Annotated in this window: 95 protein-coding genes, 1 tRNA gene and 1 pseudogene (2 of these 97 only partly in view); 52 read left to right on the top strand and 45 right to left on the bottom strand. The window is 67.2% G+C overall.

All coding sequences use genetic code 11. The features are described 5' to 3' along the window. Positions 1–797, bottom strand: the 5' portion of a protein-coding gene (locus ASF26_RS10150; RefSeq protein ID WP_056252906.1) for an alpha-amylase family protein. 871 nt of this gene lie to the left of the window's left edge; only the first 797 of its 1668 coding nucleotides appear in the window; its start codon is at positions 795–797; its stop codon lies off the left edge, out of view. Positions 798–1003: 206 nt separating this feature from the next. Between ASF26_RS10150 and ASF26_RS10145 the strand changes: the two genes are divergently transcribed. Both ASF26_RS10145 and ASF26_RS10140 read left to right on the top strand, forming a co-directional pair. Beyond that, positions 1004–4027, top strand: coding sequence for a transglycosylase domain-containing protein (locus tag ASF26_RS10145; RefSeq protein ID WP_056252903.1), 3024 nt, complete (start codon positions 1004–1006; stop codon positions 4025–4027). 42 nt (positions 4028–4069) lie between these two features. Beyond that, positions 4070–5137, top strand: a complete 1068-nt coding sequence (locus tag ASF26_RS10140; protein WP_156462935.1) for a hypothetical protein — start codon at positions 4070–4072, stop codon at positions 5135–5137. Between the two features lie 10 nt (positions 5138–5147). On the opposite strand, the gene ASF26_RS10135 is transcribed toward ASF26_RS10140, so the two are convergent. Then, positions 5148–5354: a hypothetical protein gene (locus tag ASF26_RS10135; RefSeq protein WP_018043129.1), complete on the bottom strand. Its 207-nt coding sequence runs from the start codon at positions 5352–5354 to the stop codon at positions 5148–5150. Between the two features lie 238 nt (positions 5355–5592). Between ASF26_RS10135 and ASF26_RS10130 the strand changes: the two genes are divergently transcribed. From ASF26_RS10130 to ASF26_RS10105, 6 genes are all read left to right on the top strand, one after another. Then, complete coding sequence (locus ASF26_RS10130; RefSeq protein WP_026175816.1) at positions 5593–5841, top strand: hypothetical protein; 249 nt, start codon at positions 5593–5595, stop codon at positions 5839–5841. 500 nt (positions 5842–6341) lie between these two features. Further along, positions 6342–7145, top strand: coding sequence for a Crp/Fnr family transcriptional regulator (locus tag ASF26_RS10125; RefSeq protein ID WP_056252900.1), 804 nt, complete (start codon positions 6342–6344; stop codon positions 7143–7145). Positions 7146–7401: 256 nt separating this feature from the next. Further along, the gene (locus tag ASF26_RS10120) at positions 7402–9312 is read left to right on the top strand and encodes a PAS domain S-box protein (RefSeq protein ID WP_244475886.1); all 1911 of its coding nucleotides are present in this window, start codon (positions 7402–7404) and stop codon (positions 9310–9312) included. A 331-nt stretch (positions 9313–9643) separates the two neighbouring features. Further along, positions 9644–12634 (top strand): excinuclease ABC subunit UvrA, encoded by a 2991-nt coding sequence (gene uvrA / locus ASF26_RS10115; RefSeq protein WP_056252897.1) that lies wholly within the window; start codon positions 9644–9646, stop codon positions 12632–12634. A gap of 497 nt (positions 12635–13131) precedes the next feature. Then, a complete protein-coding gene (locus tag ASF26_RS10110; protein WP_056252894.1) occupies positions 13132–14085 on the top strand; it encodes a transporter in 954 nt (317 codons plus the stop codon). A gap of 278 nt (positions 14086–14363) precedes the next feature. Further along, entirely contained in the window at positions 14364–14876 is a 513-nt protein-coding gene (locus ASF26_RS10105) for a fasciclin domain-containing protein (RefSeq protein ID WP_156462950.1), read from the top strand. A 134-nt stretch (positions 14877–15010) separates the two neighbouring features. On the opposite strand, the gene hflX is transcribed toward ASF26_RS10105, so the two are convergent. The 4 genes from hflX to ASF26_RS10085 form a co-directional block, all read right to left on the bottom strand. Then, positions 15011–16420, bottom strand: a complete 1410-nt coding sequence (hflX, locus tag ASF26_RS10100) for a GTPase HflX (protein ID WP_026175814.1) — start codon at positions 16418–16420, stop codon at positions 15011–15013. Positions 16421–16564: 144 nt separating this feature from the next. Next, positions 16565–16819: an RNA chaperone Hfq gene (hfq, locus tag ASF26_RS10095; protein WP_009866358.1), complete on the bottom strand. Its 255-nt coding sequence runs from the start codon at positions 16817–16819 to the stop codon at positions 16565–16567. Between the two features lie 166 nt (positions 16820–16985). Further along, positions 16986–18356, bottom strand: coding sequence for a sigma-54 dependent transcriptional regulator (locus ASF26_RS10090; RefSeq protein WP_056141569.1), 1371 nt, complete (start codon positions 18354–18356; stop codon positions 16986–16988). Then, on the bottom strand, positions 18353–20674 hold the full coding sequence (locus tag ASF26_RS10085; protein ID WP_056252892.1) for a PAS domain-containing sensor histidine kinase: 2322 nt from the start codon (positions 20672–20674) through the stop codon (positions 18353–18355). The genes ASF26_RS10090 and ASF26_RS10085 overlap by 4 nt, the downstream gene beginning before the upstream one ends. A gap of 236 nt (positions 20675–20910) precedes the next feature. Here ASF26_RS10085 and ASF26_RS10080 point away from each other — a divergent pair, with 236 nt between their 5' ends. The 3 genes from ASF26_RS10080 to oxlT all read left to right on the top strand — a co-directional run bounded on the left by ASF26_RS10080 (position 20911) and on the right by oxlT (position 24774). Further along, complete coding sequence (locus ASF26_RS10080) at positions 20911–22509, top strand: gamma-glutamyltransferase family protein (RefSeq protein WP_056252888.1); 1599 nt, start codon at positions 20911–20913, stop codon at positions 22507–22509. Between the two features lie 52 nt (positions 22510–22561). Then, positions 22562–23437 (top strand): class I SAM-dependent methyltransferase, encoded by an 876-nt coding sequence (locus ASF26_RS10075; RefSeq protein WP_056253377.1) that lies wholly within the window; start codon positions 22562–22564, stop codon positions 23435–23437. Positions 23438–23499: 62 nt separating this feature from the next. After that, the gene (gene oxlT, locus ASF26_RS10070) at positions 23500–24774 is read left to right on the top strand and encodes an oxalate/formate MFS antiporter (RefSeq protein ID WP_056252885.1); all 1275 of its coding nucleotides are present in this window, start codon (positions 23500–23502) and stop codon (positions 24772–24774) included. A 222-nt stretch (positions 24775–24996) separates the two neighbouring features. Here oxlT and ASF26_RS10065 read toward each other — a convergent pair whose 3' ends face one another. The 5 genes from ASF26_RS10065 to dusB form a co-directional block, all read right to left on the bottom strand. Beyond that, positions 24997–26724: a GGDEF domain-containing protein gene (locus ASF26_RS10065; RefSeq protein WP_056252882.1), complete on the bottom strand. Its 1728-nt coding sequence runs from the start codon at positions 26722–26724 to the stop codon at positions 24997–24999. A gap of 170 nt (positions 26725–26894) precedes the next feature. Beyond that, on the bottom strand, positions 26895–27506 hold the full coding sequence (locus ASF26_RS10060; protein ID WP_082477579.1) for a DUF6886 family protein: 612 nt from the start codon (positions 27504–27506) through the stop codon (positions 26895–26897). After that, entirely contained in the window at positions 27503–28966 is a 1464-nt protein-coding gene (gene ntrC, locus ASF26_RS10055) for a nitrogen regulation protein NR(I) (RefSeq protein ID WP_056252880.1), read from the bottom strand. Before ntrC ends, ASF26_RS10060 begins: the two co-directional genes overlap by 4 nt. Before the next feature lie 9 nt (positions 28967–28975). After that, positions 28976–30115, bottom strand: coding sequence for an ATP-binding protein (locus ASF26_RS10050; RefSeq protein WP_200925902.1), 1140 nt, complete (start codon positions 30113–30115; stop codon positions 28976–28978). Beyond that, on the bottom strand, positions 30112–31158 hold the full coding sequence (gene dusB / locus ASF26_RS10045) for a tRNA dihydrouridine synthase DusB (RefSeq protein WP_056252874.1): 1047 nt from the start codon (positions 31156–31158) through the stop codon (positions 30112–30114). Before dusB ends, ASF26_RS10050 begins: the two co-directional genes overlap by 4 nt. A gap of 134 nt (positions 31159–31292) precedes the next feature. On the opposite strand from dusB, the gene ASF26_RS10040 reads away from it, so the two are divergent. Both ASF26_RS10040 and ASF26_RS10035 read left to right on the top strand, forming a co-directional pair. Beyond that, entirely contained in the window at positions 31293–32573 is a 1281-nt protein-coding gene (locus tag ASF26_RS10040) for a bifunctional 2-C-methyl-D-erythritol 4-phosphate cytidylyltransferase/2-C-methyl-D-erythritol 2,4-cyclodiphosphate synthase (protein ID WP_056252871.1), read from the top strand. Continuing rightward, positions 32570–33079, top strand: a complete 510-nt coding sequence (locus tag ASF26_RS10035) for a CinA family protein (RefSeq protein ID WP_056252869.1) — start codon at positions 32570–32572, stop codon at positions 33077–33079. Before ASF26_RS10040 ends, ASF26_RS10035 begins: the two co-directional genes overlap by 4 nt. 202 nt (positions 33080–33281) lie before the next feature. Here the strand turns inward: ASF26_RS10035 and ASF26_RS10030 are convergent, their stop codons facing one another. The 4 genes from ASF26_RS10030 to ASF26_RS10015 form a co-directional block, all read right to left on the bottom strand. Then, positions 33282–33542: a PepSY domain-containing protein gene (locus tag ASF26_RS10030; protein WP_056252866.1), complete on the bottom strand. Its 261-nt coding sequence runs from the start codon at positions 33540–33542 to the stop codon at positions 33282–33284. A 223-nt stretch (positions 33543–33765) separates the two neighbouring features. Then, entirely contained in the window at positions 33766–34221 is a 456-nt protein-coding gene (locus ASF26_RS10025) for a type II toxin-antitoxin system RatA family toxin (protein WP_056141533.1), read from the bottom strand. Positions 34222–34227: 6 nt separating this feature from the next. Beyond that, positions 34228–35196 carry a lipoyl synthase gene (gene lipA, locus ASF26_RS10020; RefSeq protein ID WP_056141717.1) on the bottom strand — a complete coding sequence of 323 codons (969 nt, stop codon included), beginning with the start codon at positions 35194–35196 and terminating at the stop codon, positions 34228–34230. 104 nt (positions 35197–35300) lie between these two features. Further along, positions 35301–35591 carry a GlsB/YeaQ/YmgE family stress response membrane protein gene (locus ASF26_RS10015; protein WP_018043105.1) on the bottom strand — a complete coding sequence of 97 codons (291 nt, stop codon included), beginning with the start codon at positions 35589–35591 and terminating at the stop codon, positions 35301–35303. Between the two features lie 371 nt (positions 35592–35962). Here ASF26_RS10015 and ASF26_RS10010 point away from each other — a divergent pair, with 371 nt between their 5' ends. The 5 genes and pseudogenes from ASF26_RS10010 (at position 35963) to ASF26_RS09990 (ending at position 41400) form a co-directional block, all read left to right on the top strand. Further along, entirely contained in the window at positions 35963–37174 is a 1212-nt protein-coding gene (locus ASF26_RS10010) for an SDR family oxidoreductase (protein WP_244475885.1), read from the top strand. Between the two features lie 87 nt (positions 37175–37261). Further along, on the top strand, positions 37262–38608 hold the full coding sequence (locus ASF26_RS10005; protein WP_056252862.1) for a sorbosone dehydrogenase family protein: 1347 nt from the start codon (positions 37262–37264) through the stop codon (positions 38606–38608). Between the two features lie 252 nt (positions 38609–38860). Further along, a complete protein-coding gene (locus tag ASF26_RS10000; RefSeq protein WP_082477578.1) occupies positions 38861–40336 on the top strand; it encodes a glycosyltransferase family 61 protein in 1476 nt (491 codons plus the stop codon). A gap of 10 nt (positions 40337–40346) precedes the next feature. After that, positions 40347–40642: pseudogene (locus ASF26_RS09995) on the top strand (sorbosone dehydrogenase family protein); the annotation flags it as partial. Positions 40643–40767: 125 nt separating this feature from the next. Continuing rightward, the gene (locus ASF26_RS09990; RefSeq protein ID WP_156462934.1) at positions 40768–41400 is read left to right on the top strand and encodes a methyltransferase domain-containing protein; all 633 of its coding nucleotides are present in this window, start codon (positions 40768–40770) and stop codon (positions 41398–41400) included. 63 nt (positions 41401–41463) lie between these two features. Here the strand turns inward: ASF26_RS09990 and ASF26_RS09985 are convergent, their stop codons facing one another. The 8 genes from ASF26_RS09985 to ASF26_RS09950 form a co-directional block, all read right to left on the bottom strand. Beyond that, positions 41464–41697, bottom strand: a complete 234-nt coding sequence (locus tag ASF26_RS09985) for a hypothetical protein (protein ID WP_056252850.1) — start codon at positions 41695–41697, stop codon at positions 41464–41466. Between the two features lie 112 nt (positions 41698–41809). Beyond that, complete coding sequence (gene lpdA / locus ASF26_RS09980) at positions 41810–43249, bottom strand: dihydrolipoyl dehydrogenase (RefSeq protein ID WP_056252847.1); 1440 nt, start codon at positions 43247–43249, stop codon at positions 41810–41812. A 9-nt stretch (positions 43250–43258) separates the two neighbouring features. Further along, the gene (locus ASF26_RS09975) at positions 43259–43708 is read right to left on the bottom strand and encodes a DUF559 domain-containing protein (RefSeq protein WP_082473037.1); all 450 of its coding nucleotides are present in this window, start codon (positions 43706–43708) and stop codon (positions 43259–43261) included. Between the two features lie 172 nt (positions 43709–43880). Further along, positions 43881–45311 (bottom strand): pyruvate dehydrogenase complex dihydrolipoamide acetyltransferase, encoded by a 1431-nt coding sequence (locus tag ASF26_RS09970; RefSeq protein WP_056252845.1) that lies wholly within the window; start codon positions 45309–45311, stop codon positions 43881–43883. A 43-nt stretch (positions 45312–45354) separates the two neighbouring features. Next, the gene (locus tag ASF26_RS09965; protein ID WP_018043098.1) at positions 45355–45645 is read right to left on the bottom strand and encodes a DUF5076 domain-containing protein; all 291 of its coding nucleotides are present in this window, start codon (positions 45643–45645) and stop codon (positions 45355–45357) included. Positions 45646–45837: 192 nt separating this feature from the next. Beyond that, the gene (locus tag ASF26_RS09960; protein ID WP_056252843.1) at positions 45838–47283 is read right to left on the bottom strand and encodes a pyruvate dehydrogenase complex E1 component subunit beta; all 1446 of its coding nucleotides are present in this window, start codon (positions 47281–47283) and stop codon (positions 45838–45840) included. Positions 47284–47419: 136 nt separating this feature from the next. Continuing rightward, complete coding sequence (pdhA, locus tag ASF26_RS09955) at positions 47420–48505, bottom strand: pyruvate dehydrogenase (acetyl-transferring) E1 component subunit alpha (protein WP_056252839.1); 1086 nt, start codon at positions 48503–48505, stop codon at positions 47420–47422. A 134-nt stretch (positions 48506–48639) separates the two neighbouring features. Then, a complete protein-coding gene (locus ASF26_RS09950) occupies positions 48640–48951 on the bottom strand; it encodes a septum formation initiator family protein (RefSeq protein WP_027173998.1) in 312 nt (103 codons plus the stop codon). A gap of 84 nt (positions 48952–49035) precedes the next feature. Between ASF26_RS09950 and ASF26_RS09945 the strand changes: the two genes are divergently transcribed. Further along, on the top strand, positions 49036–49971 hold the full coding sequence (locus ASF26_RS09945; protein WP_200925901.1) for a LysR substrate-binding domain-containing protein: 936 nt from the start codon (positions 49036–49038) through the stop codon (positions 49969–49971). Positions 49972–50056: 85 nt separating this feature from the next. Then, the gene (gene mntR, locus ASF26_RS09940) at positions 50057–50488 is read left to right on the top strand and encodes a manganese-binding transcriptional regulator MntR (RefSeq protein WP_238254080.1); all 432 of its coding nucleotides are present in this window, start codon (positions 50057–50059) and stop codon (positions 50486–50488) included. A gap of 116 nt (positions 50489–50604) precedes the next feature. Here mntR and ASF26_RS09935 read toward each other — a convergent pair whose 3' ends face one another. The 4 genes from ASF26_RS09935 to ASF26_RS09920 form a co-directional block, all read right to left on the bottom strand. Further along, the gene (locus ASF26_RS09935) at positions 50605–51201 is read right to left on the bottom strand and encodes a hypothetical protein (protein WP_056252835.1); all 597 of its coding nucleotides are present in this window, start codon (positions 51199–51201) and stop codon (positions 50605–50607) included. A gap of 122 nt (positions 51202–51323) precedes the next feature. Further along, a complete protein-coding gene (locus tag ASF26_RS09930; protein WP_056252832.1) occupies positions 51324–52625 on the bottom strand; it encodes a type III PLP-dependent enzyme in 1302 nt (433 codons plus the stop codon). Beyond that, positions 52618–54336, bottom strand: a complete 1719-nt coding sequence (locus ASF26_RS09925) for an AMP-binding protein (RefSeq protein ID WP_056252829.1) — start codon at positions 54334–54336, stop codon at positions 52618–52620. The genes ASF26_RS09930 and ASF26_RS09925 overlap by 8 nt, the downstream gene beginning before the upstream one ends. Positions 54337–54390: 54 nt before the next feature. Continuing rightward, the gene (locus tag ASF26_RS09920; RefSeq protein ID WP_056252826.1) at positions 54391–54660 is read right to left on the bottom strand and encodes an acyl carrier protein; all 270 of its coding nucleotides are present in this window, start codon (positions 54658–54660) and stop codon (positions 54391–54393) included. A 275-nt stretch (positions 54661–54935) separates the two neighbouring features. Here ASF26_RS09920 and aqpZ point away from each other — a divergent pair, with 275 nt between their 5' ends. After that, positions 54936–55676 (top strand): aquaporin Z, encoded by a 741-nt coding sequence (aqpZ, locus tag ASF26_RS09915; RefSeq protein ID WP_056252823.1) that lies wholly within the window; start codon positions 54936–54938, stop codon positions 55674–55676. A 310-nt stretch (positions 55677–55986) separates the two neighbouring features. On the opposite strand, the gene ASF26_RS09910 is transcribed toward aqpZ, so the two are convergent. Continuing rightward, the gene (locus ASF26_RS09910) at positions 55987–56877 is read right to left on the bottom strand and encodes an urease accessory protein UreD (protein ID WP_244475884.1); all 891 of its coding nucleotides are present in this window, start codon (positions 56875–56877) and stop codon (positions 55987–55989) included. A gap of 28 nt (positions 56878–56905) precedes the next feature. Beyond that, positions 56906–57754: a 3-mercaptopyruvate sulfurtransferase gene (gene sseA / locus ASF26_RS09905; protein ID WP_056252821.1), complete on the bottom strand. Its 849-nt coding sequence runs from the start codon at positions 57752–57754 to the stop codon at positions 56906–56908. A 186-nt stretch (positions 57755–57940) separates the two neighbouring features. Between sseA and ASF26_RS09900 the strand changes: the two genes are divergently transcribed. From ASF26_RS09900 to yciA, 6 genes are all read left to right on the top strand, one after another. Further along, entirely contained in the window at positions 57941–58183 is a 243-nt protein-coding gene (locus ASF26_RS09900) for a hypothetical protein (protein WP_027174009.1), read from the top strand. Between the two features lie 2 nt (positions 58184–58185). Beyond that, positions 58186–58539 carry a hypothetical protein gene (locus ASF26_RS09895; RefSeq protein WP_056252819.1) on the top strand — a complete coding sequence of 118 codons (354 nt, stop codon included), beginning with the start codon at positions 58186–58188 and terminating at the stop codon, positions 58537–58539. 290 nt (positions 58540–58829) lie between these two features. Then, complete coding sequence (locus ASF26_RS09890; protein ID WP_056252816.1) at positions 58830–60320, top strand: DEAD/DEAH box helicase; 1491 nt, start codon at positions 58830–58832, stop codon at positions 60318–60320. A 163-nt stretch (positions 60321–60483) separates the two neighbouring features. Then, on the top strand, positions 60484–60669 hold the full coding sequence (locus tag ASF26_RS09885; RefSeq protein WP_018043081.1) for a DUF1508 domain-containing protein: 186 nt from the start codon (positions 60484–60486) through the stop codon (positions 60667–60669). A 179-nt stretch (positions 60670–60848) separates the two neighbouring features. Next, complete coding sequence (locus ASF26_RS09880; RefSeq protein WP_056253368.1) at positions 60849–61148, top strand: hypothetical protein; 300 nt, start codon at positions 60849–60851, stop codon at positions 61146–61148. 155 nt (positions 61149–61303) lie between these two features. Next, positions 61304–61714, top strand: a complete 411-nt coding sequence (yciA, locus tag ASF26_RS09875) for an acyl-CoA thioester hydrolase YciA (RefSeq protein WP_056252811.1) — start codon at positions 61304–61306, stop codon at positions 61712–61714. 17 nt (positions 61715–61731) lie between these two features. Here yciA and ASF26_RS09870 read toward each other — a convergent pair whose 3' ends face one another. Continuing rightward, positions 61732–62880, bottom strand: coding sequence for a putative zinc-binding peptidase (locus ASF26_RS09870; RefSeq protein ID WP_056253364.1), 1149 nt, complete (start codon positions 62878–62880; stop codon positions 61732–61734). A 372-nt stretch (positions 62881–63252) separates the two neighbouring features. Here ASF26_RS09870 and ASF26_RS09865 point away from each other — a divergent pair, with 372 nt between their 5' ends. The 3 genes from ASF26_RS09865 to ASF26_RS09855 are packed head-to-tail and all read left to right on the top strand — an operon-like array spanning position 63253 to position 69964. Next, positions 63253–66522: a transglutaminase family protein gene (locus ASF26_RS09865; protein WP_156462933.1), complete on the top strand. Its 3270-nt coding sequence runs from the start codon at positions 63253–63255 to the stop codon at positions 66520–66522. Beyond that, positions 66519–69050: a circularly permuted type 2 ATP-grasp protein gene (locus ASF26_RS09860; RefSeq protein ID WP_056252805.1), complete on the top strand. Its 2532-nt coding sequence runs from the start codon at positions 66519–66521 to the stop codon at positions 69048–69050. Before ASF26_RS09865 ends, ASF26_RS09860 begins: the two co-directional genes overlap by 4 nt. Next, on the top strand, positions 69047–69964 hold the full coding sequence (locus ASF26_RS09855) for a transglutaminase family protein (protein ID WP_056252802.1): 918 nt from the start codon (positions 69047–69049) through the stop codon (positions 69962–69964). Before ASF26_RS09860 ends, ASF26_RS09855 begins: the two co-directional genes overlap by 4 nt. A gap of 219 nt (positions 69965–70183) precedes the next feature. On the opposite strand, the gene nikR is transcribed toward ASF26_RS09855, so the two are convergent. Further along, on the bottom strand, positions 70184–70702 hold the full coding sequence (gene nikR / locus ASF26_RS09850; protein WP_200925900.1) for a nickel-responsive transcriptional regulator NikR: 519 nt from the start codon (positions 70700–70702) through the stop codon (positions 70184–70186). A 102-nt stretch (positions 70703–70804) separates the two neighbouring features. On the opposite strand from nikR, the gene ASF26_RS09845 reads away from it, so the two are divergent. The 10 genes from ASF26_RS09845 to atzF all read left to right on the top strand — a co-directional run bounded on the left by ASF26_RS09845 (position 70805) and on the right by atzF (position 84304). Next, on the top strand, positions 70805–71821 hold the full coding sequence (locus ASF26_RS09845) for an ABC transporter substrate-binding protein (RefSeq protein ID WP_082477576.1): 1017 nt from the start codon (positions 70805–70807) through the stop codon (positions 71819–71821). Next, entirely contained in the window at positions 71818–72948 is a 1131-nt protein-coding gene (locus ASF26_RS09840; RefSeq protein ID WP_200925899.1) for an ABC transporter permease, read from the top strand. Before ASF26_RS09845 ends, ASF26_RS09840 begins: the two co-directional genes overlap by 4 nt. Then, positions 72945–73886, top strand: coding sequence for an ABC transporter ATP-binding protein (locus ASF26_RS09835; RefSeq protein WP_056252799.1), 942 nt, complete (start codon positions 72945–72947; stop codon positions 73884–73886). The genes ASF26_RS09840 and ASF26_RS09835 overlap by 4 nt, the downstream gene beginning before the upstream one ends. 499 nt (positions 73887–74385) lie before the next feature. Next, complete coding sequence (locus ASF26_RS09830; RefSeq protein ID WP_056252795.1) at positions 74386–75162, top strand: creatininase family protein; 777 nt, start codon at positions 74386–74388, stop codon at positions 75160–75162. A gap of 17 nt (positions 75163–75179) precedes the next feature. Beyond that, positions 75180–76553, top strand: a complete 1374-nt coding sequence (gene glnT / locus ASF26_RS09825; protein WP_056252792.1) for a type III glutamate--ammonia ligase — start codon at positions 75180–75182, stop codon at positions 76551–76553. A 230-nt stretch (positions 76554–76783) separates the two neighbouring features. Then, on the top strand, positions 76784–77245 hold the full coding sequence (locus ASF26_RS09820; RefSeq protein WP_244475882.1) for a cupin domain-containing protein: 462 nt from the start codon (positions 76784–76786) through the stop codon (positions 77243–77245). 96 nt (positions 77246–77341) lie between these two features. Next, positions 77342–78151, top strand: coding sequence for an urea amidolyase associated protein UAAP1 (locus ASF26_RS09815; protein ID WP_056252788.1), 810 nt, complete (start codon positions 77342–77344; stop codon positions 78149–78151). A gap of 15 nt (positions 78152–78166) precedes the next feature. Beyond that, a complete protein-coding gene (locus tag ASF26_RS09810; RefSeq protein WP_056252785.1) occupies positions 78167–78820 on the top strand; it encodes an urea amidolyase associated protein UAAP2 in 654 nt (217 codons plus the stop codon). Then, on the top strand, positions 78820–82482 hold the full coding sequence (gene uca / locus ASF26_RS09805) for an urea carboxylase (protein ID WP_056252780.1): 3663 nt from the start codon (positions 78820–78822) through the stop codon (positions 82480–82482). Before ASF26_RS09810 ends, uca begins: the two co-directional genes overlap by 1 nt. A gap of 22 nt (positions 82483–82504) precedes the next feature. Beyond that, the gene (gene atzF / locus ASF26_RS09800; RefSeq protein ID WP_056253346.1) at positions 82505–84304 is read left to right on the top strand and encodes an allophanate hydrolase; all 1800 of its coding nucleotides are present in this window, start codon (positions 82505–82507) and stop codon (positions 84302–84304) included. A gap of 9 nt (positions 84305–84313) precedes the next feature. Here the strand turns inward: atzF and ASF26_RS09795 are convergent, their stop codons facing one another. After that, entirely contained in the window at positions 84314–85387 is a 1074-nt protein-coding gene (locus ASF26_RS09795; protein ID WP_056252775.1) for a GNAT family N-acetyltransferase, read from the bottom strand. A 538-nt stretch (positions 85388–85925) separates the two neighbouring features. Here ASF26_RS09795 and ASF26_RS09790 point away from each other — a divergent pair. Then, on the top strand, positions 85926–86468 hold the full coding sequence (locus ASF26_RS09790) for a sigma-70 family RNA polymerase sigma factor (RefSeq protein ID WP_056252772.1): 543 nt from the start codon (positions 85926–85928) through the stop codon (positions 86466–86468). 182 nt (positions 86469–86650) lie between these two features. Here the strand turns inward: ASF26_RS09790 and ASF26_RS09785 are convergent. Then, a tRNA-Ala gene (locus tag ASF26_RS09785) sits at positions 86651–86726 on the bottom strand. Positions 86727–86838: 112 nt separating this feature from the next. On the opposite strand from ASF26_RS09785, the gene ASF26_RS09780 reads away from it, so the two are divergent. Continuing rightward, complete coding sequence (locus ASF26_RS09780) at positions 86839–87141, top strand: YggT family protein (RefSeq protein ID WP_056252770.1); 303 nt, start codon at positions 86839–86841, stop codon at positions 87139–87141. A gap of 50 nt (positions 87142–87191) precedes the next feature. Then, positions 87192–88238, top strand: a complete 1047-nt coding sequence (locus ASF26_RS09775) for a MaoC family dehydratase (protein WP_056252767.1) — start codon at positions 87192–87194, stop codon at positions 88236–88238. A 7-nt stretch (positions 88239–88245) separates the two neighbouring features. On the opposite strand, the gene ASF26_RS09770 is transcribed toward ASF26_RS09775, so the two are convergent. Then, positions 88246–89049: a TSUP family transporter gene (locus tag ASF26_RS09770; protein WP_056252763.1), complete on the bottom strand. Its 804-nt coding sequence runs from the start codon at positions 89047–89049 to the stop codon at positions 88246–88248. Between the two features lie 61 nt (positions 89050–89110). Then, positions 89111–89647: a L,D-transpeptidase gene (locus tag ASF26_RS09765; RefSeq protein ID WP_056253341.1), complete on the bottom strand. Its 537-nt coding sequence runs from the start codon at positions 89645–89647 to the stop codon at positions 89111–89113. A 414-nt stretch (positions 89648–90061) separates the two neighbouring features. Between ASF26_RS09765 and ASF26_RS09760 the strand changes: the two genes are divergently transcribed. The 3 genes from ASF26_RS09760 to ASF26_RS09750 all read left to right on the top strand — a co-directional run bounded on the left by ASF26_RS09760 (position 90062) and on the right by ASF26_RS09750 (position 95061). After that, positions 90062–90364, top strand: coding sequence for a hypothetical protein (locus tag ASF26_RS09760; protein ID WP_056253338.1), 303 nt, complete (start codon positions 90062–90064; stop codon positions 90362–90364). 350 nt (positions 90365–90714) lie between these two features. Further along, positions 90715–91896 carry an efflux RND transporter periplasmic adaptor subunit gene (locus tag ASF26_RS09755; protein WP_018043056.1) on the top strand — a complete coding sequence of 394 codons (1182 nt, stop codon included), beginning with the start codon at positions 90715–90717 and terminating at the stop codon, positions 91894–91896. A gap of 3 nt (positions 91897–91899) precedes the next feature. Then, positions 91900–95061, top strand: a complete 3162-nt coding sequence (locus ASF26_RS09750; RefSeq protein ID WP_056252761.1) for a multidrug efflux RND transporter permease subunit — start codon at positions 91900–91902, stop codon at positions 95059–95061. 151 nt (positions 95062–95212) lie between these two features. On the opposite strand, the gene ASF26_RS09745 is transcribed toward ASF26_RS09750, so the two are convergent. Both ASF26_RS09745 and ASF26_RS09740 read right to left on the bottom strand, forming a co-directional pair. After that, complete coding sequence (locus ASF26_RS09745; protein WP_056252757.1) at positions 95213–96895, bottom strand: acyl-CoA dehydrogenase family protein; 1683 nt, start codon at positions 96893–96895, stop codon at positions 95213–95215. Positions 96896–97085: 190 nt separating this feature from the next. Next, a complete protein-coding gene (locus ASF26_RS09740; protein WP_056252755.1) occupies positions 97086–97985 on the bottom strand; it encodes a DMT family transporter in 900 nt (299 codons plus the stop codon). 156 nt (positions 97986–98141) lie between these two features. On the opposite strand from ASF26_RS09740, the gene ASF26_RS09735 reads away from it, so the two are divergent. Continuing rightward, entirely contained in the window at positions 98142–99026 is an 885-nt protein-coding gene (locus ASF26_RS09735; RefSeq protein ID WP_056252752.1) for a YihY/virulence factor BrkB family protein, read from the top strand. Between the two features lie 123 nt (positions 99027–99149). Further along, entirely contained in the window at positions 99150–99977 is an 828-nt protein-coding gene (locus tag ASF26_RS09730) for a transglutaminase family protein (protein ID WP_056252749.1), read from the top strand. 46 nt (positions 99978–100023) lie between these two features. Here the strand turns inward: ASF26_RS09730 and ASF26_RS09725 are convergent, their stop codons facing one another. After that, entirely contained in the window at positions 100024–101805 is a 1782-nt protein-coding gene (locus ASF26_RS09725; protein ID WP_056252746.1) for a glucan ABC transporter ATP-binding protein/ permease, read from the bottom strand. A 278-nt stretch (positions 101806–102083) separates the two neighbouring features. Here ASF26_RS09725 and ASF26_RS09720 point away from each other — a divergent pair, with 278 nt between their 5' ends. Together ASF26_RS09720 and ASF26_RS09715 are read left to right on the top strand one after the other, a co-directional pair. Further along, positions 102084–102857, top strand: a complete 774-nt coding sequence (locus ASF26_RS09720; protein WP_018043049.1) for a MotA/TolQ/ExbB proton channel family protein — start codon at positions 102084–102086, stop codon at positions 102855–102857. Positions 102858–102877: 20 nt separating this feature from the next. Beyond that, entirely contained in the window at positions 102878–103708 is an 831-nt protein-coding gene (locus ASF26_RS09715; protein ID WP_056252741.1) for a flagellar motor protein MotB, read from the top strand. 9 nt (positions 103709–103717) lie between these two features. Here ASF26_RS09715 and ASF26_RS09710 read toward each other — a convergent pair whose 3' ends face one another. Then, entirely contained in the window at positions 103718–104215 is a 498-nt protein-coding gene (locus tag ASF26_RS09710; RefSeq protein WP_156462932.1) for a CAP domain-containing protein, read from the bottom strand. A gap of 36 nt (positions 104216–104251) precedes the next feature. Beyond that, positions 104252–106924: a DUF3772 domain-containing protein gene (locus ASF26_RS09705; protein ID WP_244475881.1), complete on the bottom strand. Its 2673-nt coding sequence runs from the start codon at positions 106922–106924 to the stop codon at positions 104252–104254. 645 nt (positions 106925–107569) lie between these two features. On the opposite strand from ASF26_RS09705, the gene ASF26_RS09700 reads away from it, so the two are divergent. Next, positions 107570–108118, top strand: coding sequence for an HNH endonuclease (locus tag ASF26_RS09700; protein WP_056252736.1), 549 nt, complete (start codon positions 107570–107572; stop codon positions 108116–108118). A 376-nt stretch (positions 108119–108494) separates the two neighbouring features. Here ASF26_RS09700 and ASF26_RS09695 read toward each other — a convergent pair whose 3' ends face one another. The 3 genes from ASF26_RS09695 to ASF26_RS09685 form a co-directional block, all read right to left on the bottom strand. After that, the gene (locus ASF26_RS09695) at positions 108495–109322 is read right to left on the bottom strand and encodes an outer membrane beta-barrel protein (protein WP_056252730.1); all 828 of its coding nucleotides are present in this window, start codon (positions 109320–109322) and stop codon (positions 108495–108497) included. A 218-nt stretch (positions 109323–109540) separates the two neighbouring features. Next, positions 109541–110398 carry an outer membrane beta-barrel protein gene (locus tag ASF26_RS09690; RefSeq protein WP_056252728.1) on the bottom strand — a complete coding sequence of 286 codons (858 nt, stop codon included), beginning with the start codon at positions 110396–110398 and terminating at the stop codon, positions 109541–109543. 226 nt (positions 110399–110624) lie between these two features. Then, complete coding sequence (locus tag ASF26_RS09685) at positions 110625–111476, bottom strand: outer membrane beta-barrel protein (protein WP_056252723.1); 852 nt, start codon at positions 111474–111476, stop codon at positions 110625–110627. A 229-nt stretch (positions 111477–111705) separates the two neighbouring features. On the opposite strand from ASF26_RS09685, the gene ASF26_RS09680 reads away from it, so the two are divergent. Next, positions 111706–112029 carry an MmcQ/YjbR family DNA-binding protein gene (locus tag ASF26_RS09680; protein ID WP_056252719.1) on the top strand — a complete coding sequence of 108 codons (324 nt, stop codon included), beginning with the start codon at positions 111706–111708 and terminating at the stop codon, positions 112027–112029. On the opposite strand, the gene glmM is transcribed toward ASF26_RS09680, so the two are convergent. Continuing rightward, the gene (gene glmM, locus ASF26_RS09675) at positions 112026–113366 is read right to left on the bottom strand and encodes a phosphoglucosamine mutase (protein ID WP_056253332.1); all 1341 of its coding nucleotides are present in this window, start codon (positions 113364–113366) and stop codon (positions 112026–112028) included. The two genes, ASF26_RS09680 and glmM, sit on opposite strands and share 4 nt — an antisense overlap. 98 nt (positions 113367–113464) lie before the next feature. Further along, a protein-coding gene (locus ASF26_RS09670; protein ID WP_056252716.1) for a hypothetical protein crosses the window boundary here: on the bottom strand, positions 113465–115343 show its 3' portion. 200 nt of this gene lie beyond the right edge of the window; only the last 1879 of its 2079 coding nucleotides appear in the window; its start codon lies off the right edge, out of view; it ends in the stop codon at positions 113465–113467.

The following is a 115343-nucleotide window of genomic DNA, read 5'->3' as shown; positions in this document are numbered from 1 at the left end:
AGCATGTGGAGCCGGTCGGCGTCGTCGCCGAAATAGTCGAGGTCCTTCTTCGGCAGGATGTTGGCCTCGCCGAGGATGATGGCGTCGCCCTGGCGCCATTGCAGGAACTCGCGAAAATCCCGGAGCATGTCGAATTGCTCTTCGGGCTCGCCCGTGACTTCGGGGCCCTTCTTGGCAATGACGAAGGGCACCGCATCCATGCGGAAGCCCGAGACGCCGAGCTGGATCCAGAACCCCATGATCTTCTGGATTTCGGCCCGCACCGCCGGATGGGCCGTGTTGAGATCGGGCTGGAACGGCATGAAACGGTGGAAGTAATAGGCTCCCGCCTTGGCGTCGCGAGTCCAGGTCGTGGTCTGGACGCCGGGGAACACCATGCCTTCGTCGGCGTGGGGCGGCTTCGTCTTCGACCAGACGTACCAGTCGCGGTAGGGGGAATCCGGGTCCGATCGGGCCGACTGGAACCAGGGGTGCTGGTCCGAGGTGTGGTTGACCACCAGATCGATGAGGACGCGCAGGCCCCTCTGCTTGGCCGCGTGGGTAAACGCGACGAAGTCGCCGAGCGAGCCGTAATCCGGGTCGACGCCATAGTAATCGGTGATGTCGTAGCCGCCGTCGCGCTTCGGCGAAGGCTGGAACGGCATCAGCCAGATCGCCGTGATGCCCATGCCCTGCAGGTAATCGAGCCGGCGCTCCAGTCCGACGAAGTCACCGATGCCGTCGCCGTTGCCGTCGAGGAAGGTCCGGACCGACAGGCAGTAGACGACCGCGTTCTTGTACCAAAGGTCCTTGATCATGCGACGCAGGTCTCCGGAGGGCCGCGCCGGCGGGCGCATCCGGCTGCAACGTCGACGGGGAAGGAAGCGTTGCGGGAGGCCGGTGCCGCGCCGGTCTCCTTAAATCAGCCGCCTTGTGCATCCCATCTCGTGCCGTGTGCGTTGCGGCTGCCGATCCTGTCGTCCGTGCCCTGTGACGCGTCCTGGATTTCGGTGCCCTCCCCTCGATGAATATCATCCTGATCAAGCTGTTCGCCACGGCGCTGACGCTCAGTCAGGTGACGACGCGGCCGGATGCGGTGAAGACGCAGTTCGATCCGGTGGCCGACAAGGCCCAGGTGGTGCAGATCCTGCGCGACGGCTGCGCCCATATGCGCAAGGCCTTCGACATCGAGGACATCAACCTCGACGAGCTGATCTCCACCGCGATGGAGGACCCGTCGGCCATCGCCGGGGCCTCCGCGCCGAAGCTCCTGCACGGGCTCGATATCGGCGAGCTCAACACGAGCTACCGCCAGTTCTGCAAGGGCGAGAACCCGGCGAACTCGCCCTTCGACGCGGCCGAGGTCATCGCCTTCTACAACAAGGCCGTGGCCGACCTGCCCTCGGCCCAGGACCTGAAGGACCGCAAGCTCCCCGGCGCCAGCCTGATCCTCGACGGGGCCGGCAAGCGCTACGCCGAGGCGTTCGAGGCCAACGGGCGACGTCTGAGCGTGCCGATCGGCGACGTGCCGGTGATGGTGCAAAAGGCGTTCGTGGCGGCCGAGGACAAGCGCTTCGAGACCCACAAGGGCATCGACGAGCGCGGCGTCATCCGGGCCTTCATCGGCAACCTCGCCTCGCCGGGGCGCCCGGCCGGCGGCTCCACCATCACCCAGCAGGTGGTCAAGAACCTCTCGGTGGGCGACGACGTTACCTACGAGCGCAAGATCCGCGAGATGATCGTGGCCTCGCGCCTGGAGCGGATCCTCGGCAAACCGCAGATCCTCGAACTTTACCTCAACGGCATCTATCTCGGCCGCGGCTCCTACGGGATCGAGATGGCCGCGCGGAGCTATTTCGGCAAATCGGTGGGGCAGCTCACCGTGCCCGAGGCGGCGCTGCTGGGCGGCATGCCGAAGGGGCCGAACTTCTACAATCCGGACAAGTATCCCGACCGCGCCAAGGAGCGCCGCGCCTATGTGCTGGCGCGGATGAAGGACGAGGGCGTCATCACCGAGGCGCAGCTGACCGAGGCGGCCAACGCCCCCCTCGGGTTGAAGCCGATCGAGACCACGCGACGCGATTCCGGGTTCTACTTCGTCGATCACCTTACCCGCGAGGCGCGCACCTTCGCGGGCATCGACTCGCTCACCTCCGCCTCCCACGTGGTCCGCTCCACCATCAATGCGGGCCTCCAAACCGCCGTGGAATCCGCCCTGCAAGACGGGCTCGCCACTTACGAGCGCGCCACCGGGCGCCAGCGCTACGAGGGGCCGGAATTCAACCTCGCCGACAGCATCGCCAAGCTCGGCGGGTCCACGCCCGCCGTGGAGGGATCGGTCCAGTCGGTCCCCCTCGTCGTCGGCGGCGAGGCGAAACCGAAAGCTGCGCCCGTCAAGCCCGCCCCTGCGGTGGCGGTCGCCGGGCCGAAGCCGGTGCCGCAGACACCCGTCTGGCAGCGTGCCCTTGAGAGTGCGCGGCCCGTGCTCTACGACGTCCACTGGCCGCTGGCCGTGGTGCTCGAATCCGGGCGCGGGCCGGTGAAGGCGGGGCTCGCCGACGGGCGCATCGTCAGCCTCGATCCCGGCATCGCCAAGGGCCGGCTCCAGACCTACGACGTGGTGCGGGTGAAGTTGCGCGACCCGAAGGCCAAGGCTCTCCGCGCGGACCTGCGCGTGCGTCCCTCGGTCCAGGGCGCGGCCCTGGTGCTGGAGAACCGCACCGGGCGCATCCTCGCCATGGACGGGGGCTTCTCCTATCCGTTGAGCCAGCTCAACCGGGTGACGCAGACCGTGCGCCAGCCCGGCTCGACCCTGAAGCCGCTGACCTATCTCGCCGCGCTGAATGCCGGCCTGCAGCCCAACACCCTGGTGATGGATGCGAGCGTGACCCTGCCGCCCATCGGCGGTGTCGGCCAGTCCTGGAGCCCGAAGAACTACGATGGCGGCGGCTCGGGCGCGACGACCCTCCGGCGCGGGCTCGAATTCTCGAAGAACCTCGTCACCGCACGCCTGCTCCAGGGCGGCATCGCCGATACGCCGCCGGCGAGCCTCACTCGCATCTGCGACCTCGCCCTCGAAGCGCAGCTCTATGCCGAATGCGAGCGCTACTATCCGTTCGTCCTCGGCTCGCAGCCGGTCCGCATGGTCGATCTTGCCGCCTTCTACGCGGCCGTGGCCAATGAGGGCGCGCGGCCGGCGCCTTACGCGCTGGAGGCGGTGGAGCGCGACGGCGCGGTCCTCTACAAGCGCGAGCCGAAGGAGCCGGTGCGGATCGGCTCGGCCGACAGGGTGGCCTTCTATCAGCTGAAGACCATGCTGCAGGGCGTCACCAACCATGGCACGGCGGCGGCGCTGGCCCGCTTCTCCGGCTCCATCGCCGGCAAGACCGGCACGTCCGAGAACGAGAACGACGCGTGGTTTGCCGGCTTCACCAACGAGATCACCATCGTGGTCTGGGTCGGCTACGACAATGCCGACGGCACCCGCCGGACCCTGGGGCGCGGCCAGACCGGCGGGCATCTCGCCGTGCCGATCGCCGGCACGATCCTCCAGGCCGCCTGGGCCAACGGCGTGGCGCGCACGCCCCTCGCCCCGCCCTCCCCGGAGGCGAAACGCCTGCTCGCCGACCTGCCCATCGACCCTCGCAGCGGCGCGCGCGTCTCCGGCGGCGGCTTCATCGAGCATTTCCGGCTGAGCGACGGCCGCGTGGCCGACACGCAGTACCAATTGCTGCCGCGCGAGGTGCAGACCGCCATGCGGCCGGATTCCGAGGACGGCGACACCGGCGGCCTCGACGACGGCGCCGACGTGGTGGGCGACCTGTACGGCAACCTCACCACGCGGCGCGAGCCCGAGCCCGATCTCTTCGACCCCTTCGGCGAGCGGCCGGCCCAGCCGCGCGGCCGCCGTGCTCAGGGGGAGGGCTACGAAGGGTCGCGGAGCCCGGCATGGCCGGGCACCCAGCGCTCGCCCTTCGGCGAGGACGAGCCGCCCCGCGCCCGCCGCCGCGATCCCGACTACCTGTTCGGCGACGACCCGCGCTACTGAGGCGCGGATCCCCTCCCCTCATCAGCAAACCGAGGCCCCGACGTGAAGACGCAGCTTCCGGCGACACGTGTCCTTGCCCAGATCATCGCTTTCCTGCCCGTGCTGGCGCTCGGCCTCCCCGTCTCCGCGCAGGAGGGAATGAAGGCCCAGGTCCCCGCCGACCGGATCAGGGAGGTTCCCGCCATCGAGCCGTCGGGCCTTGCCGCCCTCAAGCCCGGAGTGATCCTGTTCACCGACCACCGGGACAACCCGGCCAACCCCGAGAGCGGCCTGACGCCCTATCTCGAATGGCGAAAGCTGCGCCCGGCCGAGCAGGCGGCCCTGGCGCCCTACCCCGCCTATGCCGAGCCCGATTACAGCGTGACGCTCAACGGCGTCTCGAAGCAGCGGCACGAGACCCTGAAGGTCTATGTGGCGCAGGGGCGGTTCGTGGTGGGAAAGCCCGCGGACTCCATCGACCTGTCGGCCTTCGCCAATCTCGGCTTCGTGTCCAAGATGGACCCCGTCATCAAGCACAAGACCTTAAGCCCCGCCGAGGTGACGCCCACCAAGGACCCGGCCGCCGCCTTCGCCCGCCGCCCGGACCGGGCTTGGTGCGAGGGTGCCGCCGCCTGCATCGAATCCCGCTACGACCTCGAGGGCAAGCTGCCGCTCGGCGTGAAGCTCGCCAACAAGCTGGAGGACGGCGCCTCGAAGAAGGTCGCCGAATTCGTCTCGTTCCAGAGCGAGCTGCGGACCCTGCCGGCGGCCGAGGCGGCCTCGCTCGCGGCGCTCACGCGGGTCGACACCCCGGTGGCCGGCGGCCTCGAACAGACGATCTTCTGGGTCAACCAGATCCTGCGCTTCGGCAAGTTCCTCGCCGTGTTCCAGCCGATGCCGAACGATCCCGGCAAGACGGTGGTGACGACCTACATGGCGCTTGCGATCAAGGCCGATGTCCTCGACCGCAAGCAGGAATATGCCCGCGTGCCGGTGCTGAAGAACCTGCTTCCGGCGCAGGTGCTCATGGGCAATTCGTCCTTCAACACCGGCACGTCGATCAGTGCCGGCCTGCCCACCTACGCCCGCAACCGCATGATCGCCTTCGCGGACGCCCTGGCGAAGAACTGAAGGAGTGGTCTCAGTTACCGCGGCTGACGATGGAGGGCATCGACGGGGCGGTGTAGGCGCGGTTTACGTCGCGGCGGGTCTGGGTGCCGTTGGTGTCGTTGGAGCGGCGGTAATTCTCGGTGCTGAAGCTGTCCGAGAAGCCGCTGCGGTCGGCGCTGTTGCAGGCCCCGAGGGCACAGAACAGGCCGGCGGCGACGAGGAAGGCGGTGGGACGCATCGGAGGTTCCTGGGGTACTGATCCTGCTGGACCGATCGCCCCTGTGGTGGTGCCGGGGAGGTCGCCGCGTCAAGCACAAGGATAACGAAACGTCACGGCTTACCGGCAGAGTGATGTTCCCGCGCCACGAAAACGCTCACTACGCTCAACGACATTCGGGCATCGGAGGCGCATTCATGCGGAATCGCCGTCCCTGGATCTGGTGCTCCGGCCCACCTTGGGCGACACATTGTCCGACATGAGCAACGTAGTCCCCTTCTCCCGCCCCCGCGCCGTTCCGGCGCCACAGATCAGCGACGTGGTTGCGGTCGCAGACGATCTGTTCGCCGCCCTGGAGCTGCTTCAGGGCGTCACCCATCGTGCCGCAGCCATGGGCCGTCCCCGCAGGGAGATGGAACTCACCGTCCGCAACCTGCGCGAGGCCGTCAGTGCCGTGGAGCGCGCGCTCGACTGCATCGGCGAAGGGGACGAGGCCGGCCAGGGCTGAGCCGACACCGCGCCGGAGCGGGATGAGTCCGGGCGTCCCCTCGCTCGCATGAGCGACAGTGCGATGGATGTCGCCGACGGGCGGGCGCGGGTCCCCTCTCCTTCCGGGCAGGGCGATCGCATATGCCGATTTGCTCGTCGAAAATCGAATCGCAGCACCCCGTCATCCCGGGACCGCGCAGCGGAGCCCGGGATCCAGAAACACAGGCGGTGCAGGACTTTGCACCGTCGGCGGCTCTGGATTCCGGGCTCGCCTATGGCGACCCGGAATGACGGCGTGGTGCCATGTGCAATCGCCCTGCTTTTCAGGAGAGGGCACCCGCGCATCCCGCGAGATGGACGACGGCGAGATGTGTGAATGCCGTAGCGCCCGCCGCGCGAGAAGCGCACGCCGAATCCCGCCGGGACGATCATATTTCTTGTACCTTCGTCCACTTGTGGACAGACGCTCCGTTGATGATACGCTATGGCGCGAGACAGAAGGTGAACACCGCGTGTCCCATGCTCTCGTCGACTGAGTCCTTCCTCGAAGGCAATCTCCTGCTGAAGGCTCTGTCCCCGGAGGATCGGGGATTGCTCGCGCCCCATTTCGAGCGTGCCGACGTTCGGCGTGGCGAGACCCTGTTCACCGTCGGGGCCAAGGTGTCGTTCATCTCGTTTCCCTGCGAGCAAACGGTCATCAACCTGATCGTCTCCATGCGCGACGGGCGGAGCGCGGAAACCGCCACGATCGGGCGGGAGGGCGCCGTGGGCGGGGTCGTCAGCCACGGCAGCCTCCCGGCCTTCAGCACGGCCCTGGTGCAGATCGGCGGGCCGGTCCTGAGGCTCGATGCCGCCAAGCTACAGGACGCCAAGCTCCGCTCGACCACCCTGCGCAACCTCTTCACCCGCTATGCGGACTGCCTGCTGGGACAGGTGCTGCAATCCGTGGCCTGCAACGCCCTCCACCCGATCGAGGAGCGCTGTCTGCGCTGGCTGTTGACGCTGCAGGACAGGATCGGCACGGAAACGCTGCCCGTCACCCACGAACTCCTTGCCAACATGCTGGGTGTCCAGCGGACCTATCTCACCCGGATCCTGCGGACCCTGCAGATCCAGGGGCTGATCGAGGTCGGGCGCGGCCGCATCACTATCCTCGACCGCGCCAGGATCCAGGAGGCGGCCTGCGAGTGCCACGGCGCCGTGGTGAGCCATTTCGAGACTGTACTCGGGGCCGTCTACGATGCCGAGGGGCGGATGCTCTCCGTCGATCCTCCGACCCAGCCGCGCCAGGACGATTCCGTCCGTGCGGCCGAAGCCGTCTGATTCCGGGATGGTCGAGCACCGTGGGAGTGGACGAGGCGTACCGCTCCGCGGGAGACCTGCCGGGCTCAGTCTCCAATCTCGTATCCGTGACGGAAAGCGTGGGGGCAACTTGCGAAATCTGGCGGCGAGACTTGTTCGCCGCAAGATCTGACGGCATCTGATGGGACGGCGACCGACCGAGTCTGACGCGAATACGATGACCATTGCGAAAGTACCGTCACCCCTCCGCGGGAGCCGTCGCGATCCTTCATCGCCGGTGCCGGCCATAGCCGTCGGCGACAGGCCGGACGGCGTCGGTGCGAATGCCGGCGGCGACAAGCCGTCCCGCGACCGGAGCTCCATCGATGAGCGCTATCGGCTGGTGGCCAAGGCGACCAGCGACGTCGTCTGGGACTGGGATCTGGTGCACGACACCATCGTATGGAACGAGGCGCTCGCGACGTCCTATGGCTGGCCGCCGGCCCATGTCGGCCCGGGCTCCGCCTGGTGGCTCGGCAACATCCATCCCGACGACAGGGGCGCGGTCTCCGCCGGTCTGAACGCCCTCTTCGAAGGGCACTCGGACCTGTGGAGCCATCAATACCGCTTCCTGAAGGGCGGCGGTGGCTACGCGGACGTGCTGGATCGCGGATATCTCGTGCGTGACGCTTCGGGCGTGCCGCTGCGGATGGTCGGTGCGATGCTCGACATCACCGTGCGAACCCAGTTGGAGGCACAGTTCCGCGCGGTGTTCGAGGGCGCGAATATCGGGATCGTCCAGTTCGATCCCCGCAGCGTCCTGGCGCTGCGGGTCAATGCCAAGCTCTGCGAGATCTGGGGCGCGCCGGAATCCGAGATCGTCGGGTGCTCGCTCGCCCAATGGACGCCCGCCGAGGATGCGGGCGAGCGCGACGCCCTGCATCGGCGGCTGGCCACCGGCGAGACCCTGCAGGACAGCTTCGAGAAGCGCTATCGCCGGCGGGACGGGCGGCTCATCTGGGCAAGGGTCAACCTGGTCTCGCAGACCCTCGGCGACGAAGTCCACGCCATGGCGATGATCGAGGACATCACCGAGGAGAAACGCGCGGATGCACGCCGTGACGCGCTCCTCAGCCTGGGCGACCGCCTGCGCGAACTGCGCTCGAACGCCGAAGTCGTGGCGACGACGGCGGAGATCCTGGGCCGGACCCTGGCCACGACGCGGGCCGGCTACGGCATGGTCGACCTGCCGGCCGGACTGGTGACGGTGGCGCATTCGTGGTCGTCCGACGGACAGGTCTTTCCGAGCCAGACCCTGCCGCTGGACGAATATCCCGCCAGCATCGCGAGCCTGCGGCGCGGAGAGGTGCTCGCGGTGGCCGACCTCGCCTCCGCGCCCGAACTCGACACGGACGCGGCCCTCTACATCGCCCAGGGCGTCCGCGCGGTGATCTCCGTCCCCCTGCTCCGGCGCGGCCGACTCGTGGGCGTGCTCTACGCGACGGAGGCGTCGCCGCGCGCATGGACCCAGAACGAGATCGATTTCGTCCGCGACGTGGCGGAGCGGGCCTGGAGCGGGCTGACCCGGATCGAGGCGGACGAGCAGCAGCGCATCCTCAACCGCGAACTCAGCCATCGCATGAAGAACACCCTGGCGATGGTTCAGGCGATCGCCTCGCAGAGCCTGCGCAACGTCACCGACATCGAGGCCGCCAAGCATGCCCTCGCCGCGCGCCTGATCGCCCTGGGCAAGGCCCACGACATCCTGCTGACCGGACAGCGGGAGAGCGCGGAGATGGCGGCGGTGCTGACGAGCGCCCTGTCGCTGCACGACGACCAGCAGCCCGGCCGGTTCCACCTGTCGGGCCCCGACATCGTCATCGGCTCGAAGGCGGCGTTGTCCCTCGCCCTGATGATGCACGAACTCGCCACCAATGCCGCCAAGTACGGCGCCCTCTCCCGGCCGGACGGCCGCGTCACCGTGGCGTGGAGCGTGGTCGCGGCGGACGAGGACGACACGATCCACCTCACCTGGTCCGAGCGCGGCGGCCCGCTCGTGCATCCCCCGACCCGGAAGGGCTTCGGCTCGCGCCTCATCGAGCGTGGGCTCGCCGGCGCGGTGGGCGGCGAGGTCTCCCTCGCTTACGAACCGGACGGCCTGGTGTGCCGGGTCATGGCGCCGCTTTCGGGGTTCCAGGGAAATTTCTAGCAGCCCAAAAAGGCGTCCCGCTCGCGTGGCCCTTTCGGTCTTCAAAGCTTCGTCTGGTCCCGACGGTGGGCAAAATCCGACGCCGATATTGTGGCTGTACGCTTTTTGTTCTAGCTGGGTGACGGATATGCGTGGCGTGCGTCTTGCCCGCCCGGCCCGTGCGCCCGACATGGCGACCGGTGGCGGGGCCGTCGTCGTCGACCTCGCCGCATGACGTCTCGGAGACGATCGCCGCCGAGCGTCGTTGTCGACTGCCCGTTCCTGCAAGCCCTGCCGCCCAAGTCCTGCCGCCCAAGTCCTGCCGCTCAAGCCCTGCCGCCGAAGAGACCCAATGGCCAAAGCAAAAGCCGCCGCCAAGACACCACGGGGCCTGAAGAGCCAAGCGGCGCAGGCGCAGGAAGAGAGCGTCGAGGCGCGGATCGAGAAGCTGTTCGAGGGGAGCCCCGACCGTCGCGTCATCGCCGTGCGCGGCGCGCGCGAGCACAACCTCAAGAACATCGATCTCACGATCCCGCGCGACAAGCTCGTGGTCTTCACCGGCCTGTCGGGGTCGGGCAAGTCGTCGCTCGCCTTCGATACGATCTATGCCGAAGGGCAGCGCCGCTACGTCGAATCGCTTTCGGCCTATGCCCGCCAGTTCCTCGAGATGATGTCGAAACCCGATGTCGATCAGATCGACGGGCTCTCCCCGGCCATCTCCATCGAGCAGAAGACGACCTCGAAGAACCCGCGCTCCACCGTGGGGACGGTGACCGAAATCTACGATTACATGCGTTTGCTCTGGGCGCGGGTCGGCATCCCCTACTCGCCCGCCACCGGCCTGCCGATCGAGAGCCAGACGGTGAGCCAGATGGTCGACCGGGTGCTGGCCCTGCCCGAGAAGAGCCGGCTCTATCTCCTCGCTCCCGTCGTCCGGGGCCGGAAGGGCGAGTACCGCAAGGAGATCGCCGAGTTCCAGAAGAAGGGCTTCCAGCGCTTGCGCATCGACGGCGAATACTACCCGATCGACGATGCGCCCAAGCTCGACAAGAAGCTCAAGCACGATATCGACGTGGTGGTGGACCGCCTCGTGGTCCGGGCCGACATCGCCGCGCGGCTGGCTGATTCCTTCGAGACCGCCCTGGAACTGGCCGACGGCATCGCGCTGATCGAATTCGCCGATCCGGCCGAGGGCGAGAGCATCACCTTCTCGTCGCGCTTCGCCTGCCCGGTCTCCGGTTTCACCATCGCCGAGATCGAGCCGCGGCTGTTCTCGTTCAACAACCCGTTCGGCGCCTGCCCGACCTGCGGCGGCATCGGCCACGAAATGCGGATCGACCCCGAACTGGTCATTTCCGACGCCAAGCTCAGCCTCAAGCGCGGTGCCGTCGGCCCCTGGGCGAAATCGACCTCGCCCTATTACGGCCAGACCCTCGACGCCCTGGCCAAACATTACGGCTTCAAGACCAGCGTGCCCTGGTCGGACCTTCCCGAGACCGCGCACAAGGTGATCCTCTACGGCTCCGGCCGCGAGTCGATCCGCTTTGCCTACAATGACGGCATGCGCGCCTACGAGGTGAACAAGCCGTTCGAGGGCGTGATCCCGAACCTGGAGCGGCGCTACAAGGAGACCGAAAGCGACGCGTCCCGCGACGACATCGCCCGGTTCATGAGCGAGACGCCCTGCGCCTCCTGCGGCGGCAAGCGTCTCAAGATCGAGGCCCTGGCGGTGAAGGTCGCCATGCAGGACATCGGCGATGTCACCGCGCTTTCCGTGCGCGAGGCGCACCGCTGGTTCTCCGAGCTCGCGGAGAAGCTGACGCCGAAACAGAACGAGATCGCCTTCCGCATCCTCAAGGAGATCCGCGACCGGCTGACCTTCCTCGTCGATGTCGGCCTCGATTATCTCACCCTGGCGCGCGGTTCGGGCTCGCTCTCGGGCGGCGAAAGCCAGCGCATCCGCCTCGCCTCGCAGATCGGCTCCGGGCTGACGGGGGTGCTCTACGTCCTCGACGAGCCCTCCATCGGCCTGCACCAGCGCGACAACGAGCGCCTGCTCGGCACGCTGAAGCGCCTGCGCGACCTCGGCAATTCCGTCATCGTCGTCGAGCACGACGAGGACGCGATCCTCCAGGCCGATTACGTCGTCGATGTCGGCCCCGGCGCCGGTATCCATGGTGGGCAGATCATCGCCCAGGGCACCCCCGAGGAGGTGCTGAAGAACCCCGCCTCGCTCACCGCCAAGTACCTGACGGGCGAGATGAGCGTGCGGGTGCCCACCGCCCGGCGGAAGGGACGGAAGGGCAAGCTCACCCTCGTCGGCGCGCGGGGCAACAACCTGAAGGATGTGAGCGTTGAGATCCCGCTCGGAACCTTCACCTGCGTCTCGGGCGTCTCGGGGGGCGGCAAGTCCACCCTCATCATCGACACGCTCTACAAGGCGGTGGCCAAATCCCTCAACGGAGCGATGGAGCACCCGGCCCCGTTCGAGCGCCTCGACGGGCTCGAGAATCTCGACAAGGTCATCGACATCGACCAGTCGCCCATCGGACGCACGCCGCGCTCTAACCCGGCGACCTATACCGGGGCCTTCACGCCGATCCGCGACTGGTTCGCCGGATTGCCGGAGGCGAAGGCGCGCGGCTATCAGGCCGGCCGTTTCTCCTTCAACGTGAAGGGCGGGCGCTGCGAGGCCTGTTCGGGCGACGGCGTCATCAAGATCGAAATGCACTTCCTGCCGGACGTCTACGTCACCTGCGACGTGTGCAAGGGCCGCCGCTACGACCGCGAGACCCTGGAGGTGAAGTACCGCAACCATTCCATCGCCGACGTCCTCGACATGACCGTCGAGGAGGCGGCCGACCTGTTCAAGGCGGTGCCGACGATCCGCGAGAAGATGGAGACCCTGGCGCGGGTCGGTCTCGGCTACGTCAAGGTCGGGCAGCAGGCCACCACCCTGTCGGGCGGCGAGGCGCAGCGGGTGAAGCTGTCCAAGGAACTCTCCAAGCGCGCCACCGGCCGCACGCTCTACATCCTCGACGAGCCGACTACCGGCCTTCACTTCCATGACGTCGCCAAGCTCATGGAGGTGCTCCACGAACTCGTGGACCAAGGCAACACCGTCGTGGTGATCGAGCACAACCTCGAGGTCATCAAGACCGCCGACTGGGTGATCGACATGGGGCCCGAGGGCGGAGATGGCGGCGGCGTCGTGGTGGCTGAGGGGACGCCGGAGCAGATCGCCAAGTCGAAAGCGAGCCATACCGGCAGGTTCCTGCGCGATGTGCTGGCCCGCCGTCCCCTCGCCGAGGTCACTGCCAAGGGCCGGGACGCGGCGGAATAAGCTGCCCGTCCGGCCACGGCCAAGCTAGATTCGACGGCGACGGGGAACGATGGCCCTGCTGCGGTGCACAGGCACCACGCATGCGTGGATCGCGGTCCGCTGGCGATGCGCAAACTCCTGCCGTCGATTGCGCAATCGTCCCGCTGCATGGATCGGTCGCAACGGTTTGACTGATCAGCGTTATTTTGCCGATACGTTGCTCAATGCGGCGCCATGCCCAGCGGAATTCTGCTGAGAAAGTTAACAAAACCTTGCGCTGCACCGCGTCGAAATTGCGGCTTTTCCGCAACGGTTCGTTTGGAACTGCCTCGATCCGAAGCATTGGACTGTCAATCCGATCCGACCTGTAGAATAGTTCTCAGCGTTGAGACACGAATTCGGGCCGCAAGGGGGGCCCTACGCACTGGATGTCAGCAAGCCGCGAGAACGCGGCACTCGGCACGATGGTTCGTAGGTCTGCGCGGCGAATGCCTGAAATCCTTGGGAAGGACTAGACAATGACGAAGAACTGGCTGGCCACCGGCGCGCTTGCGCTCACCATGGGCATGACCGCCACGGCGTCCTACGCCCAGACGACCACGATCCCCGGCGAGCAGGTCGGCCTCGCCACCGGCGCTCCGCTGCCCGAGGGCATCTACGCTCTGAACACTTTCGTCTACCAGTCGCGTGACAACTCGGCTCTGGACGTCGGGATCAACATTCCCGTGCTGGTCTGGTCGACCCCGCTGGTTCCGCTCGGCGGCCGCATCGAGCTCCTCGTTGCTCCCCCGACCGTGTTCACCTTCGGCAAGAGCGGCCCGTCCGGCCTGCGTGACACGTCGATCAACGTCGGTACCTTCGTCGGCGGTATCTGGGCCTTCGACCTCGGCAACAACTTCGGCGTCAGCTTGCTCGGCGGTGTCTACCTGAACGAGCTGAACGGTGACCGTGGTGTCCTGCGCACCAACGCCGGCGCCCTCGCCAGCACTGCCGTGCTGCCCCAGCTCTCGTCGAACACCTACCGCTTCGGCGTTGCCGCCAGCTACACCGGCGATGGTTACAATCTGACCGCCAACCTCACCGCGAACATCTACGATTCGCCGTCCTCCTTCGGCAGTGGCCGTGACTTCGGCACGATCTACTCGCTCTCCGACTCCCTCAACCTCGACCTGACCGCGACCAAGAAGTTCGGTAAGTTCGAGATCGGCGCCATCGCGTACGGTACCGTCAACTTCGACACCGGCGCCAAGGCCGGCAACATCATCAACGCCGCCTTCAACGATCGTGGCCGGTTCCTGATGGGCGGCCTCGTCGGCTACGACTTCGGCTTCGCCACCGCGCAGGTCTACGTCGCCCGTACCGTCGCCACCACCAGCTTCGACAGCACCGAGATCTCGGGCCGCCTGATCGTTCCGCTGTACTCGCCGACCCCGGTCGCCGCTGCTCCGGCCCCGATCATCCGCAAGTACTGATCTCGAACTCGGCGGCGAGGGTCGTCCTCGCCGCCGTGCGGATCACGAAAGCCCGTCCGACCTTCCGGTCGGGCGGGCTTTTGCTTTGGAGGAGACGCTCGCGTCCCGCCCTATCTCGCGCGAACACGACTTTCCGCAGCGTCCCCGAAACTTTTCTCGTCCGGGCTCCGTAACGAGCGATGACCCCCGCGAAGGGGATAGCTCGAGAGGAACGCTCCATGACCAACACCCGTCGCCCCGTGGCCTCCACGTTCGCCGCCGTCGCCCTAGCCTTCACCATGGGCGCCGCGTTCCCGGTGGCCGCCGTCGCCAAGAACCCGACCGTCGGCGGCGCTCCGATGTATGCGACGAAGAACATCGTCGAGAACGCGGTCAACTCGAAGGATCATACCACCCTCGTCGCCGCCGTGAAGGCCGCCGGTCTCGTCGACACCCTCGCGGGCCCCGGCCCGTTCACCGTCTTCGCACCCACCAACGCCGCCTTCGCCAAGCTCCCGGCCGGCACCGTCGAGACCCTGGTGAAGCCCGAGAACAAGGCGACGCTGACCTCCATCCTGACCTATCACGTCGTCCCCGGCACCCTGACCGCCAAGGATCTCATGAAGATCGCCAAGGACGGCGGCGGTGAAGGCCAGATCAAGACCGTGCAGGGCACCCCGCTCGTGGTCCAGACCAAGGGCAAGGCCGTGTACCTCACCGACACCAAGGGCAACACCGCCAAGGTGACCATCGCCAACGTGATGCAGTCGAACGGCGTCATCCACGTCATCAACGGCGTTCTGCAGCCGTAAGACGTCTTTCTGGACCCGAAACTCATCCCCCGGCTCCCTTGGAGTCGGGTTTTTTTTGTTGTGCCTCCGAAGCCTCCCGCGGTCGCGGATCGGCGATCGCCTTTCCGCCGCTCCGCCGGGAGGCTTCCCCCTTATCAGTCCGCGCGGCTGAGCTTGCGTGCGCTGGCGAAGCGGTTGAGGAAGCGTGGCTCCTTCTCCGGCGCCACGCGGATGGCGAGGTGGATCGTGCCGGCCTCTTCAGCACGGCGGTCGAGAACCTCGGCATTCTCGTAGAGCCAGTTGAGCGCCGCACCGTCCTCGGGCGCGAGGGTGACGGCGAAGGTGGAGCGGCGCTTGGCGATCCGCGCCTCGATCCGTCCCGACAGGGCCGCCAGGCCCTCGCCCGTGAGGGCCGAGACCAGGATCGGCACGTCGCTGTCCCGGTCGTTGCGCCCCTGGGCACTCAGGTTGAGGAGGCGCGTGCGCTCCGAATCATCGAGCAGGTCAGCCTTGTTCCAGACCTCGATGATTCGCTCGGCCGTGGTCTCGATCCCGAGTTCGCGGAGTACGTCGCCGACATCCTCGGCTTGCGCCTCCGAATCGACATGGCTCACGTCGCGGACATGGAGCAGGATATCGGCCTCGATCACGTCCTCAAGCGTGGCGCGGAAGGCGGCGATGAGGGCCGTGGGCAGTTCCGAGATGAAGCCCACCGTGTCCGAGAGGATCACCGTCTCCCCATGCGGCAACTTCGTCGCGCGCGCGGTCGGGTCGAGGGTCGCGAACAGCATGTCCTTGGCCATCACCTCGGCCTTGGTGAGGGCGTTGAACAGCGTCGACTTGCCGGCATTGGTGTAGCCGACGAGGGCGACGATCGGGTACGGCACCCGCGCCCGGCTCTCCCGGTGCAGGCCGCGCGTGCGGGTGACGCTGTCGAGCTCGCGCTCGATCTTCGTCATCCGCTCCTGGATCATCCGGCGATCGGCCTCGATCTGGGTTTCGCCGGGGCCGCCGAGGAAGCCGAAGCCGCCGCGCTGGCGTTCGAGGTGGGTCCAGGACCGCACGAGGCGGCTGCGCTGGTAGGCGAGATGGGCGTGCTCGACCTGCAGCGTGCCCTCGCGGGTGGAGGCGCGCCGGCCGAAGATCTCCAGGATGAGGCCGGTGCGGTCGATGACTTTGCAGCCGAACGCTTTCTCTAGGTTGCGCTGCTGCACCGGCGACAGGGCACAATCCATGACGACGAGGCCGATCTCCTCGGCCTTGATCCGGCCGGCGAGCTCTTCGACCCGGCCCTTGCCCAGATAGGTGGAGGGGCGGATGCGCGAGACCGGCGCGATGATCGCCTCGGTGACGTCCAACTCGATGGCCACGGCGAGACCCGCCGCCTCGTCGATCCGCGCCTCGCTCGAGCGCGAGACGTCGGCCGGTCCGCCGCCTGTCCGGGGAGCGGCGGACCGGGTGAGATAGGGGCCGATCACCAGCGTATGGGTCGCGGCCGCGATCTCACCTTCGGGAGCGGCCATCGCCTGGAGCCGGGCTTCGCCCGGCGTTGTCATTTGCGTCATGAAATTCGGTTCGACCCTGTCCCCTGAAGATGAGGAGAATGGGCTTTTGCCGACGTCAAACAAGGGCAGTCTTCGGTCCTCGTTCGATGTTCGGCGTCAGACGTCCGGCAACGTCTCGTCATGGGCAAGACTGCCGACGTCTCTTCACGCCTTATCGGGCGCCGTCTCGTCCGGCTCGAACAACTGAACCGGATGCCCGGGCATGATCGTCGAGATCGCATGCTTGTAGACGAGCTGCGAATGCCCGTCCCGGCGCAGGAGGACACAGAAGTTGTCGAACCAGGTCACGACGCCCTGAAGCTTGACGCCGTTGACGAGGAAGATCGTGAGCGGGATCTTGTTCTTGCGGACATGATTGAGAAACGTGTCCTGCAGGTTCTGAGCGCGTTCGCCCGCCATTCTTTATTAATCCTTCTTAGAAACCTGCCGCCCGCCGTGACTGGCGGGTTCTTGTTGGTTCGAATGCGTAGCAGACCGGTGAAAACAGACAACCTCGACTATTACACGGTGATTGTCACGCACATGCAAGGGGCACGTACATGTAAGGGGAAGGTCGCCCGGGCCCTCAGGGGCCGATGCCGAGCGACTTCAGCTTGCGGTGGAGGGCCGAGCGTTCCATGCCGATGAACTCGGCGGTGCGCGATATGTTTCCGGAGAATCGTGCGATCTGCGCGATCAGGTATTCGCGCTCGAAGATTTCCCTCGCCTCGCGCAGGGCCAGGCTCATCAGCTTCTCGCCCCCCGCGCCGTTCGGCGTCGTCGGAACCAGGGCGCCGATCTCGGTGGGGAGCATCTCGGAGGTCACCTCCTGCTCCGGATCGGTATGGGTGAGGATCATCAGCCGCTCGACGTTGTTGCGCAGCTGGCGGATGTTGCCCGGCCAGTCGTGCGATTGCAGCACCGCCATGGCGTCCTCGGCGATGCGCCGGCGGGCGAGGCCGGTGGCGGCCGAGATCTGCTCCATGAAGAAGTTGATGAGTTCGGGCACGTCCTCGCGCCGCTCGGACAGGGACGGTACCCGGATCGGGACCACCGAGAGGCGGTGGAACAGATCCTCGCGGAACCGGCCGGCGGCGATCTCCTCGGCGAGGTCGCGCGAGGAAGAGGAGATGATGCGCACGTCCACATGGACGCGGGTGGTGCCGCCGACGCGCTGGAAGTTCTGGTCCACCAGCACGCGCAGGATGCGGTTCTGGGTCTCGCGTGGCATGTCGGCGATCTCGTCGATATAGAGGGAGCCGCCATGGGCCTCCTCCAGGGCACCGACCCGCCGGGCGCGGCCCTCGCCGGCCTCGACGCCGAACAGTTCCGCTTCCATGGTCTCGGGTGTGATCATCGCCGCGTTGATGACGACGAAGGGACCGCTGGCGCGGGACGAGGAGGCGTGGAGGGTCCGCGCCGAGAGTTCCTTGCCGGAGCCCGGCGCGCCCAGGATCATCACGCGCGCATTGGTGGGGGCGACCCGCTCCACCGTCTGTCGCAATTGGTTGACCGCCACGGACCCGCCGACGAGCCGGCTCGCCTGGCCGGAGCGCGCCTTCAGGTCGCGCACCTCGCGCTTGAGGCGGGAGGCTTCGAGGGCGCGTTCGGCCACCAGGACCAGCCGGTCGGCCTTGAACGGCTTCTCGATGAAGTCGTAGGCGCCCGCCTTGATGGCGGCCACCGCCGTCTCGATGTTGCCGTGGCCCGAAATCATCACCACCGGCAGGTCGGGATGTCCGAGCTTGATCTGGTCGAGCACCTGCAGCCCGTCGAGGCGCGAGCCCTGCAGCCAGATGTCGAGGAACACGAGGTGGGGGCGGCGCGACTCGATGGCGGCCAGCGCCTCGTCGGAGCCTCCGGCCGTGCGGGTGCGGTGACCTTCGTCGTCGAGGATGCCGGCGACGAGGTCGCGGATGTCGGCCTCATCGTCGACGATCAGGATATCGGCGCTCATGACGTCATCTCCGCGATTGGGGGTGCCGTCGGTGCGGCAACCTTCTCAGCCTGCGCGGAGGGTTTCCCCTCCGTCGTCTTTTCCCGGGTATCGAGGGGAACGCGCATCCGCACGCATCCGCCCCTGCCCGTGGGGTTGTCGTTCAGTTCGATGCCACCGCCATGCTCTTCGAGCACCTTGCTGACGATGGCGAGTCCGAGCCCGGTGCCGCCCTCGCGGGTGGTCATATAGGGCTCGAGCAGCCGCTGGCGCCCCTCGACGGGGAAGCCTTTGCCGTTGTCGGTGATCTCGATCACCGCGAACCCCTCCTCGACGAGGAGGCGCAGATCCACCCTGCCCTTGCCGAGTTCGGCCTCGGGCACGGCGGAGACGGCCTCCACCGCGTTCTTGAGGATGTTGGTGATCGCCTGTGACAGCAGCCGGATGTCGAAGGCGGCGTGCAGACGGTCCTGCCCGGCCTCGGTGAAGGCGAAATCCATGTCCGGATGCGCCACCCGCATCATGAACAGGTTCTGCTTGGCGATCTCGCTGAGGTCGTTCCGGGCGATGGCGGGTTTCGGCATCCGCGCGAAGGACGAGAACTCGTCCACCATGCGCTTGATCTCGTCCACCTGGCGGATGATCGTCGCCGTGCACTGGTCGAACACGTCCTTGTCCGCGACGATGACCTTGCCGTATTTGCGCCGGATGCGTTCCGCCGAGAGCTGGATCGGGGTCAGCGGGTTCTTGATCTCGTGGGCGATGCGGCGGGCGACGTCCGCCCAGGCGGAGGTGCGCTGGGCCGTGACGAGGTCGGTGATGTCGTCCAGCGTCACCACGAAGCCGCGGGCGCCGCCTTGCGCCTGCTCGCTGGTGACGCGCACGGTGACCGTGCGCTCGCGCCCGTCGCGGGTCAGCTGGATCTGCTGCTGGAGGGCGCGCAGGCGCCCCTCGCCGCCCTCGGGCAGGATGGCCTGAAGCTCGGGCACGGCCAGGACCAGCGGCTTGCCGATGATGGCATCCGCCTTGAGCCCCAATGTGCGCTCGATGGAGGGGTTGGCGATGGTGACGAGGCCGGCCGCGTCGACGCCGATGACGCCCGGCGAGACCCCGGAAAGGACCGCTTCGGTGAAGCGGCGGCGCCGGTCGATGAGTTCGCTCGCCGCCGTCAGCCCGTCGTGCTGGCGGCGTAGCTCCTGGGTCATCTTGTTGAAGCTCTCGCCGAGATGGGCGAGGTCGCCGTCGCTCTTCCGGGCCGGGACCTGGGCGTAGAAATTGCCCGAGGCCACCTGATCGGCCGCGTTGATCAGCCGGCGGATCGGCGCCACGAACCGGTTGGCGAAGTTGAGGCCGAACCAGACCGCCGAGAGCAGGGCGATCAGCGCGATCAGCACGAAGATCGAGGCGAAGCTGATCTGGATCGAGCGCTTGAGGGAATCGTAGGTGAGATACTCGGCCGCCGCCGCCCGCGAGACGCCGGGGAAGTCGACGGCGAGCTGGCTCACCTGGCGCTGCACCAGAAGCACCGCCCCATCATAGGCCGGCATCCGCAGCAGGGCGGCGAAGACCCTCCCCTCGCTCGGCCTCAGGCAGATCGTCTCGTTGGATTTGGCGGCCTCCTCGAAGGCCGCGGCGGAGGGCAGCCTGCGCTCCTTGAGGACGTCGATCTTCGCCCGTGCCACGAGCTCGTTGGGTCCGCGCATGATCTCGGCGACCGGCAGTCCCAGCGCGGTGGCCCGCGTGGTGAGGAAGTTCTCGAACCACTCCCTGTTCACGTCGAAATTCGGCCGTGCCCGCGTGAGGTCGTCCGTGAGGATGCGGATCTCGCGGGCGAGCGACTGGCACTGGTTCTCCTGGTAGGCGTCGGCCACCTCGACGGATTTCAGCACCACGTCGCGGACGCGGTCGGTGAAGCCCAGCGATAGCCCGCGATCGATCGTTACCGCCGCCACGACGGCCAGCAGCACCGTGGGCAGGATCGCGATGAGGCTGAACAGGCCGACGATGCGGGTGTGCAGGCGCGCCACCGCCGCATTGGCCCGGCGCGCATGCAGGAAGACCCGCGCCTCCCAGGCGATGATGACGAACAGGCTGAGGACCAGGAAGACGTTGATGCCCAGCAGCGTCAGGCCGATCGTCGGCGTCGGCGTCACCCGGATCACGCCGGCGAGGATCAGGAAGGTCGCGATGGCCGAGATCAGGGCCGTGGCGACCACGAGCGCGCCGATCCAGCCGGGGCCGCGCGGTGCCGCCCGGATGGTATGAGGTTCGGCCTCGCCTTCCGGTGAGACATCGTCTCCCGGGGCGGCCGATTGTCTGGAACGTCGAAGCCACGCCATGGCTGATGCGTCGCCACAACAGTGTGGCGAAATTAATACGAATCGGGCCATCGTGTCGGTGGACACCATGGGTGCGGCACGCGCCGCGACGGCGCCTTACGCCCTGAAACCGATGGCACCGCAGCGATCTGCGACCGTTTCTTGCTTGGAAATCTCTCGGTCGACCGGCCGAGAAAATACATTATTCTCCAAGCCTCCCCTCAATTCTTCAAGCCTCCCCTCACACCGAGTTCGCAATGCCCGAGACGCCCGTCTATTCCTCCGCCGCCGTTGCCGCGCCTCACCATCTGGCCGCCACCGCCGGGCAGACCGTGCTGGCGCAGGGCGGCAACGCCATCGAGGCCATGGCGGCCATGGCGGCGACCATCGCCGTGGTCTATCCGCATATGAACGGCATCGGCGGCGACGGGTTCTGGCTGGTGCGCGAACCGGGCGGGCGGGTGCGCGGCATCGAGGCCTGCGGCCCGGCCGGGTCCCTCGCCACGGTCGAGCGCTATCGCAGCCAGGGCCACGAGACGATCCCCTCGCGCGGGCCGGATGCGGCGCTCACCGTGGCCGGCGCCATCGGTGGCTGGCGTCTTGCCCTCGACCTCGCCAGGGCGCTGGGCGGCCGGCTCCCCCTCGACACCCTCCTGGCCGACGCGATCCGCCACGCGCGCCAGGGCTGCGCCGTCTCGCCCTCCGAGGCCCGCTACGTGCCGAAGGAGATCGACACGCTCCACGACCAGCCGGGTTTCGCCGAGACCTTCCTCGATGCGGGCAAGCCCTTCGCCGCCGGCGCCACACGGCGCCTGCCGGCTCTGGCCGACACCCTCGAACAGCTCGCCCATGCCGGGCTCGACGATTTCTACCGGGGCGACCTCGGCCGCGAGATCGCCGCCGACCTCGACCGCCTCGGTTCGCCGGTGACCCGCGCCGATCTCGAAGCCTATGCGCCGCGAGAGCGGGCAGCCCTGTCCCTGCGCCGGCGCGACGCGGTGCTCTACAACTTCCCGCCGCCCACCCAGGGCCTCGCCGCGCTCATCATCCTCGGCATCTTCGACCGGCTGAAGGTGTCGCGGCCGGAGAGCACGGCGCAGTATCACGGGCTGATCGAGGCGACGAAGCGCGCTTTCGCCATCCGCGACCGCACGGTCACCGATTACGACCGGCTGAGCGTCGATCCGGCGAGCTTCCTCACTCCGGAGCGCCTCGACCGCGAGGCGGCGCAGATCGACATGCGCCGCGCCGCCTCCGTGCCCCTCCGGGGACCGGGCGACGGCGACACCGTCTGGATGGGCGCCATCGACAAGGACGGCCTGGCCGTCTCCTACATCCAGTCGATCTACTGGGAATACGGCTCGGGGATCGTCCTGCCGAAGACCGGCATCCACTGGCAGAACCGCGGCACCTCGTTCTCCCTCGAGAAGGGCGCGGTGAACCCCCTGGAGCCGGGGCGCCGGCCGTTCCACACCCTGATCCCGGGACTCGCCGCCTTCGACGACGGGCGCGTCATGTCCTACGGCAGCATGGGCGGCGACGGGCAGCCGCAATTCCAGGCCCAGATTTTTTCGCGGTATGCCGATTACGGCATGAGCCCGGCCGAGGCGGTGGACGCGCCGCGCCTGCTCTACGGGCGCACATGGGGTGCCGAATCCCTGAGCGTGAAGGTGGAGGACCGGTTCGATCCGGCCTGCATCGCCGAGCTGCGCTCCATGGGCCACAAGATCGAGGAACTGGGCGGCGCCTACATCGATTCCCTGGGCCATGCCGGCATGCTGGTCCGCCATCCCGGCAACGGGCGGATCGAGGCGGTCCACGATCCGCGCTCGGATGGCGGATCGTCCGGCCTGTGAAATGGGTCCCCGCCGGGGATCGGACGATCGAGACCTTGAGACCGGAAGGTTCATGATGGCGGATGGCGCGATCACCCAGCGGGAATACTGGAACGGCGAGGTCGGAGCGCGCTGGGCCCGCAACCAGCGCAGGATCGACGCGGTCTTCGCGCCGCTCACCGCCGCCCTGTTCGAGGCGGCGCGCCTTCGGGTCGACGGCTCGGCGCTGGATATCGGCTGCGGCGCCGGTGACTGCGCCATCTTCGCCGCGCGGCGGCTCGGACCGAGGGGACGTGTGGTGGCGGCCGACCTCTCGGCCCCCCTGCTCGACGTGGCGCGCGAACGGGCCAGGATCGAGGCCCCCGCCCTGGCGCCGATCGCGTTCGTCGAGGCGGATGCCCAGGTCCACGAGTTCGGCGATGCCGCTTTCGAACACGCGATCTCGCGCTTCGGGGTAATGTTCTTCGAGGATTCCGGCGCCGCCTTCGCCAATATCCGCAAGGCCCTGGTTCCCGGCGGGAGCCTCACCTTCCTGTGTTGGCGGCGGATCGAGGACAATCCCTGGATCACGGTGCCGAGGAACCTCGTCCTGCCCCTCGTGCCGGAACCCGAACCCGGCCCCGCCGACGCGCCGGGGCCGTTCCGCTTCGCCGAGGCGGAAACCCTCAACGCGGTGCTGGCACAGGCCGGCTTCCTCGACATCACCCTCGAGGCGATCGACCGGCCCCTCACCCTCGCGATGTCCGGCGACGGGAGCGCCCGAGACGCGGCGGAGGCCGCCGCGGATTTCGCCACCGAGCTCGGCCCGGTCTCCCGGCTCCTGCGCGATCAGTCCGCTTCGGTCCGTGCGGACGCGCTGAAACGGGTGAGCCACGACTTCGCGGAACGAGCCGTTTCCGGTGCCGTGTCCCTGGATGCCGGCTGCTGGCTGGTTTCCGCGCGGCGCTGAAAGCCGGGCCGTGCAATCTGGTATACACTTTGCGTCTCCGTGCCCGCAGCATGGAGTGCATAATGGATACGAATCTTTCCCGGCAGCGCTGGATCCAGCTCGGCCTCGGCCTCGTCGCCATGATGGCGATCTCGAGCCCGCAATACGTCTGGACGCTGTTCACCAAACCGCTGATCGCGACGACGGGCGCGAGCCTGCCGCAGCTGCAATGGACCTTCACGATCCTGATCGTGCTGCAGACCTTCTTCTCGCCCGTCCAGGGCTACCTGATCGACCGGTTCAGCCCCAAGCTGATGATCGCGCTGGGCGCCATCCTCTCGGGCCTCGGCTGGGTGCTGGCCGCCCGCGTCGACACGCTCTGGGGCGTCTACGCCACCTACGGCCTGTTCTGCGGTCTCGGCACCGGCATCGTCTATGTCGGCATCGTCGGCCTGATGGTGAAGTGGTTTCCCGATCGCCGGGGCTTCGCCGTGGGTGTCGTCGCCGCCGGCTACGGCATGGGCGCGATGCTGAGCACCTTCCCCATCAGCGACATGCTCACCGCCTCGGGCTACCGCCACACGCTGACGGTGTTCGGCATCATCCTCGGTGCCGTCGGCGCGCTGGCCGCCCTCGGCTTGCGGGCTCCCCGCGCCGACGAGGTCCTGCCGGCCCCGGCCAGCAACCTCTCGACCTGCGTCCACGACACCGCCCCGAGGGAGATGCTGAAGACGCCTCTGTTCTGGCTGATGTTCGTGATGATGACGATGATGTCCACCGGCGGCCTCATGGTGGTGGCGAACTTCGCCTCCTTCGCCCGCGACTTCGGGGTGGCCGACGCGATCATCTTCGGCTTCGTCGCCCTGCCCTTCGCCCTGACCTTCGACCGCATCACCAACGGCCTCACCCGGCCGTTCTTCGGCTGGGTCTCGGACAAGATCGGCCGCGAGAATACGATGGGCATTGCCTTCGCCGCCGAGGCAGTGGCCATCGCCCTGCTCCTCGTCTTCCGCGAGAATCCGTATGCCTTCGCCCTGCTCTCCGGCGTCGTGTTCTTCGCCTGGGGCGAGATCTTCTCGCTGTTCCCCTCGATTCTCACCGACACGTTCGGCACCAAGCACGCCACCACCAATTACGGCTTCCTCTACATGGCGCAAGGCATCGGTTCGCTCTTCGGCGGACCGATCGCCGCCTGGATCTACCTGGTCCAGGGCTCCTGGCTCCCGGTCTTCGCGATCATCATCACCCTCGAGGTGCTGACCGCGATCCTCGCCTATTTCGTCCTCAAGCCGATGCGCCGGAACTGGCTCGGCCTCGGCGAAACGCGCGCCATGACGGCCAAGCCCGCCATGGCCTGAGGTTCCTGGCCAGATCGATTCTGCGAAGCGCGGACGGGGAAACCCGTCCGCGTTTTGCGTTGAGGCGCTGTCGGCGATGAACGTCCGGTGCGTGCTGGCAATCGTGCGGCCCGTCTCTCATCGACGCCGAGCAGGCCCCGGGACGATCCGCGCTCGGGCCGCTTGGCGGGACGGAGAGTACGACCCGGTTGAGTCGAGCCCTCGCCGAGTGACATAAAAAAGTTATTCGGCCGCGACGCGAAGGTGCCCCTGTGGGCTGGCCTGCGCTTCGCGTTCGGCACGCCAGCCCGATTGAACCGGAGCGATCGCGACCTGGTTTCGCCCGCCGTGCTTGGCGCGATAGAGTGCCGTGTCGGCTGCCTTGACGAGGTCGGCGCTGTTGCTCGACGTGCTCGGCAGGGAGGACACGCCCAGCGATGCAGAGACCTTCGCACCATGGCCCCCGGACAGAGCCTCTATCCGTTCCCGGATCTGTTCTGCCTTGAGCGCTGCATCCTCGAGGCTGCAATCGGGGAGAAACACGATCATTTCCTCGCCACCGTAGCGACAGGCGACATCTGTCTCCCGGAGCGCTCCGACGATCGCTGCCGCCGCCTCCCTCAGGACGGCGTCGCCGGTGGCATGGCCGTGCTCGTCGTTGAGGCGCTTGAAATGGTCGAGGTCGATCATGATCACCGAGACCTTCCGCCCCTCGCGCTCGGCGATGCGGACATATCGGTCGAGACTGTCCTCCATGTAGCGTCGGTTGTAGAGGCCCGTCAGCGGATCGCGGAGCGCCTGATTGCGCAGCTTTTCGCGCAGCGCGATGTTCGATAGGGCGAGCGACATCGCGTCCCCGAGCGCCGAACTCAGCGGCAGGATGGCCGAGAGGCGTTCCTCCGCGCCCGAATCCTTCGCGAAGATCTGAAGCAGGCCGAGGTTCTCGCCCCGCGCGACCATCGGGATTTCGAGGGCGGCGAGACCGGAGGCATGATGCTCACAGCAGAGGGCTCTGGCGCCGCTGCGGTTGATGTGCGGCTTGCCGCGCTTCATGGCCCAGCACTGGTTGATCGCGATCACCTCCGGCGGGGACGAACCCTCGTCGCATGCCCAAGAGGTCGAGAGGACGAGGCGGTCCCGCGAATTGTTGAAGACATAGAGCGCGCCGCTGAACCCGCCGATCAGTTCGCTGGCGGTGGCTCGGAGGACCGCGTTCGCATCGTGATGATCGGCGGCGCTCTGGAGCATGTCCGTCATCTCGAACAGATGGCCGATCTGCGTTCTGGACGCGTCCATGTCCGTGATGGCCGTCGCGCGGGCCTGAGCATCTCGCGCGCTCGATCGGAATGCGAAGATCATCACTCCGGCAATCAGAATCTGCGACAGCAACACGATGCTTTTGCCGATCTCGATGCGCGTCTCGTGATCGGCGAAGTGTGAGTTCCAGTCCGCCAGGAAGGCATCGAACGCGCGACGCATCGTGCCCATCAAAGCCGCACTCCTGCGTTCTTTCAGCAGGGACTGCGCCGCCTCCAGCTTTCCGGCGCGGACGAGTTCGAGTGTATCCGTCCAGGTGGCTTCGAGCGACTTGATGCTGGCGTCGGCGGAAGCGCTGGTTCCGTCGGGCATCCTGAGGAAAGGATCGAGGCGCGCCAGATACGTATTGCGACGGCTATGGAGCGCTTCGAAGGCGCGGCTGTACTCGCTGTATTCGGTGTCCCGGTCGCCGAGGGCTCTGTTGAGGACGTAGGCTTCCGCGTCCATGAGAGCTTCCTGGGCGATGCGCATCTGCCGCCCGCCCTCGCGCAGGTCGATGAGAGCCTGCTGGTGCCGGTTGGTGTAGAAGAAGCCCGAGAGCACGATCGTGATCATGACCACGACGAGACCGACCTGAGCGGCAAGGCGATGCCGGACATTGCCGCGTCGGGTGCTTGCCGCTGCAACACCCGCTTCGCGTTCACTCAGTGCCATTGCCGGTCCTACGATATCGGAACCGACACGGATCGGCACGCGGAAGACAGAAAGGCACCAACCTCCTGTCTCCGCGTGAAAGAAGATGGCTAAGAGATTGTTTTTTGGGCAGCTGCGTTTCGCGGGGCAGTCCGGGGTTCGCTCTCGCTCGGCCATAGCGGAGTGTCACCTCACCGCACACGAGCACCCGCGATCGGCTTCGGCGGCCCGCCTTCCGGAGTTACCCAATCCTGCGCGTTCCTGAGTCGGATGCCGCTGGCGTGGAGGGTGGAGCGCCAGATCGGCGCGAGCGGCGTGAGGCGGGGCAAGATGCGCAGTTCGAGGCCTGCCGCCGCCATTGCACCGGGCAGGTCCCGGATCGTGTCGTGGCCGGTGGGGACGACCGGGCTCGTCGACACCCAGGTGCCGAGATCCCCCGTGGGTTCGAAGGTCCCGGGCGGCATGCGGTAGCGCTCGATCGCGGCGGTGGCGATCCGCTCCGCCCAATCCTCCTCCACATAGGCCACGGCGCGGCCGGCGACGTCACCGAACCACCTGCGCCGGTCCTCCGGCGAGGTCCGTTCGGTGGGCCAGATCACGATCCGGGGGCAGTCGCGCGGGAACAGGTAGAGCAGGCCGTGGGCCGCATCGATCGCCCAGACCAGGGGGCCGTTCAGCCAGGCCCCCGCCGGTCCGCGATCCACGCCGACGCGGACGGGGCGTGGCGCGAAGACCCGGATCGCCGGGTCCTCGCTGAAATGGAACAGGTCCTTTGGTTCGCCGGACGTGTCGTTCGGGCTCACCGCGCGTTGCGGAAGACCTGAAGGTCGAGGTCCCGCACCTTCTTGCGCAGGGTGTTGCGGTTGACGCCGAGCAGTTCCGCCGCGCGGATCTGGTTCCCGCGCGTGGCGGCCAGGGCCGCGCCGATGAGCGGGCCTTCGATCTCGCGTAAGATTCGGTGGTAGAGGCCGGGCGGGGGCAGCGTGTCGCGATAGCCGCTGAAATACTCGGCGAGATGGCGCTCCACCGCCCCCGAGAGGGTCTCGTTGTCGGCCCCGCCCGATTTCCTGGCGGCCGAACCGTTGGCCTGCGGCTGGGCGAGGGGCAGCGTGTCGAGTTCGGCCTCGATCACCGGGCCGGTGATCGTCTCCTGCGGATACAGGGCGGCGAGGCGGCGCACGAGGTTCTCGAGTTCGCGCACGTTGCCGGGCCAGCGATAGCGCTTCAGGCGCTCCATCGCCTCGCCGTCGAGCTGCTTCCGGCTCAGGCCCTCCTTCTCCACCAGGATGAAGAAGTGGCGGATCAGGTCGGGCACGTCCTCCGAGCGCTCGCGCAGCGCGGGCAGGCGCAGCGGCACCACATTGAGCCGGAAGAACAGATCCTCGCGGAAGATGCCCTGCTGGATCGAGACGCGCAGGTCCTTGTTGGTGGCCGCGATGATGCGGACATTGGTCTTGATCGGCACCCGGCCGCCCACCGTGGTGTATTCGCCCTGCTGCAGCACGCGCAGGAGGCGGGTCTGGGCCTCCATCGGCATGTCGCCGATCTCGTCGAGGAAGAGCGTGCCGCCCTCGGCCTGCTCGAACCGGCCGGCCGAGCGCGAAAGCGCGCCGGTGAAGGCGCCCTTCTCATGGCCGAAGAGTTCGGATTCGATGAGGTCGCGCGGGATCGCCGCCATGTTCACCGGCACGAACGGCCCGGAGCGGCGACGGCCGTAATCGTGCAGCGCGCGGGCCACCAGCTCCTTGCCGGTGCCCGACTCGCCGGTGATCATCACCGTGAGGTCGGTGGGCATCAGGCGGGCCAGCGCCCGGTAGATCTCCTGCATGGCCGGCGAACGGCCCACCAGCGGGATGTCCTCGTTGCCGGGATCGGCGCCGGGGGCGGGCGTGCCGCGCGGCCGCGAGAGCGCCCGCCCGACGATGGCGATGAGCTCCTTCAGGTCGAAGGGCTTGGGCAGGTATTCGTAGGCCCCGCGCTCGGAGGCGCGGATCGCGGTCATGAACGTATTCTGCGCGCTCATGACGATGATCGGCAGTTCCGGCCGCACGCGCTTGATACGCGGCAGCAGGTCGAACACGTTCTCGTCCGGCATCATCACGTCGGTGATGACGAGGTCGCCCTCCCCTTGCGCGACCCAGCGCCAGAGGGTGGCGCAGTTACCGGTGGAGCGGACCTCGTAGCCGGCCCGCGACAGGGCCTGGTTGAGGACGGTGCGGATGGCGGCGTCGTCGTCCGCGACGATGATGTGGCCGTTGGGCATGACGCGACTCTATTGCTCCGCGGCCGACTCGCGCCCGTCACGGGCGCTCGACATGGGAAGGAGGAGACGGAAAGTGGTGCGGCGCGGCACGGGATCGCATTCGACGATGCCACCGTGATCGCCGATGATCTTGGCCGCAAGTGCAAGTCCGAGGCCGGACCCCTGCGCTTTCGTGGTCACGAACGGGTCGAACAGGTCGGGCAGGAGCTCGGCCGAGACCCCCGGCCCGTTGTCCCGCACCGCCACTTCGATGGGCAGGCTCACCCGTTCCCGCGTGCCGGGCACCTGCATCTTCAGCCCGGTGCGGAAGGCGGTGGAGAGGGTGATCTCGCCATCCACCGCGTCGGCGCCGATGGCCTCGGCGGCGTTCTTGACGAGGTTGAGGATGACCTGAATCAACTGATCGCGATTGCCGAGGACCGGGGGCAGCGACGGGTCGTAGGTCTCGACGAAGCGGATGTGCCGGGCAAAGCCCGACTGGGCCGAGCGCTTCACCTGATCGAGCACGCCGTGCACGTTGACGGGGCCGCGCTCCACCGGACGCTCGTCGCCGAACAGCTCCATTCGCTCGACGATGCGGACGATCCGGTCGGATTCGTCGCAGATCAGCCGGGTGAGCAGGCGGTCGTCCTCGGTGCCCGATTGTTCGAGGAGCTGGGCCGCCCCCCGGATGCCGGCGAGCGGGTTCTTGATCTCATGCGCCAGCATGGCGCCCAGCGCGATCATCGAGCGGGCGGCACCGCGATGGGTGAGCTGCCGGTTCATCTTGTCGGCGATGGTGCGCTCCTGGAGCATCATCACCACCGCGTCCTCCTCGTCGCCGAGCGGGGTCGCGAAGACATCGACGTTGCGCTCCAGGCCTGAGCGCGGCTGGACCAGTTCGACGCCGTATTCGCTGACGCTCGCCCGGCGGCGGCGCACTTCGGCCACGAGGGCGCTGATCGGGGACGAGAACGGGATGATGTCGCGCAGGTGCCGGCGCTGCATCAACCGGGCGGAATGATCGAAGAACGTCTCCGCCGCGTGGTTCACATGGAGGATGCGGTCGTCGGCGCCGATGGTGATGACCGGCAGCGGCAGGGCATTGATCACCGCCTCGCTCGTGGGCGGGGCGATGGTCCGGCCGCGATGTTCCTTGTCCACGCTCACGCTGCCTCCTCGGTGACGAATGGTCCGCGCGGGTGACGCATCGCCTTCGAGAGAAGGTCGGCTGCGATGGCCGGATCGGTGGTGGTGAGGAGCCGCGTCCGGTCGTCGGGGCCGAGCGCGCCGGACCCGTCCACATAGGCCGCCAGGTGCTTGCGCGCGTGGCGCACGCCCATGGCGGGGCCGTAGAGAGCGAGGAGCCCCTGGTAATGCTCCAGGGCGAGGGCGGCCTTCTCCACGGCGTCGAGGGAACGCGGTGCCCGGCCGGCGAGACCGGCGGCGATCTCGCCCACCAGCCAGGGACGACCGAGGGCCGCGCGCCCGATCATCAGCCCGGCGGCGCCCGATGCGGCGAGGCAGGCCCGCGCACCGGCGAGATCGACGACGTCACCGTTGGCGATGACCGGGATCGAGACCGCGTCCACCACGGCGCGGATGGCGGCCCAATCGGCCTGTCCCTTGTAAAATTGCTGCCGGGTGCGGCCATGCACCGTCACCGCCGCCAGGCCGAGCCCCTCGGCGCGCCGGGCGAGATCGGGGGCATTCAGGCTCGCATGGTCCCAGCCGAGGCGCATCTTGACCGTGACCGGGATCGCCACCGCCGCGCGGACGGCGGCGAGGATGCGCGTGGCCCCCTCGATGTCGCGCATTAGGGCGGAACCCGCCTCGCCGCCGGTGACGGTCTTGGCCGGGCAGCCCATGTTGATGTCGATGACATCGGCGCCATTCGCCTCGGCCAGCCGTGCGGCCTCCGCCATCGATTCGGGCACGCAGCCGGCGAGCTGGACCACGTGGGGATCGACCCCGCCGCCCTCGGCCCGCAGGCGCGCCTCTTCCGCCCCACGGGCGAATTCGGCCGCCGCCACCATCTCCGAGACGACGGCGCTTGCGCCCAGACGCCGCGCGATGCGACGCATGTGCAGGTCGGTGATGCCCGACAGGGGAGCGAGCAGGACCGGCACCGAAGCCGCGGCGCCTGCCCTCTCGCCGACCTGCCCCTGGCCATCGCCCGAGCGCAGAACGCTCAAATAATCATCAGCTTTCATTATGCCCAACAAATAGACAATCGCTGGGGCGACGCAAGCGCCTTGCGCGATTTGATTTCAGGCTATGCCCCGCTTAAACGACAGACCACCCCAGCCATCCACGCTACCTCGAACTGATGCGGGAGCACTTTTCCATGTCCGGCACCGCCTGGAACGCCGCGGTGGTCGTCGCAGCCGGCCGCGGGATCCGCATCGGCGGTGACGTTCCCAAGCAATATCGCAGCGTCGGCGGACGCGCGGTCCTCACACGGACCCTCGCCGCGCTGGCGGCCCATCCCGACCTCGCGGTGATCCAGCCCGTGATCGCCGCGGACGCGGCCTCGTTCTACCACGCCTGCGTCGCGGAACTCGACCCCGTTCTGCGCGCCAAACTCGCGGCCCCGGTCGAGGGCGGCGCCACGCGCCAGCAATCCGTCAGGGCCGGTCTCGAAGCCTTGGCCGGGAGGTCTGCGGAAACGGGCGCGCCGGGCCTCGTCCTCGTTCACGACGCGGCCCGCCCGCATGTGGACGAGGCGCTGATCGACCGGGCTCTTCTCGCCGGTCGTGACCACGGCGCGGCGGTGCCCGGCATCGCCGTCACCGATACGATCAAGATCGTCGAGGATCTCGGGACGGGGATCGGCCGGGTGCGCGAGACCCCCGCCCGCGAATCCCTGCGCGCCGTCCAGACCCCTCAGGCCTTCGCCTTCGCGCCCCTCCTCGCCGCCCATCGCAAGGCGGCGGAGGCGGATCTCCACGGCTTCACCGATGACGGGGCTTTGGCCGAATGGGCCGGGCTCGACGTGGTGGTGTTCGAGGGCGACCCGCGCAACCGCAAGATCACCCAGCCCTCGGACCTGATCGAGGCCGACCGCGGCTTTTCCGGCAGCGATGCCCTGCTCTCCGAACCAGAGACCGATTCCATGACGACCTATGTGACCCGCCTCGGGACCGGCTTCGACGTTCACGCCTTCACCGAGGGCGACCATGTCTGGCTCGGCGGCGTGAAGATCCCCGCCGATCGGGGCGTGCTGGCCCATTCCGACGGGGACGTGGCGCTGCACGCCCTCACGGACGCCCTCCTTGGGGCGATCGCGGATGGCGACATCGGCACGCATTTCCCGCCGAGCGACGAGCAGTGGCGCGGCGCCTCGTCCGACCGCTTCCTGGCCCATGCGGTGAAGCTTGTCCGCGACCGGGGCGGCCGGATCGACCATCTCGACATCACCGTCCTGGCCGAGGCCCCGCGCATCGGCGCCCATCGCGAGGCGATCCGTGCCCGCATCGCCGAGATCTGCGGCGTGCCCCTGAGTTCGGTCTCCATCAAGGCGACGACGACCGAGAAGCTCGGCTTCGTTGGCCGCGCCGAAGGGCTCGCGGCTCAGGCGGCGGCGACGATCCGCCTCCCGGAGACGGACGGGGGCGACGCGGCGTGATCGACGACCCGGCGCTCCTCGCCCGCGCCGAGGCGCTGGTGGCGGCCTATGCCGCCGCCGGGCTTCGCGCGGCCTGCGCCGAATCCTGCACCGGCGGCCTCGTCGCCGGGCTGCTCACCGCCGTGCCCGGCTCATCGGTGGTGGTCGAGCGCGGCTTCGTCACCTATTCCAACGACGCCAAATCCGAGATGCTCGGCGTGACCGCCGACCTCATCGCGACCCATGGGGCGGTGAGCAAATCCGTGGCCCGCGCCATGGCGGAGGGGGCGCTCGCCCATTCGCACGCGGATGTGGCGGTCTCGATCACCGGCATCGCCGGCCCTGGCGGCGGCAGCGAGGCCAAGCCCGTGGGCCTCGTGCATTTCGGCCTCGCCCGCCGTGGCGCCGCGACCCGGCATATCGAACGCCGCTACGGCGATCTCGGCCGCACCGAGATCCGCCGCCTCGCCGTGGTAGAGGCGCTGGACCTGTTCGGCCGAGCCGTGGAGCCCGTTGGGACGGATTGAGGCCTATGTCAGTTGCTTTTTTCCAAGGCTTCACCTCATCCTGAGGTGCCGCGGAGCGGCCTCGAAGGAGGGCTCCAGGGATCGCGCGAACACTGGAGGGCTCCTTCGAGGCCCGCTGACACGGGCACCTCAGGATGAGGTGCTCTGGTTGGATGATCTGCTTCAGCGTGAGATTCGCTGAGGAATCCGATCAAACCGGCTTTCACTCGGCGACTTCACCGAGGATCGCGCCCGTCTTCGGATCGGCATCGAACTTCATCTTTTGGCCGTTCTTGATGCCCTCGCCGTCCCAATGGCCGTCATCGGCCTCGAGCCTCGTGATCTCGGTGTAGCCCTCGGCCATCAGCGCCTTCTTGACCTGATCGACCGGCAGCCAGTCGGGGCCGGGCTGGTCCGCCACGGCGAAGCCGGCAAGGCCCGCATTCAAGGCGAGGGCGAGGACGAGAATCGGGATCGGTCTCACGGGGGTGTTCTCCGGTGGCGTTGCGCACCTGTATCTAGGGCCCCGCCCGGCATTGTCCGCCCGTCTTATCTACGGCGCCACACATCTCGCGGGCAGCACGGATCCCCTCTCCTTTCAGGAGAGGGAGCCCGTCGCGCCTCATGTCGAACCCTCAAGGGTAGAGAAACGGCCGTCGAGCAGATGTGTGGATCCAGTAGCCTGTCAGAGAACGGGCACCGGCGCGTCAGGCGGCGCCGTATACCCGGTCCGCCCTGCCCTCGAACGCATCGGTGAACTTGCGGAAGGCGCGGTCGAACATCGTGCCCATGAGGAGGCCGAGGGTACGGCTCTTGAACTCGTAGGTGATGAAGAAGTCGACGTCGCAGCCGCTCGGCGACCTCTCCTTGAAACCCCAGCGGTTCTCGAGGTGCCGGAACGGCCCGTCGATATATTCGGCGACGATCTTCAGGTTCTGCGGATCGAGGGTGACGCGGGTGGTGAAGCGCTCGCGGATCGCCTTGTAGCCCACTCCCATCTCGGCCACGAGGATCTCGGTGCCGTCCGGGCCGGGCTGGCGGCGCAGGACGCGCAGGGATTCGCAGAGCGGCAGGAATTCCGGATAGCGTTCCACGTCGGCCACGAGGTCGTACATCTGCTGCGGCGAGTGGCGCACCGCGCGGTTGATCCGGAAGGAAGGCATCGGCCCTCAGGCGTTGGCAGGCGCGAGGCGAGCGAGCCGGGCGGCCTTCAATCGTGAAAAATCCTCGCCCGCATGGTGCGAGGAGCGGGTCAGGGGCGTCGCCGAGACGAGGAGGAAACCCTTGGAATAGGCGGTGGTTTCAAGGGTCTTGAATTCGTCGGGCGGGACGAAGCGCTTCACCTCGTGGTGTTTCTTCGTCGGCTGCAGGTACTGGCCGATAGTGAGGAAGTCCACATCCGCCGAGCGCAGGTCGTCCATGAGCTGGACGATCTCGTTCCGCTCCTCGCCGAGGCCGACCATGATGCCGGACTTGGTGAAGATGGTGGGGTCGAGCTCCTTCACCCGCTGCAGCAGCCGCACCGAATGGAAGTAGCGCGCGCCGGGGCGGACGGTGAGGTAGTTGCCCGGCACCGTCTCCATGTTGTGGTTGAACACGTCGGGGCGCGCCTCCACCACCAGTTCCAGCGCGCCGTCCTTGCGCAGGAAATCGGGGGTGAGCACCTCGATCGTCGTGGCTGGGCTGCGCTCGCGGATGGCCCGGATGGTGCGGAAGAAATGCATGGCCCCGCCATCGGCGAGGTCGTCGCGGTCCACCGAGGTGATGACCACGTGGTGCAGGCCGAGCTTGGCCACGGAATCGGCGATCTTGGCCGGCTCGTCCCCGTCGAGGGCGTTGGGCAGGCCGGTGCGCACGTTGCAGAAGGCGCAGGCCCGCGTGCATGTGTCGCCCATGATCATGAAGGTGGCGTGCTTCTTCTCCCAGCACTCGCCGATATTGGGGCAGCCCGCCTCCTCGCAGACCGTGACGAGGCCATGCTCCTTCACGATGGCGCGGGTGGCGTTCCAGCCGGGCGAACCCGGTGCCTTCACCCGGATCCAGTCGGGCTTGCGCTGGATCGGGTTGTCCGGGCGATGCGCCTTTTCCGGGTGCCGGGGGCGCTGGTCGTTTCGCAGTAGGTCGAGGACGACGGCCATGGCATACCGGGCAAGCTGCGCCGGCAACGGGCCGGCGCTCGGTTCGAAAGGTAATGACTCGGCTCCCGCATCGCAAACGATCGGGAAACGATCCGCCGAACCTGTCAGTAGCTCATGCCGCGTCCGCGGATGGCCCTGTAGATGGTGATGATGATCACCGCCCCCGCCGTGGCCGAGAGCAGGTTGCGCCAGAAGCCGTAGACCGGGATGTGGAGCTTGGCGGCCAGATAGTTGCCGAGAAGACCGCCGAGGATGCCCATCGCGATGTTGGCGAAGAGGCCCATGTTCGCCGAGGTGAACTGTTCCGCGAGCCAGCCCGCCAGGGCGCCGATGACGATCGCCATGAACAATCCCACGCCCGGTTGCCCCAGCGCACCGTAGACTTCTCCATTCATACCCGTCGCTCCTTCGCAAGGAGCGGGGCGTGCCGGTCGCCCCGCTATGGGTCCTTCCTGTGACGCTCTCCCCCGCAGCGCAAGTCGCGGCGGCATGGAACTGGGCGGGGACTGCGGCGCCGGATGGGCCGCGACGGTGTCGACCGTTCGGCGTGAGGAACGTCCGCTCCTGGCGCGATACCCGGCCTGAGCAAGAACGATGCGGAAAATTAATTATTAATTTTAACTATATTCTGAACAAGCTTCGTATAGATCCGTAAAATTCTACGTATTGATTTCCGTCGACTTGTCAGCATCTCGTTAACGTTCTCTTAACTCTCTTTGGGTTGCCGCGACGTCGTTTCGGATGCGCGGCCGTTGGAGCGAGTGCCGTGAGTCGAATTCTTTTGACGGGTGCGACGGGGCTCATCGGTGGTGCCGTCCTGCACCGTGCCCTGGCGATGAAGACGGATACCGAATGGGTCTGCCTGGTGCGGGCCTCGGACGAGGAGGCCGGGCGTCAGCGCATCGCGGCGCGTCTCGGGCGCTTCACCAATGCCCTGAACGCCCAGCGTCTCGCGCAGCGTGTGGAGATCGTCGCGGGGGATTTCACCCACGCCGACACGATCGCCGATCCGCGCCTCGATGCGGTGACGCAGGTTCTGCATCTGGCCGCCGACACGTCGTGGTGGGCGCAGGAAAAAGTCCACCGGACCAACCATGACGGCACCCTGGCCCTGGCCCGGCGCGCGGCGCGGATGCCGCGGCTCGACCGTTTCCTCCATGTGAGCACGGCGATGATTTGCGGAGGCCAGCCGCCCGCGACGGTGGACGAGACCCTCTACCCCGACGCGGGCGCCACCCATCTCGTGCCCTACAGCGCCTCGAAAGCCGCGGCCGAGATGTCTCTGGCGTCCCATTTCGCCGACCTGCCCCTGGTCGTGGCGCGCCCCTCCATCGTGCTCGGCCACACCACGCTGGGCGCCCGGCCGGGTTCGAGCATCCTCTGGGTGATCCGCGCCTGCGACCGGCTGCGGCTCGTCGCCGGCTCCCGCGACGGGACCGTCGACATCGTCCCCACCGACTGGGTGGCCGACACCCTGGTGGAGATGCTCGCGAGGCCCGCCCTCGCCCACCGGACCTACCACCTCTCCGCCGGCACCTCGAGCCGCACCCGCTGGAGCGAGCTCGGCCGCACCCTCGACCGCGTCGACCCGGCCGAGAGCCCGCGCCACTACGAGGAATTCTCCGCCCGCGACCGGGCGACCCTTCACAGGCGCTTCACCGAGGTCTTCGGCATGGACGAGGCGATCAAGGTGGCGATGTTCCGGGCGCTGCAGGCCTATTACCGGTTCTGCGAACTCGACGTGACCTTCGACAACACGCGCCTCCTGGCGGAAGGCTTCGCCCCTCCCCCCGCGCTCGCGCAGTATATTGGCCGCTGCATCGAGACCTCCGGCGAGATCGTCGACCAGTTCCGCGAGGATTTCGGCGGATTTGCCGGGGCGCCCGTGCGGGGCGAGCAGACCGCTCGTCCGAGGCCGTCCCAGCCCGATGGCGTCACGAACCGGACCGTGGCGAGACGCGGATCCGCCCCGGGCTGATCCGTTCCTCGCCGGAGCCAAATGTCCCCTCGGCCATTAACCTGACCGAAGGGCGTCCGGCTCGGGCGCGGAGTCAGGGTCACGACCATGCGGAATCGATCAAAGCTCGGCCTTGCGGCCTTGGGCCTGGTGCTTCTGGGCGGAGCGGCGTTCCTCCGCTTCATCGTCTACCCCGAAAAGGCCAGTCTCGAAGCCTCGGCCGGGGAAGGCGCTAACCCCACCCTCCCCGCGCCGAACCCGACGCTGATGCCGACCGTGAACATCGCCCGCGTCGCCCGCTGGGAGAACGGCGCCAAGCCGAAGGCGGCGGCGGGGCTTCAGGTCGCGGCTTATGCGGACGGGTTCGACCATCCGCGCTGGATGTATCTCCTGCCCAATGGCGACGTGCTGGTGGCGGAGTCGAACAAGCCCAAGACCGACGACCCCTCCACCGGCATCGCCGACTGGGTCGCCGACAAGGTGAAGAGCATGGCCGGCGCCGGAGTGCCGAGCCCGGACCGGGTCGTCCTGCTGCGCGACACGAACGGCGACGGTGTCGCCGAAGAGCGCCACGTCTTCCTCTCCGGCCTGCACTCGCCCTTCGGCATGGCCTTGGTGGGCGGCGACCTCTACGTCGCCAATGCCGATGCCCTGGTGAAGGTGCCCTACGCGCAGGGCCAGACCGAGATCACCGCCAAGCCCGAGACGGTGGTCGAACTGCCGTCGGGCATCAACCACCATTGGACGAAGAACGTCATCGCGAGCCCGGACGGCACCAAGCTCTTCGTCACCGTGGGCTCGAACAGCAATGTCGGCGAGAACGGCCTCGACAAGGAGGTGGGCCGCGCCGCGATCTGGGAATACACCCTCGCCACGAAGCAGATGCGCGAATTCGCCACCGGCCTGCGCAACCCCAACGGCCTCGCCTTCGAGCCCACAGGCGGAGCCCTCTGGACCGCGGTGAACGAGCGCGACGAGATCGGAAGCGACCTCGTCCCCGACTATGTCACCTCGGTGAAGGAGGGAGGCTTCTATGGCTGGCCCTACAGTTACTGGGGCAAGCACGTGGACGAGCGGGTCCAGCCGCAGAAGCCCGATCTCGTCGCCAGGGCGATCGCGCCCGACTACGCGGTCGGCACCCACACCGCGTCTCTGGGCATCGCCTTCTCCAACGGCTCGACCTTGCCGGAGGCGTGGAAAAGCGGCCTGTTCGTTGCCCAGCACGGCTCATGGAACCGCCGCCCGAAGAGCGGCTACAAGGTGATCTATGTGCCCTTCAAGGACGGCAAACCCACCGGCCAGCCGGTGGACGCGCTCACCGGCTTCCTCGACGCGGACGAGAAGGCGCAGGGACGGCCCGTTGGCGTGATCCTCGACAAGACCGGGGCGCTGCTGGTGAGCGATGATGTGGGGAAGGTGGTCTGGCGGGTAAGCGGTTCGACTAGGACACAATAGTCGAACTCCATCTTTCCCTGTTGATCGGCTCCGTCTATGGCGGAAACGGAAGCCTTCCGTCTCTTGGTCGCCATTCTTTGATTTTGATGTCTCACAATATGATCGATCTCCTGTGAGAGATCTTGCGATGTTATCATGGGTGGCCGATCGTAAGAGCTTGCGCTGGCGGATGAAAGTTGAAAGAGGTTTAAGGGGGGAGGCTCGGTGCCGAACTGAGTTTCCCCGGTCCGATGTTCCTCTGTCGGTAAAAGCATGACAACGCCCAAAGACAAGGCCCTGCACCGATCCGCCCGAGAAACCCTCAGGATGTGTCGCGCCGATGTCGAGCAGGGACGCTGGAACGACGTCGTCGCTCGGACGCACGACCCCGCACTGATCCTGTCGCTGCCGCAACTCTTCATCTACCGCCTGAACGGTGCTCTCGCCACCGGACGGGACGACGTCATCGATGAGGTCGCGCGCCACGTCTCATCGCTGACCGGCAGAGAGGCCATTGCGTATGCCGTCATCCGCGACCTGGTCATAAATCGGAGAAGCGATCTGGCGGGACGGATATTGCTCGAAAACACCTTCCTGCACGCGGATCATCGATTTTTGCACGAGGCAAGCAGCATCATCAAAAACACGCTGGACGAGGATTTGCAGACTGCCTTGGGCGAGCTGAAGAAAACTGTCAGTCGTGGCGGATCGGAAATGAAGCCGATGCCCACGGAGTTCCGGTTCGCTCCGCAACCGCCCATCGATCAGCCGGGCAGCGTGAAGGTTCAAAGATCGTCGGCGACATCCCCCCACCATGTCATAGCCTTGCGGCAGGAGGCCCGGTCGTTCCGACAGGTCATCGTCGATCAGGTCCACCCGGAGGTTCTGGAATTCCGCGATGTGTTCACGAGCGCGATCGGTCAAATCTGGACGGAGGACGGCGGGATCATTCGGCAGATGAAACAGCCGATCCCGTGCGTCGAACGATCCTCCGTGCCCCGGATCGACATCGCGCTGGCGTCCAATCGGCCATCGGCGGGGATCTATCACTGGCTCGTCGATAACCTTCCCCGATTCGCTTTCCTCGGCGAGAGCGGACTGATCGCGGACGACGCGTTCAAGGTTCTGTTGAACGGTGGCAATCCCGGCTTCGAGCAGACCTCGCTCGATATGATCGGTCTCGGTGCGTCGACCTATCGCGTCGACCGGCCGGTCTTCGTCGAACGCCTTCTCGTTCCTGTCGTGCGTTTCGAGGGGATGTCCGGATGGCGGCATCTCGACAGCGTCTTTGCGGTGATGGCCGAGCGGTCGATCGAGATGGCGCGCGCTCATGGCGTCACGCTTCCGGAGCGCGTCTATATCACCCGGCGTGACGCGAGGCGTCGCCCGCTTATCAACGAGATCGAGGTCGAGCGGGAGATGCAGGCCCACGGATTCGAGATCGCCGAATTCTCCACCCTCCCGCTCTGGCATCAGATCGCCATCGCCCACCAAGCGTCGGTCATCGCCTCGCCGCATGGTGCGGGCCTCGCCCACCTGATCTTTTCTCGCCCGAGGACACGGGTCATCGAGATTCTTCCCATCAAGGACGGGGCTTACAATCTACGCTTCAACTATGCGCGCCTCTGCCTCACGAAGGGGCACGACTACGTCGCCTGGATGGAGCCACAGCCGGTCAAAATCAACGGCTGGACGGTGGACCTGCCCGCTTTCGGACCGTTTCTGGCCCGCACGATGAGGGCAGCGTGACATCGACCCGCCGAACGTGTGGAAGAGCAGCCTCTTCGTGGCTCGGCACGGCCGATGAACCACCGCCCGAAGAGCGGCTACAAGGTGACCTACGTCCCCTTCAAGGACGGCAAACCTGCCGGCCAGTCGGTGTACGCCCTCACCGACTTTCTTCACGCCGACGAGAAGGCGCAGGGGCGTCCAGTCGGCGTGATCCTGAACATGACCGGGGCGCTACTAGTGTCGGAGGATGTGGGGAAGGTGATCTGGCGGGTGAGCGGCGTGCCGCGGACGCAACAGGTGCGCTTCATTCGCGGCTCTTGGTGACCCTTCGATTGGCTATTGTCCAGAATGAGAGCGGGTAGCGGGGGCACTGGATCGCAATGGCGAATGTCAGTAGTATCTGACGGTCATCAGTAACAACCTAGCGAATTGCGCGACAAATTTGGGGAATGATCGTCGATATGTCTGATGAGCAGCTTGCCTTGATTCGCCGGAAGCGAAGTGAAGAAACGATTCGATCATTCAAGACCAAGCGTACCCAGGTTGAGCGTTGGACATCCATCGAAGAGGTATCGGACCAAGCACTTTGGGATGATCGTGCCCGTGCTGCTGTAAAGCTCATACCCCGGAACGTCCGCGTTCTCGATCTCGGATGTGGCGCCATGAAGATCGAGAGCCTCTTGCCGGAGGGGTGCAGCTACATTCCCGCTGATGTCGTCAAGCGCGACGAAAGGACGGTGGTGATCGACCTGAACAAGCAACGCCTTCCTAATTTCGGTGCGGATTTTGTCCTTGGCCTTGGAGTCCTCGAGTACCTTTTCGATATGCCGAGGGTGCTCAAGCAGCTCTCGCGGCAGGTTCCAGAAGGTGTGTTCAGCTATCATCCAATGGACCAGTCGCCGAAAAAGGATCGGATTGCCCTCGGCTGGGTTAATTCGCTCAACGAGCCCGAGCTGATGGCGATCCTGAAATATTCAGGCTATAAAACTGTCACTCCTCATATCTATAAGACCGGGCTAACGTTTTACTACGTTCATCGAGAACGGAATGTTATAAAAGCGGACACGGAATATCTGCTGTAGCCTAATATTCGAGATCGAAGTATTCCTGTGAGAGGTGTCATTGACCTTCTGCAGAAATCAATTTCATCCGACCATACTACCACGGACATAGCCTCGCGAAATCAACCGGCTGGTCTCGCGTGCCCGGCGCTCGGCCTGCATCAGGTCGGACAGCGCGTCGGTGATGGCGCAGCGGAGGGCGATCTCCGCGTCCCCCGCCGTGCTGGTGAGATAGGCCTGGGCGATCTCCTCCACCGGGCAGTGAAGGCCCGGCGCCGCCTCACCCTCGTTCCTGATCCTGGTCAGCGTCTTCGGCATGGCCCGTCTCCGACTCGCGTTGAGAACGAAGACAGAACACGCCACGAGGGTTAACGGATCCTTAACGGGGTCGATAGAAGCCTGTGGACATCCGCGAGACGGGTGTCCGGGCTCAGCTGTGGATCACCTTGCCGTAGGCGTCGAGCACGCTCTCGTGCATCATCTCGCTCAGGGTCGGGTGCGGGAAGACCGTGTGCATCAGGTCTTCCTCGGTGGTCTCGAGATTCATGGCGACGACGTAGCCCTGGATCAGCTCGGTGACTTCCGCTCCCACCATGTGGGCGCCGAGCAGCTGGCCGGTCTTGGCGTCGAACACCGTCTTCACCAGGCCGTCCGGCTCGCCCAGCGCGATGGCCTTGCCGTTGCCGGCGAAGGGGAAGCGGCCGACCTTCACGGAAAAACCCTGCTCCTTGGCCTTGGCCTCGGTGAGGCCGACGCTGGCGATCTGCGGCTGGCAATAGGTGCAGCCGGGGATCTTGGCCTTGTCCATGGCGTGGGTGTGCAGCCCCTTGATCGTCTCCACGCAGAGCACGCCCTCGTGCTCGGCCTTGTGGGCCAGCATGGGAGGCCCGGCGACGTCGCCGATGGCGTAGATGCCTGGCACGTTGGTCCGGCCCAGGCCGTCGGTAACGACGATGCCGCGCTCGATGCCGATGCCGAGCGTCTCGAGGCCGAGATTCTCGATGTTGCCGACGACGCCCACCGCCGAGATGAGCTTCTCCGCCGTCAACTGCTGGCTCTTGCCGTCCGTCGTCTCGACGGTGGCGGTGACGGAATCGGCCGCCTTCTCCACCTTCGTCACCTTGGCGCCGGTGAGGATCTTGATGCCCTGCTTCTCGAAGCGCTTGCGGGCGAGGCCGGCGATCTCGGCATCCTCCACCGGCAGGATCTGCGGCAGCAGCTCGATCACCGTCACCTCGGCGCCCATGGTGCGGTAGAACGAGGCGAACTCGATGCCGATGGCGCCCGAGCCCATCACGAGCAGGCTCTTCGGCATCGTCTCCGGCACCATGGCTTCGTAATAGGTCCAGATCTGCTTTTTGTCCGGCTCGATGCCGGGGATCGCGCGGGGGCGGGCGCCCGTGGCGACGATGATGTGCTTGGCCGAATAGGAGCCAGCGGCGAGCGCGCCCTTCGGCGCGGGGGCGCGGCTCGTCTCCTTCACCGTGACCTTGCCGGGCTCGTTACCCTTGGCGGCCGATTCGATGACGGCCTCGCCCCAGATCACGTCGACCTTGTTCTTCTTCAGCAGCATGCCGACGCCGCCGTTGAGCCGGGTCGAGACGCCGCGCGAGCGCTTGACGATGGCGGCTGTATCGAACCCGACCTTCTCGGCCGACAGCCCGTAATCCGAGGCGTGCTGCATGTAATGGTAGATCTCGGCCGAGCGCAGCAGCGCCTTCGTCGGGATGCAGCCCCAGTTCAGGCAGATGCCGCCGAGATGCTCGCGGTCCACCACCGCGGTCTTGAACCCGAGCTGCGCCGCCCGGATCGCGGCGACGTAGCCCCCGGGGCCGGCGCCGATGACGAGGATGTCGTAGGTGTTGGACATGGCGCGCTCCTACTCCCCTCCCCCTTGTGGGGAGGGGCCGGGGGTGGGGGTGGTTCCGCCAGACTGGCGGGCGACGGACGAGGCAGTGGCGAGGGCGGCGAAGACCGTGTCGAGGACGGTGTCGATCCGCTGCATCACATCGGCATTGGTGAATCTGAGAACGCGGAAACCTTGATCTTCGAGAGCGAGCGTGCGGGTCTCATCGTAAGCGGCAGCGTGGTCGTGGCTATGCTGCCCGCCATCGACTTCGACGATCAACCGTGCCGACAAGCAGCAAAAATCGGCGACGTACCGCCCCAGTGCAACCTGACGACGGAAATGCGAACCTTCGATCGGAAGGCGATCCCTCAGGTGCCGCCACAATCGCCTCTCCGCATCTGTCGACGTTCGGCGGAGGCTCTTCGCATTCAGTGCGGCGCGCGGAGAGACAGAGTGCCGAGGCGGTTCCTTCCATGGCATCGGCCGTCGCCTCCCGTGAACCCCACCAAGCTCGCGCACCTCCCTCCCCCTTGTGGGGAGGGATCGAGGGTGGGGGTGGTTCCACCGGACTCCGCAGTGGGTCACCCAGTCACCCCCACCTCCAACTCCTCCCCACAAGGGGGAGGAGGGCCAGTTCAGCCTTCCACAACGATCAAACCAGCATCCCCATCGGGTTCTCGATCAGGCTCTTGAAGGCCGAGATCAGTTCGGCGCCGAGCGCCCCGTCGAGGACGCGGTGGTCGCAGGAGAGGGTGGCGGTCATGACCTGGACCACCGCCGGGGCGCCGTCCTTCACCACCACGCGCTTCTCGCCCGCACCCACCGCCAGGATCGAGGATTGCGGCGGGTTGATCACCGCCGTGAAGTGCTTGATGCCGAACATGCCGAGATTCGACACCGAGGTGACGCCGCCCTGGTACTCCTCCGGCTTCAGCTTCTTGGCCCGCGCCCGGCCGGCAAAGTCCTTCATCTCGTTGGAGATGGTGGAGAGCGTCTTCTGGTCGGCCTTGCGGATCACTGGGGTGAACAGACCGCCGTCGATGGCCACCGCCACGCCGACCTCGGCGTTGTTGAAGCGCAAGATCCGGTCCTCGGCCCAGACCGCGTTGGCGGCGGGCACGCGCATCAACGCCAGGCCCATCGCCTTGATGACGAAGTCGTTCACCGAGAGCTTGAACAGCGGTTTGCCGTCCTTTGAAGTGCCGGCGCTCTTGTTGAGCTGTTCGCGCAGGGCCATCAGCGCGTCGAGCTCGCAGTCCACCGTGAGGTAGAAATGCGGGGCCACCTGCATCGCCTCGGTGAGGCGCTTGGCGATGGTCTTGCGCATGCCGTCGAGGGGCACCTCCTCGAACGTGCCCTTTTGGTAGAAGCCGCGCACCTGATCGGTGGTGAGCCCCTGCGCCGCGGCCTTCGGTGCGGGTGCTGGCGCGGCGGGAGCCGGAGCAGCCGCCAGCGCTGCGGCGGGGGCGGTGGCCTTCGGCGCGCCGGCCTTGGCCGAACCGCTGGCGATGGCGGCACGCACGTCGCGCTCGATTACGCGGCCATGCGGACCGGAACCAGAGACGGCGGAGAGGTCGACGCCTTCGAGCTTGGCGATGCGGCGCGCCAGGGGCGAGGCGACGATGCGGCCGCCCTGCCCGGCCTGGGGGGCGGGAGCGCCGTCCGGCTTGGCTCCGTCCGGCGCCGCGTCGACACGCGCGTAGGATTTGTGGCCGTCGCCGGGAGTGGTGTTCAGTGCGGGCGTATCGTTCTTCGAAGCGTCTGCTTTGGGAGTATCGGCCTTGGGGGCCTCCGCCGCCGCGCCGCCGTTGCCTGCGGCCCCGACGGTCTTCGGGTCCTCACCCTCGGAGGCGATGATGGCGATGAGATCGTTCACCGGCACGTCGGCGGTGCCCTCGGCTACGATGATCTTGGCGAGGATGCCCTCGTCGATCGCCTCGACCTCCATCGTGGCCTTGTCGGTCTCGATCTCGGCGAGGACGTCGCCGGATTTGACCGCGTCGCCCTCCTTCTTGAGCCACTTGGCGAGGTTGCCCTTCTCCATCGTCGGCGACAGGGCGGGCATCAGGACGTTGATGGGCATCGTTATGAATCCTGATCGTCAGCGGATGGGCGTGGCGGGGCGGTCAGTTGAGTGTGCCGCCGGGCGGCAAGTCGGGGTCGAAGCTCTCGGAATCGAGGCCGGCGCGGATGCGCTCGAACGCCTCCTCCTCCGACATCTCGGTCTCCAGCGCGTAGACCCGCGCGGCCTGGCGAGCGAGGTCGATGAGAAGGCGGCCCCAGGTATAGGGATCGTCGAAGGAGCGGCGCAGGGCCACGCTCACCGCGCCGTCCACGACGCTGGCGCGCACGACCTCGATGCCGCCATTGTTCAGGGCGTCGGGGGGAGCGGAGAGTTCCTGGAACTTGTCGGTCATGGTGCTCAACTCCTCCGAGCCCGTACTCCGATCCGAGGCCTCATCCTGAGGTGCCGGAGCGGAGCGGAGGCCTCGAAGGAGCCCTCCCGTTCGAACTGCTGATACTGGAGCCCTCCTTCGAGGCCCGCGGGCGCGGGCACCTCAGGATGAGGCCCTGGCTAGGACGATGGTCGGTCCGCGATCGCCACCGGCTCACCGATAGCAGACCGCCTTCACCGCCTGGATCACCTCGGCGACGTTGGGCAAGGCAAGCTTCTCGAGGTTGGCGGCGTAGGGCATCGGCACGTCCTTGCCGGTGACCCGCAGGACGGGAGCGTCGAGGAAGTCGAAGGCATCGGCCATCAGGCGGGCGATGATCTCGGCGCCGATGCCCGATTGCGGGAAGCCCTCCTCCACCGTGACGCAGCGGCCGGTCTTCTTCACCGATTCCACGATCGTGTCGGTATCCATCGGACGGAGCGTGCGCAGGTCGATGACCTCGGCCTCGATGCCCTCTTCGGCGAGCGCCTGCGCCGCCTTCAGCGCGTAGGTCATGCCGATGGAGAAGGAGACGATGGTCACGTCCTTGCCGGTGCGGTGGATGCGCGCCTTGCCGATGGGGAGCACGAAGTCGTCGAGCTTCGGCACCGGGAAGGTCTGGCCGTAGAGGATCTCGTTCTCGAGGAAGATCACCGGGTTCGGGTCGCGGATCGCGGCCTTGAGCAGGCCCTTGGCGTCCGAGGCCGTATAGGGGGCGATGACCTTGAGGCCGGGGACGTTGGAGTACCAGGCCGAGTAATCGTGGCTGTGCTGGGCGCCGACGCGGGCGGCGGCACCGTTGGGGCCGCGGAACACGATGGGACAGCCGAGCTGGCCGCCGGACATGTAGAGGGTCTTGGCCGCCGAGTTGATGATGTGGTCGATCGCCTGCATGGCGAAGTTGAAGGTCATGAATTCGACGATGGGGCGCAGGCCGGTGAAGGCGGCGCCGGCCGCGATGCCGGCAAAGCCGTGCTCGGTGATCGGCGTGTCGACCACGCGGCGGGCGCCGAATTCCTGCAGCAGCCCCTGGGTCACCTTATAGGCGCCCTGGTACTCGGCGACTTCCTCGCCCATCACGAAGACCGAATCCTCGCGGCGCATCTCCTCGGCCATGGCGTCGCGAAGCGACTCGCGCACGGTCATGGTCACCATCTCGGTGCCGGCGGGGAACTCGTCCATCACCGGGGCGGGCGACTTGTTGGTGATGACGGCCGGAGCCGCCGGCGCGTTCGCCTTGTCGTCGCCGGACTTCGCCGTGGCGGCCGGTGCCGAGGCCTGGCCCTCGGCCTGCATCGTCGGGGTGGGGGCCGATTGCGCCGGGGCCGAGGCGTCCGGCTTCGAACCGCCACCCGCTGCCGCCGCGGCCACGTCCTCGCCCTCACCGGCGATGATGGCGATCGGCGTGTTGACCTTCACGCCCTCTGTGCCTTCCTCGATGAGGATCTTGGCGAGGATGCCCTCGTCGATGGCCTCGACTTCCATCGTCGCCTTGTCGGTCTCGATCTCGGCGAGGACATCGCCGGATTTGACCGCGTCGCCCTCCTTCTTGAGCCACTTGGCGAGCTTGCCTTCCTCCATCGTCGGAGACAGCGCGGGCATGAGGATGTCGGTCGCCATGAGGTTTTTGATCCGTAGGTTGGCGGGCGGCCTTCTGGAGAGGAAGCGGCGGCTTCTCGGTCCCTCGCTGCGGCTCTTCCCGTGCCGTCATGGCACGGGAGATGTCCCGGATGGGGGGAGCGTCGCGAGGTCGACCTTAAGCGCGGGCTTCCAGCAGGATGTCGGTCCAGAGTTCGGACGGATCCGGCTCGGGATCGTGCGTGGCGAACTCGGCCGCGTCGTTGACGGTCTCGCGGACCTTGGCGTCGGTGGCCTTGAGGTCGGCTTCCGGCACGCCGTGCATCTCGATCAGGCGCCTGCGCACCATCTCGATCGGGTCGTGCTCGTCGCGCATCTTGGAGACTTCGTCCTTGGTCCGGTATTTCGCCGGATCGGACATCGAGTGGCCGCGATAGCGGTAGGTCTGCATCTCGAGGATGTAGGGGCCCTGGCCGGAGCGGGCATGCTCCACCGCGCGGCTCGCCGCCTCGCGGACGGTGCGGACGTCCATGCCGTCCACCTGCTCGCCGGGAATGCCGAAGGAGATGCCGCGGCGGGAGAAGTCGGTCTGCGCCGAAGCGCGGGCCACCGACGTGCCCATGGCGTAGCGGTTGTTCTCGATCACGTAGACCACGGGCAGCTTCCACAGCTGAGCCATGTTGAAGCTCTCGTAGACCTGGCCCTGGTTGGCCGCGCCGTCACCCATATAGGTCAGGCTGACCTTACCGTTCTTCTTGTAGGCGTCGGCGAAACCGAGGCCGGTTCCAAGCGAGACTTGGGCGCCGACGATGCCGTGGCCGCCGAAGAACTGCTTCTCCTTTGAGAACATGTGCATCGAGCCGCCCTTGCCGCGGGAATACCCGCCGCGCCGGCCGGTCAGCTCGGCCATCACGCCCTTCGGGTCCATGCCGCAGGCGAGCATGTGGCCGTGGTCGCGGTACCCGGTGATGGTCTGGTCGCCCTCGACCGAGGCCATCTGCATGCCGATGACGACCGCTTCCTGGCCGATATAGAGGTGGCAGAACCCGCCGATGAGGCCCATGCCGTAGAGCTGGCCGGCCTTCTCCTCGAAACGCCGGATCAGCAGCATCTCGTGATAGGCGTGGAGGTCTTCCTCCCGGGTGAACTGGGGCGTGTTCGGTGCGGGAGCATGCGTCGGGGCGTCTCCGCCCCCCGTTCCCAACTGAGCCGAACCTTTGGCCGAATCGGCTTTCGCCTGACCCGCTTCGTTGGCGGCATCCATCGGCTTTCCTCCCGTGAACGGCTTTTCTGGAACCGTTTCTAGGACAGGGTTTTGCGGAAAGCGAGGCCGTCCCGTCGACAGATCGACCGAGTTGTCAGGCAGAATACGGCGGGACAAACACGATCGGGGTACGATCAGGGATTGATGATGACGACATCGTTCGCGTGGACGCGGCCGAGGACGATGCGGGCGCGTTCCTCCAGGAGATCCCGGTCGATCTGCTCGCTGCGCAGGAGCGCCACCCGGTGCTCCCAGATCGCCCGGTCGGCCTTGGCGGCCGTGAGTTCCTGCTTCAGACCGTAGGCCTGAATTTTCAGAGCGCGCTTGGCCTCCAAGCCGCGATTGCCGCTCTCGGCCTGATGCACGAAATAGCCGACCACGAGCGCGGACACGGCGTAGAGGCCGAGCGGCATGAGGACGGAACGGACGCGACGACGGACAACCATGTCCCGAGGATCGCGCCACAGGGTTAAGGATGTGTTGCCGATGCCGGTCTCTTTTCCAAAGCCCGCCTGCCCCATCCCCGCCCGATGATGCGGTTCGACCTCGTCGATCTCGGCCTGTTCCGCCACGTGGCCGAGGCGGGGTCGATCACGCATGGGGCGGCGCGCGCCAACCTGGCACTCGCCGCGGCGTCGAGCCGAATCCGGGCGATGGAGGTGTCCCTCGGGGCGGCCCTCCTCAGCCGGAGCCGCCAGGGTGTTGTCCTGACGCCGGCCGGGCGGGCGCTCCTCGCCCATGCCCGTTCCCTGCTGGAGGGCGTCGACCGGATGCAGGGTGACCTCGCCGCCTATGCGGGCGGCGCGATCGGCCAGATCAAGGTCCTGTCGAACACCCACGCGTTGACCGAATTCCTGCCGGAAGCCCTGAGCGCCTATCTCGCCCTCCATACCGGCGTCAGCGTCGATATCGTCGAGCGGACCTCGGACGAGATCGTCGGTCTCGTGGCGGAGGGAGCCGCCGATCTCGGCATCGTCTCCGGCACGGTGGATACCGGCACCCTGGAAACCCATCCGTTCCGCCAGGACAGGTTCGTGGCGGTGCTACCCTCCGGCCATCCGCTGGGGGAGCGGGACGGCGTGCTGTTCGCCGATGTGCTGGATTACGACCTCGTCGGCCTCGATCGGGCGAGCGCCATCACCCGCTTCCTCGCCGACAAGGCCATGCGCACCGGGCGGCCGCTCATGCGGCTGCGGGTCCAGCTGCGCGGCTTCGATGCGGTGTGCCGGCTGGTGGAATGCGGCGTCGGGCTCGGGATCGTCCCCGAAACCACCGCCCGGCGCGCCGCGCGCTCGATGGGCCTCGATATCGTCCCGCTCCTCGACCCATGGGCGGCACGCGACCTCACCATCTGCCTGCGATCCCTCGAAGCGCTGCCGGTTTTCGCCCGGGAATTCGTCGCTCACCTGCGCGTGGGCGCATCACGGCCCGGTTTAGGGCTCCCCTCGGGGGCCGGCCTTGGCTAAACACGGCTCGGGAACGGAATGGTCCGTGTCCGTGACACCGATGAAGCAAGGGGTGCCCGGCATCATGCAGGATTCGTCGCGATCCATGCCCGACGCCCCGCTGGTCGATCCGGACGTCCATGTGGAGAGCTTCCGTCAGGCCCGCGAGGCGCGCCGCCTCGAACTCGTGGAAGATTATGTGGAACTGATCGCCGACCTTATCGGCGATGGCGGCGAGGCGCGGCAGGTGGATATCGCCGCGCGCCTCGGCGTCGCCCAGCCCACCGTCGCGAAGATGCTGAAGCGCCTGGCCGAGGACGGCCTCGTGCAGCAGCGCCCCTATCGCGGGGTCTTCCTGACCGAGAGCGGGCGCATGCTCGCGGCCCAGAGTCGCGAGCGCCATCGCATCGTCGAGCACTTTCTCTGCGCCCTTGGCGTGAGCGCCGAGACCGCGCGGCGCGACGCGGAGGGGATCGAGCATCACGTCAGCGCCGAGACCCTCGAGGCATTTCGCGACTTCACGGAGCGCAAGGGCTGAGCGGAACGAGGCCCTGAGCAGGTTCGCGTTGGCACGCCAACGCTTCAGGCGGCTTGGCTCCTCGATGTGTCGCAGTTTTCTATCGCAGAACCGGGCACCACGTCTGCTAAACCCGCTTAGGGTTTTCGCGCCGAGACATGCCGCGTCGAACGGCTCGACGGCAGCGACAAGGTCGTCTCGCGTTCGCGCGAGGGACGGGCGAGCCCGCCGATCTCCCCCCATCCGCCCAATCCGGTCGACCTTGTAAGGAGCGGGGATGCCTGGATGACGCCATCCGCGACGGAGAGGTGGCCGGTGGCGACGCCGCGGATCATCTCGGGGGCGTGTTGCCGGGCGGCGATCCCGTAGAGGGATATGCCCTTGCTGCCGGGAGCCAGGAGCGTGCCGAGGGCGCCCTCCGGTGGGTCACCGGCGAGACGCGTGATCCCCCTGCCGGAATCGAGCACGGCCGCCGCCGCCTCGATTTCGCCGAACGCCAGGAGCTTGCCGGCGCGGGTGATGCGCACCTCGTAGCCGTATCCGTCCTGGTCCCGATGCAGGCGGGTCAGGCCGAGCTGAAGCGATTCGCAGATCATCTGGACGTGGTCGCGCGCATAGTCGTCGCTCGTCATGACGGTCGAGAAGACGTCCGGGCCCGTCTGCGTGCTGGCCACGATGTGCTTGAGGAACTCGAGCTTGGTCGATTTCTGCCTGACGGCGAGACCGCGTCTCAATCGGTCACCTCCCGCATCGCGTTCGAACGCCGCGGATTCTAACGCTGCGAGGGTTTCCGTTCCGTTGCAAAACTCGGTCGCCCTGCAGCGATCGCGTGGTCCGGGGAGAGTTTACCGCATCGTCAATCCGCCGGCCGAACTGCCGAGCCGCATTCGCGCGCCGTGCCCCCATCCACCAGGAGCTCCGCCGGTCGCGGATGGCTGAGAAAGCCGGTGGGGCTCGCCGTCAGCCCATAGGCGCCCGATTGCAGGACCGCCACGAGGTCGCCCGCCGCGAGGTCCGGCAGGGGCGTCGCGCGGGCGAGCATGTCGAGGGGCGTGCAGAGCGGGCCGACGACGGCGCAGGGCGAACGCAGGCCGCCCCGGTCCACCACGCTCGTCACGGGGTAATCGCGTTTGACCACCTGCCCGAGATTGCCGGACGCCGCGAGATGGTGGTGCATGCCCCCGTCGGTGATGACGAAGCGGCTGCCCCGCGAGAGTTTCACCGCCCTCACCCGCGCCACGTAGAGGCCCGCCGGCCCGGCGAGGAACCGTCCGGGTTCGAGCACGATCCGCGCCTCCCTGAGGCGGGGATCCGACCTCACACGGGCGATGAGCGCCGGCATTCCATCGCGGATGGCGTCGAGGTCGAGGGCGGTGTCGGTGGAGAAATAGGGGATGCCGAGGCCGCCGCCGAGGTCGATCGTCTCCAGCGGGCGCGCTATCCGGTCGGCCACCCGCTCCGCCAGGGACAGGCCGTAGGCCCATTGCGACAGGAGGGTCGCGGCGACGAGCCCTTGCGTCCCGGCAAAGAGGTGGATGCCCGACAGGTGCAGGCGGGGCTCTGCCTCCACCGCGTCGACGATGGCCTCGAGTTCCTCCTCGTCGAAGCCGAAGGGCGAGGGCTTGCCGCCCATCCGCATGGCGCCCCCCTGCGCGTCGGGCCCCGGATTGATCCGGATCGCCACCCGCTGGACGGTGCCGTGGCGCTCCGCGGCCTCGGCCACGCGCCTCATCTCCTCGCTGTTCTCCAGATGGATCTCGCCGATCCCGCCGGCGACGGTGGCCTCGATGTCGGCGTCGCTCTTGCCCGGCCCGGCGAACAGGATGTGGCGCGGATCGACACCGGCCGCCCAGGACGCGGCGAATTCCGCAGCCGACGCGATCTCCGCCCCCGCCCCCTCGTCGCGGAAGACACGGATGATTGCGGGGGCCGGGTTGGCCTTCACCGAGTAATCCACCACCGCGAAGCCGGCGACCGCCCGCGCGAGGTCGCGATAGGCGTGCCGAAGGAGGTCGGCGTCGTAGACGAAGAACGGCGTGCCGTGGGTCTCGGCGAGGCCGCGAAGATCGAGGCCGCCCACATGGAGCACGCCGTCGCGTCGCGAAAAGTTGGCGGCGACGAGGCGGTCCGCGAGGCTGTCGCCGATCGGGTCAGACATAGCTCGTCCGTTCCGCCACCAGGCGCTTGTAATCGACCTTGCCGTTGGGCGTCGTGGGCAGGGCCGGGACGGTCTCGACGGCGCGGGGAACCATGTGCGGAGGCAGCGTCCGCCGCACGGCCTGCAGGACCTCCTCCGGAGCGGGGCCGCTCCCGGCCGGCACGGCGACGGCGTGGATGCGCTGGCCGAGGCCGGCATCCGCCAGACCGATCACCGCCACCGCCCGGAACGCGCCGGTCTCCATCATCGCCTCCTCCACCTCGGTGGGGCTCACGCGGAAGCCGGCGCTCTTGATCATCGCATCCTCGCGGCCGAGGAAGCGGAAATAGCCGTCCTCGTCCTCCACCACGAGGTCGCCGGAGCGGCACACGAGTGTGCCGTCCTGCGGGAAACGCGGGTCCGGCACCAGGACGCGTGCCGTATCCTCCGGCCGGTTCCAGTAGCCGAGGGACACGGTGGGGCCGCGATGGTGGAGGATTCCGGGCTCGCCGGGCCGGGTCCGCTGTCCGTCGGCATCCACGGCGAAGATCTCGGTCTCGGGGATGGCGCGGCCCATGGAGCCCGGCCGCGCGTCGATCTCGCCCGGAGGCAGGTAGGTGGAGCGGAAGGCCTCGGTGAGGCCGTACATCAGCACGATATCGGTGTGCGGGAGCGCCCGGCGCAGGCGCGCCACGGTCTCCTGCGGCACCGCGCCGCCCGAATTGGTGAGGATGCGCAGGCTCGCCAGATCCGCCTTGCCGAGCCTCGGCGCCGCGCGGGTCAGCAGGGTCCAGAGGGTCGGGACACCGGCCAGGATCGTGATCCGGTGCTGCTCGATGGCCCGCACCACCTCGTCGCCGAAGCGGAACTCAAGGAGCACGAGACAGGCACCCTGCTCGACGCTCGTGAGGAGCTGGTTGAGCCCGTAATCGAACGAGAACGGCAGGACCGACAGGATGCGGTCCTCGGGCGCGATGGCGAGATAGCTGCGCACAATCCGCGTGCCGGCCAGGAGATTGGCGTGGCTCAGCATCACGCCCTTCGGCAGCCCGGTGGAGCCGGACGTGTAGAGGATCGCCGCGAGGCCGGGCGGCGGAGCGGTGAGAGTGTCGGGGGCGAGGCTGACGATCAGCGACGCGGCGAGCCCTCCCCCCGCAGAGTTACTGGATTCACCCATCTGCTCGATCGCTGTTCCCTCTCTCCGAGAGGGTTCGACAGTCGCGACGTGCTCGCTCTCCTGAAAGGAGAGGGTTGGGGTGAGGTGTGGTCCAGCTCCGGAGAGGTCACACACCTCACCCTGTCCCTCTCCTTCCAGGAGAGGGGACCCGTGCGGCCCGCGAGATGTGTGAATGCCGTATCCCGCTGAGGGGGTTATGGGGGGAGGGTCGAGGGCGGCGAGCAGGGTGGCGTCGGTGACGAGGAACCGCGCCCCGCAATCGGCGAGGATATGCCGGACCTGACGCGGGCGCAGGCTCGGATGGATCGGCACGAACACCGCCCCGACCCGGCTGACGGCGAAGATCGCCACGCATTCGGGAAGCGATTTCGGCAGCAGGATTGCGATCCGGTCGCCGGGTTCGGCGCCCGCCTCGCGCAGCCTCCGCGCCAGCCGCTCGACCTCGGCCCGCAACCCGCCATAGCTCAGCCGTTCGTCGCCGCGGACCAGGGCGATCCGCTCGGATGCGCAGGCCGGACCGTCGAGGAGATCGTGCAGCAGGGCGGGCGCCGGCATGGTGCTAAGCGGGTTCGGCAAAAGGGGTCACCGGTTTTGCGTCCTCGAACCCGCTCAGGGTTGCGCCCCGGCCCGCTTGGCCTCGACGAAGGCGGCCAGGGCGTCGACGCTCTCGAAATGCGCGAGCGCGAAGGCGTCCTCCTCGATCTCGAATCCGAACCGGTCGCCGAGCTCCATCATCAGGTCGAGCACGCCGATGGAATCGAGGGCATCGCTGGTGACGAGGGAGGTCGACCCGGTCACCGCACCCGGCGCGAGGCCAGGATTGCGGCCGGCGATGAAGGCGAGGATCGCCTCGCGCGCGGCGGCATGTGTCTCGACCACGGTCCGGTCTCCCCTCGGCCGTCCCGTCGGCCGTCGCCGCCCATAGCGATGTCGGCCGGGCAAGTCCATGAGCCGCTCCCCCGGCGCGGCCTTCGGGCGGTAAGCAACCTACGCAATAACGGCGTCGCCGATCCGCCAGACTGATCGGATACGCCCAATGAGCGATTGCCAGGGGTTGGGGCGAAATCTAGGTTCTGCGCGTCAAGACCAAGGATAAAGCCGATTCTCGTGGTTCGAATACATGAGAATTCATCCTGCATTCGAGCGGGGCTGCCATGACGCATGACACGATCCGGCGATCGACAGCCGAGTTTTTCGGAACGTTCTGGCTCACCTTCGGAGGCTGCGGCGCGGCCATCGTCTCCGCGTCCTACCCCGCCCTCGGCATCGGCTTTCTCGGCGTGGCCCTCGCCTTCGGGCTCACGGTGCTGACCATGGCCTATGCGGTGGGGCATATCTCGGGCGGCCATTTCAACCCGGCCGTCACCCTCGGCCTGTGGTCGGCCGGACGCTGCGCCGACCATCACGTGATCCCCTATATCGTGGCGCAGGTGGTCGGAGCGGTGTTCGGCGCGGGCGTGCTCTATCTCATCGCCTCCGGCAAGGCCGGATGGGTGCCGGGCGGTTTCGCCTCGAACGGTTACGGCGACCTCAGCCCGGGCAAGTACGGATTGCTCTCCTGCTTCCTCGTGGAAGCCCTGGCGACCTTCTTCTTCCTGTTCATCATCATCGGAACGACCTCGAAGGGCGCGGCCACCGGGTTCGCCGGCATTCCCATCGGGTTCGCCCTGGTCCTGATCCACCTGATCTCCATTCCGATCACCAACACTTCCGTCAACCCGGCGCGCAGCAGCGGCCCGGCCCTGTTCGCGGGCGCGGAGGCGATGGGGCAGCTCTGGCTGTTCTGGCTGGCGCCGATCCTCGGTGCGGTCATGGCGGGCGCCATGGCGCGCTGGCTCTACGAGCCGGACACGCTCATCGAGACCACGATCGTGGAGAAGCGGTCGGCGGCGTAGGGTTCGACGGCCGAGCGTTTGGTTCGGATGAGACCGGCTCTTCTTCCACCCGACCACCGCAACCCGAGGTGCCCGCGTCAGCGGGCCTCGGAGGAGGCGTCCATGGCGCTCGGCGCTCACTGGAGCCCTCCTTCGAGGCCTCCGCTTCGCTCCGGCGCCTCAGGATGAGGATTCTGGTGGGATGAGAATGGGTTGACCGGGGCCGACACTTTCCTCTTCCCACTCATCCACCTCATCCTCAGGCGCCGCGAAGCGGCCTCGAAGGCGGCCTCCAGCACCCACGGCGCGAACGGGAAGCCCCCGCTCCTCCCTAACTCTGCCAGACCCGCGGCATCGGCATGCCGCGGTAGGCTACGAGGAGGCGCGCGGCCATCGCCCGCAGGGCATCGGGGGCGGCGCTCAGGAATCGGGCAACGAGGTGCCCGTTCCAGGCACTGGCGGCGATGTCGACCCCCGGTGACGCGAGCGCGTCCACGTGACTGCGGAACGCCTCCAGCCGCGCCTCGGCATCGGGCGAGACGTCGAGGAGGGTCGCCATGGCCCGGGCGCCGCCGCCGAGGGCGGTCCGCTCCAGCAGGGCCGTGATAGGACCGTCGAAGGCGAGGGATTCGGCATAGGCCAGACGCCCGCCCCGGCGGATGCGCCACGCATCCCGGAACAGGCCGGAATCCAGCCGCTCGTGCCGGGCGGTGCGCCCGAAGACGACGGCCTCGAAAGCGAGCAGGCGCGCATCCGGGGCGAGATCGGCCTCGAACCGCCGCTCCAGCCGCGCCCGGTCGAACAGGATGGTCTCCTGCGGCAGCCAGTCGAGGCGTGCCCCCTCGGCGAGCACCGCCCGGGTGCCCACGTGACTTGAGGGACCGTCGGATTTGTAGATCTTCTCGGCGGCAGTGGTGGTGAGGACGAGATGGGCGCCCGCGCCCACCTCCGCCTCGACCCGGAACCCGTCGCCGCAGGCGATACCGCCCGCCGTGTTGAGGAGGACCGCCTCGCAGGCCCCCGCGGCGTGGCGCGGAAGCCGCAGGCGCAGCGGCCCGGCCTCGGACAGGTCGGCCACATGCGTGCCGATTCCGTGCCGGACGACGCGCACGCCGACGCGCCCGTCGGAGCGCTGCCGCGCCGGCGCGGCGTCTGGGGACGGGACGGCGATAGCCGTTCGTTCCTCGCTCGCTCCGTCAATGCTCGATTCGTCTTGGGCCACGCGCGTGCGGGCTCGGTCGTTCGCCGCCTCAGGCCGGTCCCGTGGCGACGGGCCGCGCGGGGTCGACGCCCCATTCGGACCAGGAGCCGTCATAGAGCGCGCGGGGGGGATGACCGAGGGTCTCGAGGGCCAGGGCGACGATGGCGGCCGTCACGCCCGAGCCGCAGGTGGTGACCACGGGTCTGGCCGGATCGACGCCGGCATCGGCGAAGACCTTGCGCAGGGCATCCGCATCCTTCAGCCGGCCGTCGGCCTGGAGCGCGGAGTAATGGACGTTGCGCGCGCCCGGCATGTGGCCGGGGCGCACGCCGGGGCGCGGCTCGGCCTCCTCGCCGCGAAAACGCGGGGCGGAGCGGGCATCGACCACCTGGGCCGAGCCGGTCTCGAGGGCGCGGGCCACGTCGGCGGCATCGGCCACGGCCCCGTGGTCGAGGCGCGCGGAGAAGTGGCGCCGGTCGCGGCGGGGACCGTCGCCATCCTCGGTGGGACCGCCAGCGGCCAGCCAGGCGGGAAAGCCGCCCTCCAGGATCTGCACGTCGCGCACGCCGAAGGTGCGCAGCATCCACCAGACGCGGGGCGCGGAGAACAGGCCCATCCCGTCATAGACGACGATGTGCATGCCGTCGCCGATGCCGAGCTCGCGCATGCGCGAGGCGAAGACCTCCGGCCGGGGCAGCATGTGCGGCAGGGGCGAGGTCTCGTCGCTCATGGCGTCGATGTCGAAGCGGATCGCGCCGGGGATATGGGCGGCCTCGTATTCGGCTGCGGCATCGCGCCCCTGGGCGGGCAGGTACCACGACGCATCGAGCACGATGATGCCCGGCGCGCCGAGACGCTCCTTGAGCCAGCCGGTCGTGACGAAATGCGAAGGCGCCATGTCTGCTCTGTCCGATCATAAGGAGGTCGGCGCCACTCAACCACATCCGCCCCCGGCTTGCACAGTCGCCGGCTCGCCGGGGCGGCACCTTGCGCACTCCCCATCTTGCACAGGCGCCACGTTGAGGCGAAAGCTCCCCGGAATGACCAGCCATCGCCACAGACGTCATCCGGAGGCCGCCCGATCGTGACTCCGCGCGAGACGTTCCACATCGAGATCCTCGGCTCCGACGACGAGGGCGAGGACCGCGTGCGCCAGCGCCTGTCGATCCGCGCGAGCGGGGCGGAAAGCGCCACGGAGCGCGCGCTCCTTCTGTTCGCGCGGGCACGGGCGCCGCAGCGCTCCGGCGGACCGGCCGAGGCGGTGCGCGTCATCGACGGGGCCGGGACGGAGGTGTTCCACCGGACCCGCTTCGACGAGACCGCCTGACCATGCGCCTCCTCGCGCCCCTCGGCGCGATGCTGCTGTTCGCCGGCCTGTTCGTGCGCAGCTACACCGTGCCTCCGGCTCCCGACCGGCGGGGCGGCACCACCCTGGCCCTCGCCTATCCGAACCGCGCCCTGTTCGGCAGCCCGCGCGGCGATTGCGTCGGCACGCCCCCGGACGAGGTGGTCATCGCCTGCCTGATCGGCTCCGTATCCCGGTTCCGCGCCGAATCGATGCCCCTCGTCCAGCTCCCGTTCTGCGGCACCTGCTACAGCCTGTCCCAGAGCCTCGCCGCCCTCGGCCGCGACGAGAAGGCGGTCCAGGCCAAGCTCGCTCAGATGGCGCGATACGGGTGGTAACCCCCGCGCCCGGCGAATGGCTCGGGCACCACGTTGACTTCGCAGGCGCGAAAGCGCATATCGCAGTTGCAGCGTCAGCGGCCGTGACAGGTTCGCTTGAGAGGGCTGCGTGACGGATCGCCGATTGCGCGTCAGCGCGGCCCAAGCGACCTGAGCCCCTCTCTTCAACGTGCATGCACCCGGATCGCCCCATCACGCGGGCGGCCTCCAGCTCAACGGACCAGCCCCTTCGACAAGACGGCCATCGTTTCGGTGGTGTCCGGCCGGTCCCGCTGCCTGAAAGTCTACCCTTGACCCAATTCACCGATTTCGGCCTCGCAGAGCCCGTGCTGCGCGCCCTGGATGAGGCCGGCTATAAGACCCCGACCCCAATTCAGGCCCAGGCCCTCCGCCCCGCCATGGAAGGCCGCGACCTCTGCGGCATCGCCCAGACCGGCACCGGCAAGACCGCGGCCTTCGCGCTGCCGATCCTGCACCGCCTCGCCCAGAACCCGCGCAAGGCCATCCGCCGCGGCTGCCGCGTGCTGGTGCTCTCGCCCACCCGCGAGCTCGCCAACCAGATCGCCGAGAGCTTTTCCGACTATGGGAAATACCTGTCGTTCACCAACACCGTGGTGTTCGGCGGCGTCACCATCTCCCGCCAGGAGAAGGCGCTCGCCAACGGCGTCGACATCCTCGTCGCCACGCCGGGCCGCCTCATGGACCTCATCGAGCGCCGCTCGCTGACCCTCGAAGCCGTCGAGATCCTCGTCCTCGACGAGGCCGACCAGATGCTCGACCTCGGCTTCATCCACGCCCTCAAGCGCATCGTGAAGATGCTGCCGAAGGAGCGCCAGAGCCTGTTCTTCTCGGCCACCATGCCGAAGAACATCGCGGGCCTCGCCGACCAGTATCTCCGCGACCCGGTGCAGGTCGCCGTCACCCCCGTGGCGACCACCGCCGAGCGCGTCACCCAGGAAGTCATCTTCGCCCATACCGGCGCGAAGCAGGCCCTGCTCAACCACATCCTGCGCGACCCGAAGATCGAGCGCGTGCTCGTCTTCACGCGGACCAAGCACGGCGCCGACCGCGTGGTGCGCGGCCTGGAGAAGGTCGGGATCAACGCCTCCGCCATCCACGGCAACAAGTCCCAGCCGCAGCGCGAGCGCGCTCTCGCCGCGTTCAAGGACGGGTCCTGCCGGGTGCTGGTCGCCACCGACATCGCCGCCCGCGGCATCGATGTCGAGGCGGTGAGCCACGTCATCAACTACGACCTGCCCAACGTGCCCGAGAGCTACGTCCACCGCATCGGCCGCACCGCGCGCGCCGGGGCGAACGGGCTCGCCATCTCGTTCTGCAACGACGAGGAGAAGGCCTACCTGCGGGACATCGAGCGCACCACGCGCCAGAAGATCCCCGTCGGCGCCTTCCCCGAGGGCTTCAACCCGCCGACCCGCCAGGAAGCCGCCGAGGCCGCCCAGGCCGAGGAGCGCCGTCCGGCGCCCCAGGGCCAGCGTCCCGGCCAGCGCCAGGGCCAGCGTCCCGGTGGCGGTCGTCCCGGCGCCGGTGCCCGTCCGGGCGGCGGTCGCGGTGGCCAGCCCGCCGGGCAGGCCCGTTCGGGTCGTCCCCAGGAGGGCCGCGGCGATCGTCCGTCGGACGGACAGGGCCGTGGCCCCCGTCCCGACCAGCGCGGCGACAACCGCGCTCCGCGCCAGGGCGAGCGCCCGCGCAGCGGTGGCGGCGGCAATGCCGGCGGCGAAGGCCGTGCCATCGGCTGGCTCGATCGCTTCCCGCGTTCCTGATCTCACCCAAGCTCTAAAGGTCGGGTTCTCCCGGCCTGACGCCGCCCCGGATCGTCCGGGGCGGCGTTGTCGTGTCCGGGCCCGCCGCCGGGACGGGCATTGCCGACGCACGATCCCGCGCCATCTGACGCTATGGCGGTGATCGCCGCGAGGGAGCGTGGATATGCGTTTCGAACTCTACCGGGATTCGGGTGGCGAGTGGCGCTGGCGCCTCCGCGTCACGAACGGCAACGTCATCGCCGACTCGGCTGAGGGCTATGCCCGACGGGAAGATTGCGAGCACGGCATCACCCTGGTGAAGGGCTCGGCCGAGGCCAGCGTGGTCGACATGACGTTGAAGATCGCCTGACCGGTCCACGCAGCGCTGCTTGAGCGAAGGCCGTTCGCCACAAGGCTAACCGTTAAGCTTGCCGGCAGGGGGCATGAAACGGTTTGCCGGTTCCGTGCGTTCGGATGACGGCCAAGCATGCTTTCCCGCGCATGCCGTCATATCATCACCGTCGTTCGATCATCCGAGGAGTCATGAACGTGTTGAGGAAACTCCTTCTGGCCGCATTGCTGGCCCTGGGCTTCGCCGCCTTGGCCCCCCAGGGCGCTTCGGCCGCGCCCATCGGCCCGGTTTCCGCTCTTCAGAGCGAGGCCGCACCGGCCGTCGCCGAGAAGGCGCAGTATTACTACCGCCGGCCGTATTACCGTCGTCCGTTCTACCGTCGCCCCTATTACGCCCGCCCGTATTACCGTCGTCCGTACTTCGCTCCGCGTCCGTTCTACCGTCGCCCGTATTACGCCCCGCGCCGGTTCTACGGCCCGCGTCGCTTCTACTACTGAGTCGTCGTCCACGCCTGCCGGTTTCGAGGCCCGGTCGTCCCCTTCGGGACGGCCGGGCTTTTTCTTGACCTGACGCCCCTTGTCGGCCGATGCAGGAGATCAAGCCGGGCCTCGGACGAATGAAGGCTCCGCAACGATGATGGGTGGAGACCGCAATGGCCGAGACCAGCGACCCGCGTGGGGACCTCACGGTGCGCACCATCGCGATGCCGGCCGACACCAACGCCAACGGCGACATCTTCGGCGGCTGGGTGATGTCGCAGATGGACCAGGCCGGGGGCATCGCCGGCGTCGACCAGGCGCAGGGCCGTGTGGTCACGGTGGCGGTCGATGCGATGACCTTCATCCGTCCGGTACGGGTGGGCGACGTGCTCTGCGTCTACACCCGGGTCGAGAGTGTCGGCCGCACCTCCATGAAGATCCAGGTCGAGGCCTGGGCGCGCCGCTTCCGCACCAAGCTGCGCGAGAAGGTGACCGAGGCCACCTTCACCTTCGTGGCCATCGACGACGACGGACGCCCGCGCCGGCTTCCCAAGCCGGAGCCGGAGAGTTCGCTGGAGCCGTAGGCCGGGCGAGGCGGGCATCAAACGTTCGGAGGGGCCACGCGCTGGCGCAGGCCGGTGATGACGGCCTTCAGGACGTCGGAATCGGCCTGGTACCCCGTGGCCGAACGGACGGCGTCGACCCGGTCATGGACGAAGGCGAGCTTGGCGATGACGGCCGGGGTCAGCTTGAAGGGATACAGCGCCGGCTGACCCATGCTGCGGCTGAGGGAATTCACCGCGTAGGTCAGCGGCAGCCAGACCGAGACCAGCCGGTCGAGGTCGGGGGATTGATACGGATCGAAATCGATCACCACGGGCTCCGGCGCGCTGCTGCGCAGGCGGGGCCGCAGTTGAAGCTCGAAGGCGCTCGCCGTCTCCACCGTGTCGACGATGTGGAGGTAATGCGCCCAGGTCTCGGCGAAATCCTCCCACGGGTGGCTGGTGGCGTAGGCGCTGACATAGGATTCCTGCCAGTCCGGCGGCGCGCCCTGGGCATAGTAGCGCTGCAGGGCCATGCCGTAGCTGGCGCGCTCGTCGCCGAACAGGTCGCGGAACGCCCAGATGCTCGGGTCGTAGCGGACCAGGACGTTCCAGAAATAATGCCCGATCTCGTGGCGGAAATGCCCGAGCAGGGTGCGGTAATACTCGCCGAACAGCATCCGGCGGCGTTCGCGCTCGACGTCGTCGGCCTCGGCGATATTGAGGGTGATGAGACCGCTGCGATGCCCGGTGAGGACGGGCGGGCCGACGCTGTAGTTCTCGGCCGGATCGACCAGGAAATCGAAGGCGAGGCCCGTGGCCGGGTTCTCCTCCCGCGTCATCAGGGGCAGGTCCAGACGCAGGAGCGAGTAGAACAACCGGTGCTTGGCCGCCTCGATCTGGCGCCAGCGGGTGAGGTTCCAGTCGAGGGTCAGGTCCGGGACAACGCGGTTGTGCCGGCAGGAGGTACAGTAGCGGTCCGCGCTGTCCTCCGGCACCAGCCAGTTGCACGCATGGTAATCGGCATTCGCGCAGAAGCGGTATTTCCGGGCCGGGTCGGCATAGGCATGCCAGACCGAACCGGAGGGTTCGAGGGCCGACATCTCATGCGACTGGCAGACATAGCCGAGCTGCCGCTGGCAGCTGTCGCATTCCGTGCTCTCGAAGCTCACCGGCTGGTCGCAGGCCTGGCACTGAAAGACCTTCATCGGGCGGCCGCGCCCGCCGGACGGACGCCGCGGAGGGCGAGCGGGAGCGCTTCGCGGCGGCATACCGCGCCGCGATGCATGGAATTTGCTTCGTGCCCGGCGACGGGCCGCATCGCCACGCCGTATGTCTGAACTGCCAGGGCCAAGATCCTCACGCGATGAACGTCTTCGCCTTCCACCAACCGGTCGGGCAACGTCGTTGTAGACTAGCACCGAATTCGACTGCCGTCGGCGCTGTTCCCGTCCTATGGTCATTCGGCCTCGAAACGCCGATGACAGCCGGGGCGCGCGTCGGCGATGCGCCCCGGCTTCCCGCCGCCGCCGCGCGTTTATCGCGCGCCCGGCACCACGTCTGAACCAGCGGGAGTCCCCGTGTCCATCAAAGCCGCCCTCCACCACGTCACCCACTACAAGTACGATCGGCCGATCCAGCTCGGACCACAGGTGATCCGCCTGCGCCCGGCGCCGCATACGCGCTCGCTCGTGCCGGCCTATTCCCTGAAGATCCTGCCGGAGAACCACTTCATCAACTGGCAGCAGGACCCGAACGGGAACTGGCTCGCCCGGCTGGTCTTCCCCGAGCGGACCACCGAGCTGAAGATCGAGGTCGATCTGATCGCCGAGATGGCGGTGATCAACCCGTTCGACTTCTTCGTGGAGGATTACGCCCAGACCCGCCCCTTCGCCTACGAAAGCGACCTCACGGCGGAGCTGAAGCCCTATCTCGTCACCGACGACGCCACGGGACCGGAGATCGACGCGCTGCTCGAGCGGCTGCCCGAACAGCCCAACACCGTGCTCTTCCTCGTGGCCCTCAACGCCATGATCGCCTCCGAGATCACCTACGGCGTGCGCATGGAGCCGGGCGTCCAGACGCCGGCCGAGACGCTGACCCTGAAGAGCGGCTCGTGCCGCGATTCCGCCTGGCTTCTCGTCCAGGTGCTGCGCCGCATCGGTCTCGCCGCGCGCTTCGTCTCCGGCTACCTGATCCAGCTCATTCCCGACACGACGGCGGTGGACGGCCCGGCCGGCACCTCCACCGATTTCACCGACCTGCACGCCTGGGCCGAGGTCTACCTGCCGGGCGCCGGCTGGATCGGCCTCGACGCCACCTCCGGTCTCCTCTGCGGCGAGGGTCACATCCCGCTGGCCGCCACCCCGCACTACCAGTCGGCCGCGCCGATCTCGGGCCTTGCCGAACCCGCCGAAGTGGAGTTCGGCTTCGAGATGACGGTGACCCGCGTGGACGAGGCGCCGCGCATCACCAAGCCGTTCTCGGACGAGGTCTGGGCCAAGATGGATGCGCTGGGCGAGCGGATCGACGTCGATCTCGCCGAGCAGGACGTGCGCCTGACCATGGGCGGCGAGCCGACCTTCGTCTCCATCGACGATTTCGAATCGGCCGAGTGGAACGCCGCCGCCGTGGGGCCGACCAAGCGCGGCCTCGCCGACAAGCTGATCCGGCGCCTGCGCACCCGCTTCGGACCGGGCGGCATGCTGCATTACGGCCAGGGCAAATGGTATCCGGGCGAGAGCCTGCCGCGCTGGGCCTTCGCCCTGTACTGGCGCCGGGACGGCAAGCCGATCTGGAGCAATCCGGACCTCGTCGCCAAGGAGGACGGCCCGCGTGATGCCACCTCCAGCAAGGCGAAGGCGCTGATCGACGGCGTCGCCAAGCGTCTCGGCCTCGAAACCTATGTGTTCCCCGCCTTCGAAGACCCGATCTACTGGGAGGAGAAGCGGGAGGAGTTGCCGATCAACGTCACCACCTCGGACGCCAAGTTCCCGAACCCGGAGACCAATGCCCGCATCGCGCGGGTGTTCGACCGCGGCCTCGGCGAGGCCGCCGGTTATGCCCTCCCCCTGGCGAGCCTGCCGCTCGGCAAGGACGATCCCGACGACCGCCGCTGGATCTCGGAACCCTGGCAGTTCCGCCGCACCCACGCCTTCCTGACGCCGGGCGATTCACCGGTGGGGTATCGCCTCCCCCTGAGCTCGCTGCCCTTCGTTCCGCCGGAGCACTACCCCTACTACCAGCCCCAGGATCCGCTTGAGGAGCGGGGCGCCCTCCCCGAGGGTCATCCCGGCACGAAGACCGAGAACGGATCGGGCGTCACCGGCGTCGCCGTGCGTACGGCGCTCGCCGTCGAGCCGCGGGACGGGGTGCTGCGGGTGTTCATGCCGCCGCTGCAGCGGGTGGACGAGTATCTCGAACTCATCGGCCATCTCGAGGCCGTCGCCGCCGAGCTGAAGCAGCCCCTGCATATCGAGGGCTACGAGCCGCCGTTCGATCCGCGCCTGAACGTCATCAAGGTCACGCCCGATCCCGGCGTCATCGAGGTCAACGTGCATCCCGCCACCTCCTGGCGCGAGGCCGTGACCATCACGAGCGAGCTCTACGAGGATGCCCGCCAGATCCGCCTGGGCGCGCAGAAGTTCATGACCGACGGCCGCCATACCGGCACCGGCGGCGGCAACCACGTGGTGCTGGGCGGCGCGACGCCCAACGATTCGCCGTTCCTGCGCCGGCCGGACCTGCTGAAGAGCCTCGTGCTCTACTGGCAGCGCCACCCCTCGCTCTCCTACCTGTTCGCCGGCCTCTATATCGGCCCGACGAGCCAGGCGCCGCGCATGGACGAGGCCCGGCACGACGGGCTCTACGAGCTCGAGATCGCCATGGCGCAGGTGCCCAAACCCGACGAGCCCAACATCCCGCGCTGGCTGGTGGACCGGATCTTCCGCAACATCCTCGTGGACGTCACCGGCAACACCCACCGCTCCGAGATCTGCATCGACAAGCTCTACTCGCCGGACGGCCCCACCGGCCGCCTCGGCCTCTTGGAGTTCCGCTCCTTCGAGATGCCGCCGGACCCGCGCATGAGTCTGGCCCAGCAACTCCTGCTGCGGGCCATCGTCGCCTGGGCTTGGCGCGAACCCCAGGAAGGCGGCTGTGTCCGTTGGGGCACGGGCCTGCACGATCGCTTCATGCTGCCCCACTTCCTCTGGACGGACTTCCTCGGCGTGCTGGAAGACCTCCGCCAAGCCGGTTACGACTTCGACCCGGCGGCGTTCCAGGCGCAGTACGAGTTCCGCTTCCCGGTCTTCGGGACGGTGGAGCAGGGCGGCGTCAAGCTGGAACTGCGGCAGGCATTGGAGCCCTGGCACGTGCTGGGCGAAGAGGGGGCGATCGGTGGAACGGTGCGGTACGTGGACAGCTCGGTGGAGCGTCTGCAGGTCAAGGTCGAGGGCTTCGTGCCCGGCCGCCACGTCATCAGCTGCAATGGCCGGCGCCTTCCGATGACCGGCACCGGCACGGTGGGCGAAGCGGTGGCGGGCCTGCGCTTCAAGGCGTGGCAGCCGGCCTCCTCGATGCATCCGACGATCCCCGCGCATTCGCCCCTCACCATCGATATCCTCGATGCGTGGAGCGGACGCTCACTCGGCGGCTGCCGCTACCATGTCAGCCATCCCGGCGGGCGCAACTACGAGACCTTCCCGGTGAACACCTACGAGGCCGAAGGGCGCCGTCTCGCGCGCTTCCAGGCCCACGGCCACACCCCCGGCAAGGTCGAGATGCCGGTCGAGGAGATCAGCCGCGAATTTCCGCTCACCCTCGATCTCAGAACGCCAGCACCCAGATGACCCAAGTGGCCGAGGCGCCAGCCGGAGGAACGGCGTCGCATGTCGTGCGCTGGACCTCGGACTACCGACCTCGGCCCGGAATCCCGGACGAGTTCGCGGGGCCGGACGGGCCTTGCGAAGGGCCTTGCAAAGGCGCCTGGCCACGTCTGCTCGACCGCCTCGGCGCCCTCAGCGGAGCCGAGATCACCGCCCGCTTCGCCTCGGCCGAGCGGCACATCCGCGATACCGGCATCTCGTATCGGATCTATGGCGACCAGCGCGAGCATGCCTGGCCGCTGAGTTCCCTGCCCCTGGTGATCGAGGGGGCCGAATGGCGCGCCCTCAGCGCCGGCATCGTCCAGCGGGCGGGGCTGATGGAATCCATCGTTTCCGACATCTACGGCCCCGGCCGGATGGTGGCGGACGGGGTGCTGCCGGCGGCCCTGGTGGCGGGAGCCCCGGAATTCCTGCGCCCGCTCTCGGGGGTGACGCCGCCGGGCGGGCGCTGGCTCAAGCTCTACGCCGCCGATATCGGCCGGGGGCCTGACGGGCGCTGGCGCGTGCTCGCCGACAGGACCCAGGCGCCCTCCGGCCCCGGCTACGCCCTGGAGAACCGGATGGTGCTGACCCGCGCCTTCCCGGACCTCTACGCCGACCTCCAGGTGGAACGCCTCGCCCCGTTCTTCCAGGCGTTTCGCGACGGGCTGGTCATGGGCGCGCAGCGCAGCGACCCGCGCATCGGCCTGCTCACCTCAGGCCCTTTGAGCTCGACCTATGTGGAGCAGGCGGCGCTGGCGCGCTACCTCGGCCTGCTGCTGGTGGAGGGCGACGACCTCGTGATGCAGGATGGGGTGCTGCATGTGCGCACCGTTTCCGGCCTCAAGCGCATCGATGCCCTGTGGCGGCGCATCGATTCCGACTATCTCGACCCGCTCGAACTCAACCCGGCCTCGCGCCTCGGCGTGTCGGGGGTGCTGGAGGCCCTGCGCAACGACAGCGTCGTCGTCGGCAACATGCCGGGTTCCGGCATCTTGGAATCGGGCGCGCTCGGCGCCTACCTGCCGCGTATCGCGCGCTATTTCCTCGGCACCGACCTCAGCCTCCAGGGGCCGAAGAGCTGGTGGTGCGGCGATCCCGAATCCCTCGCCCATGTCCGCGGAAACCTCGAACACCTGGACCTGCGGCCGGTGGCGACCCCGACCAAGGGCATGGGGCGCGACGCCATCCTCGGGCCGCACGCCATCGTCGCCGAGCGCGAGCGCGTGGTGGCCGCCCTGCGCGACCGTCCGTTCGACTACGTGGCGCAGGAGCACGCGCCCCTCTCCACCATGCCGGGCTGGGAGCCCGGCCCCGACGGGATGCGCCTCGTGCCCCGCCCCTTCGTGCTGCGCGTCTTCGCGGCGGCGACGCCGGACGGCTGGCGGGTGATGCCCGGCGGCTTCTGCCGCATCTCCGAGCGGCCCGACGTGAACCCGATCGAGATGCGGGCCGGGATCAAGTCGGCGGATGTGTGGGTGCTCTCGGACGGGCCGGTGGAGCCCGTCTCGCTGATGCATCCGGGCGCCCCGCGCGTGCGCCGCATCGCCGGTCACCTGCCGTCCAGGGCGGCCGACAACCTGTTCTGGTTCGGCCGCTACGTGGAGCGGGCGGAGGCGGTGATCCGCCTCGTCATCGCCCATCTCGGCAGCGTCGGGAACGCAGTGATCGCCGACATGGCCGGCACCGAGAGCGCCCCCACCGCCCTGCGCATCCGCGCCCTGCTGGACGAATGGGGCGCCATCGAAGCGCCCGACCTGCCGACGGCGAAACTCGCACAGGAAGCCCTGAGCGGGCGGGCGACCTACGGTTCGGCCCTGTCGCACAGCCTGTCGGCGCGCCACAACGCGGCCTCTCTGCGCGAGCGGCTGTCGAGCGAGGCCTGGCGCGCGCTGGCCGACCTGAGGGACCTCCTCGACCTCGACGAGGCCAAGGAGCTGGCCGAGGCCGAGCTTCTCGGGCTGGCGGAGCGGGCGCTCGGCCATATCGCCGCCCTCGCGGGGCTGGCGCAGGAGAACATGAACCGCACGGCGGGCTGGCACTTCGTCGATCTCGGCCGCCGGATCGAGCGGGCGATCAACACCTGCTCCTTCGCCGCCCGTTTCGCGGGGGACGAGGCGACGGCCGAGGATCTCGGCGTCATGCTGTCCCTCTGCGATTCGCACGTCTCCTTCGGCGCGCGCTACATGCAGGGCGTGGCCATCGACCCGGTGCGCGACATGGTGCTCCTCGATCCCTTCAACCCGCGCTCCGTCGCCTTCCAGATCGAGGCGATCTGCCGGCATCTCGCCGACCTGCCGGCGCTCCGCGTCGACGGCCTGCCCGAGTCGCACCGGCGCCTCGCCCAGAAGCTCGCCGCTGAATTCACCACGGCCGAGGCGTCGGAGCTCGACGGGGCGGCCCTGTCCCGCCTCGAGAACACCTTCGAGGGCCTCGCCGACGCGATCGTCACCCGCTACTTCCCCAACGGACCGCATGCCATGCGGCCGGAAAAGCTGGTGGGGCTCGCGTGATCTATACGCTGCGCCACGTCACCACCTACCGCTACGGCAAGCCCGTCCGCTACGCCCGCTGCGCCCTCAGGCTGCAGCCGCGCGACGGGGAGGGGCAGAGCGTCCTGTCGAGCGAGCTGACGATCTCGCCGACGCCGCGGACCCGCACCGTGCGGCGCGACTATTTCGGCCTCGACGTGGTCACCTTCCTGATCGACACCCCGCATAGCGAGTTGCGGGTGGAAGCCCTCTCGCGGGTGGAGGTGAAGCGCCCGCCGCTGCCGGAGCCGGAATCCGGCATGCCCTGGGAGAATGTGCGCGACACGGCGATCTCCGGCCGATCCATGGCGCCCGACGCCCCGGTGCATTTCGTGTTCCCGAGCGTCAGGGTTCCCCTCGACCCGGACGTGACCGACTATGCCCGGGCGAGCTTCACCCCCGGCCGGAGCGCCTATGGCGGAGCCGTCGACCTGATGCGGCGCATCCGCACCGACTTCAAATTCGACGCGAAGGCGACCAACGTCCACACGCCACTGGCCGAGGCCTTCGCCCTCAAGGCGGGAGTGTGCCAGGATTTCGCGCATATCATGATCGCCGGCCTGCGCGGCCTCGGCCTGCCCGCCGCCTATGTGAGCGGCTACATCCGCACCATCCCGCCCGCCGGCCGGCCGCGACTGAGGGGGGCGGACGCCAGCCATGCCTGGGTCTCGGTCTGGTGCGGGGATGGCTGGATCGGCCTCGATCCCACCAACAACATCGGCGCCTGCGACGACCACATCGTGGTGGCGCGGGGCCGCGACTACACCGACGTCTCGCCCATCGACGGCATCGTCTCCTCCTCCGGCCCGCAGAAGCTCAAGGTCGAGGTGGACGTGATCCCCGACGGCGAGGCCATGCCGGAGGCGGCGGGCGAGCCGGAGGCCGAAACGGCCTGAATCCGGGCCTCGAAGGAGAGGTCCACTTCGCGCTCCGAGTTCTGGAGGCCTCCTTCGAGGCCGCTTCGCGGCACCTCAGGATGAGGTGGTCGGGTAGGAGAAGACGAATCTCGGCTCCGTCAACCCATTCTCGTCCCACCAGACTCCTCATCCTGAGGTGCCGCAGCGAAGCGAAGGCCTCGAAGGAGCCCTCCAGTTCGCACGAGGCTGCTGGAAACCTCAGCCGCCTCCCTCCCCCTGGAACGGATGGATCGGCGGGATCAGCGCCGCGGCGAGTTCCAGACGCCCGGAGATGACGCCGCGCTCGGTGATCATCGTGTCGGCGATGGTCTGCAGCGTGGCCGCCGGACCCTGGACCAGGACCACTTCGAGGGTTTGGTTGTTCATCAGGTGGACGTGGAGCGAGGAGATCACCTCGGCGATGTAGCGCCGCTGCAGGTCGGCCAGACGCTGCTGCACGCCAGGCGCGAGATGATCGTAGAACAGCGTGATCGTGCCCACCATCACCCGGTCGCCGACCTTGTGCCGGTGCTCCACGAGCGAGCGGTGGAGGATCGTCGCCACCGCCTGGGAGCGGCTGGCGAAGCCCCGTTCCCCCACCATGGTGTCGAGTTCGCAGAGCAGATCCTCGGACAGCGACAGGCTGATCCGGCTCACCGGCTTGCGCCGCCCGCCCCCGCCCTCCTCCGGGACCGCCCCGTCATCGGCCCCCATCTCGGTCTCGTCGCCACCGGCCATCGGGCCTCTCCTCAATGCCGGGCCGAACCTGGCACGTCTCTTGTATGGGTGAAAAGCAATCGGTATTACGATTTCCAGCGATCGTACTACGCGGTTCGGAGAATGCAGATGCACCTTTCCACGATCCTGACCGCCGGACGCAAGGCCATCACGGGCTGCGCCCTCGCTCTCGGCCTCCTCACGGCCTCCGCCTCCATCCCCGTGGCGCATGCCGCCGAGCCCCTGCGCATCGGCTACAGCGATTGGCCCGGCTGGGTGGCCTGGCAGGTCGCCATCGAGAAGGGCTGGCTGAAGGAGGCCGGGGTCGACGCGAAGTTCGAGTGGTTCGACTACTCGGCCTCCATGGACGCGTTCTCCGCCGGCAAGCTCGACGCCGTCACCTGCACCAACGGCGATGCCCTGGTGATGGGCGGCAACGGCGCCAAGAACGTCATGATCATGCTCACGGATTACTCCAACGGCAACGACATGATCGTCGGCAAGCCCGGCGTGAAGGCGCTGGCCGACCTCAAGGGCAAGAAGGTCGGCCTCGAAGTCGGCCTCGTGGAACATCTCCTCCTCATCAACGGCCTGACCAAGCTCGGCCTCAAGGAGACCGACGTCACCCTGGTCAACGCCAAGACCAACGAGACCCCGCAGGTCCTGGCATCGGGCGACGTCTCGGCCATCGGCGCCTGGCAGCCCGTCGCCGGCCAGGCGATGAAGGGCGCGGCCGGCGCCAAGCCGCTCTACACCTCCGCCGACGAGCCGGGCCTGATCTACGACGTGGTCGCGGTCTCGCCCGCGAGCCTGTCGGGCCGGCGCGCCGAGTGGATCAAGTTCGTCGGCGTCTGGGACAAGGTCGTCGCCTATATCCAGGACCCGAAGACGCAACCCGACGCGGTGGCGATCATGGCGGCCAAGGTCGGCATCGACGCGCCCACCTTCACCCGCTTCCTCAAGGGCACCAAGCTCCTCACCCTGGCCGAGGGCGCCAAGGTGATGAAGGATGCCGACGGGTTCGGCTCCCTCTACGGCTCAAGCCGCTACGCCGACGCCTTCAACGTCAAGTACGAGGTCTACAAGACCGCCCAGGACGTGAAGAGCTACATCGACCCCGCGCTGACCGACGGCAAATGAGCGCCGGGATGCGCCAGGGCGTGGAGCGCACTTCCCCTCCCCCTTGCGGGGAGGGGACAGGGGTGGGAGTGACGCCGCCAGCCTCGGCCGCGGTGGTTCACCCGACCTCCCCCACCTCCAACTCCTCCCCGCAAGGGGGAGGAGGGGTCCGCGCCTCGTCTCCCATCCCCCGCCGCCGCTCCTGGGTCGGTGTCGCCCGGCCGCTCTCACCGCGCCGCCGGACGAGTCTCGCAATCCTGTCGTTCCTGATCCCGCTCCTCGCCTGGGCAGCGGTCTCCTACGTGCCGTTCCTGTGGCATCCCCTGGTGGAGGTGACCGAGCCCGGCGACATCGCCTGGATGGAGCCGGGGATGCGCGTGCCGAAGTCCGCCTTCGCCGAGGAGGTCGCCTCCGCCAAGGCCGCCGGCACCGCCGAGCCGGCGGGCAGGCCCGCCAACCCGGTCTATCTCCCCGCCCCGCACGAGGTGGCGGAAGCGTTCTGGACCTCGCTGACGGCCCAGCCGACCCAGCGCGACGCCATCCGCCTGCCGTTGAGCCTGTGGCACTCGATCCAGATCATCGCCTTCGGCTTCCTGCTGTCCTCGCTGATCGGCGTGCCGCTGGGAATCCTCTGCGGCGCCCAGCCGACCCTGGCGCGCCTCACCGAGCCGGTCATCGAGTTCGTGCGCTACATGCCGGCACCCGCCTTCGGCGCGCTGATGGTGGCGATCCTCGGCATCTATGACGGGCCGAAGATCGCGATCATCGTCATCGGCACCTTCTTCCAGCAGGTGCTGGTCATCGCCAACACCACCCGGCGGATCGACCCGTTGCTGATCGAGGCGGCACTCACCCTCGGCGCGCGCAATCTCCGCCTCATCCGCCGGGTGATCGTGCCGGCGATGCTGCCGCAGCTCTACCGCGACCAGCGCATCCTGCTCGGCTGGGCCTGGACCTACCTCATCGTCGCCGAGCTCATCGGCACCTCGTCGGGCATCACCTTCTTCATCACGCAGCAGGCCCGCTACCAGCATTTCGACAACGTCTACGCCGCGATCCTCATCATCGGCCTCGTTGGCTCGATCACGGATCTCGCCCTCGCCTGGCTCGGCCGCCGGCTGTTCCCCTACGACAGGAGCGAAGCGTGAACTCGGTCTCTCCCGTCGTCTCGCCCGTCACCCTGCCGATCGAGGCCTGCGATTACTGCACCCAGTGCGAGCCGGTCCGCGCCCGGTTCGAGAAACTGAAGAGCCGCGAGGTCGCCCTCCGGGTCGAGAAGCTGACGAAGACCTTCCGCAGGGCGGATGGCGGTACCACGGTGGCCCTGAAGGAAATCGACCTCGTCACCCACCGGCGCGAGTTCCTCTGCGTCGTCGGCCCGTCGGGCTGCGGCAAGTCCACCTTCGTGCGCATCCTCGCCGGGCTCGAGGCTTCGACCTCGGGCGTGGTCAGCGTCGAGGGCGTGCCGGTCTCGGGGCCGGGGGCCGACCGGGGCATGGTGTTCCAGGGCTACACCCTGTTTCCCTGGCTCAGCGTCCTGCGCAACGTCGCCTTCGGCCTGGAGGAGAACGGCACGCCGCGTCGGGAAGCGGAGCGCGAGGCCCGGCAATGGCTGGCGCTGATCGGGCTCGAGGCCTTCGCCGACAGCTATCCCCACCAGCTCTCCGGCGGCATGAAGCAGCGCGTGGCCATCGCCCGGGCGCTGGCCACGCGGCCGCGCATCCTGCTCATGGACGAGCCGTTCTCGGCCCTCGACACCCAGTCGCGCGCCCGGATGCAGGCCTATCTCATCGAGATCTGGAAGAAGATCGACATCACCATCGTCTTCATCACCCACGATCTCGACGAGGCGGTGCATCTGGCCGACCGCATCCTGGTGCTCAGCGCCCATCCGGGCGAGGTCGCCGAACTCATCGAGGTGCCGGTGCCGCGCCCGCGCAGCTACAACCAGGCGCTCACCCCTGAATTCCGCGCCACCCGCGCCCGCCTCGATGCGCTGATCCACCCGCCGAAGGACGAGGCCGAGGATTCCGTGGCGCCGGATGTGGTGACGCGCATGACCTCGGCCGGGGACGAGGTGGAATGATCTCCATGTCTTACACGACCGGCTCCGGCTTGCCTCATGGCGATCTCCGGAATGCCGACGTTCACGCATCCGGGTCGCTCAGGCACAGCCCTCCCCCCTTTACGGGGGAGGGTGGTCGCGGAGCGACCGGGAGAGGGGGCGACCTTTCCGGAGATGGCGCACCCCTCATCCGACCCGCTTCGCGGACCACCTTCTCCCGCAGAAGGGAGAAGGGGTCGTCTCACCTCGACCTCGCTGCCGCCGCAAATGCGGCCGAGCGCATCCCCCTCTCCCCGCTCGCGGGGAGAGGGCTTCCTGCTCCCTTGCCGGGGCAGGAAGCGAGGCGGCAGCCGACGGTGAGGGGGCGGTTCCGGATGAGCCTCATCCGCCGAGACCCCCTCACCCTCGCTTCGGCTTCGCCTGCGCTACCCGCAGGCACGACGGGGTGCCTGCGGGCCTCTCCCCGCCCGGCGGGGAGAGGGGGGCGCGACCGCTTCGTCGACCTACGGGCATCCCAGCCATGACCGCACCCTCCCCCCTCCTCTGGGCGAACCGCACCTGGGACGAGATCCCCGGCGACCTCGCCGCCGTTTCGCACGCCGCCATCCTGCCCGTGGGAGCCACCGAGCAGCACGGGCTGCATCTCGGCACTGGCATGGATTTCGTCCTGACCGAGGCTCTGACCCATGCGGTCTCGGCGCGGACCCGCGTGCCGGTGCTGCCCACCCTGCCCTATGGCTGTTCCCTCGGGCATAGCCGGCGCTGGCCCGGTACGATTACCCTCGATCCCGTGATGATGACGCGGCTCGTGGCCCAGATCGGCACCTCGGCCTACCAGTCGGGCGTCCGCCGGCTGTTCATCGTCAACGCCCACGTCACCAACGCCGCGCCCCTGCGCTGCGCCCTGGAGATGCTGCGCGCCGCCCATGACGACCTCATGGTCGCCCTGGTGAACTCCGCCACGGTGAGCGAGCGCGTCCGCGCCGCGCATTTCGCCGATGCCGACGACTGGCACGCCAACGCCGCCGAGACCGCGCTGATGATGGCGACGGCGCCCGATCTCGTGCGCCCGGACCGCATCGCCGATGCGGACGATCCCGACCGGACGGAGGGGCTCGTCTTCTCCCATCCGGTCAACCGCACCAGCCTGAACGGCGTCACCGGACGCCCCTCGCAGGCGAGCCTGGAAGACGGGAAACGCCTGTTCGACTGGATGGTCGAGGACTTGTCCGCGCTCGTCCTGCGCGGCCTCTCCGAGACCCCGCCCCTCCCCCATTCCTTCTCCGTTTCCGCTTAAAACCAAGGAGCCACCCGATGGCGCATGCCACCGAAATCGATCCCGCCATCGCCAAGCTGCAGGACGACCTGCGCGCCAAGGGCGTGAAATACGTCATCGGCGCCTATGTCGACATCCACGGTGCGCAAAAGGCCAAGGTGGTACCCGTCGACCACCTGCCGCAGATGGCGGCGGGGTCCGAGCGCTATACCGGCTATGCCCTCGACGGGCTCGGCCAGGCCCCGAACGAGGATGAGCTCGCCTCGGTGCCGGACTTCTCGCAGCTGATCCAGCTGCCCTGGGAATCGAAACTGGCCTGGTGCCCAGCCGACCTGACGTTCCAGGGCCAGCCCTACCCGCTCTCCACCCGCGTTGCCCTCAAGACCGTGCTGAAGGATGCCGAGGCCATGGGCTTCGGCTTCAACCTCGGCATCGAATGCGAGATCTTCCTGCTTAAGCAGGAGGCAGACGGCTCGCTGCACACGCCGATCCCCGAAGATAAGCTGGTGAAGCCCTGCTACGACGTGCGCGGCTTCGTCGACAATTTCACCTGGCTCGACAAGGTCGCCACCACGATCAACGATCTCGGATGGGACCTGTATTCCTTCGACCACGAGGATGCCTGCGGCCAGTTCGAGTTCGACTTCAACTATGCCGACGCCCTGACCATGTGCGACCGGCTCACCTTCTTCCGCATGATGGCCAAGCATTATGCCAAGGAAGAAGGCCTCATCGCCACGATGATGCCCAAACCCTTTGCAGATCGCACCGGCAATGGCGCGCATTTCAACATGTCCCTCTCCGATAAGGAGACGGGCAAGAACGCCTTCGCCTGCGACCCGAAAGACGATCCGCGCGGCCTCGGCCTCACCGAGACCGGCTACCACTTCATCGGCGGCGTGCTGAAGCACGGGCGGGCGCTCTGCGCCGCCTTCGCGCCGACCGTGAACAGCTACAAGCGCCTCGTGCGCCAGGGCTCCATGGCCGGCTTCTCCTGGGCGCCGGTATTCAACTCCTACGGCTCGAACAACCGCACCAATTCGGTGCGGGTGCCGGCCGGCGGCGGACGCTGCGAAAGCCGCAACGCCGACGGTGCGGTGAACCCCTACCTCGCCGCCGCCCTGGTCCTCGCGGCCGGCCTCGAAGGCATCCGCGAGCGCATCGATCCGGGTGCCCCCAACGAGGACAACCTCTACGACCTCACCGACGCCCAGCGCGCCGAGCGCGGCATCGAGTTCCTGCCCCAGACCCTCGCCGAGGCTGTGGACGCCTTCGCTGCCGACCCGCTGGTGGAGAAGACCCTGGGCAAGGCGCTGCGCGACGAGTTCATCCGCTACAAGCGCGCCGAGTGGGAGGAGTATCACCTCACGGTCAGTGCTTGGGAGATCGAGCGCTACAGCCATCTTTTCTAGGCAGGCTCAACAAAAGCGGTCGCTGGTTTTGCATTGTCAAACCGGCGACACGTCAAAGGCCCGGGCGAGGTGAAGCATTGGCATGCCGATGCGAACCTCGCTTGCCGTTAACCCTTACTCGAAGCAGATTCTCAACACACTCATGCTTCTCTCCTGCAGTCATTATTGGTATTCGCAAGGGTGGTCGAGATTCGGCCGGCCGCGGATGCGGTTGCGGGGGAGATGGTTCGGTGGAGATTGCGCGACTGCTTCATACGTTCGGCGGTCCGTTGTTCGCCCTGTTCGGCGGAATCGGCGCGCGGTCGATGGGGACGCTCGTGACCGGCATGGGGAGCGGCGTCCGGACCGTGGATTTCGCCGGGTCGCCCCGCCCCTGCAAGCCCTACCGGCCGGACCCGGGCCGGATCGTCTCGGGCGATCCCGCCCAGACGGTGAGCGTCGCCTACCAGAGCGACGACGGTCTCTTCTCGGCCGGAACCTGGACCTGCCAGCCGGGCAAATGGCACATCGACTTCGCCCAGAACGAGTTCGTGCACATCCTCGAAGGGGTGGTGGTGGTCACGGACGGGGATGGGCTCGCCAAGACCTACCGGGCGGGGGACGCCTTCGTCTCCCCCGCCGGTTTCTCCGGCACCTGGGACGTCAGGGAGCCGGTGCGCAAGTACTTCACACTCGGTGGTCCGCCGGGTTAAGCAGCACCGCTAACGACGCATGCCCGCCGGGACGACCCGGCCGCGCCAGGGCTGTTTTTCCGGGACGACCCGGAGAACAGCCTTGAGGAGACGGGCATGACCGACACAGCCAGCATTATCGCCGAGAATCGGCGACGCTACGAGGAACTGAAGGCGCAAGGGCAGGGCCATGCCCCCCGCGCCCTGCCGCCGCCCTCCGCACGGGGCTTGCCCCTCGACGAGGCGGCGATCCTCCACACCGAGACCATCCCCGGCGGCTGGTATCGCACCTTCGAGCTCAATGCCGGCGAGGCCCTGCGCATCGCCCTGGACCATGGCCCGTCCAGCGTCGCCCTCGTGGCCTGGAACGCCGCCGAGACGTCGGAACGCCTGAACTACGCCGATACCGTGAAGGTGCAGTGGACCGCCGCCCTTCAGCGCGGCCGGGTGCTGTTCTCCGACATGGGCCGGGTGATGCTGTCCCTCATTGAGGATTCCTGCGGTGCGCACGATGCGCTCGTCGGTGGTTCGAACGCCGCCTCCAACGCCGCCCGCTACCCCGGCGGCCCCCATCGCAACACCCGCGACAACCTCGTTCTCGCCGCCCTGAAGGCCGGGCTCGACCGGCGCGACATCCCCGCCTGCGTCACGCTGTTCGCCCCCGTTTCCGTCGGCGCGGAGGGGCGCTTCGCCTGGAACGAGGCCGGGCGCCGCGCCGGCGACTTCGTCGATCTGCGCGCCGAGCTCGACCTCCTCGTCACCCTCTCCAACTGTCCCCACCCCCTCGACCCGAACCCGGACTATGCGCCCAACCCCGTGGTGGTGACCCGCTTCCGGGCGCCCGTCCCCGCGGCGGACGATCTCTGCCGCACCGCCACGATCGAGGCCGTGCGCGGCTTCGAGAACAACGCCGCCATCGGCTTCTGACGGGAGGGACGCATCATGACCAACGACACCCAGCTTCTCCTCGACGAGGTCTTGCTCGACGAGGTCGTGCCGGCCCAGGCGCCCTGGTCGGGCCTCGTGCGCAAGGGCCAGATTCTGCGCATCACCGACACCGACGGCTGCCAGGCGGTGGACACCCTGTTCTACCGCGCCGGCGACATGGGCGAGCGCTACTCCTCCCAGGACACCCTGCGCGTCCAGGGCTCGGCCTATGTGACGACGGGCACCCGCCTCGTCTCCAACGAGGGCCGGGTGATGGCCACCGTCACCGCCGATTCCTGCGGCCGGCACGACACCTCGGCGGGGGCCTGCTCCTGCGAGGCCAATACCGTCCGCTTCGGCCACGCCACCCGCTATCTCCATGCCTGCCGCGAGAACTTCGCCCTGGAAGTCGCCAAATACGGGCTCTCGAAGCGCGACATCCCGCCCAACATCAACTTCTTCATGAACGTGCCCATCGAGCAGAACGGCGAACTCGCCATCGTCGATGGCGTCTCCGCGCCGGGCGACTACGTCGAGGTCACGGCGGAGATGGACGTGATCTGCGTGATCTCGAACTGCCCGCAGATCAACAACCCCTGCAACGGCTTTAACCCGACTCCGATCCACGTCTCCATCCGGGATCAAGCCTCGACCGGGGATCTGCGCTGATGTTCGGCAAGATCCTCATCGCCAATCGCGGCGAGATCGCCCGGCGGATCGCCTGCACCTGCCGGCGCATGGGTGTCGCGTCCGTGGCGGTCTACTCCGATGCCGACCGGTTCACCCGCGGCGTGCTGGAGGCGGACGAGGCCGTCCGCCTCGGACCCGCGCCGGCCGCCGAGAGCTACCTGAACGTCGAGGCCGTGATCGCCGCCTGCAAGGCGACGGGGGCGCAAGCCGTCCATCCCGGCTACGGCTTCCTGTCGGAGAACGTGGCCTTCGCCGAGCGTCTCGCCGCCGAGGGCATCGTCTTCATCGGCCCGAAGCCCGAGCACCTGCGTGCCTTCGGCCTCAAGCACACCGCCCGCGACCTCGCCCGCGCCAGCGGCGTGCCCCTCCTGCCCGGCACCGGCCTTCTGCCGGATCTGGACGCGGCGATCGCGGCGGCCGAGACCATCGGCTACCCGGTGATGCTCAAGAGCACCGCCGGCGGCGGTGGCATCGGCATGCGCCTCTGCGCCTCGGCCGACGAACTGCGCGAGCACTATACCAGCGTGGAGCGCACGGCCCGCGCCAGCTTCGGCGATGCCCGCGTCTATCTCGAACGCTTCGTCGGCGAGGCGCGCCACGTGGAGGTGCAGATCTTCGGCGACGGCGCCGGCCGCGTCGTGGCGCTCGGAGAGCGCGACTGCTCGCTCCAGCGCCGCAACCAGAAGGTCATTGAGGAAACGCCGGCTCCGAGCCTGTCGGAGGCCGTGCGTGAGCGGCTTCACGCGGCCTCTGTGGCTTTGGGGACAAGCGTCGCCTACGCCTCGGCGGGGACGGTGGAGTACATCTACGATCCCGTCCGCGAGGATTTCTCCTTCCTCGAAGTGAACACCCGCCTCCAGGTCGAGCACCCGGTCACCGAGGCGGTGTTCGGCATCGATCTCGTGGAATGGATGATCCGCCAGGCCGCCGGCGAGGACGTGATCGGCGCGGCCGGCCCCCTGGTCCCGCGCGGTGCGGCGATGGAGGCGCGGCTCTATGCCGAGATCCCCCACGCCAATTTCGCCCCGAGCGCCGGCCTCCTCACCGAGGTGCGCTTCCCCGCCGAGGCGCGCATCGACGGCTGGATCGAGACCGGCACCGAGGTCACCACGCATTACGACCCGATGCTCGCCAAGATCATCGTGACGGGCGAGGACCGCCCGGCGGCGCTCGCCGCTTTGCGCCAGGCCCTCGACGACAGCGCGGTTTCGGGGATCGAGACCAATCTCGATTATCTGCGCGCCATCGCCGGTTCCGAGCTCTTCGCCTCGGGCCGGGTCGCCACCACGGCGTTGCGTGACTTCCCCTATGCGCCGCGCAGCATCGAGGTGCTGGTCCCCGGCGCGCAATCGAGCCTGCAGGAACTGCCCGGCCGCATCGGCCTCTGGCATGTGGGCGTGCCGCCGAGCGGGCCGATGGATGCGCGCTCGTTCCGCGACGCCAACGCCCTCGTGGGCAACCCGCCCGACACCTGCGCCCTGGAACTCACCGTGTCCGGCCCGACCCTGCGGTTCCACGCCTCCGGCACCGTGGCGCTCGCCGGGGCCGCGATGACCGTACGCCTCGACGGGGTCGAGCAGCCTCACGGGAAGGCTTTCGCGGTCGAACCCGGACAGACCCTGAGCATCGGCGCGATCGCCGGCCCCGGCCAGCGCAGCTACCTCGCCCTGCGCGGCGGTTTCGCCGCCCCCGTTATCCTCGGCTCGCGGGCGACCTTCGCGCTCGGCGCCTTCGGCGGCCATGCCACCGGCGTCCTGAAGGCCGGGGACGTCCTGCATCTCGGCGATGCCCCTTGCGTCGAAGCGTCGATGCCCGCGCCCGCGCCGCTGACCCATGCCTGGGAGATCGGTGTGGTCTACGGGCCGCACGGCGCGCCGGACTTCTTCCGGGACGAGGACATTTCGGACCTGTTCTCAGCCTCTTACGAGGTTCACTTCAACTCGGCCCGCACCGGCGTGCGCCTCGTCGGCCCGACTCCGCTCTGGGCGCGGAGCGACGGCGGCGAGGCCGGACTTCACCCGTCGAACCTCCACGACAACGCCTACGCCATCGGCTCCATCGACTTCACCGGCGACATGCCGATCCTCCTGGGGCCGGACGGCCCGAGTCTCGGCGGCTTCGTCTGCCCGGCGGTGATCGCCCGCGACGAGCAGTGGAAGATGGGTCAGTTGCGGCCGGGGGATACGGTGCGGTTCAGGGCAGTGGAGCGTGCGGGGGACGATCCCTTCGCCCTGTCTCAACTACATCCTCATCCTGAGGTGCCGGAGCGTAGCGGAGGCCTCGAAGGAGGGCTCCAGAGAACGCCGCGCCCCCTGGAGGCCTCCTTCGAGGCCGCTTGCGCGGCACCTCAGGATGAGGTCGTTGGATTGGGGGGAGGGAGAAGGGCGGCCGGCTCGCCCATCCTCGCCGCCGATTCCTCCGGCCCCGTGCCGGTGGTCTACCGCCGCCAGGGCGACGACAACCTGCTGGTCGAATACGGGCCGATGGCCCTCGATATCGGCATCCGCCTGCGGGTCCACCTCCTCGCCGAAGCGGTGGCCGAGGCGCGGTTGCCCGGTCTCATCGACCTGACGCCGGGCATCCGCTCGCTCCAGATCCATTACGACGGCACCACGCTGCCGCGCTCCCGCCTCCTCGGGCAGTTGCGCGAGATCGAGGCCGCCCTGCCAGCCGTCGAGGACGTGACGGTGCCGAGCCGCGTGGTCCACCTGCCCCTGTCCTGGAACGACCCCCAGGCCGAACTCGCGATGCGCAAGTATCAGGAGCTTGTGCGCCCCAACGCGCCCTGGTGCCCCTCGAACATCGAGTTCATCCGCCGCATCAACGGCTTGGAGTCGGAAGCTGACGTGAAACGCATCATCTTCGATGCGAGCTATCTCGTGATGGGGCTGGGCGACGTCTATCTCGGCGCGCCGGTGGCGACGCCGGTGGACCCGCGCCACCGCCTCGTCACCACCAAGTACAACCCCGCCCGCACCTGGACGCCTGAGAACGCGGTGGGCATCGGCGGCGCCTATATGTGCATCTACGGCATGGAGGGGCCGGGCGGGTACCAACTCTTCGGCCGCACCATCCAGATCTGGAACACCTGGCGGATGACGAAGGAATTCGTCCCCGGCCATCCCTGGCTGCTGCGCCCGTTCGACCGCATCCGCTTCTTCCCCGTGAGCCACGACGAGCTGACGGAGGCGCGGGCCGCCTTCCCGCACGGGGCCTACCCTCTACGGATCGAGGAGGGGACGTTCTCCTATGCCGAGCATCGGGCCGAGCTCGCCCGCAACGCCGTCGAGATCACGCAGGCGAAGCTCCGCCAGCAGACCGCCTTCGAGGCCGAGCGGCAGCGCTGGCAGGATGAGGGGCTCGACAGTTTCGTCGCCGACGAGTGTGCGCCCGTGGGCGAGGAGGATGCGGTGCCCGCCGGCCATGTGGGCGTGCCGACCACCGTGCCGGGCAACGTCTGGAAGGTTCTGGTCGAGGAAGGCCAGAGCGTCGCGGCCGGCGAGACGGTGGCGATCCTCGAATCGATGAAGATGGAGATCGCCGTTTCCGCCCCGGTGGCGGGAATCGTGCGTGAGGTCCGGGTGAAGCCGGGCCGCACCCTGCGCGGCGGCGATCTCGTCGCCATCCTCCAGGAGATCTGAGCGGATGAGAGAGCCGACCGACATGCTGCCGACCATCCCCGACCTGTCGACCCTGCGCGACCTCTACGCCTCGGGGCGTGCCACCCCCGTGACCGTCGCCGAAGCCGTCGCCGACCGGATGGAGGCGTCGACGGACCCCGCCATCTTCATCACCGCCCTCGACCGTGAGGCATTGGTGAGCGCGGCGCGGGACCTGATGGCGCGCCACCCCGAGCCGAACTCCCTGCCGCTCTGGGGCGTGCCCTTCGCGGTGAAGGACAATATCGACGTCGCCGGCCTGCCGACGACGGCGGCCTGCCCGGCCTTCGCCTACACGGCGGAGGCGGATGCCGAGGTGGTGGCGCGCCTGAAGGCGGCGGGTGCGTTCTGCACGGGCAAGACCAATCTCGACCAGTTCGCCACCGGCCTCAACGGCACCCGCTCGCCCTACGGCGCGCCGCGCAGCGTGTTCAGCGCCGCCCATGTCTCGGGCGGGTCGAGCTCCGGCTCGGCCGTCGCCGTGGCGGCGGGGCTCGCGAGCTTTTCGCTGGGCACCGACACGGCCGGTTCCGGCCGTGTGCCGGCGATGTTCAACAACCTCGTGGGGATCAAGCCGACGCCGGGCCTGTTCAGCACGACGGGCCTCGTCCCCGCCTGCCGCAGCCTCGACTGCATTAGCATCTTCGCAGCGACCGTCAGCGACGGTCTCGCGATCCGCCGCATCGCGGAAGGTTACGATGCCGCCGATCCGTTCTCGCGGCGGGCGGTGCCGCATTCCCTCCCCGCCCGGGGCCTGCGCTTCGGCGTCCCGATTCCGGCCGAGCGCGAGTTCTACGGCGATGCCGAGCGCGAGGCGCTCTATGATGCGGCCATCGCCCGCCTCGAAGCGCTGGGCGCCGTGGCGGTGCCATTCGATTACGCGCCCTTCCGCGAGATCGCGACCCTGCTCTACAACGGGCCGTGGGTGGCCGAGCGCCTGGCCGCCATCGCCGCGTTCTTCGCCGGGAATGCCGAGGCCCTCGACCCGAGCGTGAGGAGCATCGTCGAGTCCGCCAAGGGCTACAGCGCCGTCGACGCGTTCGAGGGGCGCTACGCGTTCGAGGCCCTGCGGCGGCGCACCGAGGCGACCTGGGCGGAGGTCGACATCCTGCTCCTGCCGACCTCCCCCACCACCTACACGGTGGAGGAGATGCGGGCCGACCCGATCCGCCTCAACAGCCATTTCGGGCATTACACCAACTTCGCCAACCTTCTCGGCCTCGCCGCGATAGCGGTGCCCGGAGGCTTCGGCGCCGATGGATTACCCGGCGGCGTGACGCTCGTCGGCCCTGGCTTCAGCGACGAGGCTTTGGGCCCCTGGGCCGACGCGCTCCACCGCGCGGCCGCGTGCGGGATGGGGATCGCGCGCGGCGCGACCCTGCCCGAGGCCAGCCGGGTGCCGGCCCCGGAGGCGGACGAGATCGCCATCGCGGTGGTGGGCGCCCATCTCACGGGGCTCCCGCTCAACCACCAGCTCACCGATCTCGGCGGCAGGAAGGTGCGGGCGGCCCGGACGTCGGGCGCGTACCGCCTCTACGCCCTGCCCGGCACCCAGCCGGCTAAGCCCGGTCTGGTCCACGAGCCGGGCTTTGCCGGCGGCGGGTTGGAGGTGGAGATCTGGGCCCTGCCCCCGGCGAGTTTCGGCCGCTTCGCCGCCGCGATCCCCGCCCCCCTCGGCATCGGCAAGCTCACCCTGGAGGACGGCTCGGACGTCTCCGGGTTCCTGTGCGAGGCCCATGCGGTGGCGGGCGCCGAGGACATCACCCACCATGGCGGCTGGCGCGCCTATCTCGCCTCCCGCTGACGCATCCCGTCAGGACACGGGCTGCGATCCGGCCTCCGGCGAAGCGGGAATCCCGCCCGCCGGCGACCACAGCCTTTCGCAAAAGAAGCGCTCGCGCAGGAGCATCACCAGAGCCGCGCGCTTGTGCGGGAAATCGAAGGTCTTGATCCGCGCGAAGCCCGACCGCTCCAGGTTGCGCAATTGCTGGACATGGTCCGCCTTGGGCTCGCCGACGATCCGCTCCGTGCGCGGGTCGTCGAGGAAGAGCGCGTGCATCAGCGAGGGCAGCCAGGCCGAGATGTAGGCCTTGCCGCGAAACCGGCTCTCGCCGATCAGGACATGCCAGCCGCGATCGTAATCCTGCACGTCGTAGAACGGGGCGAGGCGGTTCTCCTTGGCCCAGTAGATCTCGAAATAGCCGAACGGCTCGCCACCGATTGTCCCGATCAGCGGGATCATGTGCGGATCAGCGATGAGGCCGGCGAGATAGGCCTCGTGCTTGTCGCGTTCGCCGGCCTCGCCCCAGGCGGCATCGACCACCGGATCGTTGAACCAGCGATGCAGGGTATCGACGTCGTCGATTGTGGCGGCGCGGAACGCCACGGCCTGTCCGAGCCAGGGGATGAAGCGGGAATAGATCACGCCCTCGGGCTTCGGCGGCCGCTGCGGATGGCGCTTGCCGCCGCTCATCACCAGCCGCGCCGGAAAATCGCGCGATGCCAGGTTGGCGAGCCAGGGTTCGGGGCGCTGCCACAGCATCGTGGGATCGACGCCGAGGCCGTCTCCCTCCCGCACGGCGAGGCCGCGTTCCATCAGGGAATCGGCGAGGCCGGCGAAGCTCGCGGGATCGAGGCCGATCCGCTCGGCCTCGGGATTGGTCGCCGAGACCGTCTCGAAGGCCGCCGTGACACTGGTGAGGACGTCTCGCGGGTCGGGTCTCACCGGCTCCTTGATGGAGAGATGCAGGCCGGCTCCCCCCTGGAGGCGCAGGCGGAGACCGACCCGGCCTTCCGCCACGACGCTGAGCCGGTCGCCGTCGCGATAAACCTCGAGGGGACGGCCCGTCGCCTCGCCGCATCGAAAGGGTGCTGTCGTCCGGAGCATCGCGTCTCGTCGTTGGCTGGAACCGGCATCCGCGAACGGGGACGCCCTTTCGGGAGAAGACGACCGGCGGCGTGGTAAATTTAGTAGCGCGCACGAAACTTCCGGCCATCGCACGCGGCGTGGCCGGACGATCCGGCTCCCGCCGCCCCGCGCCGTCACCTCACACGGCCTATCTAACGCTGGGCGGGTAAGATAGTCTGGATACAACCGATCACGATCCGAAGATGTCGTTGCTCATGCAAAGGATGATCCGCGGCCATGCAAAGCCGGGCTTCGGGCGGATGCGGTGTCCTGCGACAGCACAAGTCCTTCCCAGTGAGCCTAAATATCCATCAAACCGTGATTATCGACTGTCCGATATGAGTTTAGAAGACTTCTAATTCAAATATTTTCTGACCAAGGCGCCCTTGTAAGTCTGTGAAATTTCCCTCTTTAGCCTCGGTGTCTGAGGTGGGGGTGGCACTTGCCCGGCGATGTGGCGCGGCGGGGTGGTTTCCCCCGGTTTCGTCCTGGCCTGCACATTCGAAGAAGGTCGTCCATGGGACAACGTCATACGCACGAGACGCGCAGCGACATCGACGCTCCGCTGCTCTCCACTCTCATCGCCGAGCAATCGGGCCTCGTCGCCTACGCGACGCAGATCCTGCATGATCGCTCTGCGGCCGAGGACGTGGTGCAGGAGGTGGTGCTCAAGCTCTGCGAGGAGCCGGCCGCCGACCTGCGTCAGGGCCGCCGCATCGAGGCGCCGGTGCCTTACCTGCGGCGGATGGTGCGGAACGCCGCCATCGACTGGGCGCGCCGGACCTTGCGCGAGCGCTGCCGCTTCGTGCCGGACGAACTGGCCGAGGCCGTCGCCGCTCCCTGCGCCTGCCCTCAGGATCGTCTCGAACAATGCCAGGCCCTGAAGGCCGCCCTGGCCGCACTGGAGACGACGTCGGAGCGCACCCGCCGGGTCTTCCTCGCCCACAGGATCGACGGTGTGCCGCAAACCGTCCTCGCCCGCGAGAACGGCGTCTCCCCGACGCTGGTGAATTTCATGATCCGTGACGGCACGGCTCTGTGCCGATCCGCGGCGTCCTGAGCAGGTCTCGCACCGGTACGGACCACCGCCATCCGGCAGGGGACGCTTTCAGGGAAAGGGGGGGTCGGATGGCGCTCGAAGCGACGTCCGATGGCGCTCGAAAGCACCGTATCATGGCGGTGGCGATGACGCGCGCCACGCTCGTCACAAGATCGTTGTTCACCAGGGACTTGGAAGAAACCTGGTGGAGCTGAGCGGGATCGAACCGCTGACCTCCGCAGTGCGATTGCGGCGCTCTCCCATCTGAGCTACAGCCCCGTTCCGAGGTGCCGGCCTTGTAGGCGCGCGTACCTCGACCTGTCAATTCCGGAATTCCCGACGTTAGACCCGAGCCTGACAAGGCGGGGCGAACGAGGACATCAGACCGCGCATGTATGCTCTTCTCTGGCTCTTCGACACCGTCGTGCAGCTCTTCATCTATGTGCTCATCGCCAGCGCCGTGCTGAGCTGGCTCGTGGCCTTCAACGTGGTCAACGTGCGCAACCCGATCGTCTCGCAGATCGGTGAGGTGCTGTATCGGCTGACCGAGCCGGTCCTTCGCCCGATCCGCAGCATCCTGCCCAATCTGGGCGGCATCGACCTGTCGCCGATCGTCCTCGTGCTCCTGCTGCTCTTCATCAGCCGCCTCCTGCACGAGGTCATTCCGCCTCAGTCCGTCGTCTATGGCGGCTGAGGCCGCGCCGCGCTGAAGGCACAAGAAACACTTCGAGGGACGACCAAGAGATGAAGACCAATCCCGGCCGATTCTTCGAGGATTACCGCCTCGGCGAGACAATCCGCCATGCCACGCCGCGTACGGTGACGAGCGGTGACGTCGCGCTCTACACATCGCTCTACGGGCCACGCTTCGCGGTGCAGTCCTCGGATGCTTTCGCCAAGGCGATCGGCTACCCGCAGAGCCCGCTCGACGACCTGCTCACCTTCCATGTCGTGTTCGGCAAGACGGTGCCGGACATCTCCTTGAACGCCCTCGCCAATCTCGGCTACGCCGAGGGCGGCTTCCGCCGGCCGGTCTATCCAGGAGAGACCCTGTCGACGGTCTCCGAGGTGATCGGCCTCAAGGAAAGCTCGAACCGCCAGACCGGCGTGGTCTACGTCCGCTCCACCGGGTCCGACGCCAACGGCGAGACGGTTCTGAGCTATTGTCGCTGGGTGCTGGTGAAGAAGCGCGACCCCGAGGCAAAGATCGAGCAGGAGCACGTCCCGACCTTCGCCAAGGTCGTCGACCCGGCCGATCTCGCCGGCGCCCTGCCGCCGCTGAACGTCGGCGCCTACGATCTCGACCTCGCCGGCTCTCCGCACCGCTTCGGCGATTACGTGGTCGGCGAGAAGATCGACCATGTCGACGGCATGACCGTCGAGGAGGCCGAGCACCAGATCGCCACGCGCCTCTACCAGAATACCGCCAAGGTGCATTTCGACGGGTTCGCCGCCAAGGATACCCGCTTCGGCCGTCGCTTGATCTATGGCGGCGTCGTGATCTCGCTCGCGCGCGCGCTCAGCTTCAACGGCCTCAGCAACGCCTTCGCGCTGGCCGGCATCAATGCCGGACGCCATGTGGCACCGCTTTTCGCCGGTGATACGGTCTATGCCTGGAGTGAAGTGCTTGAAGCCGCAGAGCTTCCCGGCCGTTCCGATATCGGCGCCCTGCGCCTGCGTACCGTGGCTACCAAGAACCAGCCCTGCGGCGCCCACCCGGACAAGACCGGCGACGGCTACGACCCCGCCGTGATCCTCGACCTGGATTACTGGGCCTTCATGCCGCGCTGACGCGTGCTCAACTCCCGGCGAACAGGCCCATCACGGCTTGCCGCAGAGGGTTCTCGGGGTTCGACAGCAACCGGATCGCCATCGCGCAGGCGATGGTGACCAGCAGCGGCCGGATCAGCTTCGCACCAAGGCGGATCGCCAGGATCGAGCCGATCTGGGCCCCGATGAAGGCTCCGAAGGCCATGGCGATGCCGATGGTCCAGACCACATGGCCCGAGGCCGCGAACAGGGCGAGGCTGCCGAGGTTGCTGGCGGCATTGGCGAGCTTGGTATGGGCGGTGGCGCGCACCACGCCGAGGCCGAGGAGCGTCACGAACCCGATCATGTAGAACGCGCCGGCGCCCGGGCCGAACACGCCGTCGTAGAAGCCGACGGCGGGCGCCCAGGTGAGCGCGAACAGGCCGGGCCGCATCCGCGCCGCCGAGTCCTCGCTGCTCATCCGCCGGGCGAAGGCGAAATAGAACGCGATCCCGATCAGCAGCACAGGAACGGCTGCGTCGAGGACGGGGCGCGGCAAGAGGCTCACGCAGAGCGCACCGCCGATCGAGGCAAGACCGGCGGCGAGCGCGATCTTCCAGGCCGCCGGCCAATGGATGTGGCCCCGACGCGCGAAAGCGATGGTCGATGAGACGGCCCCCGCACTGCCCTGAAGCTTGTTGGTGGCGATGGCGCTCACCGGATCGAGTCCGGAGAGAAGCAGGGCCGGCACAGTGATGAGGCCGCCGCCGCCCGCGATGGCATCGACACACCCGGCCGCCACGGCCACCGCGAACAGGCCCGCAACGAGGCTGATGTCGACACCGAAGATCATTCCGTTCTCTCCTCCGTCCGGTCGCGACCGACCGGATGCCGGCGGGAGGCGGATGGGGCCTTCAGTTGCGCACGATCACCTTCGTGCCGACCTTCACCCGGTCGTAGAGGTCGACCACATCCTTGTTGGTCATGCGGATGCAGCCCGACGAGACGGCGGCGCCCATGGTCTCCGGCTCGTTGGAGCCGTGGATACGGTAGAGCGAGGAGCCGAGATACATCGCCCGTGCGCCAAGGGGGTTGTCCTGGCCGCCGGCCATGAAGCGCGGCAGGTCGGGCCGCCGGGCCAGCATCTGCGCCGGGGGGCGCCAAGCCGGCCATTCCTTCTTCATCGTCACCGATTTCTGGCCGGACCAGGAGAAGCCCTGACGGCCCACGCCGACCCCGTAGCGGACGGCCTGGCCACCGCCGAGCACGTAGTAGAGCCGCCGCTGACTCGTTGAAACCACGACGGTGCCGGGCTTCTCCGCCCCCTTCCACGCAACCGTCTCGCGCGGGATCGCCTGCTCCTTGAAAATGTTCATGAAGTCGGCGATCGGCCCGCTGTCGAACGGGTTTCCGGCGCTGGCGCCGCCGCACGTGGCGAAGCCCATGCCCATCGCGAGAGCCGTGGCGGCGAAAAGGGAGCGCGTGCCCATTGTAATCGTCTCCGTCCGGACCTGGACAGGCGGCGCGTTGCACCCCGTCTCCCATTCCGGCGAGGTCCAGCCTCGATGAGCCGGACTTCAGATGATCGGGCCGGCAGACTTGGCCGGATGGTTAAGGACGGTCAACCCGCTGCGATGCGAACGGATTATGCTGTGGGATTGGAGCAACGGCTGTGATTCGAACCGCCATTCGACTGTTTGACAGAATGTCGCAGGTTATTGCGTTGCGGGAACTTTCGCACCACCCTCAGTTTCGTGACCTCACCGCCGACCAGTTCCGCCGCTGCCCCTCTGGAGGCAGGATGCTTCGCTTCGACCGCCTTGCAGGGGCAGGCGGTCGTCCGTCTGCGCTCGGCGCTGTCGACCATGCTGGTGTTGCTCTCCCTACTCGTGATGGTGCTGTCGAGCCTCCCGCAAGGGTTGTGGGCCGGTGGCGTCGGGGCGCCGGTCTCGAGCCAATGGCCCGATGGTTTCACGAGCCAGGGCGAAGCGCCTTCGACCGGTTCCGCATCGCATCTGGAGATCGACGACGCTGTGACGCCGTCCTCCCTGTCTGGATCGCGGCTCCTCGGTGAAGCCTTGGAGCCGGCCTTGCGAGGCCGTTCCGCCCTGTCGCTTGGGATCGGCGCGGATGCACCGCTCTATCGCCCTCCCAGGACTACGGCGTGAGAGCTTGGCCGCGGCGTTTTGACCACCCGGCCGCGTAGCTCGTCTTTTCACCGGCTCGTGTCGCGCGATCGCCAAGATTGTGAACGATTTCTGAAGCCGTGATGTGTGTGGTCGGCCCCTAGTCGGCCGACGCATGCCCAATGACGCCATGGCCGCATCGCGTGGCCCAGCGATTGCCACGGTGCCGAAGTCGCTTCGCGGATCTTCGCCCGGGACTTGAGTGTCAGAGCTGCCAATCCGCCGGGCGGGTTGCGATCGACCGCGTATCGCACAGGAGCGAAATCATCGTGACGTCTACTGCCCTTCGTACCCGACGTGTCTGGCCGGCCTCCCTGGCTGCTGCCTCCGTCATGGTCGCCCTGTCCGCCTGCAATCAGAAACAGCAGGCCGCGGCTCCTGTTCCGAGCCCACCCGCCGAAGTGAGCATCGTCACCGTCCGCGAGCAGCCAATCCCCTATCTGCGCGACCTCCCCGGCCGCGTCGCGCCCCTGCGCATCGCCGAAGTGCGTTCCCGCGTCTCCGGTCTCGTGGTCAAGCGCACGTTCGAACAGGGTAGCTTGGTCAAGGAAGGCGACATCCTCTACAAGATCGATCCCGCCCCGTTCGAGGCGGAACTCGCCAGCGCTGAGGCAGCGCTCGCCCGCACGGAGGCCGCCCAGGTTCTCGCCGGCCAGCAGGCTGACCGACTCGAGCAGCTCCTGTCCCGCCAGACCGCGAGCCAGGCGCAGTACGATAGCGCCTATGCCGGCCTGAAACAGGCCCAGGCCGAAGTCGCCGGCGCCAAAGCCGCCCGCGATCGGGCCAAGCTGAACCTCAACTATACCGACGTCCGCGCCCCGATCTCCGGCCGGATCGGCCGGGCCCTTCTCACCGAGGGTACGCTGGTGGAACAGGGGGCCACCGCCAACCTTGCCACGATCCAGCAGCTCGATCCGATCTACGTGGACATCACCCAGTCCGTCGGAGAGCTGAACAAGCTTCGCAGGGACCTCGCGAGCGGCGAGCTTTCGCGCCTGTCCAACGACACCGCCAACGCGCATCTCATCATGGATGACGGGTCTCTCTACGGCTCTGCCGGCAAGGTGCTGTTCTCCGATGTCACCGCCGATCCGAGCACCGGGCAGGTCACCCTGCGCGTGCTGTTCCCGAACCCGCATGACGAGCTGTTCCCGGGCATGTATGTCCGCGCCCGCATCAAGCAGGGCATCGACGTCGACGCCATCGCCGTGCCTCAGCAGGCGATCCAGCGCACCAATGACGGCAAGGCCGAGGTCTGGGTGGTCGGCAAGGATGACAAGGTCATGCTCCAGCCTGTGGAGGTCGGACCCGTCGTGGATTCCCAGTGGGTCATTCGCGACGGGCTCAAGTCCGGCGACCGCGTCGTCGTGGAGGGCGTCCAGAAGATATCGGTCGGCTCGTCGGTCAAGACCGTCGAGATGAAGGTCGCTGCCCAGGCGGAGGCCAAACCCTACGATACCGATCTCGACGACAAGTCGGCCGCCGCGCAGCCCGCTTCCGCTCAGGTTCGCTGACCCATGGCCCGCTTCTTCATCGATCGCCCGATCTTCGCATGGGTCGTTGCGCTTTTCATCTGCCTCGGCGGGATCCTGTCGATCCCGAGCCTGCCGGTCGCGCAGTATCCCGTCATCGCTCCGCCCTCGATCGCCCTCTCCACCTCCTATCCCGGAGCGTCGGTCGAGAACCTCTATACCGGCACCACCCGCCTCATCGAGGATGAGCTCAATGGCGCGGCCAACATCCTTAGTTTCGAATCCGCGAGCGATGCGTTCGGCGTCATCGAAATCACGGCGCAGTTTCAGCCGGGCACGGATTCGAGTCTCGCGGGCGTCGAGGTTCAGAACCGCCTCAAGCGCGTCGAGGCGCGCCTGCCGGCCGAGGTACGCCAGCAGGGCACGCTGGTGGAGGAAGCCTCAGCCGCGACACTGAACATCATCACCCTGATCTCGCCCGACAAGTCGATGGACGAGATTGCGCTGGGCGACTTCCTCATCCGCAACGTCATCAACGAGATCCGCCGTATCCCCGGTGTGGGTCGCGCAACGCTCTACTCCACCGAGCGCAGTCTCCGCATCTGGATCGATTCCGACAAACTACGCGGCCTGTCCTTGAACGCGTCCGACGTCTCAAAGGCGATCACCAACCAGAACGTCCAGATCGCATCGGGCGCCGTCGGCGCCATGCCGAGCCCAGCCTCGAACACCGTCAACTTTCCCATCATCGTCAAGGGTCAGATGACGGCGCCCGAGGAGTTCGGCGCCATCGTCCTGCGAGCCAACCCGGACGGGTCGAATGTGCGCCTACGCGACATCGCCCGGATCGAGCTCGGCGGTGAAGATTACAAGTTCACCACCCGGCTGAACGGCGGTGAAGCGGCGGGCATCTCGGTGACCCTGGCGCCGGACGGCAACGCCCTCGAGACCGCTTCCGCCATCCGCGCGAAGATGGAGGAGCTGTCGCAGTTCTTCCCGTCCAACGTGCAATGGGACATCCCCTACGACATTACGCCCGCCGTCGAGGCCTCGATCAAGAAGGTGCTGATGACGCTGGTGGAGGCCGTCATCCTCGTCTTCGTGGTGATGTTCTTGTTCCTCCAGAACATCCGGTACACCCTAATCCCGACCATCGTCGTTCCGATCGCCCTCATGGGGACCTGCACGGTGATGTTGCTCGCCGGCTTCTCGGTGAACGTGCTGACGATGTTCGGCATGGTGCTGGCCATCGGCATCCTCGTCGACGACGCCATCGTGGTCGTCGAGAATGTCGAGCGCATCATGAACGAGGAAGGGCTGTCTCCGAAGGAGGCGACCCGAAAGGCGATGAGCCAGATCACCGGCGCCATCATCGGCATCACCCTGGTGCTGATCGCCGTCTTCATCCCGATGGCGTTCTTCCCCGGCTCGGTGGGCATCATCTACCGTCAGTTCTCCATTGCCATGGTGACGTCCATCGGCTTCTCGGCGCTTCTCGCCCTGACGCTGACGCCGGCTCTCTGCGCCACCCTGCTCAAGCCCATCGAGAAGGGCCACGGCCATTCCAAGGGCGGCGTGTTCGGCTGGTTCAACCGGATCGTCGACCGCGAGACCGCGCGGTACGGCCGCGGCGTGGCAGGAATGATCAAGCGCTCGGGCCGGGTGATGATGGTCTACCTTGCCCTTGTCATCGGACTCGCCTTCGCTTTCGTGCGGATGCCGGAAGGTTTTCTTCCGGTGGAGGACCAGGGCTTCTTCACGGTGGATATCCAGACGCCGCCCGGCTCGTCCTTCAATCGCACCCTCAACGCGGTGAAGGCGGTGGAGGAGCACCTGATGGCCCAGTCCGGCGTCGCCACGGTGACGGTGGTCAACGGCTTCTCGTTCTCCGGTCAGGGGCAGGTGACGAGCCAAGCCTTCGTGACACTGAAGCCCTGGGGTGAGCGCGATGCGGCCAACTCGGCGGCTGCCTTGGTGGAGGGGACCAACAAGGCGCTCGGCACATATAAGGACGCCGTGATCCAGGCGCTTGAGCCGCCGCCGATCGACAACCTCGGCAACGCTTCGGGCTTCAGTTTCCGCCTTCAGGATCGCGCCCAGAAGGGGTACTCGGCCCTGATGGCTGCACAGGAACAACTGCTCTCCCTCGCCAAGAAGAGCCCGATCCTGCAGAAGGTTTATGTCGAAGGGCTACCTCCGGCACCCCAAGCGGAACTCGTGATCGATCGCGAGAAGGCGGCGGCCTTGGGCGTAGACTTTGAGGAGATCAACAACACGATCCAGGTCAATCTCGGTTCGGTCTATACCAACGACTTCCCGAACCGGGGCAAGATGCAGCGCGTCATCGTGCAGGCCGAGGATAGCCAGCGCCTGAAGGCGGCCGACCTGCTGAACTACGGGGTGAAGAACAGCCAGGGCGCGATGGTGCCGATGTCGTCCTTCGCCGATCTCAAATGGAGTGTCGGGCCGGCGCAGATCATCGGCTTCAACGGCTACCAATCGGTGCGTATCACCGGCGAGCCGGCAGCGGGCTATACCTCCGGCGATGCGATCGCCGAGATGGAACGCCTGATGCAACAGTTGCCCAAAGGCTTCGGCTACATCTGGACCGGCCAGTCGCTGCAGGAGAAGCAGGCCGGCAGTCAGGCGACGCTGCTGCTGGCCCTGTCGATCCTGATCGTGTTCCTGTGCCTTGCCGCCCTTTATGAGAGCTGGTCGATCCCGTTCTCGGTGCTACTGGTGATCCCGCTCGGCGTCATCGGCTCGGTGGCGGCGGTCTACCTGAGGGGCATGCCCAACGACGTCTACTTCAAGATCGGGCTCATCACGATCATCGGCCTCTCGGCCAAGAACGCGATCCTGATCGTGGAGTTCGCCAAGGACTTGTGGCGGCCGGGCAAGTCCCTGGTCGATGCGACCATCGAGGCCTCCACGCTCCGCTTCCGGCCGATCGTGATGACCTCGCTGGCCTTCATCTTCGGTGTGGTCCCCCTGGCCATCGCCTCGGGCGCGGCTTCGAAGAGCCAGCAGGCCATCGGTACCGGCGTGCTCGGCGGCATGATTTCCGCCACGATCCTGGCAGTCCTCTTCGTGCCGGTCTTCTTCGTCTTCGTCATGCGCCTGTTCAGGACGAAGCCGGTCGAGCACGAGCCGAAGGCGGCCGAGGCTGGTTCGATTCCGTCGAGCCATCACGCTCCGGCGGAGTAGGATCGGTCCCTCTTCCCCGGATACGGGGAAGAGGGACCTAGACATGAAAAAGGCCTGGAGCCGGGGAGAACCCGGTTCCAGGCCTTTTTTCCTTGTGATGATCATTGGGCGGCCGGGCTGATTGCCCGGCCGCTGCTTCCGAAGGGAAGGCTCAGGCAGTCTCGAGCAGGCGGCGGGCGATGACCTGGGCCTGGATCTCGGCGGCACCCTCGAAGATCGAGAGGATGCGCGCGTCGCAGAGCACACGGCTGACGGCGTATTCCAGCGCAAAGCCGTTGCCCCCATGGATCTGCAGGGCGTTGTCGGCCGCCGCCCAGGCGACGCGGGCGCCGAGCAGCTTCGCCATCCCGGCCTCGAGATCGCAGCGCTTGCCCTCGTCCTTCTCGCGGGCGGAGAAGTAGGTGAGCTGGCGGGCGATGTTGATCTCCACCGCCATCATGGCGATCTTGTCGGCGACGCGGGGGAAGTTGATCAGCGCCTTGCCGAACTGCACCCGGTCCTCGGCGTAGCGGAGACCGAGGTCGAGGGCGTTCTGCGCCACGCCGATGGCGCGAGCCGCCGTCTGGATGCGGGCGGATTCGAAGGTCTGCATGAGCTGCGTGAAGCCCTTGCCTTCGACTTCGCCGAGAAGGTTGGCCGCCGGCACTTCGAAATTGTCGAAGGCGAGCTCGTATTCCTTCATGCCGCGATAGCCGAGGACGTGGATCTCGCCGCCGGACAGGCCGGCCACCGGGAAGGGATCCTCATCGGTCCCGCGGGGCTTCTCGGCAACGAGGAGCGACAGACCCCTGTGACCCTTCTCTTCGGGCTTGGTGCGCACGAGACAGGTCATGATGTCGGCGCGGACCGGGTGCGTGATCCAGGTCTTGTTGCCCGAGATCTTCCAGACGTCGCCGTCCTTCACCGCCTTGGTGCGGAGGGACGCGAGGTCGGAGCCGGTATTCGGCTCGGTGAACACGGCGGTGGGGAGGGTATCGCCGGACGCGATGCCGGGCAGGAAGCGGTGCTTCTGCTCCTCGGTGCCGCCACACAGGATGAGCTCGGCGGCGATCTCCGAGCGGGTGCCGAGCGAGCCGACGCCGATATAGGCGCGGGACAGTTCCTCGGAGACGACGCACATGGAGATCTTGGGCAGGCCCATGCCGCCGTATTCCTCTGGGATCGTCAGGCCGAAGACGCCGAGCTCGGCCATCTTGGTGACGATCTCCATCGGGATGTAGGCGTTCTGGCTGTGCCATTCATGGGCGTGCGGAACGACCTCGGCGAGGCCGAAGCGGCGCATCTCGGAGCGGATCGCCTCCATGTCCTCGTCGAGGCCGGACTTGCCGATGGTGGCAGAGCCACCATTGTCGCGGATGCGCGCCACGAGCGCGGCGCGGTTCTCAGGCGTGTTACCCTCGACGATCAGGGTTTCGACGGCGTCGGTCCGGAACTTCATGACCTCGCGGGCGGACAGGCCCAGCGAGCCGGTCGGACGCACGATCTCGCCCTGGCTCATGGGAATGCCGGAGAACATCTGGTCGAGATATTCGCCGATGCCGATCTTCACGAGGAGCGCCTCGGTCTCCCCGAATTCTCCGGTCTCGATCAGGCGCGCTGCATAGGCGCCGAGCTCACGTACACCTTCGGCATAGGTGGCGAGCCAGGCGAGGCCGTGGGCGGCATGCTGCTCGGACTCGAGCTTCTCCGGCGAGATCTTGCCCTCGGCAGAGAGCACCTTCGCGCGAACCCGGCGGGTCGCTTCGGCGACGAGGGCCTTCGCGGCTTCGCCGGCGCCCTGGGCGAGGGTCAGGAGATCCTGCGGTTCGGTGGAGACGGCCGGGGAAGCGGACATGGTTCGAATCTCTCAAATCAGAATGAGGGTTGGCGCTCATTATAGGCAGGTTTGCCAAGTCTGTAGAGGCGTCTCGCCGCAGCGCGGCACTATCCCACCTGAATTCATTATTTCTTGCCGTGAAAAGCCTAGTTCTGCTCGGCAAAGCTAGGAGATCTGAATTTTATTGAGAGACGAATCAAAGAAAAACTCATCTTCGGCTGGCGACCGCGACCCCAATCGTGGCCACGGCCATGCCGGCCATCTGGATTGGGGCCAGTGTCTCGCCGAACAGGAGATAGGCCATCGCCGCCGAGACCGGGGGGACCAGGAAGAGCAGGGAGGCGACGCCGGCCACCTCGCCGCGCCGGATCAGGGCCAGAAGAAGCAGGATGCCCGCCACCGAGTTAATGAGGATCGACCACGCCAGTCCGCCCCAGAGCGGCAGGGACGCGTCGAAACGGCCCGTGCCGAACAGAAACGCCGCCGGTACGGCAAGGAGCGCGGCCCCGACGAACTGGATTGCCGCATTCGGCAGCAATTCGGCCTGTCCCGCACGACTCTTCTGCCACAGCGTGCCGATCGTCATCGCCACCATGGCACCGAGGCAGGCGAGAAGCGGAAGTGCCGGAATGCCGGACGCGTCCGCAGCACCGATTTTCGGGGCGAGGACGAGAAGCGCACCGGCAAAGCCGGTGGCGATCCCGGTCCAGCGACGCGGGCTGACGATTTCACCGAGGAATGGACGCGCCATCGCCGCCGTGAGCAGGGGCTGGAGACTACCGACCAGGGCAGCGATGCCCGATGGCAGGCCGCGCTCCACCGACCAGAATACGCCGATGACGTAGATGCCCTGCATCAGCACGCCGGCCACCAGGGCATCACGCCATCCCGCGCGACTCCGAGGCCATCTCGCGCCGAGGCCGAAGGTGATGGCGCTCAGAACGATGGCGACGCCGACGAGCCGGATGGCGACGAATGTGAAGGCCTCCGCATGGGGCGCCACGAAACGCGCCGCGACAAAGCCCGACGCCCAGATCAGGACGAAGATCGACGAGACCACCGAAGCGGGTACGGTGCGGGTTGGGGAAGCCGGCGCATCGACTGACATGACGGTGGCGCAGGCAACACACCGAACCGCCGAACACAAGTCGTACCGGTGGCGAGCAGCGATGCATCGCCCCGAACATTGCGCCGTCGTCCGGCCTCGCGTTTAGACAGTCTGTATCGTCGAGCCCCACAGATCACGAGAAGCGCCCCAACCGCCGTGAGCCGTCTCCGCAACAGCACCGACATCGCCAGCCTCGCCGCCCAGCGCTTCGTCTCGCATGACGGCTGGGCGATCGCGAGCCATATCGCTCTCTCGATCCTGACCTCGCTGTTTCCCTTCCTGATCCTGCTCGCGGCCTTGGCCGGCCTCCTTGGCACCAAATCGCTCGCCGACGAAGCCGGCATCCTCATTTTCGATGCTTGGCCTCGCGAGGTGGCCAAACCCATTGCCGGGGAGGTTCACCGGGTGCTCACTGAGCAGCGCGGCGGCGTGCTCACCATCGGTGCTCTCCTTGCCCTCTACTTCTCCTCCTCGGGGGTCGAGAGCCTCAGGGTAGGGCTCAACCGTGCCTACGGCCTGCGCGAGACCAGGCCCTGGTGGCTCACCCGCCTCGAATCGATCGGCTACGTCGTCTGCGGCGCCTTCGCCATGCTCGCCTTCGCTCTGCTGGTTGTCCTGGGGCCGCTGATCTGGCGCAGGGTCATCGACGTGGCGCCGGGGCTCGAGCCGTTGAGCCTCACTGTCGCCCTCGGCCGCATCGGCATCACCGCCTTTCTCCTCGCGGCGGTTCTCGTCATCGCCCACAAATTCGTGGCGGCCGGCCGCCGTCCGATCCTCTCGGTGTTGCCCGGCGTCCTGGTGACGCTGGTGCTTTGGTTCCTTGCCGGCCTCGGGTTCGGCTTCTACCTCGACCGGTTCTCCACCGCTTACGCCTCCACCTATGGCGGACTGGCGACCGCGATGGTCTTTCTAGTTTTTCTCTACTGGCTCGCCGCGATGTTCCTGTTCGGTGGCGAAATCAATGGCACCGTCATTGCAGCACGACGCCAGCGGCTCCAGGCCCGGATGCTGGCAAGACAGGCCGAGGCGCGCCGGCACTGAAGCAGGGTGCCGCAGCCGGCATGCCGACATCCACCTGTGACCTTCGCGGCCTATGCCGAACGGTCTAGCGCGGGCATGAGGGCGACAGGGCTGGCGCGATGGTCGGTCGGAGGTTCAAGGGTAATGCGCATCAGGTTCGGCTGCGAGATGGGCTACGACTTCGCCTATCCTACTCCGATGATCGTCCGGTTGACGGCGCATCCGAGCCGGTTCGCGCGCGCGACCGAGCCGGACCGTCTGGCCATCGGCCCCGAGACGCCGCACGAAGTGTTCATCGACGATTTCGGCAACCGGTGCTGCCGCCTCGTAGCACCGGCGGGGGCCGTGACCCTGTCGGTGGAGGGATGGCTCGATGATGACGGCGATCTCGATCCGGTCGTGCCGCAAGCGATCCAGCATCCCATCGAAGACCTGCCCTTGGAGGCCCTGCCCTTCCTCGTGGCGAGCCGCTACTGCGAATCCGACCTGCTCTCGAACGAAGCGTGGCGCCTGTTCGGCGACGTCCCGCCCGGCTGGGCCCGCGCCCAGGCGGTCTGCGATTGGGTCCACGGCCATATCAGCTTCGGCTACGGCTATTCGAATGTGGATCGTACCGCCGCCGATGCTCTTGCCGTCGGGCGTGGGGTCTGTCGCGACTATGCTCACCTGTTCGTGGCGTTCTGCCGTGGCCTCAACATGCCGACCCGCTATTGCACCGGTTATCTCAGCTTCATCGGCGAACCCGAGCCACATCCGCCCGGGGATTTTGCCGCCTGGACCGAAGTCTATCTCGGCGGCGCGTGGCATGTCTTCGACCCACGCAACAACGCTCCTCGTCGGGGCCGCATCCTCGTCGCCCGGGGGCGCGATGCGGCGGATGTTCCATTGACCCATACGTTTGGATCGAACGTGCTGACGAAGTTCCGGGTCTGGGCTGAGGAAGAGGTGGAGATAGAGACTCCCGTCGGATAGTTCCCGGAGTGGCCCCTCCCCCGCAAAGGGGGAGGGGCGTCTCTTGTCAGGCTGCCAGGGCGAGTGCGGGCTCGGAGGCGTCGGCACCGGCCATGAACTGCGCCCGGGCGAGGTCGGCGAAGCGTCCGTTCTCCGCGACGAGTTCCTCGAAGGTTCCCGATTCGACGATCCGGCCCTCGTGGAACACGAGGATGCGGTCGGCGTTGCGGATCGTCGCCAGACGGTGGGCGATGACGAAGGTGGTCCGGCCTTCCATTACGGCTTCGAGCGCACCCTGCAGCTTCCGCTCCGTGGTCGCGTCCAGGGCGGACGTGGCCTCGTCGAGGATCAGCACGGGCGGATTCTTGAGCAGCGCCCTGGCGATGGACAGACGCTGGCGCTCGCCGCCGGAGAGCGAGCGACCGCGCTCGCCGATGATCGTGTCGAGACCGTCGAACTGGCGATCCATGAACTCCGTCGCCTGGGCGCGGTCGAGGGCGTCGAGCATCTCCGCATCGGTGGCATCGGGACGGCCGACCTGGAGATTCTCGCGGATCGAGCGGGCGAAGAGCATCGGCTCCTGGAACACCACGCCGATGTTGTGACGCAGGGAGGAGAGGCCGATATCGCGAATGTCGGTACCGTCGATGCGGATCGCGCCGGTATCCGGGTCGAATGCGCGGTGCAGCAGGCCCAGTGTGGTCGACTTGCCCGAGCCGGTGGTTCCGACGAGGGCGATGGTCTGCCCGGCCTGCGCCGTGAAGGAGACGCTCTCCACGGCCTTGCGGCGCGGGGTATAGGAGAACCCGACCTGATCGAAGGAGACCTCGCCCTCGAAACGGGCCACCTGCATGGCGCCGGGACGATCGTGGACGGCCGGGGTCGTGTCCAGAATCTCGAAATACTCGGCGATCTTGGGCATCTGCTGGAACAGACCGTTGATGCAGGTGGCGACCTGATCGAGGCGGGCGACGAGCATGGTGGCAAGGCTCATGAAGGCCACCACTTCGCCGATCGAGGCCATGCCGTGCTGATGCAGGGCGATACCCGTGATGAAGATGGCCGTCATGGTCAGGGTGGCGGCGGCGCGGGTCGCGACGTTGGCGAGCGCCCACCACGACAGGACGGGGATCTGGGCCGCGAGCAGGTTGCGAATGATGCCATGCATGGCTTCCTTCTCCGCCTTGGCGCGGGTGAAGGACTGGATCACGGCGACGTTGCCGAGGGCGTCAGAGGCATGGGCGGCAAGGCCCGACTGGTAGGCCTCAACCCGGCCCTGCAGCATCTCGGTGCGACGCATGACGAAGGTGGTGAGCACGGTGAACATCGTCACCAGCACGACCAGGATCGAGCCGAGCTGCCAGTTCACGAACAGGGTCATCGGCAGGAGGACAGCCAGGGACACGACGGCGACGAAATGATCGCGGAAGAAGCCGAGCCAGAGCCAGAACATGCCGTTCGATCCTTCCAGCATCGCCTTCAGGACGCGGCCGGAATGATTCGAGGAATGGAATGCCAGGGGCAGTTCGAGGACATGCTCGAAGTAATTCGCCATGGAGGCGAGGCGATTGCGATGGGCCAGCCGGTCCGCATGCAGAGCGATGGTGACGCCGGCCGCGATGGTGAACAGGCCGAAGGCGACCCATGCGCCGATGAGCGGCGCCAGTGTCGAGAAGGCGTTACCGTCGCTCTTCAGATGCGTCAGCTGATCGATGATGCGCCCCATGAGCAGCGGCTCGGCGAAAGCCGCGACCGCGAGGGCCACATTGGCGACAGCGAGTAGGGCTGCCAGCCGCCGATCGGCGCCCAGTAGGCCCATGACGCGCGCATAGAGACGAACCAACGGCATGACGACGTGTGCTCCGATGCCAATCACGGCGCGGTCCCTTTTGCCGGAACCTTCGCCCTCAACCCTTCGCCTTCGACCCGGCCCCCATTCATCGGAGATCACAAGCCATTCGGCGTGCTCGGCTTATCGCAAGGCCACCCTGAACGGCGAATGACAGGAATGCGCCGGGCGGACCGTTATCCTTTACGGTTCGTTCAGCGCGTCCGCCTAACTCTGGCCAAGTCGCTTTCCGCTCGGATGCTCTTCCGCGGTGCTGGGTAAGCCGACCAGGGTTCACCATGGATCTCGCAACCGGTATCGGGCTTCTCGGCGGCTTCGGTGTCGTCTTCACCCTGATCATGATTGATGGCGGCAACTTCGCCGCCTTTTTCGATAAGCACGCGGTCATCGTCATCTTCGGCGGTTCCACCGCGGCCACGATGATCCGTTTCCCATTCGCCACGATGATGCATGGCCTGCCTATGGGCATGCGCTACGCCTTCACCATGCGGGCGATCAGACCGCGCGAACTCATCGAGGAAATCACCAAGATCGCCGACGTCGTGCGCAAATCCGGCCCGATGGCCCTGGAGAACATGGAGATCTCCGATCCCTTCCTGGCTCAGGGCGCCCGCTACATCGCCGACGGTTACGACCGCGAGTTCATCCGTGACACGATGGAGCGCGACCGCGACAATTTCCTCATGCATCTCGACGAAGGCTCGAAGATCTACCGCGCCTTCGGAGACTGCGCCCCCGCCTGGGGCATGATCGGCACCATTCTCGGGATGGTGACGATGTTCGCCAACATGTCGGACCCATCCAAGCTCGGCCCCGCCATGGCGACCGCGTTGCTCGCCACCCTCTACGGCGCGCTGATCTCCAACATGATCGCGCTCCCGCTCGCCGACAAGCTGCACGTGAAGCTGGAGGAGGAGGACGTCTCCCGCTCCCTCATCATCGACGGCATCCTGCTCATCCGCGACTCGAAGAGCTCGTCCCTCGTGCGCGAGATGCTGGTCGCCTACCTGCCGCACAACCACCGCGACGACCTCGCGGCGGAAGCGGCCTGACGGGAAGAGGGTAACCGGCCGTGGCCAGGAAGAAGCGTGGGGGCCATGGCGGTCACGGTTGGTTCGTGACCTTCGCCGATCTGATGGCGCTGCTCATGAGCTTCTTCGTGATGATCGCGGCCTATTCCACCCAGGACCAAAAGAAGATGCAGGCCGTTGCCGGCTCCATGCGCGATGCGTTCGGCGTCAATAAGGAATCGCGTTTCGCAGGCATCATCGAGGTGAACGGACTTCCGACGCCAGGGCATATCAAGAACCGCCGCGACATCCCGCCCGAACAGGCCACCGATCGGCCTAAACCGCCGGAACTTGAAGCGAGCGCTACTGAGGGTACCCCTGACAGCGGCTACCCGGAGGCGTTTGGTCTAGCCGCCGCGAGCCTGCGTCAGGCGATGCAAGACATGCCTGAGATCGCGGAGCTTTCGAAGAACGTCATCGTCACTCCGACGCAGAAGGGCCTCGACCTTTCCCTGGTGGATCAGGACGGCAGCACGATGTTCCCGAACGGGTCGAGCCGCCCGAACGACCGGACCCGGCGTCTTTTGGAGAAGCTTGCCCCCGTCATCCGCCAATTGCCCAACCGCATCGCGGTGACGGGCTACACCGCGACCGACAGGCCTGGCACGCGCCCCCCTGCCCCACCCTGGGAACTCTCGGCCAACCGCGCGATCAGCGTGCGCGAGATCCTCGCCGGTGCCGGTGTGCCCGACGATCGCTTCGCTTCGGTCTCCGGCAAGGCGGATACCGAACCATTGTTCCCGGACAATCCGTATCTCTCCTCGAACCGCCGCGTGACGGTGACACTCATGAGCGAGCCGGCACCGACGCCGCGTTCGATGAAGCTGCCCTGAGAGGGGGGCTCACTCGGCGACCAGCAGCGCCCAATAGACCTTGTACTTCGAATTCGGAGCATAGGCCGTGGCGATGCCCATGCGTGTCGCCCGAGGAGCCAGCATGACGGCGTTATGAGCCGGGCTGTCGCGCCATCCCGAGAAGGCCTCCGCCAGGGTGTGGTAGCCGGCGGAGAGATTGGCCTGCGCGCCTGCATAGCCGAGCCGCTGCACCGCGACCTTTACCGTCTGGGCCTGGCTCGGCTTGTCGGCGGCCGCCATCGCCGCTGCCTCGGCTTCGGCCAGACGCTGCAGGTCCGGGTCGATCCGTAGGGGGGCACCGCCGCTTCGCGCACGATAGGCAGAGATCATATCGCGTGCGGTGGCCGTATCGACCGATGCGCCGGAGGTGGTCATCGGCCAGTACAGGCTCGGGAGCGCACCGGTGGTCGGTGCTTCCTTGGCGCAGCCGGATAGCGCCAGACCGCCCAGAAGCGCGAGGCCGAACATCCGGAATCTCATCGTCATCGTTCTGGCCCCGCCTTCATCGTCGATCGTGTCGGTCTACGACACCTCCGCAGGGCTCCTCCGCCGGTTCGGTTCACGGGGCGTTGCCGAGCGCATCGGCTCGGCTTCCTCGTTTGCTGAAGGGCTGACCTGCCGGTCATCGACCTCCTCCGCTTGAGCCGGCCGATCCTGGCTCCGGTTTTGCGCGAACACGCCGGCGATCTGCCCGAGCGCGGTCTGGACCGGCTCCAGGCCTTGGACGGTGACGACGCTCGATCCGGGACCGAGGGCCGGGATGAACCCTGCGCCGGACAAGGCCTGAAACACGGAAAAGTTCAGGTCGCTCGTGACCTTCAGGCCCATGCTCACATCGACGATCATCGCGATCAGTTCGAATTCGAGGAAGGGATCGCCGATCTTGCGGAACACCACTCGCGGCGCCGGCTCCTTCAGCACGTCCGGATGGGCAGAGGCGCAGGCCACCAGCATCTCGGCGGCACGGACCGGATCCTGGTTGCGTAGGACGTTGACCGTGATGGTGACGCGGCCGGTGCGATCGCCTCGCACCCGGTTCTTCACGATACCCGAGATGAGGTTCGAATTTGGCACGATCACCGCCGAACGGTCGAAGGTCTGGATCTCGGTGGAGCGCACCGAGATGCGCTTCACGATGCCCTCGCTGTCGCCGATGAGCACCTGATCGCCGACGCGGATCGGGCGCTCCCACAGCAGCAGCAGGCCCGAGACGAAGTTGTTGACGATGGACTGAAGGCCGAAACCGATACCGACGGAGAGCGCACCGGCGACGATGGTCAGCTTTTCGAGGCTCAAGCCTAGATAGGAGAAGGCCAGCGCCAGGGCGATCAGGAATCCGCAATAGCCGGTGATGGTGGAGATGGAGTTGCGCAGACCGGCGTCGAGGTCGGTGGCCGGCAGGTAGGTCTGTTCAAGCCAGCGCTGGACGGCGCGGGTGATGACGACGCCGATGACGAGAAGTCCCACCGCATAGGCGATGGTGGAGAGCGAGATCGTCACGTCTCCGACCTTGAAGCCGAAGAAGGCGCTACGCACGGAGGTGAAGACGTCGGTGGAATCGAGACCCCACGGCGCCAGCGCCAGCAAGGCGGCCACTAGGATTAGAACCACTCGGGCGAGTCCCGTCGACAGAACGGCGATCTGGTTGATCGAGCGTTTGCGCAGGCCAGTATTGGCCTGAAGCGCTGTGGCGAAGCGTGTCTCGTCCTTGAGCGTACCGCCGATGAATGTGTCGGCGCTGGAGATGAGCAGGTAGAGGAGCGCGATCAGGCACGCCGTCCAGACCAACTGGTCGATGAGGAAGGCGGCGAAGGCGACATAGCCAACGAGGGGCGCGATGCCGATGACGATGACGGCCGCCCATCCGAGGAGGCGCGCCGGCCCGCCGATCGTGGTGGTGGATTCCGGCGCAACGTAGGGACCGAAACACGCCTCCTCCTTATCCGCCGTGTCGGCGAAGCGATGCAGGCCGATGGCGAGGATCAGGATGGTGGCAAGGGCACCGATGCCACGGGTGGCGATGGAGATCGACAGGGCGGCGTAGATGCCGGAATTGAGCGCCTCGATGGACTTCACCACGGTGATCACCGTGGCGATGCCGACGGCGAGCCGCGTCAGCCGCGACGCCGTCGAATCGCTGAGCGGAGCCGGACGCCAGGACGGTTTTTCCGGCGACAGCAGCGCATCGCACAGGGCCTCGACGAAGGCGATGAAGGCGAGGCCGCCGAGGATGGCGCCGGCCACCGGCATGAGTCGCTGCGGCAGCAGGTCCGTGGAATCGAGAGCGTAATAGACGGCGTAGCTTCCCACCACCGCCGGCACGGTGCCGAGGAGGAAGACGCGCCAGGCCGCCATCAGCTTCATGCGCTGAGTCGGATCGACCACGCTCTGGCTGCGCCGCCCGAGGCGCGGGGCGATGTTCCGGCGTCCGAAATACAGCGCCACGGAGATGCCCAGAGCTACCCCGAGTAGGAGGAGATTCCAGATTGATCCGTTGCGGCCGAACAGGCCTGCGATATCGGTGACGGCGGCTTGGAGAGCCCGTATGTCGCGCGGGACATCGTCGGCGATACGCATCCAAAGGTCGGGATTCACCAGTGCCGACGAGCGCTCGAACAGGCCGCGAGTGAAAGCCGCCCTACGCTTGTTGGTGATCTGGTCAATGATCTGGTCGCTCTGCACGAGGAGCGATTTCGCCAGCCGTTGTGTCTCGTCGATCTCAGCGACCGCATGTTCGCGCTCGACCCGCTCCTTGGCGACGTCCTCGCCCTCCTCGCCTTCCTTCGGCTTCGGGCCGAGCTGCGTTAGGCGCTCGCGGGCGGCTTCGAGGCGAGGGGTGGTGGCATCGATGATTTGACGGATTCGGTCTGCAATGGCGTCGAGGCCGTCGCGTGCTTTCAGCAGGTTGGCGGGATCGACGTTGCGGCCTGCAAGAAGCTTCTCGCGCTCGTCGAGATTGGCCTTGGCTTCGTCGAGCCGGTCGCGGACATTCTTGATCGCCTCCGACACCGCCTGTTTCGGTGCTGGCGGCTTCGCGGCCGGAGCGGGGGCTGTAACAGCGGGTGGGACGGCGGCGGGCGGCGGCTTTGCCGGCTCCGTCTGCGCGGGGGCGGCGGGCGCCGCCTGGGCCAGAACCGGAAGGGGATTCAGTAGGGAAGCACCCATCCACGCGGCAAGGAGCGCTGCATGTCGCATTCTGCCCTTCATGAATCCCAGTTCCATGTCGTTCCTTTCATCGGCTCAGAACGCCCGCCCCTCTGGCGTCGGCAGGCGGACCCCGGCGCGTGGGGCAGGCACTTGCAGGCCCCGTCTCCGGCAAGAGCCGTGGTCATCACGGGAGCGCCAGCGAAGGCACCTCACACGCCGAGAGCGGCCGCGGGTCAAAAGTCGGATCGTCGGATGGCCGATCAATGGGGCGAAAGGGTGCCGCAGACACATCATTCGCTGAGGCGGCCCGAAAGATTGTGGGCCGCGACGTCGGGGATCGACCGGGCAACCTTCACAAGCGTGTCATGCTGATATTAGACTACCGTGCAATGGACAGAGCCTTTTCGTATCGACGCGAGGAGGTGGCGTTGGCCGTCCATGTTGATGTGCCTCGCCACGAACCGGGCGTTCCCGCCCGATGCGACCGCTTTTGGCTAAGCCCAGGCCGGTCCACCCTCCCCGATCATCTGTTCTCTTCGCATCCTGTGCCGGTCCGGCGACCGAGATTTGTTCGTCGGATGCCAAAGTCGAAGACCGAACTGCCGGGACCACCGATCTTTCATCATCCGGGGACGATGCCGCGCCGTAACGCGTTGCGTCGTCCCTTCGTCGATCCGTCAAGAGAGTAGCGCCATGCTGGATCTCCAAACGCTCGTCCTCAACGCGGATTACCGGCCGCTTTCGTATAATCCGCTGTCCTTATGGTCCTGGAAGGACGCTTTCACCGCCCTGTTCCTCGACAGGGTCACGCTTGTGGCTAGCTACGATATCGAGGCCCGCTCGCCGAGCCGCGCCCTGCGGGTCCCGAGCGTCGTCGCCCTCAAGAACTACGTGACCCTGGCGCGCAGTCCGGCCTTCACGCGCTACAACATCTACCTGCGCGATACCTTCTCCTGTCAGTATTGCGGACTTCGGATGCCCTCGGGCGGGTTGACCTTCGACCATGTCATTCCGCGTTCGCGGGGCGGCTTGTCGAGCTGGGAGAATGTCGTCGCCGCCTGCTCACCCTGCAACCTGCGCAAGGCGAATCGTACTCCGGCGGAAGCGGAGATGCCGCTCCTGCACGAGCCTCACCGGCCGACGCGGCATGAACTCCATCGTCGCCAGCCGGAATTCGATCACCGCGAATACCACCACACCTGGCTGGACTACCTTTACTGGGACAGCGAACTGGAAAGCTGACGCCGGTCAGTCGTGGGAAAAGCGCGGTGGAGGTTCGTTGTAGACTGGTGCGTTGGGGTTGTGTGTGGGAACGAGACTAAGGACGACCGGCGGAGCGTACATGGTTCTCATGGCGCGCGGGGCCGGCCGGTAACAACCGTCGCGATGTGGTATCCGAGACGATAGTACGGCGCGATGGCGATGAGCATGCTGGGGGTGATCGTATCCGACATGTGAGCAGTTCCGTCGCCCGCCTGCCTCGGCATGCGAACCCGAGGTAAGCGCGATGGCCGCCATGCCGGTAGCGAAAATGTACCTGACCACCGCGTAACCTCTTAGAGCTTTGAGCCGGGTCGCCATGCGAGTGTCTCGGGTAATCCTCGCGACCGGAGACTGCTTAGAACTTTATGCCAACCGCGCCACGAACCGTATTGACGTTCACCTTTACGTCTCCAAATTTGGCGAACTGGAGGTATTGGTATTCACCACGCACGAAGATGTTTTGTGTAAGGAGGTAATCCCCGCCGATCCCGAGCGCATATCCGAGGCTGTATTTCTCTTTGGTGGTGCCACCGCTTTCGCTCAGGCCGCCGACGAGATTCGTCCGGTTGATGTCCGAATATTCCCTGAGATCGACGCTCACGTCATTGCCGACCACGGCCCGACCTATCGCCAACCCGGCAGTCACGAAGGGTAGAAATGCCCCCACCGGGTAACCTGCTCGCATGCGTATCGTCGCATAATCCTGAAGGCTGGCATGCGCGGCGGTGGAGATCCTGTAAATATCATAGGTTCCATTGCTGAGCATCACGCGCCGGGTGAGGCTGTCCTCTGATCGTCCCTTTTGATTGACGCTGGAATAATCGACCTCCAGTCCAATGACGGCCTCGTCGAATTGGTAGTTATAGCCGGCAAACCCTCCAATCCCGACATCGTGGGGGCGAGCAGGCTTCAGGGTATTGCTGCCCGAGATGCGATACTCGCTCTCGATTGCAGTGCTCCGAAGGATCTGCGCGAGATCCGATTGTCCGGACGGTCCGAAATTGAGTGACGTGGTCGTGTAGCCGGCATGCCCGCCGAAATATCCACCGTTCCAATCGATTTCGGCCGAGGTCGGCTCGTAGTCTGGACCACGTAGCACGCCATAGTCGAGATCGGCGGCATGGGCGGCCGGAAGCCAGCCGAGAGTGATGCAGGTCAGGAGTGCAAGGGTGACGGTACGCATTGAGGTCGTCCTCAGGGCTGCAGCCCGACTGTTCTTCCTGAACCTTGCGTCCTTTCTATTACAGTAACCTTAATGGTCCGTTGCATTCAGCTTTAATGGATAACGGCGAAGTTTATTCTCGTGGTCGTATGACGAGAAAGCCCGCACGGCGCGGGCCGGGCGGGCTTTAGGCGTGTATGTATAAGGCGCCCGAAGGTCCCGGCGCGCCGCGCCCTGCCCTACTCGTAGGGATTGCTGCCACCGTAACCGCCGCCCCCGAAGGCGGCGGCACCGCCGGCGAAACTGTAGCGCAGGCCGACGCGAACCTCGTTGGCCGAGATGTCCTTGAGGCGGGTCCCGAAGCCGAAATCGTCAAGGCCCGTCTTGGCGCGGCCGAGATTGACGTAACGGTAGTTCGCATCGATCGCGAAGCCCGCGCCGATCTCGTAGGAAACGCCTCCGGTCAATGCCCAAGCCAGCGACGTGACCGAACCGTTGCGACGTGCGGCAGCGGGGCGAGGGCCAACCACCGGGCTTCCGTCACAGAGCACGGGAACGGTGCAGGTCGTCTGGGTATAGGCGTTGCGGAAGTCTTTCTGCGCGATACCGATACCGCCGCCGATGTAAGGAGTGAGTCCCCACCACGTGCCGAGGTCCGCATAGACGTTCACGAGGGCCGTCAGCACGTCGAGCTTGCCGGCTTCGACGTTGTACCCGTTCGCGAAGTTCGAACCCGACGAGTAGGTGCTGAAGCGGCTGGGCAGGCGCTGGTCGATGGTTGCGTCCATGCGCAGCCAGTTGTTGAAGCGGTAGCCGATGCCGCCGCCATAGCCGGGCTGATGGCTCAGGCGCAGCCGCACCAGGGGCGGCGTGCCCGGTTCGACCAGCGTCGCGTCCTTGGGGTGATCGAAATAGCTCTCGGTGAAATCTGCGCGCAGGTACCAACCGCTGCCGATCTGGACCGGGGCGGGAGCCGGCGGAGGTGGCGGCGGCGGCAGGAGGTCCGCGGCGAGAGTCGGCGCGGCAGTGCCGATCGCCAGTCCAGCGAGGATCGCAGCGAGGGCTGCGGTGCGGTATGGGCGGGGCGGAGTCATCATGGTCCTCACGGAGGCATCGGCCGGAAAGCGCAGGTTACGGGTGCATGCCGGCGAGGGGGTCGACTGACCAAGATGATGAATTTAAAAGGTTATGATCGCCTTAACCCTAACGGCGCGTCAGCTGGAAAAGACAAATCGCGGCGGCGTTAACCCGGCGGTCGTGCGCGCATGAACGAAAACGGCGCGGATACCGATCCGCGCCGTTTTCGTGGTGTCATTGATAAATTCAGTATTTACGGACGATCGGTTCCGGCATCGGCTGATACTCGACCGCCGGAGCAACGGCGCCGCCGAGGATCCAGCGCATGCCGACCTTCACATCATGCGAGGCGATGTCCTTCAGGTGGTAATCCGTTTTGCAGAAGGGCGGCGCGTCGCAGGTGATCGTGCCGGTCTGCGCTGAACCCATGTTGAGATAGCGATAGGCCAGCTCGAGCTTGAGGTTCGGCGTAATCGAATAGCCGAGACCGGCATGGGCCGCCCAAGCGAAACTGAGCTTCTGCTTCTCCGGACCCGAGCCAAAGCCGCCCTGATAAAGGCCTTGGCCGTTGTCGGTCACGCCGCCGAACATGTGGTGGGCAAAGCCGACACCTGCGCCCACGAACGGGGTGACGCCGTAATATGTGCCGAGATCGACGTAGCCGTTGGCCATGCCGACTACTGAGGAGAACTTCCCGGACGTGCGATTGATGCCGCCGCTCGGCGTCTCGGCCGCATAGAAAATCCATTTCGCTTCCGAGCGGTACTCGCCGGTGAAATCGAAACGAAGCCAGGAATTGGCCTGATAGCCGATACCCGCGCCCACGAACGCCTGGTTGCCCAGATAATCCTTGAGGACATTGTACTTGTACGGGATCGGAGGGATGGTGACGTCCTTCGCGACGGTGTGCCCTTCGCCCAGAATACCGGCACCGGCGTCGCCGCGCAGATACCACGCCCCGCCGATCTCGATCGGCGGGGGCAGCGGCTCGGGCGGTAAAGTGGGAAGCAAGTCGGCGGCCTGCGCGAAGCATGGCGCTCCCACGCTCGCAAGGAGCGTGATCGAGCGCGCCAAGGCAGAAAGCTTGGAACGGCGCATAATGGATCCTTCAACTCGATCGTTCGGCTGAAGTGTGGGAGCACCAGCCTGGATGACGACCCCATCATCCGTCGGATGAGTTAAATCGTGCTTAACGTTAAACGTTAGCCTTTCCGAACCGTTAGAGTCCAAAGCCCTACTGCAACTTGCAGAGGATATCGACGCGTCGCAGGACTTGCATTCGCGCTGCGTTTCGCTGGTTGTCGCGAGTAATGAGGCGGAGAAATCAATGCGTCCTGAAGACGTGCGCGCCCTGGCGCTAATGCTGCCCGGGGTGGAGGAAGGCGCCCATATGGGCCATCCGGATTTTCGCATCGGCGGGCGGATCTTCGCCACCCTCTGGATCGACGATGAACGCGTTGTTCTCAAATTTCCGGCCGAGCATCAGACGCTCTTGGTCGAGGCGGAGCCGGACCTGTTCGACCCCGTTCCCGGCGCATGGGGGCGGCGTGGCTGGACCAACCTGTCCCTGGATGGGGCGGATGAGGAGATGCTCAGAAGAGCTCTCCTCACGGCATGGTGCTACCTCGCGCCGGAGGCGTTGCGTGATTAGGCCGCGGCCTTGGCGACGGCATCGACGATATCGTCCACCACTTCCGTGACGAGGCTACGGTCATCGCCCTCTGCCATCACACGAATGACCGGCTCCGTGCCTGAGGGCCTGATGACGACGCGGCCGGTCTCACCGAGACGCTCGCGGCCATGGGCGATGGCTGTGACGACCGCATCCTGCTGAAGCGGCGTGCCGGAGCGGTAGCGCACGTTCTTGAGGATTTGCGGCAGCGGGTCGAAGCAATGGCAGACTTCGCTCACTGGCCGCTCCTGGCGCTTGACCACGCTCAGAAGCTGGAGTGCCGCCACGAGACCGTCCCCGGTGGTGGCGTAATCCGACATGATGATGTGCCCCGATTGCTCACCGCCGAGATTGTAACCGTGTTCACGCATGTGCTCGAGGACGTAGCGATCACCGACCGCCGTGCGAGCGAGGCCGAGGCCGATCCCGCCGAGGAACCTCTCGAGGCCGAGATTGGACATGATCGTTGCGACGATGCCGGGCTGGGTCAGCCGGTCGTCGTCCTTCCAGGAGCGCGCCACGACGGCCATCAACTGGTCGCCATCCACCGACTGGCCCTTCTCATCGACGATGAGAACACGGTCCGCGTCGCCGTCGAGGGCAATGCCGATATCCGCCCGCAACTCCCGCACCTTGGCGGCAAGGGCCGCAGGTGCCGTCGAGCCGACATCGTGGTTGATGTTGAAGCCGTCGGGGTCGACACCGATGGCGATCACTTCTGCGCCGAGTTCCCACAGAGTTTCCGGCGCGACGCGGTAAGCTGCGCCGTTCGCGCAATCGACCACCACCCGCAGGCCGTCGAGGGTGACGTTGCGGGGCAGCGTGCGCTTGGCGAATTCGATGTAGCGGGCGTGCGCGCTCTCGATCCGCTTGGCGCGGCCGAGATCGCGCGGGCCGGCAAGCTTCTTGTGCAGTTCCCCGTCGATCAAGGCTTCGATGGCGCGCTCGACATCGTCGTTCAGTTTGAATCCGTCCGGGCCGAACAGCTTGATGCCATTGTCCTCGAACGGATTGTGCGAGGCGGAGATCATGACCCCGAGATCGGCGCGCATGGAGGGGGTGAGCATGGCCACGGCCGGCGTCGGCATGGGGCCGAGCAGCATCACGTCCATGCCCACCGATGTGAACCCCGCGACGAGGGCCGTCTCGATCATGTAGCCAGATAAGCGGGTGTCCTTGCCGATCACGACCCTGTGGCGGTGATCGCCCCGCTGGAACACCAATCCCGCCGCCTGCCCTACCTTGAGGGCGAGTTCAGGGGTGATCACCCCATTGGCGCGGCCCCGGATGCCGTCTGTGCCGAAATACTTACGCACGTTCTTCAATCCTGATCGTCACGGCCCGTCATAGCCGGTTTCGTTTCGCTGAATGGTATCGAAGCATGGCAAACGAATGGTGCTGCGTCCCAGTGCGGTCAAGCTTCGTCGCGGGTGAGGAGGCCGGTGAAGCCGGTAATGATCAGGGAAACGAGGACGGCGCCCTCGATCTGCTCTGCGATGCTGAAATAATACAGCGCCACCCCTCGCCAGGTCGCCGTGTTCACCCGCCAAAACCGGTCCGTGCCGGCATCGAAGAGCGGCATGAAGGTATCGAACGAATAGGCCAGCGGATCAAAGGCCGGGTAGAGGTTGACGAGCTTATCCCTCGCCTCGTCGCTGCTCGTGACGCCCGGCACGAAATCGGCCGCCGCCGTTCGGACGAAAATCTCACCGTCCTGGCAGAGACGTGGCCCCGCTTTGCAGGATTCGAAGGCAGCGCCGGTATAGACGGCGGCCCAGACCACGATGACCACAACCGACCAGCCCACGGCCTTCCATGGATTGAACCCATAATCGGCCAGGACGTGCAGCAGCCAGTTGATGCAGCGCAGGAACCACCCGGTTTCACGCGCGTGCCGCTCGGCCACGCGGCGGGCGATTGCGATGCGGTGAGCATCCTCCTCGTAACCCTGGCTGGCCAGCACCTTGGCGAGATGGCGCCAAGGTTGCGGGCGAAGCCGGGTGACGAGATCGTCGCGGGATTGCCCGCGGAGCCAGCGCTGCCTCGCCGTATGCGTCGGCAGCGAGGGCACTGCGTCGCCGTCTGGATTGTCTAGATGCTGGTATTCGAACCCGTCGAGGATGAGGTGATCGGCGTCGCGATCCTTCGCATCGCGAAACCTGTCAGGACCGAGACTACGGTGCAGAGGCACAGGAACTGGCCAGGCGGAGGCAAAATCCACATAGGTGCCCACCTTCAGCCGGGAAAGATCGACGATTCCGCGCGGGCGTCCGCATGCCGGATACCGCATGTCTGTGGCATCAGGCATGATCAGGTGCGAAATATTGGATTCGCTGAGATCGAGGGCAACGAAGCGCAAGGGATCGTCTTCAAAGCTCGCCACCCCATGCGCAGCTTCGCCGTAAGTGTCCTGGGCAATCGCGCTTGACAGGATGTGGCTGCCGGAGAGATCGAGGGAGCCGCGAATCTCGCCCCCCGAGAGCAGGATCGCACCGGTGACATAGGCGTCGCGCCCTATGATGAATCGTCCCTTCGTCTCGATGCCGCGCCCATCGAGCGCACCGGACGGGCCACCCGTCAGAGTGCCTCCGCTGATCTCGAAATGATGCTCTACGGTTGCGCGGCTGAAATTGAGGCCGCCGTTGATCGTGCTGGGAATGGGGACGTTGTCAGGTCCGACACCGCCGCGCAGGATGACGCTGCCGATACGGCTGCCCTGGGCATTGATGGCGGTACCGTTCGGTTGATGGAATGTCGCCCCCTCGGCGGCAAACTGCGCGGCAATGTGAGCGCTGACGAGGTGGCAGGTGCCCATGATGGTGGCGCCATCGAGGAAGATCCCCGCTACCGTCATGTCCTGCACATCAATGGCATCGCCGGCGGGGTTGTCGAAGACCGCACCCACGGCGACGAATTGCCCTCGGATCGTCGCACCGAGGAAGCGGCACCCTCCCTTCACCGTCGCATGATTGAGGAAAGACCCAGCCATGGAACTGCGCTGGGCGTTGATCGCATCTCCATTGGGGTGATCGAACACGGCTCCGTCTGCCGTGAATGTGCTGGCGATCGAGGCTCCGCTGATATCGCAGGTGCCAGTGAAGGTGGCATGAGAGATGAAGAGCGGTCCGGCAATTGTCACGCCTTGAGCCGACAAGCCGTTACCGATGCGGCTCTTCTCGAAAGACAATGTCCGCGTATGGCTGTTGCTGATGTCGATGCCGTCCGGGATCTCCGCATCGTCGATCCAGAGCGGTCTGACAAGGTAGCGGTCGGCACATGCAAGGAGGCCCACG

The sequence above is a fragment of the Methylobacterium sp. Leaf93 genome, assembly GCF_001422345.1.
GTDB lineage: Bacteria > Pseudomonadota > Alphaproteobacteria > Rhizobiales > Beijerinckiaceae > Methylobacterium > Methylobacterium bullatum.
This window is presented reverse-complemented; position numbering and strand designations above follow the sequence as displayed.

Coding starts and splice junctions, on each gene's coding strand:
- ASF26_RS10145 (WP_056252903.1), top strand. CDS start 1,004: ATGAATATCATCCTGATCAAGCTGTTCGCCACGGCGCTGACGCTCAGT.
- ASF26_RS10135 (WP_018043129.1), bottom strand. CDS start 5,354: ATGCGTCCCACCGCCTTCCTCGTCGCCGCCGGCCTGTTCTGTGCCCTC.
- ASF26_RS10130 (WP_026175816.1), top strand. CDS start 5,593: ATGAGCAACGTAGTCCCCTTCTCCCGCCCCCGCGCCGTTCCGGCGCCA.
- ASF26_RS10125 (WP_056252900.1), top strand. CDS start 6,342: ATGCTCTCGTCGACTGAGTCCTTCCTCGAAGGCAATCTCCTGCTGAAG.
- uvrA (WP_056252897.1), top strand. CDS start 9,644: ATGGCCAAAGCAAAAGCCGCCGCCAAGACACCACGGGGCCTGAAGAGC.
- ASF26_RS10110 (WP_056252894.1), top strand. CDS start 13,132: ATGACGAAGAACTGGCTGGCCACCGGCGCGCTTGCGCTCACCATGGGC.
- ASF26_RS10105 (WP_156462950.1), top strand. CDS start 14,364: ATGGGCGCCGCGTTCCCGGTGGCCGCCGTCGCCAAGAACCCGACCGTC.
- hflX (WP_026175814.1), bottom strand. CDS start 16,420: ATGACGCAAATGACAACGCCGGGCGAAGCCCGGCTCCAGGCGATGGCC.
- hfq (WP_009866358.1), bottom strand. CDS start 16,819: ATGGCGGGCGAACGCGCTCAGAACCTGCAGGACACGTTTCTCAATCAT.
- ASF26_RS10090 (WP_056141569.1), bottom strand. CDS start 18,356: ATGAGCGCCGATATCCTGATCGTCGACGATGAGGCCGACATCCGCGAC.
- ASF26_RS10085 (WP_056252892.1), bottom strand. CDS start 20,674: ATGGCGTGGCTTCGACGTTCCAGACAATCGGCCGCCCCGGGAGACGAT.
- ASF26_RS10080 (WP_056252888.1), top strand. CDS start 20,911: ATGCCCGAGACGCCCGTCTATTCCTCCGCCGCCGTTGCCGCGCCTCAC.
- ASF26_RS10075 (WP_056253377.1), top strand. CDS start 22,562: ATGATGGCGGATGGCGCGATCACCCAGCGGGAATACTGGAACGGCGAG.
- oxlT (WP_056252885.1), top strand. CDS start 23,500: ATGGATACGAATCTTTCCCGGCAGCGCTGGATCCAGCTCGGCCTCGGC.
- ASF26_RS10065 (WP_056252882.1), bottom strand. CDS start 26,724: ATGGCACTGAGTGAACGCGAAGCGGGTGTTGCAGCGGCAAGCACCCGA.
- ntrC (WP_056252880.1), bottom strand. CDS start 28,966: ATGCCCAACGGCCACATCATCGTCGCGGACGACGACGCCGCCATCCGC.
- dusB (WP_056252874.1), bottom strand. CDS start 31,158: ATGAAAGCTGATGATTATTTGAGCGTTCTGCGCTCGGGCGATGGCCAG.
- ASF26_RS10040 (WP_056252871.1), top strand. CDS start 31,293: ATGTCCGGCACCGCCTGGAACGCCGCGGTGGTCGTCGCAGCCGGCCGC.
- ASF26_RS10025 (WP_056141533.1), bottom strand. CDS start 34,221: ATGCCTTCCTTCCGGATCAACCGCGCGGTGCGCCACTCGCCGCAGCAG.
- lipA (WP_056141717.1), bottom strand. CDS start 35,196: ATGGCCGTCGTCCTCGACCTACTGCGAAACGACCAGCGCCCCCGGCAC.
- ASF26_RS10015 (WP_018043105.1), bottom strand. CDS start 35,591: ATGAATGGAGAAGTCTACGGTGCGCTGGGGCAACCGGGCGTGGGATTG.
- ASF26_RS10005 (WP_056252862.1), top strand. CDS start 37,262: ATGCGGAATCGATCAAAGCTCGGCCTTGCGGCCTTGGGCCTGGTGCTT.
- ASF26_RS10000 (WP_082477578.1), top strand. CDS start 38,861: ATGACAACGCCCAAAGACAAGGCCCTGCACCGATCCGCCCGAGAAACC.
- ASF26_RS09990 (WP_156462934.1), top strand. CDS start 40,768: ATGATCGTCGATATGTCTGATGAGCAGCTTGCCTTGATTCGCCGGAAG.
- ASF26_RS09985 (WP_056252850.1), bottom strand. CDS start 41,697: ATGCCGAAGACGCTGACCAGGATCAGGAACGAGGGTGAGGCGGCGCCG.
- lpdA (WP_056252847.1), bottom strand. CDS start 43,249: ATGTCCAACACCTACGACATCCTCGTCATCGGCGCCGGCCCCGGGGGC.
- ASF26_RS09975 (WP_082473037.1), bottom strand. CDS start 43,708: ATGCCATGGAAGGAACCGCCTCGGCACTCTGTCTCTCCGCGCGCCGCA.
- ASF26_RS09970 (WP_056252845.1), bottom strand. CDS start 45,311: ATGCCCATCAACGTCCTGATGCCCGCCCTGTCGCCGACGATGGAGAAG.
- ASF26_RS09965 (WP_018043098.1), bottom strand. CDS start 45,645: ATGACCGACAAGTTCCAGGAACTCTCCGCTCCCCCCGACGCCCTGAAC.
- ASF26_RS09960 (WP_056252843.1), bottom strand. CDS start 47,283: ATGGCGACCGACATCCTCATGCCCGCGCTGTCTCCGACGATGGAGGAA.
- pdhA (WP_056252839.1), bottom strand. CDS start 48,505: ATGGATGCCGCCAACGAAGCGGGTCAGGCGAAAGCCGATTCGGCCAAA.
- ASF26_RS09950 (WP_027173998.1), bottom strand. CDS start 48,951: ATGGTTGTCCGTCGTCGCGTCCGTTCCGTCCTCATGCCGCTCGGCCTC.
- ASF26_RS09945 (WP_200925901.1), top strand. CDS start 49,036: ATGATGCGGTTCGACCTCGTCGATCTCGGCCTGTTCCGCCACGTGGCC.
- mntR (WP_238254080.1), top strand. CDS start 50,057: ATGCCCGACGCCCCGCTGGTCGATCCGGACGTCCATGTGGAGAGCTTC.
- ASF26_RS09930 (WP_056252832.1), bottom strand. CDS start 52,625: ATGTCTGACCCGATCGGCGACAGCCTCGCGGACCGCCTCGTCGCCGCC.
- ASF26_RS09925 (WP_056252829.1), bottom strand. CDS start 54,336: ATGCCGGCGCCCGCCCTGCTGCACGATCTCCTCGACGGTCCGGCCTGC.
- aqpZ (WP_056252823.1), top strand. CDS start 54,936: ATGACGCATGACACGATCCGGCGATCGACAGCCGAGTTTTTCGGAACG.
- sseA (WP_056252821.1), bottom strand. CDS start 57,754: ATGGCGCCTTCGCATTTCGTCACGACCGGCTGGCTCAAGGAGCGTCTC.
- ASF26_RS09895 (WP_056252819.1), top strand. CDS start 58,186: ATGCGCCTCCTCGCGCCCCTCGGCGCGATGCTGCTGTTCGCCGGCCTG.
- ASF26_RS09885 (WP_018043081.1), top strand. CDS start 60,484: ATGCGTTTCGAACTCTACCGGGATTCGGGTGGCGAGTGGCGCTGGCGC.
- yciA (WP_056252811.1), top strand. CDS start 61,304: ATGGCCGAGACCAGCGACCCGCGTGGGGACCTCACGGTGCGCACCATC.
- ASF26_RS09870 (WP_056253364.1), bottom strand. CDS start 62,880: ATGAAGGTCTTTCAGTGCCAGGCCTGCGACCAGCCGGTGAGCTTCGAG.
- ASF26_RS09860 (WP_056252805.1), top strand. CDS start 66,519: ATGACCCAAGTGGCCGAGGCGCCAGCCGGAGGAACGGCGTCGCATGTC.
- nikR (WP_200925900.1), bottom strand. CDS start 70,702: ATGGCCGGTGGCGACGAGACCGAGATGGGGGCCGATGACGGGGCGGTC.
- ASF26_RS09845 (WP_082477576.1), top strand. CDS start 70,805: ATGCAGATGCACCTTTCCACGATCCTGACCGCCGGACGCAAGGCCATC.
- ASF26_RS09840 (WP_200925899.1), top strand. CDS start 71,818: ATGAGCGCCGGGATGCGCCAGGGCGTGGAGCGCACTTCCCCTCCCCCT.
- ASF26_RS09830 (WP_056252795.1), top strand. CDS start 74,386: ATGACCGCACCCTCCCCCCTCCTCTGGGCGAACCGCACCTGGGACGAG.
- glnT (WP_056252792.1), top strand. CDS start 75,180: ATGGCGCATGCCACCGAAATCGATCCCGCCATCGCCAAGCTGCAGGAC.
- ASF26_RS09815 (WP_056252788.1), top strand. CDS start 77,342: ATGACCGACACAGCCAGCATTATCGCCGAGAATCGGCGACGCTACGAG.
- ASF26_RS09810 (WP_056252785.1), top strand. CDS start 78,167: ATGACCAACGACACCCAGCTTCTCCTCGACGAGGTCTTGCTCGACGAG.
- uca (WP_056252780.1), top strand. CDS start 78,820: ATGTTCGGCAAGATCCTCATCGCCAATCGCGGCGAGATCGCCCGGCGG.
- atzF (WP_056253346.1), top strand. CDS start 82,505: ATGCTGCCGACCATCCCCGACCTGTCGACCCTGCGCGACCTCTACGCC.
- ASF26_RS09795 (WP_056252775.1), bottom strand. CDS start 85,387: ATGCTCCGGACGACAGCACCCTTTCGATGCGGCGAGGCGACGGGCCGT.
- ASF26_RS09790 (WP_056252772.1), top strand. CDS start 85,926: ATGGGACAACGTCATACGCACGAGACGCGCAGCGACATCGACGCTCCG.
- ASF26_RS09780 (WP_056252770.1), top strand. CDS start 86,839: ATGTATGCTCTTCTCTGGCTCTTCGACACCGTCGTGCAGCTCTTCATC.
- ASF26_RS09775 (WP_056252767.1), top strand. CDS start 87,192: ATGAAGACCAATCCCGGCCGATTCTTCGAGGATTACCGCCTCGGCGAG.
- ASF26_RS09770 (WP_056252763.1), bottom strand. CDS start 89,049: ATGATCTTCGGTGTCGACATCAGCCTCGTTGCGGGCCTGTTCGCGGTG.
- ASF26_RS09765 (WP_056253341.1), bottom strand. CDS start 89,647: ATGGGCATGGGCTTCGCCACGTGCGGCGGCGCCAGCGCCGGAAACCCG.
- ASF26_RS09760 (WP_056253338.1), top strand. CDS start 90,062: ATGCTGGTGTTGCTCTCCCTACTCGTGATGGTGCTGTCGAGCCTCCCG.
- ASF26_RS09755 (WP_018043056.1), top strand. CDS start 90,715: ATGGTCGCCCTGTCCGCCTGCAATCAGAAACAGCAGGCCGCGGCTCCT.
- ASF26_RS09750 (WP_056252761.1), top strand. CDS start 91,900: ATGGCCCGCTTCTTCATCGATCGCCCGATCTTCGCATGGGTCGTTGCG.
- ASF26_RS09745 (WP_056252757.1), bottom strand. CDS start 96,895: ATGTCCGCTTCCCCGGCCGTCTCCACCGAACCGCAGGATCTCCTGACC.
- ASF26_RS09740 (WP_056252755.1), bottom strand. CDS start 97,985: ATGTCAGTCGATGCGCCGGCTTCCCCAACCCGCACCGTACCCGCTTCG.
- ASF26_RS09730 (WP_056252749.1), top strand. CDS start 99,150: ATGCGCATCAGGTTCGGCTGCGAGATGGGCTACGACTTCGCCTATCCT.
- ASF26_RS09725 (WP_056252746.1), bottom strand. CDS start 101,805: ATGCCGTTGGTTCGTCTCTATGCGCGCGTCATGGGCCTACTGGGCGCC.
- ASF26_RS09720 (WP_018043049.1), top strand. CDS start 102,084: ATGGATCTCGCAACCGGTATCGGGCTTCTCGGCGGCTTCGGTGTCGTC.
- ASF26_RS09710 (WP_156462932.1), bottom strand. CDS start 104,215: ATGACGATGAGATTCCGGATGTTCGGCCTCGCGCTTCTGGGCGGTCTG.
- ASF26_RS09705 (WP_244475881.1), bottom strand. CDS start 106,924: ATGCGACATGCAGCGCTCCTTGCCGCGTGGATGGGTGCTTCCCTACTG.
- ASF26_RS09700 (WP_056252736.1), top strand. CDS start 107,570: ATGCTGGATCTCCAAACGCTCGTCCTCAACGCGGATTACCGGCCGCTT.
- ASF26_RS09695 (WP_056252730.1), bottom strand. CDS start 109,322: ATGCGTACCGTCACCCTTGCACTCCTGACCTGCATCACTCTCGGCTGG.
- ASF26_RS09690 (WP_056252728.1), bottom strand. CDS start 110,398: ATGATGACTCCGCCCCGCCCATACCGCACCGCAGCCCTCGCTGCGATC.
- ASF26_RS09685 (WP_056252723.1), bottom strand. CDS start 111,476: ATGCGCCGTTCCAAGCTTTCTGCCTTGGCGCGCTCGATCACGCTCCTT.
- ASF26_RS09680 (WP_056252719.1), top strand. CDS start 111,706: ATGCGTCCTGAAGACGTGCGCGCCCTGGCGCTAATGCTGCCCGGGGTG.